This is a genomic window from Thiomicrorhabdus cannonii, from assembly GCF_013391695.1.
GTDB lineage: Bacteria > Pseudomonadota > Gammaproteobacteria > Thiomicrospirales > Thiomicrospiraceae > Thiomicrorhabdus > Thiomicrorhabdus cannonii.
The window spans coordinates 113,470-226,767 of sequence record NZ_JACBGH010000002.1 but is presented as its reverse complement, the minus strand read 5'-3'; the positions used below and the strand labels follow the sequence as shown (position 1 = coordinate 226,767).

At 51.9% G+C, this 113,298-nt stretch carries 108 protein-coding genes, 5 tRNA genes and 1 other RNA gene (2 of these 114 cut by a window edge); 79 read left to right on the top strand and 35 right to left on the bottom strand.

The genetic code is table 11. From position 1 onward, the window contains the following. The 23 genes from rlmE to HZ297_RS04160 form a co-directional block, all read left to right on the top strand. Positions 1-299, top strand: the end of a protein-coding gene (gene rlmE / locus HZ297_RS04270; protein ID WP_178861738.1) for a 23S rRNA (uridine(2552)-2'-O)-methyltransferase RlmE. It extends 319 nt beyond the left edge of the window; only the last 299 of its 618 coding nucleotides appear in the window; its start codon lies off the left edge, out of view; its stop codon occupies positions 297-299. Positions 300-403: 104 nt separating this feature from the next. Further along, positions 404-2,365 carry an ATP-dependent zinc metalloprotease FtsH gene (gene ftsH, locus HZ297_RS04265; protein ID WP_178861737.1) on the top strand — a complete coding sequence of 654 codons (1,962 nt, stop codon included), beginning with the start codon at positions 404-406 and terminating at the stop codon, positions 2,363-2,365. A gap of 55 nt (positions 2,366-2,420) precedes the next feature. Next, on the top strand, positions 2,421-3,266 hold the full coding sequence (folP, locus tag HZ297_RS04260; RefSeq protein ID WP_178861736.1) for a dihydropteroate synthase: 846 nt from the start codon (positions 2,421-2,423) through the stop codon (positions 3,264-3,266). A gap of 72 nt (positions 3,267-3,338) precedes the next feature. Continuing rightward, complete coding sequence (glmM, locus tag HZ297_RS04255) at positions 3,339-4,667, top strand: phosphoglucosamine mutase (protein ID WP_178861735.1); 1,329 nt, start codon at positions 3,339-3,341, stop codon at positions 4,665-4,667. Positions 4,668-4,735: 68 nt separating this feature from the next. Further along, positions 4,736-5,491, top strand: coding sequence for a triose-phosphate isomerase (gene tpiA, locus HZ297_RS04250; protein WP_178861734.1), 756 nt, complete (start codon positions 4,736-4,738; stop codon positions 5,489-5,491). 2 nt (positions 5,492-5,493) lie between these two features. Further along, entirely contained in the window at positions 5,494-5,817 is a 324-nt protein-coding gene (gene secG / locus HZ297_RS04245; RefSeq protein ID WP_178861733.1) for a preprotein translocase subunit SecG, read from the top strand. 22 nt (positions 5,818-5,839) lie between these two features. Then, positions 5,840-5,924, top strand: a tRNA-Leu gene (locus tag HZ297_RS04240). A gap of 64 nt (positions 5,925-5,988) precedes the next feature. Next, positions 5,989-6,345 (top strand): NADH-quinone oxidoreductase subunit A, encoded by a 357-nt coding sequence (locus HZ297_RS04235; protein WP_178861814.1) that lies wholly within the window; start codon positions 5,989-5,991, stop codon positions 6,343-6,345. After that, on the top strand, positions 6,336-6,812 hold the full coding sequence (locus HZ297_RS04230; protein WP_178861732.1) for a NuoB/complex I 20 kDa subunit family protein: 477 nt from the start codon (positions 6,336-6,338) through the stop codon (positions 6,810-6,812). The genes HZ297_RS04235 and HZ297_RS04230 overlap by 10 nt, the downstream gene beginning before the upstream one ends. Positions 6,813-6,832: 20 nt before the next feature. Next, positions 6,833-7,507 carry an NADH-quinone oxidoreductase subunit C gene (locus HZ297_RS04225; RefSeq protein ID WP_178861731.1) on the top strand — a complete coding sequence of 225 codons (675 nt, stop codon included), beginning with the start codon at positions 6,833-6,835 and terminating at the stop codon, positions 7,505-7,507. A 14-nt stretch (positions 7,508-7,521) separates the two neighbouring features. Then, on the top strand, positions 7,522-8,775 hold the full coding sequence (locus HZ297_RS04220) for an NADH-quinone oxidoreductase subunit D (protein WP_178861730.1): 1,254 nt from the start codon (positions 7,522-7,524) through the stop codon (positions 8,773-8,775). Beyond that, complete coding sequence (locus HZ297_RS04215) at positions 8,772-9,272, top strand: NADH-quinone oxidoreductase subunit NuoE family protein (RefSeq protein WP_178861729.1); 501 nt, start codon at positions 8,772-8,774, stop codon at positions 9,270-9,272. The genes HZ297_RS04220 and HZ297_RS04215 overlap by 4 nt, the downstream gene beginning before the upstream one ends. 5 nt (positions 9,273-9,277) lie before the next feature. Further along, positions 9,278-10,558: an NADH-quinone oxidoreductase subunit NuoF gene (nuoF, locus tag HZ297_RS04210; RefSeq protein WP_178861728.1), complete on the top strand. Its 1,281-nt coding sequence runs from the start codon at positions 9,278-9,280 to the stop codon at positions 10,556-10,558. Between the two features lie 45 nt (positions 10,559-10,603). Next, the gene (nuoG, locus tag HZ297_RS04205; RefSeq protein ID WP_178861727.1) at positions 10,604-12,706 is read left to right on the top strand and encodes an NADH-quinone oxidoreductase subunit NuoG; all 2,103 of its coding nucleotides are present in this window, start codon (positions 10,604-10,606) and stop codon (positions 12,704-12,706) included. Between the two features lie 5 nt (positions 12,707-12,711). Continuing rightward, positions 12,712-13,773, top strand: a complete 1,062-nt coding sequence (nuoH, locus tag HZ297_RS04200; protein ID WP_178861726.1) for an NADH-quinone oxidoreductase subunit NuoH — start codon at positions 12,712-12,714, stop codon at positions 13,771-13,773. Between the two features lie 12 nt (positions 13,774-13,785). Further along, positions 13,786-14,277 carry an NADH-quinone oxidoreductase subunit NuoI gene (gene nuoI / locus HZ297_RS04195; protein ID WP_178861725.1) on the top strand — a complete coding sequence of 164 codons (492 nt, stop codon included), beginning with the start codon at positions 13,786-13,788 and terminating at the stop codon, positions 14,275-14,277. Between the two features lie 15 nt (positions 14,278-14,292). After that, positions 14,293-14,934 carry an NADH-quinone oxidoreductase subunit J gene (locus HZ297_RS04190; RefSeq protein ID WP_178861724.1) on the top strand — a complete coding sequence of 214 codons (642 nt, stop codon included), beginning with the start codon at positions 14,293-14,295 and terminating at the stop codon, positions 14,932-14,934. Beyond that, positions 14,931-15,236, top strand: coding sequence for an NADH-quinone oxidoreductase subunit NuoK (gene nuoK / locus HZ297_RS04185; protein ID WP_178861723.1), 306 nt, complete (start codon positions 14,931-14,933; stop codon positions 15,234-15,236). Before HZ297_RS04190 ends, nuoK begins: the two co-directional genes overlap by 4 nt. A gap of 6 nt (positions 15,237-15,242) precedes the next feature. Continuing rightward, complete coding sequence (gene nuoL / locus HZ297_RS04180; RefSeq protein ID WP_178861722.1) at positions 15,243-17,216, top strand: NADH-quinone oxidoreductase subunit L; 1,974 nt, start codon at positions 15,243-15,245, stop codon at positions 17,214-17,216. Positions 17,217-17,249: 33 nt separating this feature from the next. Beyond that, the gene (locus HZ297_RS04175; protein WP_178861721.1) at positions 17,250-18,764 is read left to right on the top strand and encodes an NADH-quinone oxidoreductase subunit M; all 1,515 of its coding nucleotides are present in this window, start codon (positions 17,250-17,252) and stop codon (positions 18,762-18,764) included. A gap of 22 nt (positions 18,765-18,786) precedes the next feature. Further along, the gene (gene nuoN / locus HZ297_RS04170) at positions 18,787-20,232 is read left to right on the top strand and encodes an NADH-quinone oxidoreductase subunit NuoN (RefSeq protein ID WP_178861720.1); all 1,446 of its coding nucleotides are present in this window, start codon (positions 18,787-18,789) and stop codon (positions 20,230-20,232) included. A gap of 61 nt (positions 20,233-20,293) precedes the next feature. Then, the gene (locus HZ297_RS04165) at positions 20,294-20,614 is read left to right on the top strand and encodes a DUF2818 family protein (protein WP_178861719.1); all 321 of its coding nucleotides are present in this window, start codon (positions 20,294-20,296) and stop codon (positions 20,612-20,614) included. Positions 20,615-20,711: 97 nt separating this feature from the next. Beyond that, positions 20,712-20,788, top strand: a tRNA-Met gene (locus HZ297_RS04160). A 118-nt stretch (positions 20,789-20,906) separates the two neighbouring features. On the opposite strand, the gene HZ297_RS04155 is transcribed toward HZ297_RS04160, so the two are convergent. Further along, positions 20,907-23,225, bottom strand: coding sequence for a heavy metal translocating P-type ATPase (locus tag HZ297_RS04155; protein WP_178861718.1), 2,319 nt, complete (start codon positions 23,223-23,225; stop codon positions 20,907-20,909). A 286-nt stretch (positions 23,226-23,511) separates the two neighbouring features. On the opposite strand from HZ297_RS04155, the gene HZ297_RS04150 reads away from it, so the two are divergent. Beyond that, the gene (locus tag HZ297_RS04150) at positions 23,512-24,381 is read left to right on the top strand and encodes a DMT family transporter (protein WP_178861717.1); all 870 of its coding nucleotides are present in this window, start codon (positions 23,512-23,514) and stop codon (positions 24,379-24,381) included. Here the strand turns inward: HZ297_RS04150 and HZ297_RS04145 are convergent. From HZ297_RS04145 to HZ297_RS04125, 5 genes are all read right to left on the bottom strand, one after another. Further along, on the bottom strand, positions 24,378-25,097 hold the full coding sequence (locus HZ297_RS04145) for an LrgB family protein (protein ID WP_178861716.1): 720 nt from the start codon (positions 25,095-25,097) through the stop codon (positions 24,378-24,380). The genes HZ297_RS04150 and HZ297_RS04145 overlap by 4 nt on opposite strands. Continuing rightward, entirely contained in the window at positions 25,094-25,450 is a 357-nt protein-coding gene (locus HZ297_RS04140) for a CidA/LrgA family protein (RefSeq protein ID WP_178861715.1), read from the bottom strand. The genes HZ297_RS04145 and HZ297_RS04140 overlap by 4 nt, the downstream gene beginning before the upstream one ends. Positions 25,451-25,605: 155 nt before the next feature. Continuing rightward, complete coding sequence (locus HZ297_RS04135; protein WP_178861714.1) at positions 25,606-26,847, bottom strand: hypothetical protein; 1,242 nt, start codon at positions 26,845-26,847, stop codon at positions 25,606-25,608. Between the two features lie 31 nt (positions 26,848-26,878). Continuing rightward, positions 26,879-28,048: a hypothetical protein gene (locus HZ297_RS04130; protein ID WP_178861713.1), complete on the bottom strand. Its 1,170-nt coding sequence runs from the start codon at positions 28,046-28,048 to the stop codon at positions 26,879-26,881. Positions 28,049-28,124: 76 nt separating this feature from the next. Further along, positions 28,125-28,802: an RluA family pseudouridine synthase gene (locus HZ297_RS04125; protein ID WP_246261627.1), complete on the bottom strand. Its 678-nt coding sequence runs from the start codon at positions 28,800-28,802 to the stop codon at positions 28,125-28,127. A 56-nt stretch (positions 28,803-28,858) separates the two neighbouring features. Here HZ297_RS04125 and HZ297_RS04120 point away from each other — a divergent pair, with 56 nt between their 5' ends. Next, positions 28,859-29,344, top strand: coding sequence for a low molecular weight protein-tyrosine-phosphatase (locus HZ297_RS04120; RefSeq protein WP_178861712.1), 486 nt, complete (start codon positions 28,859-28,861; stop codon positions 29,342-29,344). Positions 29,345-29,460: 116 nt separating this feature from the next. On the opposite strand, the gene rne is transcribed toward HZ297_RS04120, so the two are convergent. Next, complete coding sequence (gene rne, locus HZ297_RS04115) at positions 29,461-32,115, bottom strand: ribonuclease E (protein ID WP_178861711.1); 2,655 nt, start codon at positions 32,113-32,115, stop codon at positions 29,461-29,463. Positions 32,116-32,907: 792 nt separating this feature from the next. On the opposite strand from rne, the gene HZ297_RS04110 reads away from it, so the two are divergent. Both HZ297_RS04110 and HZ297_RS04105 read left to right on the top strand, forming a co-directional pair. Next, positions 32,908-33,891, top strand: coding sequence for an RluA family pseudouridine synthase (locus HZ297_RS04110; RefSeq protein WP_178861710.1), 984 nt, complete (start codon positions 32,908-32,910; stop codon positions 33,889-33,891). Positions 33,892-33,907: 16 nt separating this feature from the next. Continuing rightward, positions 33,908-34,564 (top strand): HAD-IA family hydrolase, encoded by a 657-nt coding sequence (locus HZ297_RS04105; RefSeq protein ID WP_343034761.1) that lies wholly within the window; start codon positions 33,908-33,910, stop codon positions 34,562-34,564. Between the two features lie 56 nt (positions 34,565-34,620). Here HZ297_RS04105 and HZ297_RS04100 read toward each other — a convergent pair whose 3' ends face one another. Beyond that, complete coding sequence (locus tag HZ297_RS04100) at positions 34,621-35,235, bottom strand: Maf family protein (protein ID WP_178861709.1); 615 nt, start codon at positions 35,233-35,235, stop codon at positions 34,621-34,623. A gap of 161 nt (positions 35,236-35,396) precedes the next feature. On the opposite strand from HZ297_RS04100, the gene HZ297_RS04095 reads away from it, so the two are divergent. The 15 genes from HZ297_RS04095 to HZ297_RS04025 all read left to right on the top strand — a co-directional run bounded on the left by HZ297_RS04095 (position 35,397) and on the right by HZ297_RS04025 (position 49,456). Continuing rightward, the gene (locus tag HZ297_RS04095) at positions 35,397-35,942 is read left to right on the top strand and encodes a YceD family protein (protein WP_178861708.1); all 546 of its coding nucleotides are present in this window, start codon (positions 35,397-35,399) and stop codon (positions 35,940-35,942) included. A gap of 24 nt (positions 35,943-35,966) precedes the next feature. Next, the gene (gene rpmF, locus HZ297_RS04090) at positions 35,967-36,143 is read left to right on the top strand and encodes a 50S ribosomal protein L32 (protein WP_178861707.1); all 177 of its coding nucleotides are present in this window, start codon (positions 35,967-35,969) and stop codon (positions 36,141-36,143) included. Between the two features lie 6 nt (positions 36,144-36,149). Beyond that, the gene (gene plsX, locus HZ297_RS04085) at positions 36,150-37,178 is read left to right on the top strand and encodes a phosphate acyltransferase PlsX (RefSeq protein ID WP_178861706.1); all 1,029 of its coding nucleotides are present in this window, start codon (positions 36,150-36,152) and stop codon (positions 37,176-37,178) included. 96 nt (positions 37,179-37,274) lie between these two features. Beyond that, the gene (locus HZ297_RS04080; RefSeq protein WP_218644536.1) at positions 37,275-38,252 is read left to right on the top strand and encodes a beta-ketoacyl-ACP synthase III; all 978 of its coding nucleotides are present in this window, start codon (positions 37,275-37,277) and stop codon (positions 38,250-38,252) included. Positions 38,253-38,321: 69 nt separating this feature from the next. Next, positions 38,322-39,245, top strand: a complete 924-nt coding sequence (gene fabD, locus HZ297_RS04075) for an ACP S-malonyltransferase (protein ID WP_178861705.1) — start codon at positions 38,322-38,324, stop codon at positions 39,243-39,245. Between the two features lie 42 nt (positions 39,246-39,287). After that, entirely contained in the window at positions 39,288-40,028 is a 741-nt protein-coding gene (gene fabG, locus HZ297_RS04070; protein ID WP_178861704.1) for a 3-oxoacyl-ACP reductase FabG, read from the top strand. A 152-nt stretch (positions 40,029-40,180) separates the two neighbouring features. Then, the gene (acpP, locus tag HZ297_RS04065; RefSeq protein ID WP_178861703.1) at positions 40,181-40,420 is read left to right on the top strand and encodes an acyl carrier protein; all 240 of its coding nucleotides are present in this window, start codon (positions 40,181-40,183) and stop codon (positions 40,418-40,420) included. A 79-nt stretch (positions 40,421-40,499) separates the two neighbouring features. Next, the gene (gene fabF / locus HZ297_RS04060) at positions 40,500-41,738 is read left to right on the top strand and encodes a beta-ketoacyl-ACP synthase II (protein ID WP_178861702.1); all 1,239 of its coding nucleotides are present in this window, start codon (positions 40,500-40,502) and stop codon (positions 41,736-41,738) included. 25 nt (positions 41,739-41,763) lie between these two features. Further along, positions 41,764-43,209: an aminodeoxychorismate synthase component I gene (locus HZ297_RS04055; protein WP_178861701.1), complete on the top strand. Its 1,446-nt coding sequence runs from the start codon at positions 41,764-41,766 to the stop codon at positions 43,207-43,209. Positions 43,210-43,213: 4 nt separating this feature from the next. Continuing rightward, positions 43,214-44,089: an aminodeoxychorismate lyase gene (gene pabC, locus HZ297_RS04050; RefSeq protein ID WP_178861700.1), complete on the top strand. Its 876-nt coding sequence runs from the start codon at positions 43,214-43,216 to the stop codon at positions 44,087-44,089. After that, entirely contained in the window at positions 44,086-45,117 is a 1,032-nt protein-coding gene (gene mltG / locus HZ297_RS04045; RefSeq protein ID WP_246261618.1) for an endolytic transglycosylase MltG, read from the top strand. Before pabC ends, mltG begins: the two co-directional genes overlap by 4 nt. An 87-nt stretch (positions 45,118-45,204) precedes the next feature. Then, on the top strand, positions 45,205-45,831 hold the full coding sequence (gene tmk / locus HZ297_RS04040) for a dTMP kinase (protein WP_178861699.1): 627 nt from the start codon (positions 45,205-45,207) through the stop codon (positions 45,829-45,831). After that, entirely contained in the window at positions 45,832-46,830 is a 999-nt protein-coding gene (holB, locus tag HZ297_RS04035; RefSeq protein WP_246261617.1) for a DNA polymerase III subunit delta', read from the top strand. Beyond that, complete coding sequence (locus HZ297_RS04030; protein WP_178861808.1) at positions 46,827-47,609, top strand: YchF/TatD family DNA exonuclease; 783 nt, start codon at positions 46,827-46,829, stop codon at positions 47,607-47,609. Before holB ends, HZ297_RS04030 begins: the two co-directional genes overlap by 4 nt. 23 nt (positions 47,610-47,632) lie before the next feature. After that, entirely contained in the window at positions 47,633-49,456 is a 1,824-nt protein-coding gene (locus tag HZ297_RS04025) for an ABC transporter ATP-binding protein (RefSeq protein WP_178861698.1), read from the top strand. Positions 49,457-49,545: 89 nt separating this feature from the next. Here HZ297_RS04025 and folD read toward each other — a convergent pair whose 3' ends face one another. Beyond that, entirely contained in the window at positions 49,546-50,406 is an 861-nt protein-coding gene (gene folD / locus HZ297_RS04020; protein WP_178861697.1) for a bifunctional methylenetetrahydrofolate dehydrogenase/methenyltetrahydrofolate cyclohydrolase FolD, read from the bottom strand. 233 nt (positions 50,407-50,639) lie between these two features. Between folD and HZ297_RS04015 the strand changes: the two genes are divergently transcribed. The 3 genes from HZ297_RS04015 (at position 50,640) to HZ297_RS04005 (ending at position 50,946) form a co-directional block, all read left to right on the top strand. After that, positions 50,640-50,716, top strand: a tRNA-Pro gene (locus HZ297_RS04015). A 46-nt stretch (positions 50,717-50,762) separates the two neighbouring features. Then, positions 50,763-50,839 (top strand) — tRNA-Arg (locus tag HZ297_RS04010). Positions 50,840-50,870: 31 nt separating this feature from the next. Further along, positions 50,871-50,946, top strand: a tRNA-His gene (locus HZ297_RS04005). 92 nt (positions 50,947-51,038) lie between these two features. On the opposite strand, the gene HZ297_RS04000 is transcribed toward HZ297_RS04005, so the two are convergent. Next, complete coding sequence (locus HZ297_RS04000) at positions 51,039-52,019, bottom strand: DUF3616 domain-containing protein (protein WP_178861696.1); 981 nt, start codon at positions 52,017-52,019, stop codon at positions 51,039-51,041. Between the two features lie 81 nt (positions 52,020-52,100). Next, on the bottom strand, positions 52,101-53,027 hold the full coding sequence (locus HZ297_RS03995; protein ID WP_178861695.1) for a LysR family transcriptional regulator: 927 nt from the start codon (positions 53,025-53,027) through the stop codon (positions 52,101-52,103). Between the two features lie 216 nt (positions 53,028-53,243). On the opposite strand from HZ297_RS03995, the gene HZ297_RS03990 reads away from it, so the two are divergent. The 5 genes from HZ297_RS03990 (at position 53,244) to HZ297_RS03970 (ending at position 59,454) form a co-directional block, all read left to right on the top strand. After that, the gene (locus HZ297_RS03990; RefSeq protein ID WP_178861694.1) at positions 53,244-54,662 is read left to right on the top strand and encodes a form I ribulose bisphosphate carboxylase large subunit; all 1,419 of its coding nucleotides are present in this window, start codon (positions 53,244-53,246) and stop codon (positions 54,660-54,662) included. Positions 54,663-54,684: 22 nt separating this feature from the next. Next, a complete protein-coding gene (locus HZ297_RS03985; protein ID WP_178861693.1) occupies positions 54,685-55,038 on the top strand; it encodes a ribulose bisphosphate carboxylase small subunit in 354 nt (117 codons plus the stop codon). Between the two features lie 264 nt (positions 55,039-55,302). Beyond that, complete coding sequence (locus HZ297_RS03980) at positions 55,303-56,121, top strand: CbbQ/NirQ/NorQ/GpvN family protein (RefSeq protein ID WP_178861692.1); 819 nt, start codon at positions 55,303-55,305, stop codon at positions 56,119-56,121. Positions 56,122-56,266: 145 nt separating this feature from the next. Further along, positions 56,267-58,600 carry a nitric oxide reductase activation protein NorD gene (locus tag HZ297_RS03975; RefSeq protein WP_178861691.1) on the top strand — a complete coding sequence of 778 codons (2,334 nt, stop codon included), beginning with the start codon at positions 56,267-56,269 and terminating at the stop codon, positions 58,598-58,600. A 320-nt stretch (positions 58,601-58,920) separates the two neighbouring features. Next, entirely contained in the window at positions 58,921-59,454 is a 534-nt protein-coding gene (locus HZ297_RS03970) for a hypothetical protein (RefSeq protein ID WP_178861690.1), read from the top strand. Positions 59,455-59,809: 355 nt separating this feature from the next. On the opposite strand, the gene HZ297_RS03965 is transcribed toward HZ297_RS03970, so the two are convergent. The 17 genes from HZ297_RS03965 to HZ297_RS03885 form a co-directional block, all read right to left on the bottom strand. Next, entirely contained in the window at positions 59,810-59,980 is a 171-nt protein-coding gene (locus HZ297_RS03965; RefSeq protein ID WP_178861689.1) for a hypothetical protein, read from the bottom strand. Continuing rightward, complete coding sequence (locus tag HZ297_RS03960) at positions 59,977-60,567, bottom strand: hypothetical protein (protein ID WP_178861688.1); 591 nt, start codon at positions 60,565-60,567, stop codon at positions 59,977-59,979. Before HZ297_RS03960 ends, HZ297_RS03965 begins: the two co-directional genes overlap by 4 nt. A gap of 26 nt (positions 60,568-60,593) precedes the next feature. After that, positions 60,594-60,956, bottom strand: a complete 363-nt coding sequence (locus tag HZ297_RS03955; protein ID WP_178861687.1) for a hypothetical protein — start codon at positions 60,954-60,956, stop codon at positions 60,594-60,596. 876 nt (positions 60,957-61,832) lie between these two features. After that, entirely contained in the window at positions 61,833-63,347 is a 1,515-nt protein-coding gene (locus tag HZ297_RS03950) for a YfjI family protein (protein ID WP_178861686.1), read from the bottom strand. After that, positions 63,344-64,345, bottom strand: coding sequence for a PriCT-2 domain-containing protein (locus HZ297_RS03945; protein ID WP_281357399.1), 1,002 nt, complete (start codon positions 64,343-64,345; stop codon positions 63,344-63,346). The genes HZ297_RS03950 and HZ297_RS03945 overlap by 4 nt, the downstream gene beginning before the upstream one ends. 77 nt (positions 64,346-64,422) lie before the next feature. After that, positions 64,423-64,755: a hypothetical protein gene (locus tag HZ297_RS03940; protein ID WP_178861684.1), complete on the bottom strand. Its 333-nt coding sequence runs from the start codon at positions 64,753-64,755 to the stop codon at positions 64,423-64,425. Beyond that, the gene (locus HZ297_RS03935; RefSeq protein WP_178861683.1) at positions 64,755-65,357 is read right to left on the bottom strand and encodes a hypothetical protein; all 603 of its coding nucleotides are present in this window, start codon (positions 65,355-65,357) and stop codon (positions 64,755-64,757) included. Before HZ297_RS03935 ends, HZ297_RS03940 begins: the two co-directional genes overlap by 1 nt. Next, complete coding sequence (locus HZ297_RS03930; protein ID WP_178861682.1) at positions 65,357-65,764, bottom strand: hypothetical protein; 408 nt, start codon at positions 65,762-65,764, stop codon at positions 65,357-65,359. Before HZ297_RS03930 ends, HZ297_RS03935 begins: the two co-directional genes overlap by 1 nt. Next, positions 65,764-65,955, bottom strand: coding sequence for a helix-turn-helix transcriptional regulator (locus tag HZ297_RS03925; RefSeq protein ID WP_178861681.1), 192 nt, complete (start codon positions 65,953-65,955; stop codon positions 65,764-65,766). The genes HZ297_RS03930 and HZ297_RS03925 overlap by 1 nt, the downstream gene beginning before the upstream one ends. Before the next feature lie 202 nt (positions 65,956-66,157). Then, positions 66,158-66,811, bottom strand: coding sequence for a hypothetical protein (locus HZ297_RS03920; RefSeq protein WP_178861680.1), 654 nt, complete (start codon positions 66,809-66,811; stop codon positions 66,158-66,160). Between the two features lie 125 nt (positions 66,812-66,936). Beyond that, positions 66,937-67,080 (bottom strand): hypothetical protein, encoded by a 144-nt coding sequence (locus HZ297_RS03915; protein WP_178861679.1) that lies wholly within the window; start codon positions 67,078-67,080, stop codon positions 66,937-66,939. Positions 67,081-67,117: 37 nt separating this feature from the next. Continuing rightward, on the bottom strand, positions 67,118-67,402 hold the full coding sequence (locus HZ297_RS03910) for an addiction module antidote protein (RefSeq protein ID WP_178861678.1): 285 nt from the start codon (positions 67,400-67,402) through the stop codon (positions 67,118-67,120). Positions 67,403-67,404: 2 nt separating this feature from the next. After that, positions 67,405-67,704, bottom strand: a complete 300-nt coding sequence (locus HZ297_RS03905; RefSeq protein ID WP_178861677.1) for a type II toxin-antitoxin system RelE/ParE family toxin — start codon at positions 67,702-67,704, stop codon at positions 67,405-67,407. A gap of 75 nt (positions 67,705-67,779) precedes the next feature. Next, on the bottom strand, positions 67,780-69,018 hold the full coding sequence (locus HZ297_RS03900; protein ID WP_178861676.1) for a tyrosine-type recombinase/integrase: 1,239 nt from the start codon (positions 69,016-69,018) through the stop codon (positions 67,780-67,782). Positions 69,019-69,232: 214 nt separating this feature from the next. Beyond that, positions 69,233-69,587: a transfer-messenger RNA gene (gene ssrA / locus HZ297_RS03895) on the bottom strand. A 220-nt stretch (positions 69,588-69,807) separates the two neighbouring features. Next, positions 69,808-70,293, bottom strand: coding sequence for an SsrA-binding protein SmpB (smpB, locus tag HZ297_RS03890; RefSeq protein WP_178861675.1), 486 nt, complete (start codon positions 70,291-70,293; stop codon positions 69,808-69,810). Between the two features lie 102 nt (positions 70,294-70,395). Further along, the gene (locus HZ297_RS03885) at positions 70,396-71,121 is read right to left on the bottom strand and encodes a hypothetical protein (RefSeq protein ID WP_178861674.1); all 726 of its coding nucleotides are present in this window, start codon (positions 71,119-71,121) and stop codon (positions 70,396-70,398) included. Positions 71,122-71,255: 134 nt separating this feature from the next. Here HZ297_RS03885 and HZ297_RS03880 point away from each other — a divergent pair, with 134 nt between their 5' ends. After that, positions 71,256-71,687, top strand: a complete 432-nt coding sequence (locus tag HZ297_RS03880; protein ID WP_178861673.1) for a type II toxin-antitoxin system RatA family toxin — start codon at positions 71,256-71,258, stop codon at positions 71,685-71,687. 23 nt (positions 71,688-71,710) lie between these two features. Next, positions 71,711-71,992: an RnfH family protein gene (locus HZ297_RS03875; RefSeq protein ID WP_178861672.1), complete on the top strand. Its 282-nt coding sequence runs from the start codon at positions 71,711-71,713 to the stop codon at positions 71,990-71,992. Between the two features lie 75 nt (positions 71,993-72,067). Here the strand turns inward: HZ297_RS03875 and HZ297_RS03870 are convergent, their stop codons facing one another. Continuing rightward, on the bottom strand, positions 72,068-72,469 hold the full coding sequence (locus HZ297_RS03870) for an outer membrane protein assembly factor BamE (protein WP_246261615.1): 402 nt from the start codon (positions 72,467-72,469) through the stop codon (positions 72,068-72,070). Between the two features lie 108 nt (positions 72,470-72,577). On the opposite strand from HZ297_RS03870, the gene fur reads away from it, so the two are divergent. Then, positions 72,578-72,988, top strand: a complete 411-nt coding sequence (fur, locus tag HZ297_RS03865; RefSeq protein WP_178861671.1) for a ferric iron uptake transcriptional regulator — start codon at positions 72,578-72,580, stop codon at positions 72,986-72,988. A gap of 126 nt (positions 72,989-73,114) precedes the next feature. Here the strand turns inward: fur and HZ297_RS03860 are convergent, their stop codons facing one another. Next, positions 73,115-74,230, bottom strand: coding sequence for a pyridoxal-phosphate-dependent aminotransferase family protein (locus HZ297_RS03860; protein WP_218644534.1), 1,116 nt, complete (start codon positions 74,228-74,230; stop codon positions 73,115-73,117). A 106-nt stretch (positions 74,231-74,336) separates the two neighbouring features. Between HZ297_RS03860 and HZ297_RS03855 the strand changes: the two genes are divergently transcribed. From HZ297_RS03855 to HZ297_RS03835, 5 genes are all read left to right on the top strand, one after another. Beyond that, positions 74,337-75,773 carry an FAD-linked oxidase C-terminal domain-containing protein gene (locus HZ297_RS03855; RefSeq protein WP_178861670.1) on the top strand — a complete coding sequence of 479 codons (1,437 nt, stop codon included), beginning with the start codon at positions 74,337-74,339 and terminating at the stop codon, positions 75,771-75,773. Next, positions 75,773-76,750 carry an FAD-binding protein gene (locus HZ297_RS03850; protein ID WP_178861669.1) on the top strand — a complete coding sequence of 326 codons (978 nt, stop codon included), beginning with the start codon at positions 75,773-75,775 and terminating at the stop codon, positions 76,748-76,750. The genes HZ297_RS03855 and HZ297_RS03850 overlap by 1 nt, the downstream gene beginning before the upstream one ends. A gap of 102 nt (positions 76,751-76,852) precedes the next feature. Beyond that, positions 76,853-78,067, top strand: a complete 1,215-nt coding sequence (gene glcF, locus HZ297_RS03845; protein ID WP_246261614.1) for a glycolate oxidase subunit GlcF — start codon at positions 76,853-76,855, stop codon at positions 78,065-78,067. A gap of 100 nt (positions 78,068-78,167) precedes the next feature. Further along, entirely contained in the window at positions 78,168-79,844 is a 1,677-nt protein-coding gene (locus tag HZ297_RS03840; protein WP_178861668.1) for a formate--tetrahydrofolate ligase, read from the top strand. 212 nt (positions 79,845-80,056) lie between these two features. Beyond that, entirely contained in the window at positions 80,057-83,056 is a 3,000-nt protein-coding gene (locus HZ297_RS03835; RefSeq protein WP_178861667.1) for a methyl-accepting chemotaxis protein, read from the top strand. Between the two features lie 120 nt (positions 83,057-83,176). On the opposite strand, the gene recN is transcribed toward HZ297_RS03835, so the two are convergent. Next, positions 83,177-84,841, bottom strand: coding sequence for a DNA repair protein RecN (gene recN / locus HZ297_RS03830; RefSeq protein ID WP_178861666.1), 1,665 nt, complete (start codon positions 84,839-84,841; stop codon positions 83,177-83,179). A gap of 100 nt (positions 84,842-84,941) precedes the next feature. Beyond that, positions 84,942-85,817, bottom strand: a complete 876-nt coding sequence (locus HZ297_RS03825) for an NAD(+) kinase (RefSeq protein WP_178861804.1) — start codon at positions 85,815-85,817, stop codon at positions 84,942-84,944. Positions 85,818-85,968: 151 nt separating this feature from the next. Here HZ297_RS03825 and hrcA point away from each other — a divergent pair, with 151 nt between their 5' ends. The 13 genes from hrcA to HZ297_RS03760 all read left to right on the top strand — a co-directional run bounded on the left by hrcA (position 85,969) and on the right by HZ297_RS03760 (position 100,896). Beyond that, positions 85,969-86,994 carry a heat-inducible transcriptional repressor HrcA gene (hrcA, locus tag HZ297_RS03820; RefSeq protein WP_178861665.1) on the top strand — a complete coding sequence of 342 codons (1,026 nt, stop codon included), beginning with the start codon at positions 85,969-85,971 and terminating at the stop codon, positions 86,992-86,994. Between the two features lie 98 nt (positions 86,995-87,092). Continuing rightward, on the top strand, positions 87,093-87,665 hold the full coding sequence (grpE, locus tag HZ297_RS03815) for a nucleotide exchange factor GrpE (protein WP_343034760.1): 573 nt from the start codon (positions 87,093-87,095) through the stop codon (positions 87,663-87,665). Positions 87,666-87,807: 142 nt separating this feature from the next. Beyond that, complete coding sequence (dnaK, locus tag HZ297_RS03810) at positions 87,808-89,721, top strand: molecular chaperone DnaK (protein WP_178861663.1); 1,914 nt, start codon at positions 87,808-87,810, stop codon at positions 89,719-89,721. A gap of 240 nt (positions 89,722-89,961) precedes the next feature. Next, the gene (gene dnaJ, locus HZ297_RS03805; protein ID WP_178861662.1) at positions 89,962-91,137 is read left to right on the top strand and encodes a molecular chaperone DnaJ; all 1,176 of its coding nucleotides are present in this window, start codon (positions 89,962-89,964) and stop codon (positions 91,135-91,137) included. Positions 91,138-91,207: 70 nt separating this feature from the next. After that, entirely contained in the window at positions 91,208-92,017 is an 810-nt protein-coding gene (gene dapB, locus HZ297_RS03800) for a 4-hydroxy-tetrahydrodipicolinate reductase (protein WP_178861661.1), read from the top strand. A gap of 447 nt (positions 92,018-92,464) precedes the next feature. Further along, on the top strand, positions 92,465-93,598 hold the full coding sequence (carA, locus tag HZ297_RS03795) for a glutamine-hydrolyzing carbamoyl-phosphate synthase small subunit (RefSeq protein WP_178861660.1): 1,134 nt from the start codon (positions 92,465-92,467) through the stop codon (positions 93,596-93,598). Positions 93,599-93,621: 23 nt separating this feature from the next. Continuing rightward, positions 93,622-96,837 (top strand): carbamoyl-phosphate synthase large subunit, encoded by a 3,216-nt coding sequence (carB, locus tag HZ297_RS03790; RefSeq protein WP_178861659.1) that lies wholly within the window; start codon positions 93,622-93,624, stop codon positions 96,835-96,837. Between the two features lie 126 nt (positions 96,838-96,963). After that, complete coding sequence (gene greA / locus HZ297_RS03785) at positions 96,964-97,440, top strand: transcription elongation factor GreA (protein ID WP_178861658.1); 477 nt, start codon at positions 96,964-96,966, stop codon at positions 97,438-97,440. Positions 97,441-97,458: 18 nt separating this feature from the next. Beyond that, positions 97,459-97,947, top strand: coding sequence for a DUF4149 domain-containing protein (locus HZ297_RS03780; RefSeq protein ID WP_178861657.1), 489 nt, complete (start codon positions 97,459-97,461; stop codon positions 97,945-97,947). Between the two features lie 98 nt (positions 97,948-98,045). Continuing rightward, on the top strand, positions 98,046-98,402 hold the full coding sequence (locus HZ297_RS03775) for a hypothetical protein (protein WP_178861656.1): 357 nt from the start codon (positions 98,046-98,048) through the stop codon (positions 98,400-98,402). A 117-nt stretch (positions 98,403-98,519) separates the two neighbouring features. Then, complete coding sequence (locus HZ297_RS03770) at positions 98,520-99,317, top strand: ferritin-like domain-containing protein (RefSeq protein WP_439333569.1); 798 nt, start codon at positions 98,520-98,522, stop codon at positions 99,315-99,317. A gap of 15 nt (positions 99,318-99,332) precedes the next feature. After that, positions 99,333-100,004 carry a class I SAM-dependent methyltransferase gene (locus HZ297_RS03765; protein WP_178861655.1) on the top strand — a complete coding sequence of 224 codons (672 nt, stop codon included), beginning with the start codon at positions 99,333-99,335 and terminating at the stop codon, positions 100,002-100,004. Between the two features lie 4 nt (positions 100,005-100,008). Further along, positions 100,009-100,896 (top strand): ROK family protein, encoded by an 888-nt coding sequence (locus HZ297_RS03760; protein WP_178861654.1) that lies wholly within the window; start codon positions 100,009-100,011, stop codon positions 100,894-100,896. A 296-nt stretch (positions 100,897-101,192) separates the two neighbouring features. Here HZ297_RS03760 and HZ297_RS03755 read toward each other — a convergent pair whose 3' ends face one another. Then, the gene (locus tag HZ297_RS03755; RefSeq protein WP_178861653.1) at positions 101,193-102,173 is read right to left on the bottom strand and encodes a zinc transporter ZntB; all 981 of its coding nucleotides are present in this window, start codon (positions 102,171-102,173) and stop codon (positions 101,193-101,195) included. Between the two features lie 393 nt (positions 102,174-102,566). Between HZ297_RS03755 and HZ297_RS03750 the strand changes: the two genes are divergently transcribed. Beyond that, a complete protein-coding gene (locus tag HZ297_RS03750; protein ID WP_178861652.1) occupies positions 102,567-105,053 on the top strand; it encodes a methyl-accepting chemotaxis protein in 2,487 nt (828 codons plus the stop codon). Between the two features lie 98 nt (positions 105,054-105,151). Here HZ297_RS03750 and HZ297_RS03745 read toward each other — a convergent pair whose 3' ends face one another. Then, complete coding sequence (locus tag HZ297_RS03745; RefSeq protein WP_178861651.1) at positions 105,152-106,201, bottom strand: zinc-binding metallopeptidase family protein; 1,050 nt, start codon at positions 106,199-106,201, stop codon at positions 105,152-105,154. A gap of 154 nt (positions 106,202-106,355) precedes the next feature. Here HZ297_RS03745 and HZ297_RS03740 point away from each other — a divergent pair, with 154 nt between their 5' ends. Continuing rightward, positions 106,356-106,688, top strand: a complete 333-nt coding sequence (locus tag HZ297_RS03740) for a thioredoxin family protein (RefSeq protein WP_178861650.1) — start codon at positions 106,356-106,358, stop codon at positions 106,686-106,688. 16 nt (positions 106,689-106,704) lie between these two features. Here the strand turns inward: HZ297_RS03740 and HZ297_RS03735 are convergent, their stop codons facing one another. After that, positions 106,705-107,583: an SDR family oxidoreductase gene (locus tag HZ297_RS03735; RefSeq protein WP_178861649.1), complete on the bottom strand. Its 879-nt coding sequence runs from the start codon at positions 107,581-107,583 to the stop codon at positions 106,705-106,707. 271 nt (positions 107,584-107,854) lie between these two features. Here HZ297_RS03735 and HZ297_RS03730 point away from each other — a divergent pair, with 271 nt between their 5' ends. From HZ297_RS03730 to ruvB, 6 genes are all read left to right on the top strand, one after another. Continuing rightward, on the top strand, positions 107,855-108,574 hold the full coding sequence (locus tag HZ297_RS03730) for a DUF502 domain-containing protein (RefSeq protein WP_178861648.1): 720 nt from the start codon (positions 107,855-107,857) through the stop codon (positions 108,572-108,574). A gap of 75 nt (positions 108,575-108,649) precedes the next feature. Further along, complete coding sequence (gene aspS, locus HZ297_RS03725) at positions 108,650-110,431, top strand: aspartate--tRNA ligase (RefSeq protein WP_178861647.1); 1,782 nt, start codon at positions 108,650-108,652, stop codon at positions 110,429-110,431. A 62-nt stretch (positions 110,432-110,493) separates the two neighbouring features. After that, positions 110,494-111,570: a quinolinate synthase NadA gene (nadA, locus tag HZ297_RS03720; RefSeq protein WP_178861646.1), complete on the top strand. Its 1,077-nt coding sequence runs from the start codon at positions 110,494-110,496 to the stop codon at positions 111,568-111,570. Positions 111,571-111,672: 102 nt separating this feature from the next. After that, positions 111,673-112,209, top strand: a complete 537-nt coding sequence (gene ruvC, locus HZ297_RS03715; protein WP_246261612.1) for a crossover junction endodeoxyribonuclease RuvC — start codon at positions 111,673-111,675, stop codon at positions 112,207-112,209. 26 nt (positions 112,210-112,235) lie between these two features. Further along, complete coding sequence (gene ruvA / locus HZ297_RS03710; protein WP_178861645.1) at positions 112,236-112,865, top strand: Holliday junction branch migration protein RuvA; 630 nt, start codon at positions 112,236-112,238, stop codon at positions 112,863-112,865. Beyond that, a protein-coding gene (gene ruvB, locus HZ297_RS03705) for a Holliday junction branch migration DNA helicase RuvB (RefSeq protein WP_178861644.1) crosses the window boundary here: on the top strand, positions 112,866-113,298 show its beginning. It continues 578 nt past the right edge of the window; the window shows 433 of its 1,011 coding nt (coding positions 1-433); it begins with the start codon at positions 112,866-112,868; the stop codon falls past the right edge of the window.

The window sequence follows — 113,298 nt, the reverse complement described above, 5'->3', positions numbered from 1 at the left end:
TGGACGCCCTGGACGGCCGCGATGTGGATGTGGTTATGTCGGATATGGCGCCGAATATGAGTGGCAATAAAGCCATGGATATTCCGCGTGCCATGTATCTGGTAGAGCTTTCGGTTGAACTGGCGGATCAGGTTTTAAAGCCGGGTGGTGACCTGTTGATGAAGGTGTTCCAGGGTGAAGGTTACGAGCAGCTGATGCAGACCTTAAAGACGAAATATCAAAAAGTTATTACCCGTAAGCCCAAGGCATCCCGGCCGCGCAGTAAGGAAATTTACCTGTTGGCACGTGGTAAAAAGTAATCGTAATGATTAATAAAATAAATTGTTCATAAATCGAGTTTATGAAAATTTATGGTAAAGTATTTGAAATAAAAGATTGTGGTTGTTATTCCAAAAGGTAACTCATGAAGAATGATATGTTAAAAAATGTGCTGATTTGGACGGTTGTGGCGATGGTGCTGATGTCGCTCTTCAATCATTTCGGCAGTCAGTCGCAAAATGCGTCAAGCCGTTTGGATTATTCTGATTTTATCGATCAGGTGCATAAAGGGCAGGTCAGCCAGGTTGTCATCGAAGGCGCGACGATTCGCGGTATTTACAGCAGCGGCGGCAGCTTCACGACTTACAATCCGGGCGATCCGGGGTTGATGGGGGACCTATTGGATAATCAGGTCAAGATCACCGCCCATCCGCCGGAAGAGCAGAGTGTCTTGATGCAGATCTTTATTTCCTGGTTCCCGATGCTGCTGTTGATTGCCGTGTGGATTTTCTTTATGCGCTCCGTAGGCGGCGGCATGGGCGGCAAAGGCGGGCCTATGTCGTTTGGCAAGAGCAAGGCGCGCATGTTGACCAGTGATCAGGTTAAAGTGACGCTGGATGATGTGGCCGGTGCGGATGAGGCCAAGCAGGAAGTGGGCGAGATTGTCGACTTCCTGAAGGATCCCTCAAAGTATCAGAATCTGGGCGGGAACATTCCGCGCGGTGTTTTGATGGTCGGACCTCCGGGTACAGGTAAGACGTTGCTGGCCAAGGCCATTGCCGGCGAAGCCAAGGTACCGTTCTTCACCATCTCGGGTTCGGACTTTGTTGAAATGTTTGTGGGGGTGGGTGCTTCGCGTGTGCGTGATATGTTTGAGCAGGCCAAGGCGCATGCGCCCTGTATTATTTTTATCGATGAGATCGATGCCGTTGGCCGTAGCCGTGGAACCGGCATGGGGGGCGGCAATGACGAGCGTGAACAGACCCTTAACCAGATGCTGGTTGAAATGGATGGGTTTGAGGGCAATGAGGGCGTTATTGTGATTGCCGCCACCAACCGTGCGGATGTGCTTGATCCTGCGTTGTTGCGTCCGGGCCGTTTCGACCGTCAGGTAACGGTCGGTTTACCGGATATTCGCGGTCGTGAACAGATTTTGAAAGTGCATATGCGTAAGGTGCCGTTGGCGGAGGGTGTCGACCCTGCGGTGATTGCACGCGGTACACCGGGTTTTTCCGGTGCTGACCTGGCTAACCTGGTCAATGAGGCGGCGTTGTTTGCGGCGCGCAATAACGAGAAGTTGGTGACGCAGGCCGATTTTGAGAAAGCTAAAGACAAGATCCTGATGGGGGTCGAGCGTAAGAGTATGGTGATGAGTGAGAAAGAGCGTCGCATGACGGCTTATCACGAAGCGGGCCATGCGATTGTCGGTTATCTGGTGCCTGAACATGATCCGGTTTATAAGGTCAGTATCATGCCGCGAGGCCGTGCATTGGGCGTGACCATGTACCTGCCTGAAGAGGACAGTTACAGCTACAGCAAACGCAAGCTGGAAAGCCAGTTGTCGAGTCTGTACGGCGGCCGTATTGCGGAAGAGTTGATTTACGGTCCGGACGCCGTGACGACCGGTGCGAGTAACGATATTGAACGTGCGACGATGATCGCGCGCAATATGGTGACCAAGTGGGGCTTGTCTGATAAGTTGGGTCCGTTGATGTACGAAGAGGAAGATAAGGGCGGGTTCATGGGAACGTCGCGTAATGCCAACGTTTCCGGTGAAATATCGAAAGAAATTGATATGGAAATCCGCGCGATTATCGATCGTAATTATGCTCGCGCCACCCAGCTTCTTGAAGATAATCGCGACAAGCTCGAGATTATGACGGAAGCCTTGATGCAGTATGAAACGATTGACGCACAGCAGATTAAAAATATCATGCAGGGATTGCCGGCAGGAGAGCCTAAGGATTGGGGGTCAAGCGGTTCGACGCCTTCTTCCGGTGCAACAGATGAAAAACAGGCCGATGAAAACAAATCTGACGAAGTGGTTTCCGATGATTTAAGCGGTGACAAGGATCTCCCGGATAGCGGGGAGCCTAAACTGCACTAAGTTTCAATAGCTCCATTAAACCCCTTAACAGGGGTTTTTTTATGCCGGAGAAAAGATGAGTAAGCTACTTCAGTTATTAGAACAGCGCAAAATGGATCGTGATGCGTTACCGTTGGTCATGGGGATTTTGAATGTGACCCCCGACTCCTTTTCCGATGGCGGGTGTTTTCAGAACGAGAGCGCGGTAAAGCGGCAGATTGAATATATGGTGGCTGGCGGGGCCGATGTCATTGATATCGGAGGCGAATCGACGCGTCCTGGTGCGGCGCTTGTCAGTTTGCAGGAGGAGTTGGATCGTGTGTTGCCGGCGATTGAGTGGGTGCGCGAGTGCAGCGATTTGGCCATTTCTGTGGATACCTACAAAACGGAAGTGATGCACCAAGTCTGTCAAATGCGGGTTGACCTGATTAATGACGTCAACGCCTTGCAGGCTGAGGGCGCTTTACAGGTGGTTGCTGACGCGGGTGTGGCGGTTTGCCTGATGCATAAGCAGGGCGACCCCTTGAATATGCAGTCTGCCCCGCATTATTCCGATGTGGTGGAAGAGGTATTGGGTTTTTTGCAGGCGCGCGTTGCGGCGGCCGTGGCGGCCGGAGTGGATTCGGACAGAATCATTTTGGATCCGGGATTCGGTTTCGGCAAAACCCTTGAACACAATGTGACGCTTTTCAAAGCGTTGCCGCGTTTTGTTGATTTGCGTTGGCCTTTGCTGGTGGGGGTTTCCCGAAAGGCGATGATTGGTGCCTTGATGGGTAATGTGCCGGTTGAGCAGCGCATGCTCGGCAGCGTTGTCGCAGCCTTGCAGGCGGGGTTGGCCGGTGCGCAGATTCTGCGTGTACATGATGTCAAGGAAACCGTAGAAGCTCTAAAGGTGGGGTATGCGCTTCACCCGGCCTGTTGAAAGCTTGGTGCTTGCCGGTTCAAAACGGCTATAATTAGCGGATTCGCTCGCTAGGGTTAAGAGAAACGTTGTATGCAAAAAAAGTATTTCGGTACGGATGGTATTCGTAATCGCGTTGGTCAGGGCATGATTCGTCCCGATCAGATTTTGAAATTGGGTTGGGCGGTCGGCAAGGTGCTGAAAGAGCGCGGCGGGCAGCGCGTGATGATCGGCAAGGATACGCGCATATCGGGTTACATGTTTGAGTCTGCGTTGGAAGCCGGGTTGATCTCTGCTGGTGTGGACGTGATGTTGCTGGGACCGATGCCGACTCCGGCAATCGCCTATTTAACGCAAACCTTGCACGCAGACTGCGGTATTGTCATCAGTGCGTCCCATAACCCGCATCATGATAATGGCATCAAGTTCTTTTCAGGTCAGGGAACCAAAATTGCCGACGAAATGGAGTTGGCCATCGAGGCGGCCTTTGAGCAGGATATAGATGTGGTCGCCTCCGAAAAGCTGGGTAAAGCAAGGCGTATCGACGATGCCGCCGGACGTTATATCGAGTTTTGCAAAAGCACCTATCAGGCACAGCGTAAACTGGATGGTTTGAAGATTGTTTTGGATTGTGCCAATGGCGCGACCTATCATGTCGCACCCAGTGTATTTACCGAGCTGGGTGCTGAGGTCGCGGTGATTGGCGATAAGCCGAACGGCATCAATATCAATCTAGGTTGCGGGGCCACGTCGCTTGATGCGCTCAAAGAGGCGGTATTGAGTCACCAGGCTGATTTGGGCATTGCGTTTGACGGTGACGGTGACCGCGTCATGATGGTGGATCATCGCGGTGAAGTGATTGATGGCGATGAGATTCTCTTTATTTTGACCCTGGATTGCCAGTCGCCCGTTGAGGGCGTTGTGGGAACCCTGATGAGTAATTTGGGGTTGGAGAATGCATTGAATGAGCGCGGTATTGCATTGCATCGCACGGCGGTAGGCGATCGTTATGTAATGGAAGCGCTGGTTGAACGCGATTGGCTGTTCGGTGCGGAAGCTTCCGGTCATGTGTTATGTATGCATAAAACTACAACGGGGGATGGCATCGTTGCTGCCCTGCAAGTGCTGGCGATTTTGGTCAGTCAGGAGAAGTCGTTGCATGAAATTAAACAGGGCATGCAGAAATATCCGCATGTGCTGAAAAATGTTCGTATTGAAAATAAATTCAATTTAGATTTAAATGCGCCGCTGCAGCAAACAATTGCCGAGGTGCAGGATGTGTTGGGCTCGGAAGGCAGGGTGTTAATCCGCGCTTCGGGTACTGAACCCTTGATCAGAGTCATGGTGGAAGGTAAGGATTTTGCACTGGTAGAACGCTGCGCAGAACGCTTGGTAAGCGTTGTACAAGCAGAATTTTCATAAAATTGCAATATTGTAATTCCCAAAAGAAAACGCTAATATTGTCCAAATTTTGTGTTGGAGAATAGCAGATGAGAAAAGCATTTGTTGCGGGTAACTGGAAAATGCATGGTTCAAAGGCTTCTATTCTGACGTTGGTGTCAGGTTTGAATGCTAAAGTGGGTGAAGTCGGAGATGTTGATATCGCAGTTTGCCCACCTGCTATTTATATTGATTTTGTAAACCGTTCTTTATCAACAGGCAAGATTGCAGTCGGTGCACAGAATATGGCTGAAGAGCCGGTGCAAGGTGCTTATACCGGCGAGCATTCGGTTGCCATGTTGAAGGATTTTGACTGTCAGTACGTTATTCTGGGTCACTCCGAGCGCCGTGCCATTTATGGCGAAACCGATGCGCAGATTGCCCGCAAGGTCAAGGTGGCGCTGGAAAATGGCGTGACGCCTATTCTGTGTGTGGGCGAGACGCTTGAAGAGCGTGAATCCGGTGTGATGGAGACAGTGATTGCGACACAGTTGGATGCGGTGATTGCTGAAGTAGGGATTGTGGCGTTTGAAAAGATCGTCATCGCCTATGAGCCTGTATGGGCAATCGGTACCGGTAAAACGGCGACACCGGCGCAGGCGCAAGAAGTTCATGCGTTTATCCGCAGTAAACTGGCGCAGTTGAGCGCGGATATCGCACAAAAGGTAATTATTCAGTACGGCGGAAGTGTAAAGCCGGATAATGCAGCGGAATTGTTCAGTCAGCCGGATATTGATGGCGGTTTGATTGGTGGTGCCTCGCTGAATGCGGATGATTTTATTGCAATTTGTAAAGCAGCAGGCTGAAGATGTTTCAGGTAATTTTAGCAGTTCATATTTTTATTGCGTTGATTTTGGTTGTTCTGGTGTTGTTGCAGCATGGTAAGGGTGCGGATGCCGGTGCTAACTTCGGCGGTGGCGGTTCGTCTACCTCCATGTTTGGCAGTCGTGGTTCGGCGACCTTTTTGTCACGCTTGACGGCCATTATGGCAACCTTGTTTTTTATCACGAGTATCACCTTAGCTTATATCGGTGGTCAGCAAGCAAAAGGATACCAGAGTGTAACCAAAGAAGCGGTTCAGCAAGATGCGGCAGACAAATCCGCAGACGATGCTCCGGTAGTTCCGAACTAAAATCAAAAATTCTTAAATATAAGCCGATGTGGTGAAATTGGTATACACGCTACCTTGAGGTGGTAGTGGCGCAAGCTGTGCCGGTTCGAGTCCGGCCATCGGCACCATACAACAAGGCCCTTGCATTTGCAGGGGCTATTTATGTCAAACGCTAGAAGAGGTCTCAAGCCAATGCTAGAAAGTTATCTACCAGTCCTGGTCTTTGTGGTACTAGGCGTGCTCTTTGGGGTTGGCCCCATTTTAGTTGGTTATCTGTTAGGTCCCCAAAGACCCGATTCCGAGAAGAATTCGCCTTATGAGTGCGGATTTGAAGCGTTTGAAGATGCGCGCATGAAGTTTGACGTGCGTTTCTATTTAGTTGCCATTCTTTTTATTATCTTTGATTTGGAAATCGCTTTCCTTTTCCCGTGGGCCGTGGTCTTGGACGAAGTCGGTACCTTTGGCCTATTGGCGATGGCGGTGTTTTTGTCGCTGCTGGTGGTTGGCTTTATCTATGAATGGAAGAAAGGTGCGTTGGAATGGGAATAGAAGGTGTTTTGAAAGAAGGGGTGGTGACCACTTCTGCTGATAAATTGATCAACTGGGCACGCACCGGTTCCTTGTGGCCAATGACGTTCGGTTTGGCTTGTTGTGCGGTTGAGATGATGCACGCGGGTGCATCGCGTTATGACCTTGACCGTTTCGGTATTATTTTCCGCCCCAGTCCGCGTCAGTCAGATGTAATGGTGGTTGCCGGTACTCTGGTTAACAAAATGGCGCCGGCACTACGCAAGGTGTACGACCAGATGGCCGAGCCACGCTGGGTTATCTCGATGGGTTCCTGTGCAAATGGTGGCGGCTACTATCACTACTCTTACTCGGTAGTAAGAGGGTGCGATCGCATTGTACCGGTGGACGTTTATGTTCCGGGTTGTCCTCCTACGGCTGAAGCCTTGCTTTATGGAATTATCCAGCTTCAGAACAAGATCAAGCGCACCAACACGATTGCGCGCTAATCAGAGTAAAGAAGTCACTTATGAAACAGTCTGTATTAGAACTACAAAAACGTGTTCAGGATGCTTTGGGTAACCGTATGGTTTCAGCAAAGGTTGCCCTGGATGAGCTGACAGTTGAACTCAAGCCATCAGCGGCTATTGAAGCGCTGACCATCGTCAGAGATCAGTTGGGATTTGAACTGCTTGTTGACTTGTGTGGTGTGGATTACCTGAGTTACGGGCAGGCAAACTGGGAAACCATGCGCGCACCTAACACCGGTTTTAGTCGCGGGGTATTCGATTTTGCAGAAGACGAACAGTCTGATGAAGCTGTCATGATGCCACGCCGTTTTGCTGTGGTTTATCATCTGTTGTCCATTAAGCACAACCTGCGCCTGCGTGTGAAGGTGTATCCGGAATCCACTCAAATGCCGATTGTCGATTCGGTTATTCCGGTCTGGAATTCTGCCAACTGGTTCGAGCGCGAGGCGTTCGATCTGTACGGTATTTTATTCAAAGGTCACCCCGACCTTCGTCGAATCTTGACTGACTATGGTTTTGTCGGTCATCCGCTTCGTAAAGATTTTCCTCTTACGGGTCATGTTGAAATGCGTTATGACGCAGAAAAAGGGCGTGTTGTTTATGAGCCGGTTTCGATTGAAAACCGCGTCAATGTGCCACGTGTAATCCGTCAGGACGCTTCGGCAGAAGCTTGAGTTGGAGAATAATAATGCCTGAAATTCGTAACTATACGCTTAACTTTGGCCCGCAGCACCCTTCAGCCCACGGTGTACTCCGTTTGGTTCTGGAGTTGGATGGTGAAACGATTGTACGTGCCGATCCGCATATCGGTCTGTTGCATCGCGGAACGGAAAAGCTCGCCGAGTTCAAACCTTACAACCAGTCAATCGGTTATATGGATCGTCTGGACTATGTATCCATGATGGCCAACGAGCACGCCTACGTGATGGCGATCGAAAAGATGCTGGGTCTGGAAGTGCCAGAGCGTGCCCAATATATCCGCGTGATGTTTGACGAGATCACCCGTATCCTGAACCACTTGATGTGGTTGGGGGCTCATGCGCTGGATATCGGTGCCATGACGGTGTTTCTGTACGCGTTCCGTGAGCGTGAAGATTTGATGGACTGCTATGAAGCGGTTTCCGGTGCGCGTATGCATGCCACCTATTACCGTCCTGGTGGGGTCTACCGTGACCTGCCGGATACGATGGCCAAATACAGCGAGTCGAAATGGCATTCAGGCAAGAAACTGGACAAATTGAACGAAACGCGTGAAGGCTCTTTGTTGGACTTTATCGAGGCTTTCACTGAACGATTCCCGGGTTACGTGGATGAATATGAAACCCTGTTGACCGATAACCGTATCTGGAAGCAGCGTACCGTGGATATCGGTATCGTTTCGCCGGAACGCGCGTTGCAGTTGGGCTTTACCGGTCCGATGCTGCGTGGTTCGGGCATCGCTTGGGATTTGCGTAAAAAACAGCCTTATGAAGTTTACGATCGCATGGATTTTGACATTCCGGTCGGTAAGACAGGTGATACCTACGACCGTTACCTGGTACGTGTCGCGGAAATGCGCGAATCCAACAAAATCATCAAGCAATGTGTTAAATGGTTGAAGGCCAATCCGGGCCCGGTTATGTCGGACAATCACAAGGTTTGTCCGCCATCGCGCGAGGACGCTAAGTCAAACATGGAAGCGCTGATTCACCACTTCAAACTGTTTACCGAAGGGTATACGGTTCCGGCCGGCGAAGTCTATTCCGCCGTTGAACATCCCAAAGGGGAGTTTGGCATTTACATGGTGTCGGACGGGGCCAACAAGCCGTTCCGTTTGAAAGTCCGCGCACCGGGCTTTCCGCATCTGGCTGCATTGGAAGAGATGACCAAAGGTCATATGATTGCCGACGTCGTTTCGATTATCGGAACACAAGATATCGTATTTGGAGAGATTGACCGATGAGTTCAACTGCTACTCACTACAAAATGATTACCGGCGAAGTTAAGGAACGTATCGACCGTTGGATTTCCAATTATCCGGCTGATCAAAGACAGTCGGCTGTGATGCCTGCATTGCGTATCGTTCAGGAAGTCAACGGCGGCCACCTGACGACCGAATTAATGGATGAGGTCGCAGACTATCTAGGAATGGCTCCGATTGCAGTTTATGAAGTAGCGACCTTCTACGGCAATTACGAACACAAGCCGGTTGGCAAGCACAAACTGTGTGTCTGTAACAGTATTTCCTGTATGCTGCGCGGCAAGGATGAAGTTATCGAGTATCTAGAAGAGAAATTGGGCGTCAAAGTGGGTGAAGTCACTCCGGACGGCAAATTCTCCATCAAGAAAGTGGAGTGTCTGGGAGCGTGCGGCGGCGCGCCGATGATGCAGATTGGCAAGAAATATTATGAAAACTTGACCAAGGAATCCATTGACGAAATTCTTGCAGGACTGGAGTAAGCGTAATGTTACACCTAAATGAATGCTGTTACCGTTTAAACCATTTAGACCGTTCTTGGGATATTGACGTCTATATGGCCAACGGCGGTTATGAAGTGTGGAAACGCGTACTGGCTGGCGATTTGGATCCACAAGAGATTATCGAAGAAGTTAAGTTGTCGGGTATCCGTGGCCGAGGCGGCGCCGGTTTCCCAACCGGTTTGAAATGGAGTTTCATGAACCGTTTGGCGCCGGGCGACAAGTACATTCTGTGCAATTCCGACGAGGGCGAGCCCGGTACTTTCAAAGACCGTGACATTATGCGTTTCAACCCGCACCAGCTGGTTGAAGGGATGATGATTGCCGGTTATGTAATCGGTGCGACGGCGGGATACAACTATATCCGCGGTGAGTTCTGGGAACCTTATCAGCGTTTTAACAACGCGGTCAAACAAGCGCGCGAAGCCGGCCTGTTAGGAAAAAACATCCTGGGTTCAGGCTACAATTTTGATCTTTATACGCACTTGGGTGCCGGCGCTTATATCTGCGGTGAAGAGACTGCACTGATCGAGTCGATTGAAGGCAAGAAAGGCCAGCCACGCTTTAAGCCGCCTTTCCCGGCCAGCTATGGTCTATACGGTAAGCCGACGACTATCAACAATACTGAAACCCTGGCCTCCATTCCTATGATTCTGGCAAAAGGCGGTCAATGGTTCTCTGATTTAGGTGTGGCTAACGCCGGTGGCACCAAACTTTATGCCGTATCGGGTCACGTCAATAAGCCGGGCAACTTTGAAGTGCGCATGGGCACGCCGTTTAAAGATTTGCTGGAAGCGGCGGGCGGAATCTGGAAAGGGCGCCAGTTGAAGTGCGTCATTCCCGGCGGTGCTTCCACCGCGATTCTGCCGGCTGAAAAGGCCATGGGCATGACCATGGATTATGACGGCATCGCCAAGGCCGGTTCCTTCCTGGGCGCCGGTTCGGTCATTATCATGGACGACCAGACGGATATCGTGAAGGTGATTGAAAACCTGAGCCATTTCTACTGGGATGAGTCCTGTGGTCAATGCACACCATGCCGTGAAGGAACGGGTTGGTTGTACCGTGTGGTGAAGCGTATTCGCGAAGGTAAAGGTCGTCCTGAAGATATTGAAAGCCTGAAGAGCGTTACCGGCAAGATTATGGGTAACGTCATCTGCGGTTTGGGAGATGCGGCGACGATCGCTTTGGACAGTGCTCTGAAACACTATGAGCATGAATTCAGACATTATATTGACCACGGTTGCAGTATCTACGACCGTCAATAATCGAAACCTTAGCGGTTGTGCTAAATTTAATTAGGTTTATAAGTTATGGTAAAAGTAGAAATTAACGGACAAGTTGTCGAAGCGCGGGAAGGGGACATGCTGATTGATGTCGCCGATAAAGCGCAGATCTCAATTCCCCGTTTTTGTTACCACAAGAAACTGTCTATCGCGGCAAACTGCCGCATGTGTCTGGTAGAAGTAGAAGGTGCATGGAAGCCGCTTCCAGCCTGTGCCACACCAGTCACAGATGGTATGAAAGTGCATACTAAATCAGCAAAAGCGATTGCGGCACAGAAAGCCGTTATGGAATTTCTACTCATTAACCACCCATTGGATTGCCCTATCTGCGACCAAGGCGGTGAGTGCGAACTGCAAGACGTGGCCATGGATTATGGCGATGACGTTTCCCGTTATACCGAAGCCAAACGTATCGTTGGCGACCGTAATGCCGGCCCGTTGATCCAAACGGATATGACCCGCTGCATCCACTGTACCCGTTGCGTACGTTTCGGCCAGGAAGTGGCCGGTATGATGGAGCTGGGCGCCACCGGCCGCAGTGAATGGATGGAAATCGGGACTTATATCGAGAAATCCATTACCTCGGAAATGTCGGGCAATATGATCGACCTGTGCCCGGTGGGTGCCTTGACTTCCAAGCCTTTCCGTTACAAAGCGCGTGCCTGGGAGTTAAAAGCCCACAACGGAATTGCGGCGCATGACAGCATCGGTTCACATACCCTGATTCACAGCAAAGGGAATGATGTAGTGCGTGTGGTGCCGCGCGAAAACGAAGCCATCAACGAAGTCTGGTTGTCAGACCGTGACCGTTTCGCATACGAAGGGATTAATTCAGCAGAGCGTTTGCTGCAGCCGCAAATCAAGAAAAACGGCAAGTGGCAGGCGGCAGACTGGGAAACCGCATTGGCCTTTGTGGTTGACGGTTTGAAAGCCCAGCTGGCGAACAAAGATAAAGTCGGTGTTTTGGCGTCTGCAAACTCCACAGTTGAAGAGCTGCAGTTGCTGCAGAAACTGGCGCGTGGCCTGGGCGTTGAAAATATCGATCACCGCCTGCGTCAAATCGATTTTGCGCTGGATCAGCACGGCTTCAACACGCCTGCGTTGTTGCCAGCATTGGATGCCGTTGAAAAAGCCAAGTCGATTTTGATGGTGGGTTCTTACCTGCGTAAAGAGTTGCCGCTGCTGAACCACCGCATCCGCAAAGCGGCCATGGCGGGAGCCAAGGTGCATATAGTGAATCCCGAAGCGTTTGATTTCAACTATAAGTTGGCTTCGCATTTGGTGGCGCCAGCTAAGCTAGTGACTGAATTGGCAGGCATTGCCAAAGCCGCTTTGGAAATCGCCGGAGAAACTCAACAGGCCGGGTTGGAACAAGTTGTAGTGACTGATGCGCAGCGCGCAGTCGCCGAGTCTCTTAAAACTTCTGGCAATGCAATGATCCAGTTGGGTCAAATCGCTCAGCAACACGCCAGCTACGGCAAGTTACAGAAACTGGCGGCGATGATTGCCAAAGCCACGGGTGCGTCTTTGAACATTCTGCCAATAGCAGCAAACGAAGTCGGCGCGCATTTGGTGAATGTGCTACCACAAAAAGGACGTAATGCCGCTGAGATGCTGAAAGGGGACATGAAAGCCTTTATCAATTTTGGTATTGAGCCTGAATTGGATTGCGCGAATGGTGAAGCGGCGCTTAAAGCCATGCATGCGGCGGATTTTGTGGTGAATTTCACCGCGTTCGACAGCGCCGAACAGCGTGCTTATGCCAATGTGCTTCTGCCAATTGCGACCTTTGCGGAAACTGCGGGTACTTACGTGAATGCCAACGGCTTGAAGCAGTCGTTCAAAATGGCGGTTGAACCTAAGGGTGACGCCAAGGCTGCTTGGAAAGTATTGCGTGTATTGGGGAATATGTTTGACCTGCAAGGTTTTGAACAAACCCACAGCAATCAAGTACTGGCAGAAGTGCTGGATAACCCGGCCTGTTCAGTTGATTTTGATGCCGTTACGTTCGATTTCAGCAACAACGCAGAAGAATATACACTGGTATCGCCTTATGCGGTAGATGCCATTGTTCGTCGTGCGCCTTCATTGCAGGCAACGCCTGACGCACAATGGGTGAAGAAAGGATAAGTTAGATGTTTGATGCACTCCAAGCTTTTTTATCTGGTTTCCTGTATGACTGGCTGGCTGTTCTGATCACGTTGGTGATTCAGGCGGTGGCCGTCATTCTGCCGATTATGCTGGCGGTCGCCTGGTTGACTTACGCGGAACGTAAGGTGATCGGTTATATGCAGGTGCGTATGGGGCCTAACCGTGTCGGTCCGGGCGGTTGGTTGCAGCCGATCGCCGATGCGTTGAAGCTGATGACCAAAGAGGTGATTTTCCCGAATCAGTCGAACAAGTTCCTGTTCATCGTGGCGCCGGTACTATCAATTGCACCTGCGGTGGCGGTTTGGGCGGTTATCCCGTTCTCGCCTGAAGTGGTGGTGTCGGACATCAACGCCGGTATTCTGTATGTATTGGCGGTGTCATCGATTTTGGTATACGGCACCATCATTGCCGGTTGGGCGTCAAACTCCAAGTACGCCTTCCTGGGTGCGTTGCGTGGTTCGGCACAAAAGATCTCTTATGAAATCGCTATGGGCTTTGCCTTGGTGACGGTATTGATGATTGCCGGCAGCATGAATCTGCAGGAGATCGTTGAGGGTCAGCAAGGCGGTATCTGGCATTGGTATTTGCTGCCATTGTTGCCGATGTTCGTGGTCTATTTCCTGTCAGGTTTGGCGGAAACCAACCGTACGCCTTTCGATATCGTCGAAGGTGAAGCCGAGATCGTGGCCGGTTTCCACGTTGAATATTCGGGTATGACGTTCGGTGTGTTCATGCTGGCGGAATACGCCATGATGATTCTGATCTCCTTCATGACGGCGATTATGTTCCTGGGTGGCTGGTTGTCGCCGTTTGAGGGGATTCCTCTTCTTGAAACCTTGTTTGCATGGGTGCCGGCGTTTGGTTGGTTGGCATTTAAAGTCAGTTTCCTGCTGTTCGTATTCTTATGGCTACGCGCCACTTTCCCACGCTACCGTTATGACCAGTTGATGCGTCTGGGTTGGAAAGTATTAATTCCTGTGACCATTGTTTGGGTATTTGTTGTCGGTGCGATGCAATACTTCAAAGTCGGTCCTTGGTTTAATTAATTCGAGGTAAACATGGTTAAATTCATTCAACATCAAGTTAAGACCTGGGGTCTGACCGAGCTGTTCAAAGGCATGGCCTTGACCGGTAAATACCTTTTCAAGAAAAAGATTACCGTGCGTTACCCAGAAGAAAAAACGCCATTATCGCCTCGTTTCCGTGGTCACCACGCTTTGCGACGTTACGAAAATGGCGAAGAGCGCTGTATTGCCTGTAAATTGTGCGAGGCGGTCTGTCCGGCCAATGCGATCACAATCGATTCGGAAGAACGCGAAGACGGCTCGCGCCGTACCACGCGTTACGATATTGACATGTTTAAGTGCATCTACTGCGGTTTCTGCGAAGAAGCCTGTCCGGTGGATGCGATTGTTGAAACCCGTGTTTTCGAATATGAGTTCCAGGAACGCGGGCCACACATTATGACCAAAGACAAACTGCTGGCGTTTGGTGATAAGCACGAGAAACAGATCGCAGCCGACCGTGCGGCCGATGCGAAATATCGTTAACGAAAGAGAAGTTCCATGACATTTGAGCAATTTATTTTCTATTTATTAGGTGCCATGGCGGTAATCTCCGGATTGATGGTGATTACGGTAAAGAACCCTGTTAAAGCTGCTTTGTGGCTGGTTCTGGCGTTTATTTCGACTGCCGGCGTGTGGATTATGGCACAGGCGGAGTTTTTGGGCTTGGTGCTGATTCTGGTCTATGTCGGCGCGGTAATGGTGCTGTTCCTGTTTGTGGTCATGATGCTGGACATCAATCTGGCACAGATGAAAGAGGGCTTCACCAAATATTTACCATTGGGAGCCATTGCGGCGATCGCCACCTTCGCGATGATGTATATGGTTTTGGGGCCTGCGCACTTCGGTTTGGAAGTAACGGGTAACCCTGTGCAGCATCCTGCCGACTACAGCAACACCAAGGCGATTGCAGTGCCTTTGTATACCACCCACGCTTATGCGTTTGTATTGGCAGCGGTCTTGTTGTTGGTGGGTATCGTTGCGGCCATCGCCCTGACATTGCGTCGTCGTGCGCCTAAAGAAGTGCTTTACCAAGATATTAATAAACAAAATAGAACATCCGCTAAAGACCGTTTGACGATGGTCAAGATGGAAGCGGTGGTTGAGAAGCCTGTGGCGTCAAAAGAGGAGGAAGGCAAGTGATTGCATTATCGGATTATCTGATTTTTGGCGCGATTCTATTCACCATCAGCATGGCGGGTATTTTCCTGAATCGTAAGAACATCATCATCTTGTTGATGTCGATCGAGTTACTCCTGTTAGCCGTAAACACCAATCTGGTGGCCTTTTCACATTATCTCAACGATGTGACAGGACAGATTTTCGTGTTCTTTATTTTGACGGTTGCCGCGGCTGAAGCGGCCATCGGTCTGGCTATTATTGTACTTGTGTTCCGTAATCGTAAGAGCATCAACGTTGATGATCTTGGATCACTGAAGGGGTAATTGTTGATGTTGCACACTATTCTTAGCGTAATTCTATTGGCGCCGCTGGTCGGCTCCATGATTGCCGGTCTGTTCGGCCGACAGGTAGGGCGCAAGGGCGCGCATTTTGCCACCATTATCGGTGTGGCGATTTCAACGCTGTTGTCGTTCTACGTCTTCAAGCTGTTCATGATCGACGGGCACGAGGCCTATAACGCGGCGCTCTATACCTGGATGGTTTCGGACGGTATCCGTTTTGAAATCGGTTTCATGATCGACGAGTTGTCGGCGACGATGATGTTGGTGGTAACCTTCGTTTCCCTGATGGTCCATATCTATACCATCGGTTATATGGATCACGATGAAGATTACGACCACCATAATCCGTATTATCAGCGTTTCTTCAGCTATATTTCGCTGTTCACTTTCTCGATGTTGTCGTTGGTGATGGCCAATAACTTCCTGCAACTGTTCTTCGGTTGGGAAGCGGTCGGTTTGGTTTCTTACCTGTTAATCGGTTTCTATATGAAGCGTGAGTCAGCGATTCAGGCTAACCTGAAAGCCTTCTTGGTGAACCGTGTCGGTGACTTCGGTTTCATCCTCGGTATCGCGATGGTATTTGTGTACTTCAATACCATGGATTACAAAGAGTTCTTTGCTCAGCTGACGACACAGCGTGATGTGATGATTGAAATCATTCCTGGCGTTGAATGGTCGATGATTACTCTGATGTTGATTCTGCTGTTTATTGGTGCGATGGGTAAATCTGCACAGATGCCGTTGCATGTGTGGCTGCCGGAGTCGATGGAAGGTCCGACGCCTATCTCTGCTTTGATTCACGCCGCAACGATGGTAACGGCGGGTATCTTCATGGTGGCGCGTCTGTCGCCGGCTTATGAATTGTCGGAAACGGCCTTGAGCGTGGTATTGATTACCGGTGCTTTGACTGCATTTATGATGGGATTGCTGGGTCTGATTCAGAACGACATCAAACGCGTCGTGGCCTATTCGACGCTGTCGCAGCTGGGTTATATGACCGCTGCATTGGGTGCTTCAGCCTACGCTGCCGGTATGTTCCATGTTTTGACGCACGCTTTCTTCAAGGCCTTGTTGTTCCTGGCAGCCGGTTCGGTGATTATCGCGATGCACCACAAGCAAGATATCCGTGATATGGGTGGCCTGCGCAAATATATGCCAATCACCTATGCGGCAATGCTGATCGGTTCTCTGGCTCTGATCGGTTTCCCGGGCTTCTCAGGATTCTTCTCCAAAGACAGCATCCTGCTGAGCTTGAACGAGAGTGAGCGTTTTGGTTCGACCTTTGCCTATGTGTTGTTAATGGCGGGCGTCTTTGTGACCGCATTCTATAGCTTCCGCATGTTCTTTATCGTGTTCCACGGTGAGGAGAGCGAGTATGTGCGCACACATCAGATGAAAGAGTCGCCATGGGTGGTGACAGTACCGTTGATTCTGTTGTCGATTCCTGCGGTGCTGATGGGCTTGCCGATGATCGAACCTATGTTGAACGGCACCTATTTCGGCAGCGCGGTATTTGTTGCGGCAGCTAACGATACGATGATGGCGGTTTACAACAACTATTACCACGGTGTGTTTGACATGATCGTGCACTCATTCATGACGTTGCCGGTCTTCCTGGCGCTGTCGGGTGTCTTCCTGGCGTGGTTCTTATACATCAAGCAGCCTAACCTGCCTGCGAAGCTGAAAGCGATGTGTCCACGCGGCTACTATATGCTGGACAACGCTTACGGTTTCGATCGCTTGAACGAGATTGTATTTGTAAACGGTACACGCAAACTGGGTGCTTACTTTACCCGTGTGGTTGATCAGAAGATGATCGATACCGGTATGGTTACCAACACCTTTATGGCGGTTTACAATGCGGCAGTATCGCTGCGCCAGACGCAAACCGGTTATATGTATCACTATGCATTTGTGATGATTTTCGGCCTACTGGCAATGCTGGTATGGGTACTTTGGTAAATAAAAGAATAATAAGTTAAGGAACTAGACTACATGTTATCCAGTTATCCCATCTTAAGTACTCTGATTTGGCTGCCGATTATCGGGGGCTTATTGGTGCTGTTTGCAGGCCGCAATAACGACACCGTCGCCAAGTGGTTGTCGCTGATCGTTGCTTTCGCTACGTTTGTTTTGTCGCTACCTTTGTGGACTGGTTTTGACACCACCACGGCGGCGATGCAGTTTGAAGAGAAAATCTCATGGATTCCTGCGTTCAATATCTACTATCACCTGGGTGTGGATGGTCTTTCGATGCCGTTGGTATTGTTGACCACGTTTACACAGGTGCTGGTCATTGCCTCCGCCTGGGATGTCATTAAAGAACGTGTTGAACAATACATGGGTGCTTTCCTGATTATGGGCGGCATGATGACGGGCGTATTTGTTGCCCTGGACTCGATTCTGTTCTACGTATTCTGGGAAGCCTTGTTGATCCCGATGTTTATCGTTATCGGTAAATGGGGTGGACCGCGCCGTGTTTATGCGACCTTGAAGTTCTTCCTGTATACCTTCTTCGGTTCGGTATTCATGCTGGTGAGCTTCCTGTATATGTATTATCAATCGGGCAGCTTCTCGATTCTGGATATGCATACCATGCAGTTAGGTATGACAGCACAAACCCTGATTTTCTTGGCGTTCCTGTTGGCATTTGCCGTGAAAATTCCAATGTTCCCGGTTCATACTTGGTTGCCTGACGCGCACGTTGAAGCGCCTACAGCGGGTTCTGTTGTGCTGGCTGCCATTATGCTGAAGATGGGGGGCTACGGTTTCGTACGTTTCAGCCTGCCAATCACGCCGGATGCGTCGATGCAGTTGGACTGGTTGGTCATCCTGCTGTCTTTGATCGCCATCGTTTATATCGGTATTGTCGCTTTGGTTCAGAGCGACATGAAAAAGCTGGTCGCGTATTCGTCTATTTCCCACATGGGCTTTGTGACCCTGGGTATGTTTGTGTTGTATGACATCCTCGAGTCAACCGGCTCTTTGCAAGGTGCGCAGCTGGGTATGGAAGGCGCCATGGTGCAGATGATTTCCCACGGTTTCATTTCCGGTGCAATGTTCTTGGCTATCGGTGTGTTGTATGACCGTATGCATACCCGTGAAATCTCAGCTTATAGTGGTGTTGTCAACAAAATGCCTTGGTTCGTCATGTTCGCGGTGTTGTTTGCGATGGCCAACGTCGGCCTGCCGGGTACCTCAGGTTTTGTGGGTGAGTTCATGGTTATCCTGAGCTCATTCAAAGCAAATATCTGGTTCGGTACGATCGCAGCGCTCACGCTGATCATCGGTGCCGCTTATACGCTATGGATGGTCAAACGCGTCTTCTTTGGCCCTGTAACGAATGAAAACGTTGAACAACTACAAGATTTGAACAAGCGTGAGTTCGCCATCATGGCAACGCTTGCGGTTGCAGTTGTTGCATTAGGTGTGTTCCCAGCGCCGTTAATGGAGGTGATGCACACTTCTGTTGGTCATTTGCTGGTTCAAGCAACAACGTCAAAACTTTAATTGGAATAGGTGAATAAACAGTATGAATTTTGTAATACCTGCTTTTGCACCCGCAATCCCGGAAATGGTGCTGTTGGCACTGACCTCCTTTATTCTGGTTGCGGATACATTCTGGTCAAAGCGTTATCAATTTGCGACTTACTACGCAACGCAAGCGACTTTGATTGTGGTTGCCTATCTGATTATGTCCAGCTTTGCTACGGCTCAAGTGATTACCTTTGATGGCAGTTTCGTGCGCGATAGTTTCGCCGACATTTTAAAACTCTTTATTGTTTTGGTTTCACTGGGGATTTTCCTGTTTTCTAAAGAATACCTGTTGCAACAGAAGTTCTTTAGCGGTGAGTACTTTGTACTCGGCCTGTTTGGCGTCTTGGGTATGTTCGTTATGGTTTCAGCCCATAACTTCATTACGCTGTATTTAGGCTTGGAAATCATGTCATTGGCGATGTATGCGATGATCGCACTGCGCCGCGATGCGTCGGACGCCATTGAATCGGCGATGAAGTATTTTGTTCTAGGTGCGCTGGCTACCGGCATTCTGTTGTACGGGTTCTCCATGCTGTATGGTGCCACCGGTTCGATCACCTTCCCGGAAATTGCCAAGATCATCGAGGCTGGTAAGGCTGATGCCGTGGTATTGTCGTTCGGTGTTGTCTTTATTGTCATCGGTCTGGCATTCAAGCTGGGTGCGGTGCCGTTCCACATGTGGGCGCCTGACGTCTATCACGGTTCCCCGACCGCAGTCACGCTTTATTTGGGTACGGCTCCCAAGATTGCTGCGTTTGCGATTATCTATCGCCTGTTGGCAGAAGGGATGCCAGGACTGGTGGCCGATTGGCAGACTCTCATCATTATTCTTTCCGTACTTTCAATGGTGGTTGGTGCGATCGTTGCCATTGTCCAAGAAAACTTAAAACGTATGTTGGCCTACTCGGGCATCGGTCATGCCGGTTTCTTGCTGCTGGGTGTACTGGCGGCCAATCCTGACGGTTACGCCGGCGCGATGTTCTACATCATCGTCTATGCCATTACTGCTGTTGCTGGTTTCGGTATGATTATCGCGTTGTCACGTACTGGCAATGAATTTGACAAGATTTCTGACTTCAAAGGTCTGAATGCCCGCAATTCATGGTTGGCATTTATGATGTTGATTGTGATGTTCTCGATGGCTGGTATTCCGCCGTTCATCGGGTTCTTTGCCAAAGTCATCGTCATTGAAGAAGTCGTTAAAGCCGGATTTATCTGGATTGCGGTTGTTGCCGTGATCACAGCGGTTATCAGTGCCTTCTACTATCTGCGTGTCGTCAAGGCCATGTATTTTGATAAACCGGAAGAAACTGGGCCAATCGCTCCTGTCAGTGGTCAATTGAACTGGGCGGTCAGTTTCGTTTCCATCGCCTTGCTGGTACTTGGTTTGATGCCGTCTTCGTTGATCGAACTTTGTTATCAGAGTATTGGTTTGAAATAACCGCTAATAATGTAAGAAGCCCGTTTATCGGGCTTTTTTTGTAAATAAAGAGGAAAAAACCATGACGCTAGATCAATCAGTTTGGCTATTGCTTGTTACCGCGATTATCCTGGCCAATGTGCCATGGATATTTGCAAACCGTATTTTTCTGTTCATTCAGGTTAAAACCAAATCGTTTCTGGTTAACTTTTTAGAATGGCTACTGTATTTTATTCTGACCGGTATTTTGGCTTATCTGTTGGAAAATAAAAGCATGGGACACGTTGAGTCCCAAGGCTGGGAGTTCTACGCTGTGACCTTCTTTATGTTTGCTATTTTTGCGTTTCCCGGCTTTATTTACCGTTATAACCTTAAGAAATTCATTCAAACCAAAAAAACTTAAGCATTTTCTAATTTATTTCCCGATTAGGGTTGTAAATTTTCTCAGACTCCCTATAATACGCCACATCGGAACGCACAACGCTTCGATGTCACAATATCGCGGGGTGGAGCAGCTTGGTAGCTCGTCGGGCTCATAACCCGAAGGTCGTAGGTTCAAATCCTGCCCCCGCTACCACATTCAAAAGCCAGATTTTCAAACACTTACGAGTGAATGAGGTCTGGCTTTTTTATTGTCCTGAAAAAGTTTAGCTTTGAACTTTACCCTGAATGCGTGCGCTGCATTGAATGGTTGGTTAAAGTTTCATTTTTGCAAGCCGCAAAGCATTGGCAATCACCGAGACGGAGCTGAAGCTCATGGCTGCGGCGGCTATCATGGGTGAGAGCAAAAGTCCTACAAACGGGTAGAGCACGCCCGCCGCAACGGGAATGCCGGCACTGTTGTACGCAAATGCGAAAAACAGGTTTTGGCGGATATTTTTCATGGTGCTACGGCTTAATTGGATGGCGGTAGCGATTCCGTTAAGATTGCCTTTTACCAGGGTGATGTCGGCACTCTCTTTGGCGATATCCGTACCGTTTCCCATCGCGATGCCTACATTGGCCTGAGCCAGTGCGGGCGCGTCGTTGATACCGTCCCCGGCCATGGCAACGATATAGCCCTGTTGTTGGAAGCGGCTCACCCATTTGGCCTTTTCGCCAGGCAGTACATTGGCCTTTACCTGGTCCAGTTTCAGTTGCTGCGCTATTGCATTGGCGCTTGGCTCACTATCTCCTGTCAGCATGACGATTTTTAACCCGGCCTGTTGAATTTTCCGGATGGCTTGCGGCGTGTCGGTTTTGATCTGATCGGCGAGCACCAGATAGCCGTAGATTATCTTGTCTATAGCAAGAAAGAGAACAGTATGGCCTTTTTGCGTGTATTCCTGCATCTGTTGTTCTAACGGGGCGGTCTGTATCCCATATTGTTGCATGAGGGCAGGATTTCCTAGGGCGACAGTTTTACCCTCTATGATGCCGGTTAGGCCTTTTCCGGTTATGGACTCAAAATCTTGGACGGTTTTGAGTTGTGCCGGATCGGTTTGGGGATGAGCGCTGATGGCTTTGGAAAAGGGGTGGTCGCTGTTGCCGGCGAGTGCCGCGGCTGTATGTTGAATTTCGGATGCGGAGAGGTTTTTCACGGGGATGCTCTGGATCAGGCTTGGACGTCCTTCGGTCAGAGTGCCAGTTTTGTCAACAATCAGCAGATTGACTTTTTCCAGTGTTTCCAACGCCGCGGCGTCCTTTATGAGTATTCCGTGCGTGGCGCCTTTTCCCAGCGCAACCGTAATGGATACCGGCGTCGCCAAACCCAGCGCACACGGGCAGGCAATAATGAGTACGGACACGCCGGCGACCAGCGCGTAGGAAAGACTGGGTTCTGGCCCAAATTGCCACCAGCCGAAAAAGGCGATGAGCGCAATGAATAGCACCAGGGGAACGAAAATGGCGGATACCTTATCGGCCACTTTTTGAATGGGCGCCTTTGAGGACTGTGCCTGGGATACCATAGCGATGATTTGAGCGAATAGCGTCTGTTTGCCTACTTTTTGCGCTTGCATGATTAACACGCCTGAGCCGTTAAGCGTGGCGGCAAAAAGCGGGCTCTCTTTTTGTTTGAGTAGGGGGACGGGTTCGCCGTTTATCATCGATTCGTCCACATGAGAGCGGCCTTCGACGACGATGCCATCTACGGGGATTTTTTCTCCCGGTTTGATTTTAAGACGGTCCCCCGGCATGATTTCATCAATGGGTGTAGCCATTTCGTGACCTTGCGGATCGAGTTTCCATGTGGTTTTAGGGGCCATGCCAAGGAGCAGTTTAATGGCTCCGTGTGTCTTGATGTGGGCCTTTATTTCCAGTACCTGCCCTAGCAATACCAAGGTGGTAATCATCGCGGCTGCTTCAAAATACACGTCTACATGACCCTGTTGATTGCGCATGGAGGCAGGGAATAACTCCGGCATAAACAGCGCAATCACACTGTAAACCCAGGCGCTGCCGGTTCCCAGCGCAATCAGGGTAAACATATTGAGATTGAGCGATGTTAGACTTTGCCATGCGCGCGTGAAAAACGGCCAGCCTCCCCACCAGACCACAGGCGTGGCTAACACGCACTGCAGCATTTGCGAGGGAGACAGCCAGCCAATATCAGGGAGCATGCCGGCAGGAATACCCAGCATGGCCAGCATAAAGGTGGGAAAGGTTAGTATGACGCTGCCCCAGAAGCGTCGTTGCATGTGATGCAGCTCGGCGTTGTTTTCTACAGAGGCGGGCGTAAGTGTGGGGACGGCTTCCAGTGCCATACCGCAAATAGGGCAAGTTCCGGGATGGTTCTGGCGAATCTGCGGATGCATCGGGCAGGTGTAAAGCGGCTTCTCATCCATCGGTGCGGATATCACGGGCGCGCTGGGCAAGAGATAACTTTGCGGGTCTGTTTTAAATTTGTGTAGGCAAGCGTCGCTGCAAAAGTAATAAGTGGTGCCGGCATGTTGCCAATGCAAGGGGCCGGGTTTAACCTGCATCCCGCAAACCGGGTCGGTAAACAGCGTTTCCGGGGTATTTTGGCTAGTCATACACGTCTTCCTTTGGTTGGGGGAAGCAGGGTAAGCAGGATGGAAACCGCGGCAAGAGGTCGCAATCGCCTGGTCTTTTCAGTCTAAAGCTTACGGCACCTTAATCAAAATAGAATTCATTTGCGCGGACTTAAGATTATCTATTCATAAGTGAGAGCTTTGCACGAATGGGGCGCGAAGTGATGCAGCAGATCAAACGGTCATTTTAAAAAGAACGGCGGGCATTATAATGGGCGCCATTTATTGATTTTTGAAAGCCTCCCGACAGAGGCTAGGCGGTTTTCTTATGAATCAGACTTTGCAGCGTAAAGGCGAATTCTATGCGCTGGGACTGACGTTGATTGAGGCGTGGTTTCCCATTTTTGCCTCTTTTACCGTCGCCGCTCTGGGCGGGCTGCATGCCTATTTTTACAGTCTGGTCGTTGCGGCGCTCGGCCTCGGAGCTTGGTGGTTGTGGCGTGGAAAACGGCATGAAATCAAAAACCGCGATGCCTGGTTCAATCTGGGCATGACGAGCCTGTTTATCACCCTGCTGTTTGCCTTCACCTTCGTTGGCCTGCAATACACCAGCGCCACCAATGTGGCGATTATCCTGTTTTTGCAGATTCTGTTCAGCTACCTGTTTTTGGGGCGGCGTAGCGAAGAGAGTCTGCAGCTCAAGCATATTGTCGGTGCCGCGTTGATGACGCTTGGCGCATTGCTGGTTCTGTTGAAGAGCGATTACAGTCTGCGTCTGGGCGACGGTTTGGTGTTGATTGCGGCGATGATTGCACCGATTGCCAATTTCTACCAGAAAAAGTCGCGTGCGCAGGTGTCGAGCGAAACCGTGTTGCTGGTCAGATCGGTCATCGCTTTGCCGTTTATTTATGTGCTGGCGATCTGGCTGGAACCGCAGCCAACATGGGCGCAGATTTCTCAACAGGCCGGGTGGCTGCTGCTCACCGGATTACTGGTGTTTTTTATTGCCAAGGTCTTATGGGTCGAGGCGATCTATCTGTTGCCGATCACCAAGGTCAATGCGTTGTTTGCATTTTCACCGCCGATGACGATGGGTTTGGCTTACTGGGTATTGAACGAGGTGCCGACGGCTTCTCAGGTGGCGGGGATTATTCCGATTATTATCGGCGGTTACCTGATCACGCGTAAACCGGTCTAGCCGCGAATGAAGGTCAGCGCCAACGGCAGAATAAAAGCCGAGATGCTCGCCGCCAACGCCATCGCCAAGCCGGCAAACGCGCCCATCTGCGGGCTGATCTGAAAGGCGCGCGCGGTGCCCAGACCGTGTGCCGTCACGCCCATGGCCACGCCTTTGACGGCTTCGTCCTCGATTTTAAAACGTTTCAATAGCCAGGTGCCCAAGGCCGCGCCGAGCACGCCGGTAATCACCACAAAGACCGCCGTCAGGGTCGGCAGGCCGCCGGTTTTTTCGCTGATGCCCATCGCAATCGGCGCGGTCACCGATTTGGGGATCATCGAAAGCATGGTCTGTTCGCTGGCGCCGAGCCATTGGGCGATGTAGTAGGCGCTAATGCCGGACACGCTGATGCCGATAATCAAGGCGACTGTTAACGGCAGCCAGACGGTTTTTAACTTGCCGAGCTGATAATACAGCGGAATCGCCAACGCCACAGTCGCCGGGCCGAGCAAAAAGTGGATAAATTGCGCGCCTGCAAAGTAGGCGGGGTAGGCGATGTCCGCACTCAGCAAAATGCCGATAATAAACACGATGGATAACGCCACCGGGTTCAGTAACGGATTGTAACGGCCGCGTTCATAGATTTTGACGGCCAGCAGGTAGCACAGCAGGGTCAGCGTCAAGCCGAAGAGCGGGCTGGCGGAGAGATAAACCCAAATGGCCGAATGGGAGATCATATACGCTCCTTAAAGAGTTTCATCATCAATAGCATAATCCAGGCGGTGATCAGCAAACCGAAAACGGTGCTGATCAGCAGCGCCAAGGTGATGGCGAGCCACTCCTGTTGCAAGCGCGGCAGATGCACCATCACGCCGACGCCGGCGGGAATGAATAGCAGCGACAAATGCGACAGAATTTGTTGGGTGGAAGCCTGCATCTGCGCGGCCAACGGTTTTTTGATCAGCAGGGTCGCCAACAGCAGCAACATACCGATGACCGGGCCGGGAATGGGGAGTGTCCACTCCAGCACAATCAATTCGCCAATGAGTTGGTAAACCAGCAGCAGGGTGATAACGGTTAAGAAGGACATAATCGGGATGTCGGCACTTTAAAGAAGGAGTGAACGATTATTATCGTAAAGGGCTGTAATAAACGCCAGCTGTCTGCGATTTTTTTCAATCCAAAAACTCAACAGGCCGGGTATTGCTAGCCGGCCTGTTGAGTTTTTGGAAGCGGTTGTCGCGTTCAGTTCTGAATGCGGTAACTGTAAGGTTTGGGGGCGGCCGAGAGTTTTTCGGTCTGCGCCTGCAAGGCTTTCACCTGTTCCTGCAAGGCCGATTGTTGCGTTTTCAAATTGGCCATTTGCGCTTTCAATTCCTCAAGACTGGTTTGAATCGCCTGGTAGTTGGCGCTTTCGGCCGACTTGCCTTTGCCGGATTGGACCGGAGCCGGCAAGTTTTGCAGGTTATGTTTGATCTCATCGAGCAATTTAGCCTGCTTTTTGACCAACCAGCCGATATCGTTCAACTGTTTTTGCTGGGCGTCAGTCAAACCGCCGCCGTTTTGGGTAACGGCCGCATGGCCGGCCTGCAGATGCATTTGACTCTGCAATTGCTGCTGCGCCTGCAGAATCTGCTCAATCAACGCCTTGATCTCGCTCTCATCAGGCTTGGCGGCTACCGGCGTTTCCGCCGCCAGTGCAGGAGACGTCATCTCGTCAGAGGCAGGTGCAACAGAATGATCATCGCTGTGTGCTTCGGTTTGCACCGTGGGCTCCCCGCCGGCTGCGGCAATGGCATGGGTATCGTCAGCAGGCGTTTCCGCCTCGGTGTGCAAGTCCACTAACGGGGAGGGTTCCGCAGGTGCGTTGGCCGGAATTTCTGCCGGATTGGCCATCACGGCGCTGGCAACGGTTGCACTCTGCTGCGGGGTGATCTTTTTCACCTCGGCCGCCAGCAACTCCAGCAAAGAAGAAATCTCGTCGACTTTGACGGTGATCTGTTTGCCGTGCAGGATATTTTCGGTCTGAATCAAATCCAGCACTTCACCTTTAAATTGGGCCTCTTTGCTGTTCATGCTATAGAGCATCCAGCCTAATGCGGAAACGGCGGCAAGACTGGTAAACACACTCACGCCCAGCATAATCGCAAAACGTTTCTGCGTGCTGTGCAGTTCATGAGTGGCTGTTTTAACCGCCTGACGCCAGGCGTAATTGGCGTCGGAGAGCTCGATGACCTGCTCTTTCTGGCGGTGGCTGTGGTTGAGTGAGGCTTCTGCCGCTTTCTGGCTGTGGGTGGCGGCTTCCTGCGCCGTTTTTGCCGCTTCCAGCGCCAGGGTGGCGGCATCCAGTGTGCTTGCCGGACTGAGTTGCGTGGCTTGGTGCTGCTGCTTGCGGTTATGCGCCAACTGTTCGTCGAGAGCCTCGGATGAGGCTTCCAACTGTTCCAGTTCTTCTAGCAGGCTGTCCGTCATGTTTGCGTCGTTCATTGCTGGCTCTTTGGGTGTTTTGTGACTACTCTTAATAGGATTTCAGTTCGGCGATGCGCTTTTTGATGCTTTCGTTGACCGTCTTCAACTGCGCATTCTTCTCGCGGATGGCGGCCAGTTGTTCATCGATTTCGCTGCTTGAAAGCAGTTCGCCCAAGCCTTCGTTTTGCAGCTCGTATCCTGCCTGTTTGGCCGCTTCAAAAGCGCGTTCGGCAGCGGCGAAGGTGGCTTCGATCGCCTGTTGGGTTTTTTCGGCCGATTCGTGCGCCTTGCGTGTGGTTGCCAGTGCCAGGCGGGTGGCTTCCTGAGCGGAAAGTCGAACTTCGGCGGCGATCTTCTGAATCTCCTGATCAATGCTCAGAGCGTCTTCCATATTGACGATGGTGTCGGCTGCCTGTTGCACAATGCGGGCATTTTCAGCAGCGTCATCTTCATCCTTAGCCATGAGGTTTGAGGCCGGCAGTGCGCTATCGACCGTCGGCGTTTCGTCGGAAAGGGGGCTTTCTTCACTCAGGGCATCCTCTTCCGGCAGGGACGCTTCCAGCGATTCGCCGGTTTCGACAGCTTCCAGCGATTCGCCGGTTTCGACAGCTTCCAGCGATTCTCCAATAGCGATATCGTCGGAAAGCGCGCTTTCTTCTTCGATTTCTTCAAGTTCTTCGAGTTCTTCTTCCAGCAGATTGTCTACCGATTCCGCTGCCGGCAGTTCGTCTTCGAAAGAGGGGGCAGGCTCTGCTGCCAGCATAGCGTTTTCCAGTTCGCCGTCGGCATCTGGCAATGCGTCTTCTTCAAGCGAGGCGGCAGAAAACGAGGCTTCAATTTCATCATCGATTGCCGTCGGCGGTTCCGCCAGATTATCCAGATCCAGTGCCGTTTCGCTTTCGTCATTTTGTGCGAGGGAGTCGATATCGTTGAGCATGGCATCAATATCGTCAAGGTTGTCGTTTTCGCTTGGCAGGTCCTCGGGCTGCGTGGCCTCAAAGGCATAATCGCTGCCAACCTCCGCATCCATCACGCTTGGCTCGTCTATTTCCAATGCCGTTTCACTTTCGGTGGCGCTGGCGTTGTTGATTGCATCCAGCAGGGCATCGACTTCAAGTTCGCCGTCATCGTCGGAGACTTTTTCATTCGGCAACTCTCCCATCATGGCGAGCATTTCAAGGGTTGCTTTATCATCCTGTTCTAGATCGATATTTGACATGCCTTTTTATCCTTAACACAAAGTGATTCTGAGTAAAATTCCAAAAGCATGAAATATGCCAGTTGATGATGCAATGCTATTGGTAATCTTCAAACTCGTCCGGGCAGAAGAATTCCATCGGTTCGTGGGTGATGGGGTGGGTAAAGCCGAGACGCTGCGCGTGCAACATCAAACGCGCGCGCATATCGCGGCTTTTCTCGTCTGCATAGAGAGTGTCGCCGAGGATTGGATGGCCGAGCATTTTCATGTGCAGACGCAGTTGGTGGGTACGTCCTGTGACGGGGGTGAGCTCCACCTTGAAAAAGTCCACATGTTGCTCCAAGCGTTTCCATAACGTTTGGGCGTGCTTGCCATGCAGAAAGTTCACATGCTGCAAAGGACGGCGTTCCCAGTCGATGATCATCGGCAGATTGACATGGCCGCTGTTAAGCGAAGGGGTGCCGGCGCATTGTGCTACATAGGTCTTGGAGGTTTTGCGGGTTTCAAACTGGCGGCTCAGCAGGCGGTGGCTTTCGGCGTCGCGCGCCAGCACCAGCAGACCGCTGGTATCCATATCCAGGCGGTGGACGATGCGCACGTCGGGATAGACCGTTTTGAGATGGGAAATCAGGCATTCCTGTTTGTCTTCGCCGCGACCGGGCACCGAGAGCAGTCCCGAAGGCTTGTTGGCGACAATAATGAATTCATCGGCATACAGTACCCAATCTTCGGAGAACTGCATCTGTGGATTGTAATGGATGGGTGAGGGGTGCATTTTCAAAAACGGGCCTGTAGAATGTTTGCCTTATTTTATCGAAGGTAACGAGGCTTATGTCTAAAAAAGTAAAGGTATTGTTTGTCTGCATGGGCAATATTTGCCGTTCACCCACGGCACATGCGGTGTTTCGCAAGCTGGTGCGCGATCAGGGGTTGGAGCGGCACATCGAAATCGACTCGGCCGGCACCCATGCCTATCATGTGGGCAATCCGCCGGATAGCCGTTCGATGAGTGTGGCGCGTGGCCGCGGCATTGAAATGAACGATCTGCGTGCCCGCAAAGTGGATTTTGGCGATTTCATCGAGTATGACTATGTGCTGGCGATGGATCAGGCCAACTACAGTAACCTGCGGGATTTGGCGTTGCCGGAGCATTTTGACAAAATCCGTCTGTTTCTGGAGTTTGCCGACAATTTTTCGCAGACCGAAGTGCCGGACCCTTATTATGGCGGTCCGCAAGGCTTTGATCTGGTGTTTGACATGGTCACCGACGCATCGGAAGGATTATTGCGCCATATCCGCAAGCAGCATATCGACTAACGGCGCTTTTTGCCCGGTTTGAAAACTCAACAGGCCGGCTATCAGACGTGGTTTCAGGGCAATAAAAAAGGCATCCGAAGATGCCTTTTCATTTTTAGAAAGATGGCGCGTAACCTTTAAGTGTTTTGCGTTTTGACTTTCTCGGTTTCCGCTTCATCCGTCTTAACGGTTTCTGCCTCATCTGTCTTAACAGGTTCAGCCGCAACTGCCGTTTCAGCGCTTGTTTCCGTTGTTTCAGCGGATTCGGCCGATGCAATGGTTGCAGGTTCACCCGTTTCAACCGGCGTTGCTGTTTGCGCCTCGGAAGTGGCTTGAACCGCAGTCTGTTCTGCATCGGCAGCCGGTTTCGCTTCGCTCACGGGCTCTGCTGGGGCCGCTTCAGAAACTTCCGCGGTTTTTACGCTTGCCACGGCGGGTTCTGCTGCCGCTGCAGGCGCGCTTTCGCTGTCAGCCGCCGATGTTACCGATGTTGCCGCTGCTGGCTGTTGTGCCGACTCTTCGACTTGTGCATTCATTAGAGCGTCAACCGTCAGGTTTTCGGCATCGGCCGGTGCACGGCGGCGGCGATTATAGGTGCGGCTGTTGTAACGGCTGCGACGGCGCTGGCCGCCACGGCGTTCACCGCCTTCATTTGCTTCTTCTTCGTTTTCGCCGGTTTGCACGTCAGCCGCTTCAACCGCTTCATCTACCGTCTCCGCGCGTTCCGCGTTTCTGCGCGGTCTTGCAGGGGCTTGCGGTTTTTCCTGGGGGCGCGCTTCAGTGGTTTCTTCAGCGCCTTCCAATCCGGTTTCCAGAGTGTCTACCGGTTTGGCCTCGCGTCCGCGTCCGCGGCGGCTGCGATCACGCCCTTTGCGTTGACGGCCGGCTTCAGGGGCGGCTTCGCGCGCTTCTTTAGCTTCTTCGACGACTTCTACCGCTTCCGGGGTTTCGCGGCCACGACGTGCACGCGCTTCCTGACCTTCTTCACCGCGACGCCCGCGGCCTCGGCGATTGGCATTGCGTCCGCCACTGGTGCGGCCATCGCGACGACCGTCTCGGCGACCGCGATTGTCTTCGCGACGCTTCTCTTCCTCTTTTTCTTCTTCGCCGGCACCAAAACTGACCAGGGCTTTCCACATGCGTGACAGCAGTCCCGGTTTCTTTTCAACCGCTGCGGCCGCACTTGGCGGTGGGGCGCTCGGTTGCAGATTTTTGACGGCAGGTTCTTCCTGAACGATCACTTTTGGCGCTTCCGTCACCAAGTGGTCTTCCGGCAGGATCATCGTTTTGATTTCGTAGCTTGCGCCATGCGCCATCTCTTCGCCGTTGCGCACGCGTTCCAGGCTGTATTGCGGCGTTTGCAGGTGCTCGTTAGGCACAATCATAATGTGCAGCTTGTGGCGGTCTTCGATGCGGGTGATCTGGGCGCGTTTTTCGTTGAGCAGGAAAGTGGCGACGTCTACCGGCAGTTGTACGGTGACGCGGCGCGTGTTTTCCTTCATGGCTTCTTCTTCCAGCAGGCGCAGGATGGACAAACCAAGCGATTCAACGCCACGGATCACGCCAACGCCGTTACAACGCGGGCAGACGATCTGGGTGGATTCTTCGATAGAAGGGCGCAGACGCTGGCGCGACATTTCCAACAGGCCGAAGCGCGAGATCTTGCCGATCTGTACGCGCGCACGGTCGGATTTAACCGCGTCTTTGATTTTGTTCTCGACGTCACGCTGGTGTTTGCTGGAGTGCATGTCGATAAAGTCGATGACCACCAGGCCGCCGATGTCGCGCAGGCGCAATTGGCGTGCAATCTCGCAGGCCGCTTCCATGTTAGTGTGGAAAGCGGTCTCTTCAATGTCGCCGCCTTTGGTCGAGCGACTGGAGTTGATGTCGATCGCCGTCAGGGCTTCGGTGATGTCGATGACAATCGCACCGCCTGAAGGCAGTTTCACTTCGCGCTGATAGGCCGATTCGATCTGTGATTCGATCTGGTAGCGCGTAAATAAAGGGACTTTGTCCTGATAGGGCTTAACCTTGTAGACCTGTTGCGGCATGACCAGCTGGATAAACTCGCGGGCGCGGTGGAAGGTGTCCATGTCGTCGATCAGGATTTCGCCGATATCCTGACGCAGGTAGTCGCGGATCGCCAAGGTGACGATATCCGATTCCTGGTGAACCAGGAATGGCGCAGGGCGGTCGTTGGCGGCTTTAAGGATGGCGTCCCATAGCTGGATCAGGTAATTCACACCCCATTGCAGCTCTTCGGCGCTTTTGCCGACACCGGCGGTGCGGATAATCATGCCCATGCCTTCCGGAATGTCCAGGTCGCGCAGTGCGTCGCGGATTTCCGAGCGGTCTTCACCCTCGATGCGGCGTGAAATGCCGCCGGCTTTCGGGTTGTTCGGCATCATCACCGTATAAGGGCCGGCCAGCGTGATTTGGGTAGTCAGGGCCGCACCTTTGTTGCCGCGCTCTTCTTTTTGTACCTGAACGATGACTTCCTGGCCTTCTTTGAGCACATCCTTGATGGTGAAGCGGCCGGATTCCGGCTTGCTGTCAGGGTAGTATTCGTCGGCGATTTCTTTGAATGGCAGGAAACCGTGGCGTTCAGCGCCGTAGTCTACGAACGCGGCTTCGAGGCTGGGTTCGATGCGGGTGATGCGGCCTTTATAGATATTGGCCTTTTTCTTTTGGTGGTGTGGGGTTTCGACATCTAGGTCGTACAAGGTCTGTCCATCGACCAGGGCAATGCGCAGCTCTTCAGGCTGAGTCGCATTTATCAGCATTCTTTTCATGCAGTTCTCTTTAAGTTGTTAAACAACATCCAGAGGATACGGCGGGCAGAGTAACGGGGCGATTTACATAAAGCGGGTAGGCCTGTGGCTGGCAATTGTTGTCGTTTGTGTGCGGTTGAGCGGCGGCGTTTGGCGTCAGGGGCGTTTTCGTCCTGTTTGATTCAGCTTTGAATCAATCCTGCGCTGTTTCTCCCCGAGCGGTTGGCTCTTGAGGGCCGGCGGCTTCCGGTTGGCTTGGCCAACTTGATTTGTACAACACTGTTATCGAGCTTGAGTCATTTTATTGTTATTCTGCTCAAGCTCTAGCCAGTTTCCTTTTTCAGAGTGGTAAAACAGTTACTCTGCTATTGGAATTTGGGGGTCTACCGTGGTAAATCACTGTGTCCCGTGTCATCAGCTGGGCGTCTTATGGCTTTTAAAGTTGAAAGAAGCTGCGACCACTGATTTTTGCCGCGCGCTTTTTTGGCCGTAATGGGCGAATGAGAGCGCACTTAATCGCTGTATCGTCTGTAAGATGTGTTTTTGATGTGGTTACTAAAACGTTGAATTTCTTAAGTGAATTCCAACGGGTGTCGTAAAATTCCTTGCACAGTTTTGAGTTGTGCCATCTCTAACCATCGCTTACAAAATAAGCCTCGCAAATATATCACTCATTTTGGCGTCATGCAATGACATCTTCTGCACTAACAGGTAAACTTATGCACATTTAATCAACAGCCCGATCAACAGCCTGTCTGAATCGGGGTTTTTGCGGATGGTATCCGTGCCGTTCCGAATGCGTAAGAGAGAGATATGAAAGAACAAAAAGCGCCTTTGACGAAGGTGCAAATGGTGGAAGTGACCTCGGAGGATGAGGGGCAGCGGCTTGATAATTTTCTAATGCGCTTTCTAAGAAAAGTTCCTAAGACCTTGGTTTACCGTATTATTCGCAAGGGCGAGGTGCGTGTCAACAAGGGGCGCGCCAAAGCGTCTGATCGTGTCCATGAAGGCGATATGGTGCGTATTCCGCCGGTTGTGGTGCCTGAGACCAAAGTGGTGACAGAGGGGGAGATTCCTCTGGGGCAGTTGCAGCGTATCGAAGAAAACATTCTGTACGAAGATAACGATTTGATGGTGATTAACAAGCCAGCCGGCGTGGCCGTGCATGGCGGTGGCGGTGTGGACTGGGGGTTGATCGAGGTAGTGCGCCAGTTGCGTCCGCTGGCCAAGCGCCTGGAATTGGTGCACCGTATCGACCGCGATACTTCCGGTTGCCTGTTGATTTCCAAAAAAGCGTCCGTATTAAAAGCGCTGCAGCAGCAGATTCGCGACAATCAGTTTGAGAAGCGCTATCTGGCGATCGTTTCCGGGCAGTGGCCGAAGCGCAAGCATAAGGTCGATTTGCCGTTGAAGAAGGAGCATCTGCCGGACGGCGGCTGGCATGTGTCGGTGGCGGCGGACGGCAAACCGTCGGTGAGTTATTTTACGCTGGAGCAGCATTTGAAGGGCTGTGACCTGGTGTCGGTGAAACTGGAAACCGGCCGCACCCATCAGATTCGCGTGCACGCCCTGTCGCAAGGTTGTGCCTTGTTGGGAGACGATAAATACGGCGATCGTGAATTCAATAAGCGTTACCGTCCGTTGGGGATGAAGCGCCTCGCGTTGCATGCGCAGTTTTTAGGATTCACGCATCCGGTCACCGGACAATGGATGCTGCTTGAAGCGCCTTTGTGGCCGGATTTTGAAAAAATTATTGCGGTGCTGTCGGAAAACTCAACAGGCCGGGTAGAGGGATAGTGAATTGGAAGTGAATGTGAAAAAGTATCGGTTGGTTATCTTTGATTGGGATGGCACTTTGATGAACTCCGAGGCGCGTATTGTCGCCTCGATTCAGGCCGCTGCGGAGCGTTGCGGTTTGCCGGTATTGCCGGCGCATGAGGCCAAGCAGATTATCGGCCTGAGTCTCGATAAGGCGATGCTGGGGTTGTATCCCGATGCCACCGAAGCGCAGCTGCAGGCGATGGCGCAGTCTTACACGCAGTCGTTTCTGCACGAGTGTGAGGTGGCGATGGAGTCGTTTGAAGGGGCTGAAGCGATGCTGTTCAGCCTGAAGAATATAGGGGTCAAGCTGGCGATTGCCACCGGCAAGAGCCGCCGCGGTTTGGATGAGGTGCTGAAAGAGTGTGGTTTCGGTCCTTATTTTGACATCACCCGCACACCGGTGGAGTCTGCTTCCAAACCGGATCCGTTGATGCTGCAGCAGATTCTCGAGGAGCTTGAGGTGGAGCTGGAGCATGCCTTGATGGTGGGGGATACCACCTTTGACATGGAGATGGCACACAATATTAATATGGATCGTGTCGCCCTGACGCATGGTGTGCATGAGGCCGAAGCTTTGCAGGTATTTAATCCGCTCGCGACCTTTGAGAATTTGCATCAGCTGCACGCGTGGCTGGTGCAGCGCGTTTAATTCCGAGAAAAACGCGCCAAAATAACTCAACAGGCCGGGTCGGGGGCGTCTGACGCTTAGTCGGCCAAGGGCAGAATAATGCCCATTTGTCTGAAAATGCCGGTGAGTTCAATCAGTGGCAGGCCGATCAAGGCGTTAGGGTCTTGGCTGTTGATGCCTTCAAACAGGGTGATGCCAAGGCCTTCGGATTTAAAGCTGCCGGCGCAGTTGTAGGGTTGTTCGGCACGCAGGTAGTTTTCAATGGTGGCGGTTTCGAGTTTTCTGAAGCGGACTTCGGTGGTGTCGAGGCTTTGATAATATTTTTGCGCGACGGGATCGAAAACCGCCAGGCCGGTGTAAAATAGCACGCTGTGACCGCTGAAACGTTGCAGTTGTTTGACGGCGTTTTCATGGGTGTGCGGTTTGCCGATCGGTTGGTTGTCAAACACGGCGCACTGGTCGGAGGCGATGACGATGGCATCGGGAAACCGTTTGGCCACGGCTTCGGCCTTGAGGCGCGATAATCGTTCGATCATGGCCAGCGGCGTTTCGCCTTTGAGTGGGGTTTCATCGATGTCCGGTGCAAATTGCGAAAACGGCAGTTGCAGTTTTTGCAGCAGCTGTTTGCGGAACGTCGAAGAGGAGCCTAAAACGATAGGGGAAAGTTGGCTTTTTGAGAGGATCGATTGCATAACTGTGACGGTATCAATAATATAGAGTTTCGGTTGCGGAAAATGGCGAGTATCTCTTTGTTTTAAAGAATATTTACTGTTTTTTCTTCCCGGAAAGAAAAAATGCAAAAAACGCGTGTTTTTTTTGACTTAATCAAGCGATGGGAGTATGATTCGCCGCTATGTTTGAAAAGCTTCCCGAATTGATCGATCCGCTTAATCTGGTTAACCATAATAAGCATATTAGGGCGCGAGTCAATCAAGGGCGTTTTAAGCGCCTGAAAGAGCTCGTGGTAGACCATGATCGCGAAGTGATCGTTGAGTTGGATTTTTTTTATGATAAGGCGCTGAAATTGCCAGCCTTTGTCATGAGATTGGAAACCAGTCTGAACCTGCAATGTCAGCGTTCTTTGGAAACTTTTGATTATCCGGTTAAATCCGAAATCAAAGGGGTGTTGGTCGAAGGATCGGCGCTGGTGGACGAGATTCCAAACGATGTTGAAATCTTTGAACTGGTGGAGGAGAAAGTTTCTCTTCCCGAGTGGGTTGAAGAGGAGCTGCTGTTGTGCGTTCCGCTGGCACCCGTCAAGACAGGCAGTTCAATGCGGTATGAAAATGCCGAAGATTCCGTCGAGGATGATGCAGTAATCGCCGATGAGCCTGATGCGTCTAGCAGCAGCGTTCAAAAGCCTAATCCCTTTGCAATCTTGCAAGGATTAAAGAAGTAGATTTTTAAAAATTAGGAGATAGACATGGCTGTTCAACAGAACCGTAAGAGCCCTTCAAGACGTGACATGCGTCGTTCACACGATGCTCTGACTGCACCAACTTTGACTGTTGATGCAACTTCAGGTGAAGTTCACCGTCGTCACCATGTAACGGCTGATGGTTACTACAAAGGTAAAAAAGTTGTTCAAGATAAAGGCTAATTTGTCTTGAGTATCAATATTGCAATAGACGCAATGGGCGGTGACCATGGTATTTCGGTCACCGTCCCCGCTTCACTGGATGCCCTGTCCAAATTCTCAGATATTCACATTATTCTTGTCGGCAAAGCCGATTTGATTAATGCTGAACTGTCCAAGCATCAGTACGATGCCTCCCGCATTACTGTAGAGCACGCCGACCAAGTCGTTGAAATGGATGACTTGCCGTCCAAGGCTTTGCGTAACAAACGCCAATCCTCTATGCGTATCGCCTTGAATCTTGTCAAGGAAGATGTGGCACACGCCTGTGTCAGCGCGGGGAATACCGGTGCTTTGATGGCGGTGGCCAAGTTTGTCCTGAAAACCCTGCCGGATATCGACCGCCCAGCGATCTGTACGTCCATGCCTACGATGAAAGGGCATGTGCATGTACTTGATCTGGGGGCGAACGTCGGGGTGGACGGCGAAACGCTTGCGCAGTTTGCCGTCATGGGATCGGTCTTGGCCAAGGCGGTGGATGACAACCCCAGACCTCGTGTCGGTTTGTTGAACATCGGCGAAGAGGAGATCAAGGGGCATCAGCGCATCAAGGATGCACATCAGATTCTGCAAGGCATCCAGATCAACTACATCGGTTATGTGGAAGGGGATGATATTTACAAAGGCAATACCGACGTCATCGCTTGCGACGGTTTTGATGGCAATATAGCCCTCAAGGCGAGCGAAGGGGTGGCCAAGATGATTTCCTTCTACCTGAAGAACGCCTTTAATAAGAATCTCCTGACTAAACTAGTTGGTCTGTTGGCCTATCCTGTTCTGCGCGCATTCAAAGACAAAGTCGATCCGCGCCGTTATAATGGTGCCTCGCTTTTAGGCTTGCAGAAAATTGTGATTAAAAGCCATGGTGGCGCTGATCAATTTTCATTTTTGCATGCGATTGCCGAAGCACGTTTGGAAGTGACTAAAAATGTGCCGGCGCTGATTTCGGCTGAAGTCTCCAAACTGATTAAACATCAGAGCTCCAGCCAGACCGACTGAGTGCGGTTTGGCATGCTTTTTATAAAGCAGCCGAGGAACCATAATAAGTTTGCAATGCGCTCAGTGTTGCAGATGAAATAGAAGAAACAGTTTCTTATGAGTCAAAAAATCTACAGTCGCATTATCGGAACCGGTGGCTATCTTCCCGAAAAAATCCTCACTAATTTTGATCTTGAAAAGATAGTCGACACCAGTGATGAATGGATTCGCGAGAGAACCGGTATTGAGCAGCGTCATATCGCCGCCGACGGGCAAACCACCTGCGATTTGGCAGAACAGGCTTCTCTCAAGGCCATTGAAATGGCTGGAATCGATCCGAACTCCATTGACCTTATCGTATTAGCGACGACGACCCCGGATAAAATTTTTCCGAGTACCGCGTGCCTGTTGCAGCAGCGTTTGAGTATTCACGGCTGCCCGGCGTTTGACGTGCAGGCGGTCTGTTCAGGCTTTGTGTATGCGTTGAGTGTCGCCGACCAGTTTGTTAAAACCGGTATGGCTAAACGCGCCTTGGTCGTGGGGGCAGAGACCCTGTCGCGCATCACCAACTGGGAAGACCGCAATACCTGCGTATTGTTCGGCGATGGTGCCGGTGCGGTGGTTCTTGAGGCGTCTCACGAAGCGGGGATTCTCTCCACGCATATCCATGCCGATGGTCAGTATGAAGAGCTGTTGCATGTCCCGTCCGGTCCGTCCAAGTTGCCGCAAACGGACGAGTTGGCGGAGCGCACCATGGCGATGAAAGGCAACGAGGTTTTCAAGGTAGCGGTCAACACGCTGAGCCGCATCGCTGGTGAAACCCTGGAGGCCAACGGCATCAAGCAGGAAGACCTGGATTGGCTGGTGCCGCATCAGGCCAACTTGCGCATTATCAGCGCTACGGCCAAAAAGCTGAAGTTGCGCGATGACCAGACAGTGGTCACGGTGAACAAGCACGCTAATACCTCGAGCGCGTCCGTGCCGCTGGCTTTGGATGAAGCTGTGCGTGACGGCCGTATCCAGCGTGGCCAAATGGTGCTAATGGAAGCCTTTGGCGGCGGATTCACCTGGGGCTCGGCGCTCATCAAGTTTTAAGTTTGTCAACAAAGGCACGATCAAGGTATCGTGCCTTTGTGTTTTTAGGAATTTGTTAGGAAGTTTTTTATGTCATACGCATTTGTTTTTCCGGGTCAAGGTTCACAGTCGGTCGGCATGTTGAGCGACTTGGCTCAGGCAAATCCACAAGTCAATGAAGTGTTTAGCGAAGCCTCTGCGGTATTGGGCTACGACTTGTGGGATGTGGTTCAGAACGATCAGGAAGGCAGACTAAACCGGACGGATGTGACGCAGCCTGCGATGCTGGCGGCCGGCATTGCCGTTTACCGCAGCATGTTGGCAAAAGCCGACTGGCAGCCGGCTTATATGGCTGGGCATTCGTTGGGTGAGTACACGGCGTTGGTGGCCAGTGGCGTGATGACCTTGGCGCAAGGCATTGAACTGGTGGCGGAACGCGGCCGTTTGATGCAAAGCGCCGTACCGGCCGGACAGGGTGCCATGGCAGCAGTACTGGGCTTGGAAGATGAGCAGGTGGTTGCCGTTTGTGCACAGGTTGATGGTGTTGTCGAAGCGGTCAACTTCAACTCGCCAGGCCAGGTAGTGATCGCCGGTGAAAAAGCGGCGGTGGATGCCGCGATGCAGGCTATGACCGATGCCGGTGCGATCAAGGTGGTTCCTTTGGCCGTCAGCGTGCCTTCACACTGTTCTTTGATGAAGTCAGCCGCAGATGCATTGGCGGACAAATTGGCCGGCATGACATTTGCCGATGCGCAAGTTCCGGTGTTGCACAACGTGAATGTGGCGGTTTCAAGCAATGCCGACGAAATTAAACAGGCGTTGGTTGAACAGTTGTATCGTCCGGTGCAATGGGTTAAGACAGTACAGACCATGCAGGCGCAAGGCGTAACCGATCTTTACGAGTTGGGGCCTGGTAAGGTTCTGATGGGATTGAACCGCCGTATTGACCGCAAGATGCCGGTGCATACCGTGTATGACAATGACACGCTGGAAAAAGCGTTGGCAACTTTATAGAATAGTGGCGATTAAAAACCGATAGAGTGAAGGAATAAGCTTATGTTGACAGGACAGGTTGCATTGGTTACCGGTGCGAGTCGAGGAATTGGAAAGGCGATTGCGCTGGATCTAGCGGCGCAAGGTGCCATCGTTATCGGAACGGCAACGTCTGAATCGGGCGCGCAAAGCATCAGTGCCTATTTGGCGGAAGCGGGTGCTAAAGGTGCCGGTAAATGTCTGAATGTGACCAGTGCCGAGATGATCGGCGAAGTGTTGGCACAGGTCACCGAAGAGTTCGGTGTGCCGACCATTCTGGTCAATAATGCCGGCATCACACGTGACAATCTGTTGATGCGCATGAAAGACGAAGAGTGGGACGATATTATCCAGACCAACCTGAACTCGGTTTACCGCATGAGCAAAGCCTGTTTGCGCGGCATGATGAAAGCCAAAGGCGGACGTATCATCAATATCGCTTCGGTGGTGGGTGTGATGGGGAATGCCGGGCAGACCAACTATGCGGCGGCCAAAGCCGGCATTATCGGTTTCAGCAAATCCCTGGCGCGTGAAGTGGGCGCGCGCAACATTACCGTCAATACGATTGCACCGGGCTTTATCGATACCGATATGACACGTGCTCTGCCGGAAGAACAGCGCGCCGCATTGACGACGCAGATTCCGTTGAACCGTCTGGGGCAGCCGGAAGATATTGCCAAAGCGGTTACATTCCTGGCGGGCGAGGGTGGTTCCTATATTACCGGCCAGACGCTGAATGTGAATGGCGGCATGTATATGATTTAAAAGCGCTATTTTGGCTCGGTTTGGGGCGGGTAAAATCCGCACCGCAAAAAACGCGATTAAAACTTGATAATCGCTGCGGTAAGAGCGAAAATACGACAAATTATTTAAAACCTATTTTTTTTAAACCTTATATAAAAAGACTGGAGAATTCCATGAGCAGTATTGAAGAACGCGTAAAGAAAATTGTTGTTGAGCAATTGGGTGTAGAAGAAGATCAAGTTACTCCTGATGCATCATTCGTAGATGATTTGGGTGCGGATTCTCTGGACACTGTTGAGTTGGTAATGGCGTTGGAAGAAGAATTTGATTGCGAAATCCCAGACGAAGAAGCAGAGAAAATCTCTACTCTGGCACAAGCTAAAGCTTACATCGAAGCTAACTTGGATGCGTAATTACTGATCCTATCGGATTGGACGAAAAGCCGTTTTTACGGCTTTTTTTGTAAATAAAATTCAACTGTGAGGATGCGTTTTGACTAAGCGTCGTGTGGTGATTACCGGTTTGGGTGTGTTGACACCTGTGGGATTGAATGTAGGCGAGACCTGGAACAACCTGTTGGCGGGTAAAAGTGGAATTGACTACCTGACTAAGTTTGACACCGAGTCTTTTTCGGTGAAATTCGGTGGGGTCCTGAAGGGCTTCGAAGCGACCGACTACATTCCGGCAAAAGAAACCAAGAAAATGGATCCGTTTATCCATTACGGCATTGCGGCCGGTATTCAGGCGTTTCGCGATAGCGGACTTGAGGTCACTGAAGAAAACGCTACGCGCATCGGCGTGTCGATCGGTTCGGGGATCGGTGGTATCGGTTCAATCGAAACTCAGCACAATACTATGCTGAACGGCGGTCCTCGCCGTATTTCGCCGTTTTTTGTGCCCAGTGCCATTATCAACATGATCTCCGGTAACCTGTCGATTATGTTCGGTTTTAAAGGGCCGAATATGGCGATCGGCACGGCTTGTGCCACTGGTACGCACAGTATCGGCGACGCCGCTCGCATGATCCAGTACGGCGATGCCGATGTGATGATTGCCGGCGGTGCCGAATATGCCACCACTGAGTTGGGGCTGGGCGGTTTTGCCGCAGCGCGTGCGTTGTCAACGCGTAACGATAATCCGCAGGCGGCGAGCCGTCCGTGGGACAAAGACCGCGACGGTTTTGTGTTGAGTGATGGTGCCGGTGCGGTGGTATTGGAAGAGTACGAGCACGCCAAGGCGCGTGGCGCGAAAATCTATGCGGAAGTGTTAGGCTTCGGGATGAGCGGCGATGCTTATCATATGACATTGCCGGCAGCCGGCGGTGAAGGCGCGGCACGCTGTATGGTGCAGGCGTTGCGCAACGCGCAGCTGGATCCGAGCAAAATCAACTATATCAACGCGCACGGCACCTCGACGCCGGCGGGTGATGTTTGCGAGACCATGGCGGTCAAGTCGACCTTCGGCGATCACGCCTACAAGCTGGCGATGAGCTCAACCAAATCGATGACTGGCCACGCCTTGGGTGCGGCTGGCGCCATGGAAGCGGTGTTTACCGCCTTGGCGATCAGCGAACAGAAATTACCGCCGACGATTAACCTGGAAAGCCCGGAAGAGGGCTGCGACCTGGATTACGTCGCTAACGAAGCGCGTGATGCCAAAGTGGATTTTGCCCTGTCCAACTCGTTTGGTTTTGGCGGTACCAACGCGAGTCTGGTATTCGGCAAAATCTAAGTGCGGTTAGCCATTGAGAGCATTTATGGATAGAACCTCTTCTATCGACACGCAGGCTGTGGTGACACGGCCTGTTTGTTTTTCGGACAGGCCGCTTTCTGCCAAAGCGGTCGATTTGTCGAAGCTGCATCAGCTCAATGCGGAGCGCTATCCGTTTCTGTTGGAAAGTGTCGCCAAGGGCGCGTTGGGGCAACACAGCATTCTGTTTGCCTTCCCGCAGAAAACCCTGCAATTGACGCATCCTGAGGAGGCGCAGCGCTTTGTCAAAGAAGCCAAGCAGGGGTTCGCAGCGGCTAAGATTGCGCAAGTCGAGTGTGATTTGCCGTTTTACGGCGGTTGGTTCGCCTATTTCAGCTACGATTACGCGCAAGTGGTCGAGCCGACGTTGAGGTTGCCACCATCCGAATTCCCACTGGCCTCTCTGACTCGCGTACCTGCCGCCGTGGTGTTAAACCATCTGGACGATTCGGTCACTTTGGTGGCGGAAGCCGAATATGCCGAATTGTTGCCGTTGATGGAGTCCGACCTGCAACAAGCGTTAGCCTTGCCCGACGAATCGGCGGCAATCAGCATTCAGTCCGCAGGTGAAGAGCCGGAGCAGAAATATCTGCAAGGGGTCGAAGCCGTCAAAGAATACATCCTCGCCGGCGATGTTTTTCAGGTCAATCTGTCACGTCAATGGCAGGTCACACTGTCCGACACCCAAACCTATTTGGATGTATACCGCGCGTTGCGTCGCCACAATCCGGCGCCGTTTGCCGCTTTGGCGCATTTTGGCGGGTGGGGCTTAAGCGAACCAAGTGCGTTTGAACCGGCTGAAAAAACTCAACAGGCCGGGTGGTCGATTATCAGTTCCTCGCCGGAACGGCTCGTCAAATATCAGTCGCCCTGGGTGGAAACCCGCCCGATTGCCGGCACGCGCAAACGCAGTGCCGATCTGGAACAGGATCGTGCGCTGATCGAGGAGTTGATTTCTCATCCCAAAGAGCGCGCCGAGCATATTATGCTGATCGATCTGGAGCGCAATGATCTGGGGCGCATCTGCCAGCCGGGCACGGTCGAAGTCAACGAGCTGATGGTGGTGGAAAGCTATGAGCACGTGCATCACATTGTTTCCAATGTGCGCGGCCAGTTGCAGGCAGGTTTTGATCCTTTGGATATTGTGCATGCGCTTTTCCCGGGCGGCACGATTACCGGCTGCCCGAAAGTGCGTTGTATGGAAATTATCGCCGAACTGGAGCAGATGCCGCGCGAGGCCTATACCGGTTCTTTGGGGTATATCAACCGCGACGGTTCGCTGGATTTGAATATCCTGATTCGCACCATGTTGCATAGTCGCCAACAGGGGCAGTCCGTCGTGCAGTTCCGTGCCGGTGCCGGCATAGTCGCGGATTCCGTGGCCGAAAACGAATTGACCGAAACGCGCCATAAAGCCAAAGGGCTGATCAACGCCCTGCAAAGTCAGGGGTAAAGCGGTGAGTCTGCTCGGCATCTGGGTGGATGGCGTCAAGCAAACGCAACTGGCGGTGCAGGATCGTGCCGTGCAGTACGGCGACGGCTTTTTCACCACCATTCTGCTGATGCAGGGCAAGGTGTTCAACTGGCCGGCGCATTGGCGTCGCGTGCAGACTTCCGCGGAACGCTTAGGATTTCCGGCGTTTAATGAAGAGCAGCTATTGATGTCATTGCGTCAGGCGCTCACTGAATTGCCGGTCGAGTTGCAGCTCGCACCGTTAATGGCCAAACTGATTGTCACGCGCGGCATCGGCGGAGCCGGTTATGCGCCGTTGAGCGAGCCGACGCCTGCTGTGATCTGGCAGCTGGCCGAACATCCGCTTTACCGTCAGGTGGAAGACTTTAGGCAAGCGCCGCAGGCATTGACATTGGGCATTTGTCAGACACAGGCGGCGATTCAGCCTCAGCTCGCCGGGCTTAAACACCTGAACCGTTTGGATAATGTCTTGGCGCGCGCCGAGTTGGCGGAGCAGAATCTGCCGGAAGGGATTATGTTGAATGCCTTTGGCGAGGTGGTTAGCGCCACGCAGGCCAATCTGTTTATGCTCAAGGACGGCTGTTGGCTCACGCCGGTTTTGCAGTACAGCGGTGTCGCCGGCACCACGCGCGCGCAACTGCTGCAGTTGGTCCCGCAATGGGGCTTTGAGGTGGTAGAGCAGCGTTTGACCTTGGCGGATATTGAACAGGCCGATGAACTCTTTGTCACCAATGCCTTGCGTGGCATTATGCCGGTCAAGGTGTTGGCAGAGCGAACCTTTGGCATGGTGCAAGGCATGGACTTGCGGCAACGTTGGTGTGATTGGCAATGGGCGCAGGCGCAGGAACTGCTTGAATGATGCGCGCTTGGAAAAAACTGCTGTTAATCGCTTTGAGCGGCATTCTGGTCCTTGCCCTGTTGGCGGCGTGGCAGATTCAGCAGTTTCTGACATCGCCGATTTCAACCGGCCAGCAGCCTCGGATTGTCGCCATCCACGCCGGTTCGAGTGCGGCTAAGGTCGCGCAGCAATTGCATACGGCCGGCGTGCTGGACGCTCCCAAAGCCTATGTCTGGTATTTGCGTTACCACGGGTTGCACGGGCAGCTCAAAACCGGCGAGTTGCAGATTAATCCGCAATGGAATGTTGCCGAATTGACCGAGGCGTTGCTCAAAGGCGAAACGGTCAAATATCCGGCAACCCTGGTTGCCGGACAGTCGTTTGCGCAGATGCTGCCGCAGTTGCAGGCTTTGCCTAAAATCAAGTCGCAGCTTTCATTGCAGCGCGTGGCTGAACTCTACGGCGAATTGGGTCTGCCCAATCCCGGCACGGCGGCGTATCCGTTTGCCGGATTGGAAGGCTGGTTTCTGCCGGAGACCTATCTGTATGAGGCCGGCGATAGCGATGTGGAGGTGTTGAAACGCGCCTATGCCGCGATGCAGCGCGAATTGCAGCAGGTCTGGGCTGCGCGGGCAGAAGGCTTGCCCTATAAAACTCCTTATGAGGCGCTGATTATGGCGGCTTTGGTGGAGAAGGAAACCGGCGTGGCGGCGGAGCGTGCGCTGATTGCCGGGGTGTTTGTCAATCGCCTCAAAAAAGGTATGCGTTTGCAGACCGACCCGACGGTGATTTACGGCATCGGCGAGGGTTATGACGGTAATATCCGCAAACGCGATTTACTGAAAAGCACGCCGTACAACACCTATCGCATGAGCGGTTTGCCGCCGACGCCGATTGCCATGCCGAGCCGTGAAGCCTTGTGGGCGGCGCTGCATCCGCAGAATACCAAGGCGTTGTATTTTGTGGCCACCGGCAATGGCGAGCATGTCTTTTCGGAGACCTTGGAAGCCCATAACCGCGCGGTGCGCCAGTATCAGCTGAAAAGATGATGCAACGCGCATCGCAACATTTTGGTTTTAAAAACTCAACAGGCCGGGTAGTCGGCAGCTAACGATTGGAACGGACGGAACAGAAGTATGCAAGGTAAATTCATTACGCTGGAAGGCACCGAAGGGGCCGGGAAATCGACCAATCTGGCGTTTATCGAAACCTGGCTGCAAGCACGCGGCATCGACGTGGTGGTGACGCGCGAGCCGGGCGGCACGGCCATCGGCGAGAAAATCCGCGGATTGTTGCTGGATAAAAGCCATAGCGAAATGCACGCCGACACCGAGTTGCTGTTGATGTTTGCGGCGCGTGCCCAGCATATTCAGGAAAAAATCCTGCCGGCGCTGGCCGAGGGGAAATGGGTGGTGTCCGACCGTTTTACCGATGCTTCCTATGCTTACCAAGGGGCGGCGCGCGGCATGGGGTTTGAGCGCATCGCACCGATCGAGGCGTGGGTACAGCAGGGATTTCAACCGCACAAAACCTTTATCTTCGACCTACCGATTGAAATCGGCATGGCACGCGTCGCCTCGCGCGGCGGCCAGACCGACCGCTTTGAACAGGAACGCCACGACTTTTTCGAGAAGGTGCGCGGCGCCTATTTGCAGCGCGCGGAGTTGGCGCCGGCACGTTACGCCGTGCTGGATGCCAGCCAGTCGCTGGAGGCGGTGCAGGCGCAGATTATCGCAAACCTGCAAGCGCTGTTGGAGGCATAGATGGACAATAATCCGGCTCTCTACCCTTGGATGCAAACTCAGTGGCAGCAGTGGCTGGCACTGCAAGGGCGTCTGGGGCATGCCTATCTGCTGTCGGCACCGCCGGGCATCGGCATTGAAGCCTTTGTGCAGCAACAGGCGCAAACCCTGTTCTGTCAGCACGGCACGGCCTGCGGCCAGTGCAGCGGCTGTCATCTGTATACCACCGGGCAGCATCCGGATTTTTTCCCTCTGCGTCTGTTGGAAGAGAAAAAAGAGATCGGCGTCGATCAAGTGCGCGAGCTGATTTATCAGCTTAATGAAACCTCGCATCAGGGCGGCTACAAAATCGCTTGGGTGGAGCAACCGGAGTTATTGAACGCCTCGGCCTTCAATGCGCTTTTGAAAACTTTGGAAGAGCCGGGGCAGCAAACCCTGTTTATTTTGACGACGCATCAGCTGGGGCGTTTGCCGGCGACCATTGTCAGCCGCTGTCAGAAACTGCGTTTTGCCATGCCGGATTTGGCCAGCGCACAAGCCTGGTTGCAGCAACAGCAGCCGCAAGCCGATGCCGCCTTGTTGAAGCGCGCTTTGCGTTTGAACTGGGGCGCACCATTGGCGGCGTTGCAGTGGATTGAGGCGCGCGGTTTTGAAGAAGACGCCGAATGGAAAAACGCCCTCAAGCAGTTGCAAAACGGTCAGAAAACCGTGCCGCAGGTGGTGGAACAGTGGTTGAAATGGCCGCGTCCCGAAGCGGCGTTCGACTATTTTTATCAGTGGAGCGTTGCCGTCTTGCGCAATGCGTTCTATGCCGAGCAGCCGGCCTGTTCAGAATCGCAAACCCAAAATTGGCTGCGTTTTCAACAGGCCACTCTGCAAGCTAAAGAGAGTTGGCTGGGCAATGCCAATAAACAGCTGGTTCTGGAAACGCTGTGTTTGGAGTGGCTGGAAAGTCAGCAAACGCAAGCTCCGTTGCAAAGCGGGTTTGCCGGTAAATGGATAAGAGGACAATTAGCGTGATTGTGGATTCGCACTGTCATTTGAATATCCTGCCTGAAGACAAGGTGGGCAACATCAACGCGGTCATTAAGCAGGCCAAGGAACTGGATGTGGGTCGCATTCTCTGCGTGGCGATCAACCCGGCGCAATGGCATGAGGTGCTGGGGTTGGCCGAGGCGCATGCAGAGGTGTTTGCCGCCATCGGCGTGCATCCGTGCGAGGCGCCGGAGGTGGTGGTGAGTGATGAGCAGTTGTTGGAAGTGGCGTCGCATCCAAAAGTGATCGGCATTGGCGAAGTGGGCTTGGATTATTTTCACTTTAATCCGGCAGAGATGGACATGGCGTGGCAGCATGACCGTTTTCGCCAGCATATCCGCATCGCCAAGCAGCTCGGCAAGCCGCTGATTATCCATACCCGCAACTCCACGCCGGACTGTCTGCAGATTTTGGAAGAGGAAGGGGCGCGGGATGTCGGCGGCATTATGCACTGCTTTGTCGAGGACTTGGCCACCGCCGAGCGCGCCATGGACATCGGTTTTTATATTTCGTTCTCCGGCATTGTGACCTTTAAGACCGCACTGGAGTTGAAAGAGGTGGCTAAGGCCGTGCCGTTGGAACGCATTCTGGTGGAAACCGATGCGCCTTATCTGGCGCCGGTGCCGTACCGCGGCAAGACCAATCAGCCGGGTTACACCCGTTATGTGGTCGAGGAGATCGCGCGTTTGCGCGAACTGCCGTTCGAGACGGTGGCGGAGGCGACCACAACCAATTTCAAACGCCTCTTTAAGGTCGATTTTTAACCCTACTCACGAGGGCATCTTTGATGCGTCCATCTCCTCAATCTGGCACAAAAGCGCCGGCGGTCAAAGCGCTGTCGGAGCGTTCCTACACCTGGCAGCGTATTTTCGAACTGGTAAAGCGCCATAAGCCGCGTCTGGTCAAGGCGCACATTATCGCCTTGTTTGCCATGTTGGCGACTGTGCCGCTGCCACTGCTGCTGCCGATTCTGGTGGATGAGGTCTTGCTGGATAAACCGGGCTGGATTGTCGGTTTCCTGCAGAGCTTGGTAGCGCCCGACTGGTATGGAGCGACCTACTATATTGTGGCGATTACGATCATTACCATCGTATTGCGTGTGGCCGGTTTGGGGCTGGGCGTCTGGCAGATGCAGCAGTTCACCGTGATTGCCAAGGATGTAACCTACGGCATCCGCCGCGACCTGCTGGCGCGGGTGCAGGGGGTGGCGATGGCGCAGTACGAAACCCTGGGCAGCGGCAGCGTTTCGGCGACGTTGGTGAATGACGTCAACAGCATCGATAACTTTCTCGGCTCGACCGTCGGTAAACTGATCATCGCGCTGTTCTCGCTGGTGGGGGTCAGTTTGATCCTGCTGTGGCTGCACTGGCAGCTGGCGCTGTTTATTCTGCTGTTGAATCCGGTGGTGGTCTATTTCACCATGCGCATGGGACGCAAGGTCAAAACCCTCAAAAAAGACGAAAACAGTGCGGTGGAGGCCTTTCAGCAGGCGCTGACCGAAACCTTGGACGCGTTGCAGCAGGTGCGTGCCGTCAATCAGGATAAAAACTTTTTTGACCGTGTGCGTAGTCATGCGGGCTCCATCAAGCAGCACTCCGAGGCGTTTACCTGGAAGAGCGATGCGGCGAGCCGTTTCTCGTTTATGATCTTTCTGGTCGGCTTCGACATCTTTCGCGGTGTGAGTATGCTGATGGTGGTGTTCTCCGGTTTGACTATCGGCGAGATGATGGCGGTATTCGGTTATCTGTGGTTTATGATGGGGCCGGTGCAGGAACTGCTGACCATGCAGTACAGCTACAGTGCCGCGAGCGGTGCCTTGCAGCGCATCAATGAAGTGTTGGATTTGAAACAGGAACCGGTGTTTGCAAGCCGCGTCAATCCTTTTCAACAGGCCGGCCCTGTCAACATTGAGGTGGAAAAACTCTGTTTCCATTATCCCGGCAAGGCCGAACCGGTGCTCAATGCGTTGAGCTTTACCATTCAGCCGGGAGAAAAACTCGCACTGGTCGGTGCCAGTGGCGGCGGCAAGACCACGCTGGTGCAGTTGCTTTTGGGGTTCTATCAGGCCGATAGCGGCCAAATCCGCTATGGCGGGGAGCCGATTGAAGCGGTCGGGCAGAGTGTGGTGCGCCGCCATGTTGCGACTGTACTGCAACAGCCGGTGCTGTTTCATCAGAGCATCCGCTTTAACCTGACACTGGGGCAAGCAATGGACGAGGAAAAACTCTGGGCGGCGTTGCGTTTGGCGCAGTTGGAAGAGACCGTCAAACAACAGCCGCAGCAGCTCGAAACGGTGGTGGGGCGCAATGGCATCAAACTTTCCGGCGGGCAGCGTCAGCGTCTGGCGATTGCGCGCATGATTCTGCAAGACCCCAAAGTGGTGATTATGGACGAGGCGACTTCGGCCTTGGATATGGAAACAGAACGCCGTCTTTATCAGGATTTGGCGCCGTTCTTTGAGGGGCGCACCACGCTGATCGTGGCGCACCGTTTAAGTTCGATCCGTCAGGCAGACCGCATTTTGGTGTTTGAAGACGGCCATATTATTGAAACCGGCAGCCATGACGAACTGATGGCGCAGCAGGGAACCTATCATAAACTTTACCGTTGAGATGTAGAAACGACGGGCACAAAAAAACCGAACAGGCCGGGTGGCCTGTTCGGTTTTTATTTGGAAATTTATTGTATTAAAGCGCGCGATTAGACTTTGCAGTCCAGATGATAAGCCGCTTGCATGGTGTTTTCCAGCAGGGTGGCGATCGTCATCGGCCCCACACCGCCCGGAACGGGGGTGATCCAGCTGGCACGCTCTTTGGCCACGTCATATTCCACGTCACCGACCAGGCGGCCGTCGTCCATACGGTTAATGCCCACGTCGATCACAATCGCGCCGGATTTGATCCAGTCGCCTTTGACCATTTCCGGAATGCCGACGCCGACTACGACCAGATCCGCTTCGGACACTTTTTGCGGCAAATCTTTGGTGGCGCTGTGGCAGATAGTGACGGTAGCACGCTCGTTTAACAGTTCCAATGCCATCGGTACACCTACGATATTCGATGCGCCTACGACCACGGCGTTCAAACCGCGCAACGGGATGCCGGTTTTGGCGAGCATGGTCATCACACCGTGCGGTGTGCAGGGAGCCAGTTGCGGCATGCGCGTCGCTAAGCGTCCTACATTATAAGGGTGGAAGCCGTCCACATCTTTGCAAGGATGGATGCGCTCGATAATCGCTTCGGGATCGATATGTTTTGGCACAGGCAGTTGCACGATAATGCCGTGAACTGTGTCGTCGGCATTCAGTTTGTCGATCAGCGCCAAGACCTCTTCTTGAGAGGTTTCTGCGGGAAGCACTTCAGACACGTCTTTAAAGCCGGCTTTCTGACAGGCCAGTTTCTTATTGCGCACATAAACCTGAGAGGCAGGGTCTTCGCCGACCATAATCACTGCGAGTCCTGGAGGGTTTTTACCCTGAGCAACTTGCTTTTCTACTTCCTGTTTAATGGATTCGCGCAGTTCTTCTGCAATGGCTTTGCCGTCAAGAATCTTAGCCGACATACAATTTCTCCCGAATTTAAGGTCAAAACAAAAAGCCTATGATACCCGATTTTTAAAAAAGCAGAGCAAAATGGACCTTTTAAAATAGGGCTATTGGACGCCTTAAAATGAAGAATCAAATACTTAGAATCGATTGGCTTGGAAGGCTTAAAAAAAACGCGAATTTTTCGTTTTTTTTGATGAATGCTTGTTGACAGCTATCGGGGCCGTCTATACAATACGCACATCTTTTACGGAGTGTAGCGCAGCTTGGTAGCGCACCTGTTTTGGGTACAGGTGGTCGGGGGTTCGAATCCCTCCACTCCGACCAAATTCCGCCGGCCAGTAACCTACTGGTTGGCAACTATACATGTTAAGGGCCCATAGCTCAACTGGATAGAGCAACGCCCTTCTAAGGCGTGGGTTGGGGGTTCGATTCCTCCTGGGCTCGCCATTTCACATGTTATTCGTTTGATGTCACTATGGCGGACGTAGCTCAGTTGGTAGAGCCCAGGATTGTGATTCCTGTTGTCGCGGGTTCGATCCCCGTCGTTCGCCCCATTTTCCCAGTTACTTTTCAGTTAGATTCAATTTATCACTCGCATTTATACAGTGCGCGATGATTACTGTCTTATATTATTTCCTCAATTCTGTCATTTGTTTGCTAGCGGTAATCGGCGGATTGCACCGTTTTTTGCACCGTCTTGTGCTAACCAGAGCTGTTGCGGATGCTGCGGGTCGAATGCGATCGCTTCGGGTTTGTCAGTAAGCCAGTCGCCTTTGAGGGTTTGCGCCGGAGGCAGCGGGGTCAAGGCCTGCTGTCCTTGCCAGCTAAAGAGTTGGAAGAGATAGGGCGTTTCGTTGACCGGACCGGTCAATAGCCAAAGTTTCCCCTGATTTGCGGCCATGTCGCGAATGCCTAAACCGCCGAGGTTGAGCAGTTTCAGCTGCTGTTTTGCAAGGCTGAATGTCTGGCTGTCGAGTTTGAATTGCAGAATCGGCGTGAGGTTGCCGCGTAATACCGGGCCGCGAAAACCGACATAAAGCTTCTCGCCATCCACTGCGATGCCTTCGATATCGATACCGTTTTCTTTGCTGGGCAGGGCGCTGAAAGGCGCGAGAATCGGTTCTTGGGCAATCCACTTGTCGAGACTGGTAGCGCGGATCTGTTTCACCTCTGCGTTATTCATTAATTCAATTTGAAATAATTGATGACGGCTGGGTTCATGAATAATGCGGCTCAAGCGGTTTAGATTGTCTTTGTCCGACGCATCAATGTCGATTTTTTTGCGCTTGCGGGAGTGTGAACCGATGGCGTACAGATAGGGGGCTTGCCACGCCAGACCTTCCAGATCGAGTTCGGCGCTATTGTCGGTTAAGTGCACCACCCCGTTCTTTTTGACGGCATAGTTTCCGTTATGGTTCTTGAGAATCTGCAGTGCATTGCCTTCATCGGTGGCCACAACGGCAAAACGTTCGGTGACGACCAGGCCGCTGATATTGCGGTTATCAATGTCCAGTTTGCCTTGTATCGGCAATAACTCCGGGGAGCCGGCCTGCAGCGCGGATGGTGAAAATGTCAGGGCGCTGAGGACGAGGAGGAGGGGCTTGGCGTGAATGCGGAGAATGGACATAAGCAGTGCTTTCAATGAATGGTTTCAATTAACGGGCCTACCCGGCCTGTTGAGTTTTTTCACAGCCAAAAAATCCATTCTTCAACGTGTATCCGACATCGCCAGCAGGCGGTCGATATCGACACTTTTCAAGAACTCGACAAAGGCTTGTGCGCTGGGATCGAGGTTTTTGTCTTTCATCCAGGCGACATACCAGTCGCGCCGCAGCGGAAAACCTTCCACATCCAAAATTACCAAATGGCCGTATTTCGCTTCAATGCGGATGGATTGTTTGGGCAGGACGGAAATGCCCAAACCGGCCATCACCGCTTGCTTAATGGATTCGGTGCTGCCCAGTTCCATATAAGGTTCAATGGTCACGCCGTGTTCGGCAAAACGTTCTTCAACGGAAATGCGTATTCCCGACCCCTTTTCACGCATCAGAAAGCGCTCGTTGGCGATGTCTTTAGGGTTGATGCTTTTGGCTTTGGCCAGGGGGTGATTGGGCGGAGCCGCGACCACCAACACGTTCTGGAAGAAGGGGAAGGATTCCATTTTGAGTTCTTCGGGTACGCGTCCCATGATCGACAGGTCGTATTGATTGTTTTTGAGTTCGTCCAAAATGCGGCGGCGGTTGATGACGGTAATGGCCGGGCGCACATCGGGATAACGGTTCAGAAACGCCTTGAGGATGTATGGCATAAAGTATTTGGCCGGCGTCACCACGGCGATTTTGAGTTGCCCTTCGATTTTCTGGTGTTCGGACTTAATCACACCATTCAATTCTTTGAGTTCTTCAAGAATGCGCTGGCAGGTTTGATACATGCGTTCGCCGGAGCGCGTTAGATAGAGTTTTTTGCCGATGACTTCGACCAGTTTGACGTCGTTATTTTCTTCCAGACGTTTGATCTGAATCGACACCGCAGGCTGCGATAAATTGAGTTCTTCGGCGGCTTTGGTATAGCTCAAATGACGGGCGACCGCTTCAAAAATTCGAATTTGTTGCGCGGTGATATGTAAATTTTGCATTGTTTTTTGCCCGTGTCAAAAATTTAAATTATTGATTTTATTGTATTTACTGTTTATGAATAAACAAATGTATATAAATTGTATTACAAACCATGCGAGAAGCCATCAAGAGTTTTCCCTAACATAGCAATCACTGAAGGCAAGGAGCGAAATGAAACGCACCAAACAAATTGCTAATTCAGACTTTTTTACTATCAATCTATAAAGAGGTAAAAGATGGCTAAGACTTATAATGCCGGTGTAAAAGAATACCGCGAAACGTATTGGATGCCAGATTATGAGCCAAAAGACTCAGACTTTTTGGCGTGTTTTAAAGTTGTTCCACAAGAAGGTGTTTCTCGTGAAGAGTGTGCGGCGGCAGTTGCGGCTGAATCTTCAACAGGTACTTGGACAACTGTATGGACTGACTTGTTGACTGACCTTGACTACTACAAAGGTCGTGCGTACCGCATCGAAGACGTTCCAGGTGACGATTCTGCCTACTACGCATTCATCGCTTACCCGATCGACCTGTTCGAAGAAGGTTCAATCGTATCGGTAATGACCTCTTTGGTTGGTAACGTATTCGGCTTTAAAGCATTGCGCTCTATCCGCCTTGAAGATATCCGTTTCCCACTAGCTTACGTGATGACTTGCGGTGGACCACCACACGGTATCCAGGTTGAGCGTGACAAAATGGATAAGTACGGCCGTCCAATGTTGGGTTGTACTATCAAGCCAAAACTAGGTTTGTCTGCTAAGAACTACGGTCGTGCGGTTTATGAGTGTCTGCGTGGCGGTCTGGACTTCACTAAAGACGACGAAAACGTAACTTCTCAGCCATTCATGCGCTGGAGAGACCGTTTCCTGTTCTGTCAAGAAGCTATCGAAAAAGCTCAAGTTGAAACAGGCGAGCGTAAAGGTCACTACTTGAACGTTACTGCTGGTACGCCAGAAGAGATGTACGAGCGTGCTGAATTCGCTAAAGAAATCGGTACTCCGATCATCATGCACGACTTCTTGACTGGTGGTTTGACTGCCAACACGGGTCTGGCTAACTACTGCCGTAAAAACGGTCTGTTGTTGCACATCCACCGCGCAATGCACGGTGTAATCGACCGTAACCCAATGCACGGTATCCACTTCCGCGTATTGGCTAAAGTACTGCGTTTGTCTGGTGGTGACCACCTGCACTCAGGTACGGTTGTTGGTAAGTTGGAAGGTGACCGTGAAGCGACTTTGGGTTGGATCGATATCATGCGTGATAGCTTCATCCCAGAAAACCGTTCACGCGGCATCATGTTCGACCAAGACTTCGGTGCGATGCCTGGTGTAATCCCAGTTGCATCTGGTGGTATCCACGTATGGCACATGCCAGCCTTGGTAACTATCTTCGGTGACGACTCTGTTCTACAGTTCGGTGGCGGTACTTTGGGTCACCCATGGGGTAACGCAGCAGGTGCGGCGGCTAACCGTGTGGCTTTGGAAGCGTGTGTTCAAGCACGTAACGAAGGTATCGAAGTTGAGAAGAACGGTAAAGAAGTTCTTACTAACGCTGCTAAGCATAGCCCAGAACTTAAGATCGCAATGGAAACTTGGAAAGAAATCAAGTTTGAATTCGATACTGTTGACAAGCTAGATGTTGCTCACAAGTAATTTGAATTTAGGAGAATAGACAATGAGTCAAGTACAAGATTATCCATCACGTATTTCCGATCCAAAGTCACGTAAGGCAGAGACATTCTCTTACCTTCCAAAAATGACTGACGATCAGATCAAAAAACAAGTTGAGTACATCATCAGCAAGGGCTGGAACCCAGCTATCGAACACACTGAGCCAGAGAATGCTTTCTCTTACTACTGGTACATGTGGAAGCTGCCGATGTTCGGTGAAACTGATGCAAGTGCAGTACTGGCAGAAGTTAACAACTGTATCAAAGCCAACCCAAACAACCACGTTCGTTTGATTGGTTATGACAACTTCGCACAGTCTCAAGGTGCGAACATGTTGGTAAAACGCGGCGATATGTAATATCGTCCGGCCACGCGGCGGTTCCCCGACTGCCGTGTGGCACCCCAGAATTCTGAACGGGGAGATAAAATCGCCACGTTCGAAACCAGTTTATCCGTTCAGCCCCTTACCTCCTGAACGGGTAAAAACGGTCAACCGACCCCGAAATCGGTTGGCCTTTTTATCCCCAAGTTTGTTCTAACTTGGACTCGATTCCCATTTAGACATGCTGATTTGACTCACCGAGTCGGCAATTCTAAGTGACATGAACAATGGAGAAATCTGATGTCTGAAATCAACGCTCTAGATCCAACACAATATATTATTAAAAACGAACCTTTCTACCGTCCGGTAGCGGATGAGATTGAGCTGTTTGAGTCGGGTTACGCTTCACGTATGCCAATCATGCTTAAAGGCCCAACCGGTTGCGGTAAGTCGCGTTTTGTTGAATACATGGCTTACAAGCTGGGCAAGCCGCTGATTACGGTGGCGTGTAACGAAGATATGACCGCATCGGATTTGGTCGGTCGTTACCTGATCGACATCAACGGTACGCGCTGGCAGGACGGTCCTTTGACGGTTGCGGCACGTATCGGCGCCATCTGTTACCTGGACGAGGTGGTGGAAGCCCGTCAGGATACCACGGTTGTTATCCACCCGTTGACTGACCACCGCCGCGTATTGCCTTTGGATAAGAAAGGCGAGTTGGTTGAAGCGCACCCGGACTTCCAGTTGGTAATCTCTTATAACCCGGGTTACCAGTCGATGATGAAAGACCTGAAGCAATCGACCAAACAGCGTTTCGGCGGCTTCAAGTTCGATTACCCTGAAGCCGAAGTGGAAGCGGACATCGTTTCCAAAGAAGCGGGTATTGACCGTCCAACGGCCGAGAAACTGGTTCAAGTCGCACAGCGTTCACGTAACCTCAAAGGTCACGGTCTGGACGAGGGTATCTCAACCCGTCTGTTGGTCTACGCAGGGCAGTTGATCAATAAAGGTGTCGAGCCTAAGAAAGCCTGTACGATGGCATTGATTACGCCGCTGACGGATGATGACGATATTCTGGATACTCTGTTGACCACAGTGGATACGTTCTTCGGTTAATAAAAAAGATTTAACCGCGAAGCTCACGAAGCGCACGAAGGGATGAAAACTAAGTATTCTCACTTAAATTGTAAATACTTCGTGACCTTCGTGTTCTTCGTGGTTCAACTTTCAAGGCCAAGAATCGAACAAAAGAGTATGCACTATGAGTTTTGATATTGTAGAAGTCAAACAATCGCTGATCGAAAGCGTGCCCCAGCTGGAGGAGATGCTCGATTCGTTGATTCAGGAAGCTTCGCACTATATGAACGAAGCCTCGCGCGAAACCTGGTTGCAGAACGCCAAGGGTATCGCCTATCTGGGTAAAGGTCAGCAGGTCGTTATCAGCTATCTGGTGGCGGTGCCGCAGGTGATCGCCAAAATCGACGACGAGATCCTCGACGATATTCTGGAAACCATCATGAAGCTGTCTTCGGTGACATCGGGTGAAGTGGTTGCCTTGATGCTGGATTCGCTGCCGTTGATTGCCGAGCGTACCGGCGATATCGACTTGTGCCGTCAGTATTTGGCGTTGATCTACCAGATCGGCTCGAAAACCCCGCGCGGTTTGCGCCCGATGCTGAATATCATGGACGAGTTGATGGCCAAGTTGACGGTGTCTGGTCTGCGTCGTTGGGCGCAGTGGGGTGCGCAGGCGCACGCCCGCAACTTCGGTGCGCAGCTCGAGTATTTCTCGCTGAAATCGGCGGATTCCAAAGCGGTTTTCCAGCAGCAGCGCAAAGGTTCGTTGTTTATCGACAACCACCGTTCCATCAACTTCTATCTGCGCGCTTTTTGGGGGCGTGATTTCTTTATCCGCCCTGCGGCGGCCGATTTTGACGACTTTAAACCCTACTTCGAAAAAATGGCGCTGCATCTGCCGGATGCCTTGAACGATTTGGGTGACATCAAAGGGGTTGATTTGTACCGTGCCATGGCGGCGCACTTGGCTTCGCACGTGGCCTACACCAAAAACGCCATCAGCATGGAGCAGTTGAACCACCAGCAGATGTTCTTTATCGAATTGATTGAAGACGCCCGCGTAGAGTACAACGCCATCAAGAACTTCCCGGGGTTGAAAAACCTGTGGTTGAAAGTGATTCGTGCGAGCATGGAAGAGCGCCAGCTCGATCCGCGTTCGACCGCAGCGCGACTGGAGCAGTTGTCTCTGGCGTTGATGGATGCCGACTACGAGCTGGACGATACACAGATGCAGGTGGTGGCGGATGCGTTCCACGAAAAAATCGAAGAAAACCGCCTGAACGAACAGTTCTCGTGGGATTTGGGGATTCTGCTCTACAATGTGCTTAACCAGGCGACGACCCGTTGGGAATCGCTGACGCAAATCAACAAACTGCGTTTTGCCTACCGCGACGACAACCGTCTGGTGTGGGCGAGTGAAGAGTGGGCGGAGATGGAAGGCGGCGGTAGCGGCTACAAAGAAACCGTGCGTAAATATGTGTCGGTGATGGAGATGATCAACGAGATCGACTCCGAACTGGTGGACGTTGACCACGACGAAATCTGGGTGTTGGGCAGCGAGTTCTTCCCGTATGAAGACAACGGTATCTCCTTTAACGAGATGGAAGGGGTCGAACCGATTTCCGATCCGTACCATTACCACGAGTGGGATTACCGCGTGCAGTTGCACCGTCCGAGCTGGGTAACCTTGTACGAGCATCGCGCCAAGAAGGGCGATCCGGACATCTACCACCGCATTCTGGACGCCAATAAAGGCATTGCACACCGCATCAAGCAGATTGTTGATAAGCTGCAAGCGGTCGGTCTGCAGCGTATCCGTCGTATCGAAGACGGCGACGAGCTGGACTTGAACGCCTGTGTGGAAGCGATTACCGCGATCCGCATGGGGCAGGAGCCGGATCCGCGTATCACCATGAAAAACGTGATCCGTTCGCGTGAAGTATCGGTGGTGATTCTGCTCGATTTGTCCGAATCCACCAATGAGTTCATCAACGGTGAAGAGAAGACAATCATCGAGGTCACGCAGGAAGCGGCGATTCTGGTGTCGCACGCCATTAACGGTATCGGCGACCAGTTTGCGGTTCACGGCTTCTCGTCCGACGGTCGTCATGACGTACAATATACGCGTTTCAAACAGTTCGACGAACCGTTTGATGCCGATGTTCACGCCAAACTGGCGGGGATGAAAGGCGGGCTTTCCACGCGTATGGGCGCGGCGATGCGTCATGCCGGTCACTATCTGGAGAGACAGACCAGCAAGCAGAAACTGTTGTTGGTGATTACCGACGGCGAGCCGGCGGATATCGACGAAAAAGACGGTCAGTATCTGAAACAGGATGCCAAGAAAGCGGTCGAAGAGTTGCAGTCCAAGGGGATTTACTCTTACTGTCTGACCATCGACCAGTATGCTGACAAATACGTGCAGCAGATTTTCGGTGTGAACCGTTACGCGATTGTTGATAATGTGATGCGTCTGCCTGAAAAACTGCCGACCTTGTTTGCGAATTTGACGACCTAAAAATCGTCGCAAAAAATTCTCAACAGGCCGGGTAGGTCAGGCAAATCCCCGACAGGAAGCAGTTCCTTCGGGGATTTTTTATAATGAACTTCAAATCCTAATAATCCCTATTAATCAAAAGCTCCTTCAGGGTAAGGGCTAGAGAGACCTTTGAACGAGGTGGATGCACAGATAAAAAGGGTTAAAACTTCCCTGATTTTTGTTGGAAAACTGACCAATAGCTGGCTATTGGCTCAGTTTTCCGCCTCAATCAGAGAAGTTTTTCCGCATTTTTTTTCTGTGCTCCACTCGCACAAAGGTCTCAAATAAAGGAGAAACAGATGAATACGGAACAATTTAAAGAAGCGTTGCAAACCTTTGCTGACGAAGACTATCAAGCGGTGCTGGACGGCGCGGCTTTGGTGGTGTTTCAGGACAAGGCGTTGGCGCTCGGCAAGCCGGAAGAGGCTTATGTGATTTACGAGTTGGGCGACGAACAATTCGATTCCGCTCAGGCGCTTAAGGCGCATTTGCTGGCCAATGCCGAATCGATCCTTAAAGAGTACTATCAGTTCAACCCGTTGAGCAAAGAGTATTTCAATCGTGAACTGTCGGCGTTGATTCAGGAACACGGCGAAAATGCGTTTATCTCCATGCCGGGCAAGGAAACGACGTTTAAGTTGTTTGTCGAAGACGGCAAGGTCGTGGCGGAAGACAACAGCAGTCCGCGATTCAAATACGGTTTTCATCTGTCGCTGGATGAAAAAATGCTGCCGCAGGCGATCAGCAACAAAGTCAAAAACTGGGTGCAGTCTGGTAGCGCCTACAGTGAATATATCAGTGTGAATGTGTGCCGTTTCAGCTGTATGGAATAATCACTGAAAGTGACTCTATTATTGAAAGTGGCTCCGGCCACTTTTTTTTATGGGCGCTAAAAACTGAAAGAATCAAAAAGAATTAATGATTGGTGGAGATGGGCAATGGCAAATAGTGCCGTTTTTACTGGCCTACAGGGGGTTGATGTCATTTTTACCCCCGAATTTACCCCCGTTTTTTCTGCGCTTGGATGCCAGTCCGTGACATAAAAACAAGTTTTAGGATCGGTGTTCACTTCCTATTCACTGAACGCTCTTTGACAAGTGCATGGTGATTGTCGATACTGTTTTTAGATTTGCATTTCCCAGGGGATTCATCAGTGAGACTTCTAGCCGCTTTCGTCACTGAGTGTCGTTAGTGGTTACTTCTTTCCTTTGAAAGCCTCTCCTTGAATCTAATTACTCTAGGGTTATTCCTAAAATATTCCGAAAGCTTTTTGGAGGCTTCTTTCATCTCCTTTCTTAACGCATCCATTTCTTCTTGAGTCAGTTCTCTAGAGGCATTATCTGGCTTGCTTTTACTCATGTGTTTACATTTCCAAAATCCTTAACCACTCGCGTTGCACTTTTTGGCATTTCAGCACCAGCCCTTAACATCAGGTGCATAACCTGATAACTCGCCAGCCTGTTTCCACATTGACAATCAACCATGCGATACACCCAGCCGGAGCATGATTCTTGAATCAGTTTTAATTCATCGTTTGTACGTTCTTGATCACACACAGGGCAGTGGGCTTTAATTGCGTGGCCATATTCGAGTGCGTCATCAACGAAAAATTGAAGGTTGAGTTTATGGATGGTGTTTGCTGAAAGCGCATAGGTTTCTTCGTTGCCACTGTCGGCATTGCCTAGCCATTGTCTAAAGGTTGTTTCAAAATCACTTTGCCGGCCACGTTTTATGAACCATTGCAATAGTTCAGCCGCTTCGACCGTAAACACCCCCCTGTTTTCGTTTGGATGGTGAAAGTCAGTGACTTCAAGTGAAAGGTATTTAGGGCATTGTGGGTGAGTGTCGAGGTTCACCGATTCATTTTGACTTGTTAGCTGTGTATGCCAGTCATCAAGTGCTTTTTGTTGCCCGATTCCAAAGAATGATTTTAGTTTGCTGAACACAATGCGCCCCTTTGAATGAATAAAGGCTAGTGTAAAGCATCATGCTGCTGCTTGGTAATCCTTGCAATCAATAACGACAATGCACTGCCTAGTTGATGGTTTAGTTCGGTACTCTGTTCTGCATAGGCTCGGTAAATATCTTGTCTCTCTGGCGGTGGCAAGTTGTTGATGATTTCTGTTAGCCGATCTAGTTCAGGAGAGTAGTTGAAGGTGCAATCTTCATTAGTTAAACCAAGACTTTCATTCATCTTGCACTGGTCAACTCGTCCACCCAGTGTAAAAGCATCAGACTGAAATACTGAGTTTACTGCTCCTAACTCAAGTCGCTGCTGATTGATGTAATAGCCCCAGCGTCTAAGCAATTCGATTAGCTGTACTCGGTAGTTCATTGCCGTTCCCTTGAATGACGTAACAGGAATCATTTTAGCGAATTAACAACAAGGTTACAGCAAGGGTAAAAATGACGGGTAGGGTCAATCACACTAAGGTAGCACTAAGGGTTAGAACTGAAATTAGGGCATTGTTACGGCACGGGTAAATGACCACCAAGGGCGATATAAGGGCGATGGTAGTGTTCCAAATAACGGGTATTTAAGAGGTAGGCTTAGAAATGACTTTGAGCGCGTCACGACTTGTCACGCAATGTCACAAAAAGAATGTCAGCATTTTTCTTCGGCAAGGTGACGGCACCTTAAGACAACGATGTCGCAACGACCATTACGGCAAGGTTACGGTAAGGGTTGATAAGCTATTGATAAGGGTGTTTCGGAAACGATACTCTTTTACCGTGTCAGATAACCCCAAGACAACCCCAATGCTTTGTGCTTTTACGGTAAGGTCACGGTGAGGGCGATGTTGGGGCGAGGGTAAAAGAGAGTAAATCCGGTGGTAAAGGCGTTCTCTTCTTTTTCGGGTGAATTGGCGGCCTGAATAAAAAACAGGTTTTAGGAAAGGTGGCTATTTTGGCTTTTTGGCTTTTTTTGAATCTTGGTAAGGTGGCCTAAATGCTGAAACCCGCATGGTTAGCGGGTTTCAGGGGGGTTGCGAATGTCTGGGAAAAATAGCCAGTGGGTGGCTATGGGTGGCTATTCTGTGGCTTCTCGTTGGCTTTTTTTGGAAACATAGCCAAAGAATAGCCGCTAATAGCCGGGGGGTGGCTTTTTTTTAAAGCCCCGCAAACCCGCATGTTTACGGGCTTTGGGGGTTGGCATATTGTCGGAATAGCCACAATAGCCAAAAAAGCCACTTTCCCTAGAGTGTGATTTTTAATCAGGCTCATCTGTATGTAAAACGCGGTAAACCTCCTTGCGCAAACTGCCGTTCAATTCCATTGGTTCGACGGGCAATAAATACCCGTGTTCAACCAATACGCGGGCGGCCTGTTCAAAATCCTGCTTTGCACGTAGCGCCCTTGGTCGGTAGCTTGCCATTAGGTTTTGATAAAGGTAACTTAAACCGTTGATTTTTACCCAGCCCAGCAATGCCCTTGCTTTGTCTATTTCGGGGGCTATGGTGGCGTTCTCCTTTAGCCTTAAGAGTTCGGCCAGTGAATAGCGTGCCAGGGTAATGCCTGCGCGCATCTGTTCTGGTGCTATGGTCTTTGCCTGTGTGCCGTCCTTGATGAATGTAAGTACCCCGGCAATGCGGGCGGACTGTTCGGCTATTTTGGCCGCTGTGCCGCTTATGTGCCGTAAATCCCCGTTAGGGTGTAGTTGCCTTTCCACTTCGTCACTAAAGGCGATAAAGGCTTGTTTGGCTGTGCCGGTAATGGTCAGGTTTAACAGGTCTAGGCCGCCGTCTGGGTCAATGTGCCAGCCGTTTTCCAGTAGTTCCAGCAGGCGGGCAAAGTAGGCTTTGAAGCGTGTATCGTCTGCTATGCTTGCCTCATTGTAAAATCGTGTGCCCATTGCACTGGGTGGGTAGGCAATGAGAAAGCGGGGGATAAACCCTTGCTCAATCAGTAGCGGGTTATTGAATACCTCTCTAACAATGACGGGTTGTAGCATTAGGTGCATTGCAATGCGGCGGTTGTATATCTTGAAGTTGGGCGCGTCCTCATTGGATCGCATCATGCCCAGCGGTGAGCCGTCCCACGCGCGCGAATAGAGCGCCACGGTGCGGGCGGCCTTTTCCTTGCCCATGGAATGCCCGCCAAAGAATGCCGCCCCTTCATCGGTGAAAATACCGGCGCAAGGCTGGGCGCGTGCTAAGTGCTTTGTCATGCCTTCAATGGTGGGGTCTTCCGGCAATATAACCGGGTCTTTAGGCGCTGGGGGTGGTGTGCCCAGTGCTTTGAGTGCTTGCGTGAGTTCGTCCGGGTCGGTTGTCTTTTTGAGCTTTGCCTTGATATTGGCTTTAGCCTGCAAATAGGCTTCATTCTCCAAACGGTAAGCGGTTAAATCCTCCCTAAAGGTTTCGGCCAGTTGCTTTTCAAGGGCATTGATGGGGGCGGTTGCCCAGCGATAAACCCCGCTTTTGCGCTCCCCGGATTCGGCAATGGTCAGGGCAAACAAACTTAACGGAATGGTTCGCCCGTCTATTTCGGCATTGCGGTAGCCCTGCGCCACCAGGGACGCGCTCATAAGTACCGACTGACCGCACAAGGCCAGCGGTGCCTGTACCACTTCATGCAGTAACCTTGCCATGTTTGCCAGATAATCCCCCAGTGCGTCCACTGGATAGGGTGCGGCGGCGTTATCTTTATATCCCAATGGTTCGGGGGCGGGGTAGGGTGAAACCGTTTCTAAGCGGGTGATGTTGTCTTTTTTTGCGGCGGTCATGCTTCACCCCCTAGGCGTTCGGTATAAAGTGCGTTATGTTCCATGTTTTCCAGCTTGTTCTGGTCGATTAAATAGCGGTCGTTCCAGTCGGTGCCCGCTTCGGTTTCAGCAAAGTAGGGTAGGCTGATTTCTGCCCCAACGGCACGCGCGGCGGCGGTGGCCTTGTCTTTGCCCGGATTGCGGCCGGTGGTGCGCTCGGTGTGGTGGTCGTTGTCCCCGGCAATGATGATTTGTGCGGCTGGGTATTGTTTGCGGAAAAACCGTGCCACGGCCAGCAGGTTGCCCGCATCAAACGCACATACCACGCTGCTGAATGGGGTGTAGTGCTGTGCCAGTGTTGCGCCGGTGGCAAAGCCTTCACAAATCACAATAGGCGCATCTTCAACCCACTGGATGGGGTAGTAACCGCCGTCTTTCTTTGCGCCTTTCAAATAGCGTTTAGTGCCGTCCGGCTGAATGAATTGCAGGGATTGCACTACACCGGCAAAGGGCGGTTGAGTTCCGGCCATGGGAATAATTAAGGCATCCTCGTAACTCCACACCGTGCCATATAGAACGCCGTGAGCGTCTATTTGCTTGCGGATCAGATAGGGATGGTTAGCGGGGGCGGGTTGGGCGCTTCCCAGTATGCGGTAGGCCTGTTCACTGGCGCGCTGGTAGTTGGCGGCCAGCCGTTGGGCTTCAATGGCAAGGGCGGCGGCCTGTTGGGTTTTGCGCTGTTGCTGTGCCATTGTCAGCCGTTGGCGTTCGTGTTGACTGATCGGCTGGAATCTAAAGCCGTTCGCTTTGGCCTTGCTTACTAGTGTGCCAATGGTGACACCGCCCCCGGCCTTGATACTTCTCCAGGTGTCGTTAAAGTCAGCAGGCCGGTAAGTGGCGGCGGTGGCGCTCCATTCGCGGGCGGTCTCTCTGGCGCCGTCTCCAAACTCGGATTTAATTGCCATAAGTACCGCTACCCATTCCCCCCGGTCGGTATCGGCGGGGATGTAGGTCAGCATCTGGGTAAGCGTGCTAAGGTCAATCGGTGGGCGTTGATTGAGGGGTAGTTGAGGGGTAGGGTTTAAGGCTAGTGCGGTCATGCTTCACCCCCGCGGCTCAGATACTCCAAATCTGATTGCATAGCGGTTAGGGCTTGCAGGGTCTGGGCTTCTTCTTGTAACCAGAACCCAAAGTTAAAGCCGTCTATTTTAGGGTCAAAAATGCCTGTATTATCCGCATCTAGACAAGCCACTTGAAGGGCTTTTGCAAGGCTTTCAAGTTGAACCAGGCGGCATTCAATGTGCGTTTCTGCTTGCCAAGCAAACTCTCTAAGCGTTGCCAAATCATTCCCAGCGGCCTTGCCCATGCGAACACGGTTGGCAATGGCCTCTAGGTTGTTAGAGCGCATGATTTTAATCAGTTTTTCCATTACGCACGCCCCCCGATTAAGCCCAGCAAAGAAACGCTCATATCGGGCGCGCCCTGGTCAGCTAGAAAGCGCGCCACGCTGTCCAACGTATCAAACGCCAATAAACCGCCGTCACGCTGTTTAATGGTGCTTATCTGGTCTTTGGTGGTAATAACAGAAACAATCCAATGACAGCCATTAAATGACGCCATAAATTCGCGGATAAAGCTGTTTGACGGTAAGGAAACGGTAAGGGAATAATCGCCCACGGTATGCAGGCCAAAAGAAGTGTTAGGCATGGTGTGCCCTCCTGGTGTTTTAGTTAGTGTTTGCCCACCTGTTTTAGTTTCAGGTGGGCGGGTCTCAACTACCGACACCAGTCGGCTGCCCATATTCCCGTTAAACGGTCTTGTATTAGGGGCTATCAACCCGCCCGCATTTTGGTAAATACGGTTACGGTCTTCCATGCCCATAGCGCATAGGAATGCACAGATTTTGGGCATAAAAAAAGCGCTGTTTACGGCTGCGCAACGTGCCGCTGGTGTTTTAGTAGTGCAGACAATGTTAGCGGGTTTGTTTGGTGCTTGCAAGTGCATAGCGTTGCAAATGGTTGCGTATGTCATCACTTAGCTCCTCTGTAAACCCTTAGCGCGGCCTTAGCGTCCTCTAACTGGGATTTGTCCAGCACATAGCTGCCCCCGGATACTTTGTTGCCGTCACGGTCATAAACGGGGGCGGTTAGGGTGTGGATCTGCCAGCCTCTGGCGCGTAGCTTCTTCACAATGTCGGGCACATTGTTTGCGCCCACAATCTGAATCAGGGCGTTGATAGGCTTGGGGGCTTCAAGGATTGCCAGCATTAAGCGGTATTGGCGCTCACTGGTCACGGTTAAACCCTTATGGTTACCTTGTGGTTCTAATACATCGCGCCATGTGCGTTTAGGTTTGTTGTTGATGGTTGGCGGTGTAGAATGGGGCTGTTCCTGTAATCCCGTTGCCGCGCTATTCGTTTGAGTGGTGCGGTTTTTCATCAGGCCGCCCCCTCTGTTACACCACGTTCGCGGGTTTTCTCCCAGGCTTCCACCTCTGCAACATTCCACGCGCTGCAATTCGGGCTTAATTTGATAGGCTTAGGGAATCCCTGCGTTTTTATCCAGCGGTAGATAGTGGCCGGGTTAACTTGGAATTGTTTGGCAAGGGCTGCCATTCTGATTTTTTGCATTGTGATTACCTCCATGCAATGGGTTTTAGCATTGCGCAACTGGGTGCGCTTGGAGGCAATTAAAGCGGGGGTGGGTGGTCGTTTTTAGTCCGACAAATTAAAGTATCTGTCCACCTGTTTAAAGGTTTATATGGCACGTTTCTAGGTGCACCAAAACAACAAAGCCGCTTAAATAGCGGCTTGCAAGTGGCTTACTTAAGGTTTACTTCCGTCTGTTGGGATTTGCCACGGTTGCAATTTGGCTTGCTCTGGAATCAAGGTTATTTGTTTCTGTTCCGTATTGCTTATTCTTGCGGCCAATGCCGTGATTTTCTTCCAGCCAATAAATAACCCTGTTTTTAAACGTATCGCCAGCACGACCATAGCCATTATTCACGGCCTCCCATGCTTGAATCGCTAACGCTAAATCTGGGGCATAGTTTGGGCTGTCTTCATCAAGATAGGCCGGGCTGCTGGATTGTGCTACGCGCTCTGCTGGTTCTTCGTGGCCTGTATCGTTTGCGCTGCTGGTGTTACCTAGATATTCGCATTTAAATTGGCCGGTAGATAACGCCCAGTCCTTTAGGTTTTGCGCGCTGATTTCGCTATGTGCGTAATGCGGGGTTTCAATGCCGGGGATGTCGTCAAACTTACCGTAGTTTGCCGCCTTGATTAGTGTCTTGATGATTAGCTGGTATTTGGGGTTTTCATCTCTTTCTGTGCCTATTCCGTCGTTCCATACCATCAATGCATAATCATTGTCATCACTGTACCCGGTAGGCTCATGCACTAGGTACGGATTAATATCTATTAGTAGGGCGGCTGCTTCCCAAATTTGTAGCGTGGGGTGCAGTTGGTAAAGGTCTAAATAATTCATAATCAAAGCCTCCCAGCTTCGTTATCCGGTTTAAATAAGGTGGCACGGTCAGGGGGTGGATAATCCCTTTTTGCCCCGTCGGGCTAGGCCGCGCCAATGCTGCTGTTAGGTAGGCACTCCGCTTTTTAATATTCTCGTATGTAGAGAAAATCCGCGCCTCTACGCACCCGCACAGGCAAAGCTGTGCCGGAGTACTTTGCGTTTATGCCTTGCTTGATCTCGACCGCTTCTTGCACGGATGCTTTTAATTCATTAAAAAAGTCACTCATTACGCGCCACTTCTTTTCCTTTGAAAGGGCTGAGTTATCAGGCCACAGCAACCGCAATCTTGAATCCTAGGGCGTGTAGTAGCTTGTCCAGCGTTTCAAACTTTGGTTTTGTCTCTCCGTTCAATACGCGGTAAAGGTGTTGTCGGTTTAGGCCGCTGAGTTCTGCTGTTTCGGTTATGCCTTTCTCTTTAGCCAAGTGTCGCAACCCATCCAGCAAGCCGTTAATACCACCTTCTTCTAAGTAGGTGCTGAGATACAAGGCCATATCCTCTTTTGTATCCACACCTTGAGCAAATTCAAATTCTTGTAATTCCAGTGCCATGATTATTCCCCCAGTTGCTTAAACAGGTTCTTAGCCTGTTCTATGTCCTTGGTCTGTGTCGATTTATCGCCCCCATTGAGCAACAAAACTACCTCAGTGCCTCTAACCGTATAGTAAATACGAATCCCACCAGCAAAGAAAAAGCGTAATTCGTGAATGTCTGCATCAATCGGCTTGCTGTCTCCAAAATGTCCGTTTGCCACTTGGTTAATTCGGGCTTCTAATCGGTATTTGGTCTGCTTGTCCTTAATCGACTTAAACCATTTATTAAATTTTGCGGTGGTTAATATCTTATACTTCATTTCGTAATTGTATCAAGTAAACGACAAAAACTGTTATTTTTTAGAGAAACTCAACCTATACCCCATCCATATTTTTTATTTTCCTGCGTTTTTGTGAATTGGGATAACGTCCGCGCCTGCTTTGAGAGCATCCAGATGGTCACTCCATGCTTGCATAATCTCGACGCGCTGGGTTAGGTATTCGGCCTTGTTGTATGCGCCTTTAATCTCGTTGTCCTGTTCATGTGCTAGCTGTTTTTCGATGTAATCGCTGGTGTAGCCCATTTCATGCAGCAGGGTGCTTGCGGTGTGTCTAAAGCCGTGTGCGGTCTGCTTGCCCTTGAAGCCTAGGCGGTGCAATGCGGCATTTAATGATTCTTTGCACATTGGGCGCTTTGGGCTTCTAGGGCTTGGGAAAACATACTCTGTGCCGTGCTTAAATGGCAGCATGGTTTCTATAATGGCCTTAGCCTGTCTGGATAGGGGCACCATGTGGGGGCGTTTCATTTTCATGCGCTCGGCAGGAATGATGATTATGTCTTTATTCAAATCCACTTCATCCCATCTAAGCCCAGCAAGTTCGCTAGGTCGTAAAAACACATGGGGCGCCAATTTCAAGGCGGTGGAGGTGCTTATATCCCCAACATACAAATCAATAGCATTTAGTAGCTGGTGTAGGTCACTGGTTTTGGTCAGGTGGTGGAAATTCTTTTTTGTTTGCTTCTTGAAAATGTCCCCCGACGGGATGTCTCGCACTGGATCGGATGGGCATAAACCCAGCCCGACGCCGAAGCGGAAAATTCTTGATGCATACTGTTTCACCTTATGTAATGAATCCCCTAGCCCTTTGGCCTCCATTGTTTTGAGGGCATGAATTACCTGTTGCGGGGTGACTTCATCAATAAACTGTTCACCTAGTGTGGGTAACAGGTGCTGTGTTATTCGGTTATGCGTGTCAATCTGATAGTCATAACTCCAGCCCCCTGCATTCTGCTTGAACCACTGCGCAAACAGTTCTTGAAACGTAAGGCGCTGTGCTTGCGCCTGTTCAATGGCTTTCTGTTCTTTCTGGAGTTGGTTGCGTTGCTGTATGGGGTCAATGCCTTGTTTCACCATTGCTTTGACTTCATCACGTTTTGCCCTTGCCTCTGCAAGGCTCATTGCAGGATAAAGCCCCAGCGTAATATCAGTATCCTTGCCCTGCATTCTGATTCTGTACTTGAATGCCTTGCTTCCAGCTTTGGAGATTTCCAGCCGCAACCCGCCCCCGTCATTCAGCTTTTGTACTTTGCCGTTAGCTTTGGTTTTTTTGATCTGGGTATCTGTTAAAGGCATGGGTGAACCTCTTTGATGGGGGTAAATAAACGGGGGTAAAATTTTGGGGGTAAGCGGGGGTGATTGAGATTTACCCCCATTTTCACCCCCGTTTATTGTGCAATTATATGCAAGGGGATGCAATGGGGTGAGAAAGGGAAAAGGCCGCAAAGCCCGTAAATACGCTGTTTTTGGGCATAAAAAAACCGCCATGCAAGGCGGTTTAATTAGAATCTGGTGGAGATGGGCGGAATCGAACCGCCGTCCGGAAAGCATCCACTTAAAACTCTACATGTTTATTTGGTCTTTGAATTTAACCTACCGTTGCCCGACCAGCAGGGATCACGATAAGCGAGCTTGTAAAGTTTAATACCAAGCACCCAAACACGTACTTGATACGATCCTATGTAAGTCGATACAGCAACAGGGGCCATAGGCAACGGTCCCGTGCTGCACCAGCGGGATTAAGCCGCTAGAGCGTAGTTATCGTCGTTTGCAACTATAACTAAATGAACTAAGATTTACGTGCATCATTCAGGCACGACATGCATCTTAAACTTCAGTCTCCCCGTCGAAACCAGTACATCCCCGAATTTGGAGTGTCATGTTGACATGGCTTAAATACCCGGCCTGTTGAGTTTTTTGAACGCAATTTTGGCGGAATTTAAAACCGGAAGAAACCTGGGTTAGGTTTCCTAATTGTAAAAGAACGGTGTGATGATCGGCGTTGTTACGGCCTCTCAATCAGCTGGTTATTATATAGGGTTTGGCAAAATCTTTTTCAAGTTTAGCCGCAATAATTTTTTTAGTTTAACGTGCCAGTTTCATAATGCGCTGTTTGTCACGATTCCATTCGCGCTCTTTTTCGGTTGCGCGCTTGTCGTGCAGTTTTTTACCTTTGGCCAGACCGATATCGCATTTGACCTTGCCGTTTTTGCTCCAGTGCATATCCAGCGGCACGATGGTGTAGCCGCCGCGCTCGACCTGACCGACCAGACGATCCAACTCGCGGCGATGCAGCAGCAGTTTGCGCAGACGCAGCGGGTCGTGTTCGCGGTGGCTGGAGGCGGTAATCAACGGCGTGATTTGCGCGCCGAACAGATACGCCTCGTTGTTCTTGATCAGAATGTAGCTCTCTTTGATATTGACCTTGCCGGCGCGGATGCTTTTGATTTCCCACCCTTCCAGAGACAGGCCGGCTTCGTGCACCTCTTCGATAAAGTAGTCGAAGCGTGCCTTTTTGTTTTGTGCAATCTGGCGAGAGGGTTCTTTGGTTTTTGCTTTCTGTTTGGCCATATAAATGCCTATAAGTGCCGACAATCCGTGGGCAAATGAAAAGTGGCTATTATAGCAGAGCATCCCGGCAGCGACTAGGCTGCTCGGCTTGGCTTTGCCGGCTCAGTCGTTTAACTGGCGACGCGTCAGGCAAAATTCAAGTACCTCGGGTGGAACAATTTGCAGCATGCGTTGGGCGTTCAGTTCAAAGGTGCGGTCGGGCGCGTTGCGGCCGTCGAGATCAAAACGCAGCGGTGTCTGCTTTTGCAGTGCGTTATTGAGCAGTTTGAAAACCGCGCGGGTATCGCTGTCGTTACTGGCGACGCGGAAATCGGGCATCTCTTTGTAGTTGAAGGTAAAGTGGAAACTCATTCCCAGCAGGCCGGCTGTTTGCGCAATGTCGGTTTTGAAAAGCTGGGTCAGATGCTTGTTTTGTCCGCCGACATGTACGTCAATGCGCTCGCTGTCGTCTGGCGTGCTGACCGTGAGTTGATGCTCCGTATTATAAATATAGCCGTGTTTGGCGTATTTCTCGGCATCGTTGGCGAGTTCACCGTCACGGTCTTTCAGGGCGTCGGCCTGTTCCAGATATTGCACGCTGAAATTGGTGTAGTAGGGGCGGCAGCGCATAAAGAAAGCGGCCTGCGTGCGGAAATCGGCGGGAATGAAAATGACTTTGGCTTCGTCCAGCTTTTCGCTGAAATCATTGGCGCTGTAGGTTACGACAAAGCTGTCCTTAAGCAGTTGCCCCGGTGGCGCGGGATGTTCGATAATTTGATAATCGCCGGCGTAGAGCGGGGTTTGCCACAGGCCAAGCGCTGTTAGGGAAAGGGCTAGCGTTCTTTTCATACGGAGCTCCTGCTGAATGGTGGAAGAGGTGAATTTTGATTATAGCGTATTCACCCGAAGCAGCTTTGTTATAATGCCCGCATATTAAATAGGTGTTGTTTAAGTGCGGCGTAACCGCGGCACGCTGAAGTGTTATGAAGAAAATTACCCGTACGGCGCTTTTGCCTTATTCCGCTCAGCAGGTTTACGATTTGGTGAACGATGTGGCGGCTTATCCGCAGTTTCTGCCCTGGTGTGGCGGTTCAAAGGTATTGGCCGCCAGCGAATACGAAATGCAGGCGCAGGTGACCATCGCCAAGGCCGGCATCAAGCAGACCTTTACCACGCGCAATCATCTGGTGCCCGGGCAGCGTATCGAGATGCAGTTGTTGGACGGCCCGTTTAAAAGTTTGCGCGGCGAATGGAATTTCAAGGTGTTGGATGTGGACGCCTGCAAGATTCTGTTTGAGGTGGAGTTTGAGGTGAACAGCGGTTTGCTGAATGCGGCGATCGGCCCGATTTTTGAGCAGATTGCCAATACCTTGGTGGATGCCTTTTGCGAGCGCGCCAAACAGGTGTACGGTTAGGTTTGAAGTGGTAGGAAAACGTTATGCGAATTGAAGTGGCTTATGCGTTGCCGAAAGAGCAGTTTCTGTTTGTGGAAGAGGTGGCCGAAGGCACCACGGTTGCAGAGGCGTTGCAGCAATCCCGTCTGCTGAAAGAGATTCCCGGCCTGGATATTGAAAAGGTGGGCATTTTCGGCAGGCCGGTTCCCCACGATACGGTGTTGCGCGAAGGGGATCGCATCGAGGTTTACCGTCCGCTTAAGGTAGACCCGCGCGACAGACGACGCCAGCAGGTGGAAGAGGAGCGCCGTCAAAACACCAGGTAATCGTGCTTTGCAAGGTAGAAATAAAAAGGCCGGAAATTGTGATCCGGCCTTTTTTTTATGTCTTTTTGCTACGGATTATTTCAAATCCAGAGGCGTGCTGTCCGAAACGTTCCACGAGCTGATCATGCCGTCGGCATCAAATTGCAAGGTGAGTTGTTTGATCGCATCCGGATGGAAGCTGTCGTCGGTTGTATAGAACACATAATCCCACTGGTTCGGATTGAAGGGGTCTTCACCCATTGGCGGGCCAAAAAGCTGTCTGGCCTGGGTTTTGGTGAGGCCTTCCTGCAACAGGCTGAGCGCTTCCTGGGAAATGATGGTGCCCTGAGTCAGAGTCGGTTTGTAGGGCTCAATCCAAGAGCAACCACTTAACAAGCTGATGCTTAAGCCTGCCGTCAGCAATAGTTTGGCGGCGCGTGTCTTAAAAACCGGGAGGAATGCAGAGCGAGTGGTACTTAGGATTGAAATCATTTTCATTAATATTCTAGTTGGCTCTAAAATGGTTTATTATACACGCTATTAGGCGTGTGTAATGCGTTTGAATACGAATAATACAATAATCAAGTATGAAGAATCGAGGTTTAAATGAGCGGAGCTGAGCTAAAAAAAGTTGGCCTGAAAGTGACCTTGCCACGACTGAAAATCCTGGAGATTTTGGAAGGGGCGGGTGAAGATCACCATCTCACAGCTGAAGACGTTTACAAGATCCTGCTGGAGCAGGGCGAAGAGGTGGGATTGGCCACGGTTTACCGTGTGTTGACCCAGTTTGAACAGGCCGGTATTGTGCGCCGTTTAAACTTCGAGAACAACATTTCCATTTTTGAGTTGGACACCGGCGATAACCACGACCATCTGGTCTGCTTGAAAAGCGGCAAGGTCAAAGAGTTTGTTGACCCGATTATCGAAGAACGTATCAGTGAAATCGCCAAAGAGCACGGCTATGATCTGTCTGGCCATAATCTGGTGATTTACGGCACCTTGAAAAACGGTCATTAAGCGTTATTCCGAACGGGGTGCGCATACAAAAAAGCCGCTATAAGAAAGTTTCTTATAGCGGCTTTTTTTATGGTTTTTGCGGCAAATCCGGCCTGTTGAAAATTCAACAGGCCGGGTATCAGCGTCTTATTTGCCCAGCACTTTGCGTAGTGCCGACAGGCAGAACAGTACGTTCGACTCTTTTGCCGAGAAGCCCATCAGGCCGATACGCCAGACTTTGCCGGCGAAATCGCCCAGACCGGCACCGATCTCCAGATTGTAAGTGTTCAGCAGTTCCGAGCGCACCGCGGCATCGTCAACGCCCTCCGGAATCCAGACCGAGTTCAACTGTGGCAGGCGAACCGCTTCATCCACTACAAACTTGATGCCCATCTCTTCCAAACCGGCTTTGAGTTTTTCGTGCATGGCGGCGTGACGCGCCCAAGAATTTTCCAAGCCTTCTTCTTTCAGCATCACCAGCGACTCGTGCAGCGCATACAGGGCGTTGATGGGCGCGGTGTGGTGGTAAGCACGCTTGACGCCTTGCCCCCAGTAACCCATGACCAGGTTCAAATCCAGGAACCAGCTCTGTACTTTAGTTTTACGGTTGCGGACTTTTTCCAGAGCGCGTTCGTTGAAGCTCACTGGCGAAAGCCCTGGTGTACAGGAAAGACACTTTTGCGTACCGGAATAGATCGCATCCACACCCCAATCGTCCACGCGCAATTCCACACCACCCAGAGAGGTGACGGCATCCACAATCGTCAAGCAGTTATGCTGGTGAGCGATATCACAGATGGCCTTAACGTCTGAGCAAGCGCCGGTTGAGGTTTCGGCGTGCACAAAGGCAACGATTTTGGCGTCAGGGTTGGCTTGCAATGCGGCCTCTACTTTTTCTGGAGAAACGGCAGTACCCCAAGCATCGTGAACTTCCACGCAAACGCCGCCGGTACGCTCAACGTTCTCTTTCATACGCATACCGAATACGCCGTTGATGCAGACGATAACTTTATCGCCCGGCTCAACCAGGTTGGCAAAACAGGTTTCCATACCGGCAGAACCCGGCGCCGAAACCGGCATGGTCATTTGATTTTGCGTTTGGAAAGCGTATTGCAGCAGGCTTTTCACTTCATCCATCATGCCGACAAAAGCCGGATCCAAGTGGCCGATGGTGGGGCGCGCCATGGCTGAAAGGATGCGCGGGTGAACGTCAGACGGGCCTGGACCCATCAGGGTGCGAATTGGTGGATTGAACGATTGCATGGTCTTGGTTTCCTTGTTTTCGGGGTTAAGGAGTTAATTCCTACTATTATAGTAGAGTTATAAAAAAATATAATGAAACTTGATTTAAATCAATTATAATCACGTCATGAGTGTTATACAAGAATTGAAGCAAAGACTGTCTCAAGGCAGCGTCATTGTTGACGCTGAACAGTGCTCTCCCTACGAATGCGACGGGCTTTCCGCCTATCGTCAAAAGCCGTTGGCAGTGGTTTTGCCGGCCAATGTCGACGAGGTCAAAGCCGCACTGCGTATCTGTAAGGCGCACCGTGTGCCGGTGATCACCCGCGGTTCCGGCACCGGGCTGGCGGGCGGTTCTTTGCCGTTGGAAAACGGCATCGTGCTTGGACTTTCCAAACTCAATAAAATTCTGCATATCGACCCTTTGTCCCGCACCGCCGTGTTGCAGCCCGGCGTGCGCAATATTCAGGTCAGTCAGGCGGTGGAGCAATACGGCCTTTATTACGCGCCGGACCCTTCATCGCAGGTGGCCTGTTCGATCGGCGGTAACGTTGCCGAAAACTCGGGCGGCGTGCACTGTTTGAAATACGGGCTGACCGTTCACAACGTTCTTTCGATTACCGTTATTAATATGGACGGCGAAACCCTTATCTTTGACGAGAAGGACGATGGTCTTGACCTGCTTGCCCTGTTAAACGGTTCCGAAGGCTTGTTGGGCGTGATTGTCGAGGTCAAGGTGAAGCTTTTGCCCAAGCCGGATACCGCCCAGCTGGTCATGGCGGGGTTCGATTCGGTCAGCGCCTGCGCCGATGCGGTCACCAGCGTGCTGGAGCAGGGGATTCTGCCGGCCGGTCTGGAGATGATGGACAAGTTCTCGATTATGGCGGCCGAAGCCTATGCCAAAGTGGGCTACCCGTTGGAGGCTGAGGCGCTGTTGCTGTGCGAAGTGGACGGCAGTTACGATCAGGTCAAGGTCGACACCCAGCGCATTGCCGAGATTCTGAAAAACAGCGGCGCGACCTCCATTACCGTGTCGCAAAACGAGGCGCAGCGCATCTCTTTGTGGCAGGGCCGCAAAAACGCCTTCCCGGCGGTCGGTCGTTATTCGCCGGACTATTATTGTATGGATGGCACGATTCCGCGCCGCAAGCTTGCCTATGTGCTTGAAGAGATTGAGAAGCTGTCACAAAAATACGGTTTGAAAGTCGCCAATGTGTTTCATGCCGGCGACGGCAACCTGCATCCGCTGATTCTGTATGATGCGAACAAGCCCGGTGAGCTGGAAGAGACCGAGAAATTCGGTGCTGAAATATTGAAGCTCTGTTTGGATGTGGGCGGCACCATTACCGGCGAGCATGGCGTGGGTGTCGAAAAGCTCGATTCCATGTGCCATCAATTCACCACGCCGGAGTTGGAGATTTTTCATGCGATCAAGGCGGTGTTTGACGACACCGGCCTGATGAATCCGGGCAAGGCGGTGCCCACGCTGCACCGTTGCGCCGAAGTCGGACAGATGCATGTACATAACAACCAGTTGCCATTTCCGGAATTGGAGCGCTTTTAATGAATCATAGCTGCAGTCATACGCATTATGATGCGTTTACCCAACAGGTGAGCGAGCAGATCAAACAGGCCGTGGCCGAACAGCGCACCTTGCAGATTTCGGGGAATCAAAGCAAGGTGCCGTTGAACGGTGATGAGCAGATTGATCTGGCGGCGCACAGCGGCGTCATCGCTTACGAACCGTCCGAGTTGGTGATTACGGTCAAGGCCGGCACTAAACTCACCGAACTCAAAGAGGTGTTGGCGGAACGCAATCAGATGTTGGGTTTCGAGCCGCCCGATTACGGCGATTCGACCATCGGCGGCACCTATGCCTGTGCGCTGACCGGGCCGTCGCGTCCGTTTCGCGGCGTGTTGCGCGATTTTGTACTCGGCACCAAAATGGTGGACGGCCGTGGCCAGCCGCTGACATTCGGCGGGCAGATGATCAAAAACGTGGCCGGTTATGACGTGTCGCGCATGATGGCGGGTTCCAAAGGCTCGATGGCGGTGATTACCGAGTTGAGCCTGAAGGTGATTCCGCTGGTTGAAGAGCACACCTATTACAAAGAGATGCACGAGGATGAGGCGATTATCCTCATGAACCAGATGGCGGGCACGACCTTGCCGCTGTCGGGCTGCGCCTATTATGAAGGGCGTTTCTATTACCGTGTCTATGGCGAGCACCCGCATCAGGATGCCACGCCGTGCGATAACAGTGTCTGGCTGACGTTGAATCCGTTCAAACCCAAGCTGGCGCCAGGCCAAAAGTTGTGGCGCGTGGATACCGAAGGCCCGGCGCCGTCGATTCCAAACACCTTGGCCGTGGGGATGTGCGGCCAGCGCCGCTGGGTGGTGAGTGATGAACCGCCGGCGCCGTATTCGACCCAATGGCAGAGTTATTTCGCGCCGCGACATAACGACACCCAAGAGGTCGCTAAAATCAAAAAAGGGTTGAAACAGGTGTTTGATCCGCATAATGTGTTTAAGAATTTATAAATGTCAAACAGCTAAAAGTGAAGCGGCTTGATAGTGGTACTGCACGGTTTTCGGGGAGCCGCGCAGTGCGGCTAAAAGCCAATGCCTTTGTGAAGGAGCGGCTTGCCGCTGATAGGTGATATGCAAACTCATATTCCAGTTGATTTACTCAATACCCCCGAGGGCCAAACCGCCGACAAGATTCTGCGCTCTTGCGTACATTGCGGTTTTTGCCTGTCAGCCTGCCCCACCTACGGCATTTTGGGAGACGAACTCGACTCTCCGCGCGGCCGCATTTACCTGATTAAAAACGCCTTGGAAGGCAATGAAGTCAGCGCCAATTCTCTGGTGCATCTGGACCGCTGCCTGACCTGCCGCTCCTGCGAAACCACCTGTCCTTCCGGAGTGGAGTACGGGCATTTGCTGGATATCGGTCGCGATTTTATCGAGAAAAAAAGTCCGCGCCCCTTGGCACAACGCGTTTTGCGCTGGTCGCTGCGTAAACTGATGCGCAACCCCGGCCTGTTCAATTTCCTGACCACGCTGTGGCCGTTTGCCAAACATTCGGCGGTGAATCTCAAGCTGAAACAGTTGGTTGATGCGGCGGCCAAGCAGTCGTATCCCAAGCAGGTATTGCTGGTAAGCGGCTGTGTACAGCCGGCGTTGGCGCCCAATATCAATCTGGCAACGCGCCTGGTGTTGCAGAAGTTGAATATCGGTGTGATCGAAACGCCGCAGTCGCAATGCTGCGGGGCGCTTGAGCATCACCTGTCCGCCAGCGAAGAGGCGTTGAAGCAGGTCAGACGCAATATTGATGCGTGGTGCAGTGAACTGGATCACGGTGTGGAGGCGATTATCTCCAACGCCAGCGGCTGCGGGGTCATGATTAAGGATTATGCGCATCTGTTGAAGGACGATGCGGCCTATGCCGAAAAGGCCCAGCGCGTCGTGGCGCATACCATGGATATTTCGGAATACCTGCTGAAACAGGATCTGACGCCTTTCAAACACCACCAGAACCGCAAAATCGTTTTCCAGTCGCCCTGTACCTTGCAGCACGGTCAAAAGCTGCCGGGGCAGGTGGAGCACGTGTTGATGTCGCTGGGTTATCAGGTCAGTCCGGTGAAAGACGCGCATCTGTGCTGCGGGTCGGCCGGCACCTATTCGATTTTCCAGAAAGCCATTTCCGAGCAGTTGCGCGACAACAAGCTGGCGAACTTGCTGGTCAGCGAGCCGCAGGTGATTGTGACGGCCAATATCGGTTGTTTGATGCATTTGCAGAAAGGCACGGAAACGCCGGTGAAACACTGGGTTGAGTTACTGGTGGAGCAGCCTTGAATTTTAGTTACGTTGGTTGTCTTGCTTGAGAGGCGGCCTGTTGAGTAGTTTTTAAACCCATTCTCGGCGACGGGGAGCTGAGCGAGATAGAGGATGATTTATGTCGGACATTGAAATTGCACAAAACGCCAAAATGCGGCCGATTATCGAATTGGCGGCCGAGAAGTTTGCGATTCCCGCCGAACATCTGGACCCTTATGGCCATTACAAAGCCAAGCTTTCCCTGGAGTATGTGGACAGCCTGACCCATCAAAAGGAAGAGGGTAAGCTGATTCTGGTCACGGCCATCAGCCCGACGCCTGCCGGCGAAGGCAAGACCACCACCACGGTCGGTTTGGGCGATGCGCTGAACCGTTTGGGCAAAGACACCATCATCTGTCTGCGCGAACCTTCGCTGGGCCCGTGTTTTGGTATGAAAGGCGGCGCGGCCGGCGGCGGTTATTCGCAAGTGGTGCCGATGGAAGACATCAACCTGCACTTTACCGGCGACTTCCATGCGATCGGCGTGGCGCATAATCTGTTGGCGGCACTGATCGACAACCACATCCACCAAGGCAATGCGTTGGACATTGACCCGCGCCGCATCAAGTGGAAACGGGTGGTGGATATGAACGACCGCGCGTTGCGCCAGATCACCGTCGGTCAGGGCGGGGTGGCCAACGGCTATCTGCGTGAAGACGGCTTTGACATCGTCGTGGCCTCCGAGGTCATGGCGATTTTGTGTCTGGCGACCAACCGTGCGGACTTGAAAGAGCGTCTGGGACGCATTGTCATCGGTTACAAAACCGACGGCAAAACGCCGGTTTACGCGAGTGATCTGAAAGCGCACGGCGCCATGGCGGCGTTGCTGAAGGATGCGATCAAGCCGAATATCGTGCAGACGCTGGAAAACAATCTGGCGATTGTGCATGGCGGTCCTTTTGCCAATATCGCGCACGGCTGTAACTCGGTCACGGCGACTAAAACGGCGTTGAAGCTCGCCGATTATGCGGTCACCGAAGCCGGATTCGGCGCCGATCTGGGGGCGGAGAAATTCCTGAATATCAAATGCCGTTCGGCCAAGTTGAAGCCGTCTGCGGTGGTGCTGGTCGCCACGGTGCGCGCCTTGAAATATCACGGCGGGGTGGAGCGAGACCATTTGAACCAGGAGAATCTGGCGGCGTTGGAGGTCGGTTTTGCCAACTTGGAACGCCATATCCATAACGTGACGGTGAATTACGGTTTGCCGGTGGTGGTGTGTATCAACCACTTCACCTATGACTCGGATGATGAAACCGCTTTGCTGACCCAGAAGTGCGAGGAGTTGGGTGTGAAGTGTGTGGTGTCCAAACACTGGGCGGAAGGCGGCGCCGGCGCGGAAGAGCTGGCCAAGGCGGTTCTGGAAATCGCCGATTCGCGCGAGCCCGGTTTTGAATACCTGTATGACGATGCGCTGCCGCTATGGAACAAGATCGAAACCATCGCAACACGCTTGTACGGTGCTAAAGAGATTACCGCCAGCGCCAAAGTGCGCGGTGAAATCGCGCGTTTGCAGGAAAAGTACGGCACGCTTCCGATCTGTATGGCGAAGACGCAGATGTCGTTCTCGACCGATCCGACGGCCAAGGGGGCTCCGAGCGGGCATATCGTTGAAATCAGCGAGGTCAAGCTGGAGAACGGCGCGGGCTTTATTGTGGCGATTGCCGGCAATATGATGACCATGCCCGGCCTGCCGAAAATTCCGACCGCCGAGAAGATCGATATTTCGGATGAAGGCGTTATTACCGGTCTTTTCTGATTTTTTGCACCGGCGTCCTTTTAAAGAAAACCTCCCATCGGGAGGTTTTTTATTGCCATCATGCGCCTCAAGCACATTGGGCGATGCGCAGCCTGAAGATTTCAATTCTGTGGATTTTGGTAATCTTTAGTTAACAAATGGCATTTGGCTTGCTAATCTACTGCAATTGAGGCATTTTCTGCCGGTTTTTATCGAGAGTTTAGGATATTTTCATGCGCAATAATCAGCCTGTGACTCAGAAAGAGTACGTGCTTCCAGAAGATTACCTTCTTGTTTCCCACACCGATTTGCACGGTAATATCACCTATGCCAACGAGGCATTTGTCGAGGCGAGCGGATACAACTATGAGGAACTGATGGGGCAGCCGCATAATCTGTTGCGCCATCCGGATGTTCCGGAACAGGTGTTTGCCGATTTTTGGTCGACGATCCAGCAGGGGCGTCCGTGGCGTCAGATTGTTAAAAACCGCCGCAAGAATGGCGACCATTACTGGGTTGAGGCCAACGCCACCCCGATTTTGGAAAAGGGGAAAATCGTCGGTTACATGAGTGTGCGCACCCCCGCCCAGCGTGAGCAGATCAAGGCGGCAGAAGCGGCTTATGCTGCGGTGGCCGCCAAAAAAATCAAACTGCGTTACGGCGAAGCGGATAGCCTGTGGGGGCGTCTCAATATTTTTGCCCATTGGTCGCCGTTGGTCACCTTGATCCCGGCCGTTGTCTTTGCGCTGATGACGGAAATCTATGCATGGCTTTACGGTTATCGGCCGGGCGTTTTGAATGACGTGGTGATTTTTCTGGTGGGGTTGTCAACCGTGCATATTGTTTATTTCCTGCGTCGTATTGAGGATGCGATCAAGGCGGTGGACGAGATTGCCGAGGGCAATCTTGCCGGTTATGTCAAAACACACGGTGCCAACGCTTCGGGAGCGATAAACCGTCGCATTAAAACCTTGCAGATTCGTTTGGGCGCCCAAATGAACGATGTGCTGACACAAGGGCGGCGTTCCGCACGTTTGGAAGCGGGGCTGGATAATCTGAATGCCAACATGATGCTGGCCGACCAGACGGGAACCATTGTCTATTTCAATCAGTCGCTCAAAACCTACTTGCGTCAATTGGAACCGCAGATTCAACAAGAGATTCCCGATTTTGTGCTCGATAAGCTTTATGGGAAGCCGCTGGGGTGTCTGTTCGAGAAGAATATGCATATTCTTGAGGCGGTGTATCACTTGACGCGTTCCGAGATATTCAAATTCGAGTTCTTTGGCGCGCAGCTGCAGCTGCAGATTACGCCGATTACTGACGCCCGCAGCGGCAACAAGCTGGGTGTGGTGATTGAGTGGCAGGATATCTTTCAGGAACTTTTTGTTCAGGAGAATATCAAGAAGCTGGTGCAGGATGCCAAGCAGGGCCGTTTGCACTCGCGTGTCGACACTTCGCAGTTGTCGGGTTTCTATCGCGAATTGACCGACGAGATCAACGGTTTGATCGACAATCTGCAGCAGACTCTTAAGGATATTTCGATTCTGATCGGCGGACTGTCCACCAAGGATCTGACCCTGAAGGCGAAGGGAACCCATTTTGGGCAGTATGGATGGACGCTGAAAAACCTGGCCGAAGGCATTCATGCTTTGCGCGAGTCTTTTTGTCGCGTGAACAATCAGGCTGAAGAGGTCAACCGCTCGGCACAGCATGTGTCGGAAAGTAACGAAGAGTTATCCACCTCGATTAAAAACCAGGCCAGGGAGTTGCAAAATACCGCCCAGGCGATGCGCCAGTTGACCCAGAAAGTGAATGAAACCGCCGAGCAGGCGCGCAATTCGAACCAGCTGGCACTGCAAACACGCAGCGGTGTGGAGCAGGGTAATCAGACGATGCAGGAGGCCATTCAGGCGATGAGCGAGATCGGTGAGGTCAGCAGTCAGATCACCAGTATCGTCACCCTGATTGATAGCATCGCCTTTCAGACCAATCTGCTGGCGTTGAATGCCGCGGTTGAAGCGGCGCGTGCCGGCGAGCACGGCCGCGGTTTTGCGGTCGTTGCCGGCGAAGTTCGCACGCTGGCACAAAAATCGGCCGATGCGGCGCGCGAAATCAAGGCGTTGATTGACATGACCTCCGATAAGATCGCACAGGGTACCGAGAAGGTGCAGGCCACCGGCGAATCCCTGACGGAGATTATCGACCAGGTGCGCTTGATGAGCGAAAATATTTCGATGATTTCCGACAATGCGCAGGCGCAGTCGCAGCAGATTAACGAAGTGAACCGTTCCATTATTTCGTTGGATGATGCAGCCAATAGCAATGCCACCTTGGTGATGGAAAATGCTTCCCTGGCGGAATATTTAGGGGATGTGGCCAATAGTCTGGACGAACTGGTTGGCACCTACGATCTCGGCGATTGCGAGGTAGAGCAGGCGGCAATCGCCAAAGAGGAAGCGCAGGGCGCTCTGGTGCTGGTGGTGGATGACAATATTTCCAATCTCAAGGTCGCGACTCTGCTGTTGAAGAAACACGGCTTTGCCACCAAAACCGCGAGCAATGGCCGGGAAGCGGTTTCCCAATGCAAACGCTACCAGCCAAGTGTCATCCTGATGGATATTGAGATGCCATTGATGGATGGCTTGCAGGCCACGCGCGAGTTGCGTGCCAGCGGCTACAAACAGCCGATTATCGCCTATACCGGACATGGCGATGAGTTCATCGAGCAGACTCAGGCCGCCGGCATGAATGCGCTGCTGCACAAACCGCTGCAGCTGCAGGAGATGCTCGCACTGCTGAATGAGCTGAATTGCAAGCCTAACACCCGCAATAATGAAGTCATGAAATTACGTCGCGCCAAGCTGGTGGAGAGTTCGGCTGCCGCCAAGCAGTTCCAGCAGATGATCGATGCGCATCTGGGCTGGAAACGCAAGATCCGCAGTTTTATTGATGGTGCCGACATTGGCGTGACCTATGAGCGTGCCATCAATGACAAGGCTTGCGCCTTGGGCGAATGGTTGTTCCAGGGCGCGGGGCAGCAGATGATGAATCTGCCGTTGATGCAGCAACTGGTCAAAGACCACGCGCAGATGCATGCCACCATCAAAGTCGTCATGGATTCGTTTGCATTGGATGACTATGAAACCATGGAGCAGGCCGTTGTGCAGATAGATGAACTCAGTGAAAAGGTGGTGTCTTATTTGAACCAGCTGATCGATATGCAGGGTTGATTTGGGGCAAAGCGACGGGTGAGTGCGTTGGCTTACCCGGCCTGTTGAGTTTTAAAGCGCCGTTTTCAGGCGCTTTTTTATTATGGGGTTTGGGCTGGTTAAACTGCAATTCAGCCGTGACTAAGCTGTCTTTTGCGCTTCGGCGAGCATTTCGGCGGCGTGGTTCAGTGTCTGTTCGGTGACTTTCAGGCCGCCCATCATGCGTGCCAGTTCGGCGACGCGCTCGTTTTCGGATAGTTCGCTGACCCGGGTAAAGGTGTTGTCATCGACGGTCTGTTTTTCGATTTTCCAGTGCTGATGGCCATGCGAAGCGACCTGCGCCAAATGGGTGATGGAGAGAATCTGTTTGCGGCTGCCGAGCTGCTGCATTTTTTTGCCGACCACCTCGGCGATGCCGCCGCCGATGCCGACGTCGACCTCGTCGAAAATCAGCGTGGGCAGACTGGCGACCTCGGAGGTGGCGACCTGAATGGCCAAGCTGATGCGTGACAATTCCCCGCCGGAAGCGACCTTGGCGAGCGGCTGCAGCGGTTGCCCTTTGTTGGCGCTGACCATGAATTCAACCTTGTCGATGCCCAAAGCGCCGGCTTGTGCAGCGCCGAGCTGGATTTCAAAATGGCCGTTGGGCATGCCCAGATGCTGCATGCCGTCGGTGACAATGCGACTGAGTTTGCCGCCAGCCTGTTGCCTTGAGTCTTGCAAGGCCTTGGCGGCTTGCTGATAGGCCGACCCGGCCTGTTCAATTTGTTTTTGCAGATTTTCCAGCTCAATATCGGAGTGTTCCAGATTCGCCAGATCAGCCAGAATCTGCTGATGTTTGCTGACCAGTTGTTCCGGCTCCAGATGGTATTTTTTAGCCAGGGCAAAGAGGTTGTGCAGACGCTCATCGACCTGCGCCAGCAGTTGCGGATCGAGTTCGATGCGCTCGGCCAGGTGCTGGGTTTCGCTGGCGGCTTCCTGAATGTCGATCAGCGCGCTGTTGAGTTGGTCGATTACGCTTTGCAGCGCAGGACTGTATTCCACAATCTCTTCCAGTGCATGGATGGCGCGTTGCAGCTGATCGGTCGCACCTTGTTCACCCTCCAATGCGTAATAGCCGAGTTCACAGGCCTGTTTGATTTCGTTGGCGTGGGAGAGTTGGCTCTGTTCTTCCGAGAGGGTTTCGAACTCGCCTTCTTTGGGCTGAACTTCTTCGAATTCGCGTTTTTGGAAGTTCAACAGTTCGAGTTTGCTCTGAAAGTCGCTCTGTTCTGCCTGCAGCTGCGCCAGGCGGCGTTTGAGCTGTTGCCAGTGCTGGTAGTGTTCGCGCACCGCATTGAGCAGTTGGGGGTGCTGTGCATAGGCATCCAACAGGTGCAGCTGTTCCTGCGCGGACAGCAGAGACTGGTGTTCGTGCTGGCCGTGAATGTCAATCAGCAGATTGCCGAGTTCCTTCAGGCTGTTGGCCGGTGCCGGACGTCCGTTGATGTAGGCCTTGGAGCGCCCCTCAACGGTGACGGTGCGGCGCAATAGGCAAAGATCGTCGTCGTCCAGATCGTTTTCTTGCAACCAGTTTTGCACTTGCGGCAGGGCGCTGATGTCAAACTGGGCACTGACATCGGCGCGCGGCGTGTTAAAACGCACCAGTGCGCTGTCGGCGCGGTCGCCCAGCGCCAGTCCGAGGGCGTCGAGCAAAATGGATTTGCCGGCGCCGGTTTCACCGGTGAGTGTGGTGAAGCCGGATTTGAAGTTTAAGGTGAGGTTTTCAATCAGTGCCAGGTTTTGAATCGACAGTTCTTGCAGCATTTAGGTCTGAAATCCTTATAAATCCTTAAAAGGGAGGCCGATAGCGTTTAATAACGTTTAATAGCATTTATGAAGTTGTCATGGCGGTCAATCCACCGCCTCAAAGTTTGTCGCCCCAATGCAGTTTGGCGCGCAAAAGCTCAAAGTGATCGTGGCCTTTGGGATGTAGCATCTTAATATATTTGGGATTGCGGCGCACCAGGGTTTTGTTGACCGCCGAGATGGTGTGGGTGATCTGTCCGTCGCAGATGATTTGCGCGGTGCCGTGGCAGTCTTCGTGCGGACGCAGTTCGACTTCGCTTTCCCCGGAAATCACATAGGGGCGTGTGCTCATGGTGTGCGGGTTGATCGAAACCAGAGTGATGGCATCCAGGCTCGGATCGAGAATCGGCCCGCCGGCGGAGAGTGAATAGGCGGTCGAGCCGGTCGGGGTGGAAATGATCATGCCGTCGGAACGCTGGCTGTTCAAAAAGCGGCCGTCGACGAAGGTTTCGAATTCGATCATGCGCGGCGATTCGGTCTTGTGGATCACCACATCGTTGAATGCCTTGTGTTCAAACACGACCTCGTCGCCGTCATAGATGGTCACTTGCAGCAAATTGCGCTGTTCGGCATCGAATACCCCGGCGAGAATCTCATCCAGAGCCTTGAGCATATTATCCGGCGAAATATCGGTCAGAAAGCCCAGACGGCCGAGGTTGATGCCCAGAATCGGCACCTCGTCATCGACCACATAGCGGGCCACGTCCAGAAAGGTGCCGTCGCCGCCGACGACGATGGCCAGATCGATTTTTTGGGCCAGCTCGGCACGCGGCACTATCTGAATGTTGTAGACCGACGCCGGAAAGTTATGGCAGGAGGTGTCGTCCAAATAGACGTCGCGGGCACGCGAGTGCAGGAACTCAATGAGGGTTTCAATATTGTCCCAACACTGAATGCCGTCGTACTTGCCAAAAATGCCGATTTTTTGAAACATCACTGTCTTAACCTTGAAAAAGTCGCGGGAAAGTCTGCCCTGGGTCTTGAATAACCGTTTTTCGAACCTATAATTTAGCACTCTAGCAGCAAGAGTGCTGATATTTCTTGAGTGTCATTTTTGCGGGCTTCAGCCGACCCAGGGTGCCGGAATGTTAAACGACCGTTCACAACTTTTGTTTAAAAATTTAATGGGATTATACCTGAATGACGGTAAACCGGTAGGCTCAAGCACACTGGCGAAATTGCCGGATGTGGGGTTGAGTTCGGCGACGGTGCGTAACGTCCTGGCCGATCTGGAGGAATTGGGGTTGATCCAGTCACCGCATACCTCTGCCGGGCGGGTTCCGACCGAGCTGGGTTACCGCCTGTTTGTGGATTCGCTGATCAGTTATCAGCCGCTTTCCAAGCAGAGTTTGGATTCCATTCAGCAGCAACTCTCGCCGCGTTTGAATCAGGATGAATTGCTGGCCAATGTCTCCCGCGTGTTGTCGGGCGTGACCGGTATGACCAGTATGGTGCTGATGCCGCGCAAAGAGCGCGAAGTCTTGAAGCACATCGATTTCATTGCGCTCGGGGCGAACCGCGTGTTGGTGGTGCTGGTGTTCAATGATCAGGATATTCAGAACCGTATTATCGAATTGGAACAGCCGATTTCGGCCGCCGAGTTGCAGCAGACCGCGAACTTTTTGAACGAGCAGTTTGTCGGGCGCAATCTGGCCGAGGCCAAACATCTGCTGGTGGAGCGTATGCAGCGTCTGCGCCAGACATTGAACAGCATGATGCTGTCGGTCATCGAGGCGACCGATGAGGTGTTGAGCGACCAGCTTGCGCAGAAGCTGCCGTATTTGGTGTCGGGCAAAACCAATCTGCTGCACTATCAGGAGTTGGCCAGCAGTCAGCGCTTGCGTGCGCTGTTTGATGCTTTTGAGCAGCACTCCGAGATGTTGAAACTTTTGGACAAGAGTATGCAGGCCAAAGGCGTACAGATTTTTATCGGCAAGGAGTGCGGCAGTGAGATTTATCAGGACTGTAGTTTGGTGACCACTCCTTATGAGGTCGATGGCGAGGTGCTGGGGGTGTTGGGCGTTATCGGACCGAGCCGTATGCGTTACGATAAGGTGGTGCCGAAAGTGGATGTGACGGCAAAAATTTTAAGTTCGCTCTTGAAAAAATAGGGCGCTATCCCCAAACACCCCAATATTCGAGTTTGTATTTGTTAATGAATGGTGAGCCTTCGGACGTTCCGGGCAGCCCAAGTAATAGGAAAGTAACCGTGACAGAAAACAAAACGCAACAACAGGAAAACCAAGAGCAAGAGGCGATTCCAATGGTGGATGAGGCCGCTCAGGAAGAGACGCTGGAACAGGTTGAAGAGGCGGTTGCCGGTGATATCGAGGCATTGTTGAGCGAGGCGCGCGAAGAGGCCGCCAAGCACCGCGATATGGCCTTGCGTCTGCAGGCCGATATGGAAAATCTGCGTCGCCGTACCCGTCTGGATATTGAAGAAGCACGTAAATTCGCGTTGGAAAAGTTTGTGAATGCGTTGATTCCGGCGATGGACTCGATGGAGATGGGGCTGGATGCCGCCAGCAAGGAAGAGGCTTCTATCGACAGTATCCGCGAAGGGCTGGAGATGACGTTCAAACAGATGCTGGATATTTTGCAGAGTTTCAATGTGGAACGTGTCGATCCTAAGGGGGAGAAGTTCAATCCCCAGTTGCACGAAGCCATGACGATGGTGCCTTCTCCCGATCACGAATCGCAAACCGTGATGGATGTGTTCCAGAAAGGTTATACCTTGAATGAGCGTTTGGTGCGTCCTGCGCGTGTTATCGTAGCGCAATAACAAAAAAACGTAAAAAATGTGATGACACTCTTGAAACGGATTGAGGCGTCACTATTAAACGAACATCGTTAAATTTGAAGCATCAAACGGTGCTTTAAACATTTTAAAAGCATTTAAAAAATTGAGTTTGGAGAAAACGAAGATGGCAAAAATCATTGGTATTGACTTGGGAACCACCAACTCGTGTGTGGCTATTATGGAAGGCAAGGATGTCAAAGTTATTCCTAATGCCGAAGGTGCGCGTACCACGCCTTCAATCGTGGCTTACACCGCAGACGGTGAAGTGTTGGTGGGCGATCCGGCAAAACGCCAGGCGGTGACCAATCCTGAAAACACCTTGTTTGCTATCAAGCGTCTGATCGGGCGTCGTGCGGATGATGCGGTTGTGGCCAAAGACAAAGACATGGTGCCATACAAAATCGTAGCGGCCGACAATGGCGATGCCTGGGTGGAAGTAGACGGTAAAAAACTGTCTCCGCAGGAAGTCTCCGCGCGTACCCTGATGAAAATGAAGAAAACCGCCGAAGACTATCTGGGGCATGAAGTCACCGAAGCGGTGGTTACGGTTCCGGCTTACTTCAATGATGCGCAGCGTCAGGCGACCAAGGATGCCGGTAAGATCGCCGGTCTTGAAGTAAAACGTATCATCAACGAACCGACTGCGGCGGCACTGGCTTACGGTATGGACAAAGTCAAAGCCGACAGCAAAATCGCGGTTTACGACTTGGGTGGCGGTACCTTCGATATCTCCATTATCGAAGTGGCTGATCTGGACGGCGAAAAACAGGTTGAAGTGCTGTCGACCAACGGGGATACCTTCCTGGGTGGTGAAGACTTCGACAACGTCATTGTGGAATACGTGGCCAACGAATTTAAAAAAGAACAGGGCGTTGACCTGAAGCAGGATAAACTGGCGTTGCAGCGTGTGCGCGAAGCCTCTGAAAAAGCCAAGATCGAATTGTCTTCACGTGAGCAGACTGATATCAACCTGCCATACATCACGGCGGATGCAACCGGTCCTAAGCACTTGAATATTAAAATTACCCGTGCCAAGTTCGAATCGTTGATCGAAGCCTTGGTTAACCGTTCAATCGAACCTTGCCGCATTGCGCTGAAAGATGCCGGCCTGTCCGCTTCCGAAATCGACGATGTGATTCTGGTGGGTGGTTCAACGCGTGTGCCGATGGTACAGGCGAAAGTCAAAGAGTTCTTCGGCAAAGAGCCGCGCAAGGACGTAAACCCTGATGAAGCGGTGGCGATGGGTGCTGCGATTCAAGGTGGCGTTTTGTCGGGTGATGTCAACGACGTGCTGCTGTTGGACGTAACCCCTCTGTCTTTGGGTATCGAGACCATGGGTGGCGTGATGACCAAGTTGATTGAGAAGAACACCACGATTCCGACGCGCAAGTCGCAAGTGTTCTCAACGGCGGAAGACAACCAGTCGGCGGTAACGATTCATGTTCTGCAAGGTGAGCGTGAAATGGCCTCTGGCAACAAGTCGCTGGGTCAGTTCAACCTGGATGACATCGCAGCAGCGCCACGCGGTATGCCGCAGATCGAAGTGACTTTTGATATCGATGCCAACGGTATTTTGAACGTGTCTGCAAAAGACAAAAATACCGGCAAAGAGCAGCACATCACCATTCAGGCGTCTTCAGGTTTGTCTGAAGATGAGATCGAAAGAATGGTCAAGGATGCCGAAGCGCACGCTGAAGAAGACCGCAAAATGAAAGAGCTGGTGGAAACCCGCAACCAGGCGGATGCGATGGTGCATGCGACGCGCAAAATGGTAACGGACGCCGGTGATGCAGTCGATGCGGCTGAAAAAGAAGCGGTCGAAAAAGCCATTGCGGATGTGGAAGCGGCGATCAAAGGTGATGACAAGGCGGACATCGAAGCCAAGGTTCAGGCGTTGGCAACGGCCAGCCAGTCGATCGCTCAGAAAGCGCAAGCCAAGCAGCAGGCCGGCGGTGCGGAAGCCCAGCAGCAAGGTTCAAGCAAGGCGGATGACGATATCGTTGATGCCGAGTTTGAAGAAGTGGACGACAAAAAATAATCCTTAGGGATTAACCGCAAAGGCACGAAGAAACGAAGGGATGCTTGAGTTCCTTCAAAAAGCTTCGTGCTTTTGTGTTTAAATAGCGGCTTTTTTGAGGCGTTGAATATCAGTTTGAATTGCCTCAAAAAAACTCAACAGGCCGGGTATGGCCGGTAATGAGTAACCAACGCAAACGGGCTTAAGTGTTAAGCGGGTTTGCCTTGGTTATTGAATAAGAAGCAGAAAAAGATCACTTATATGGCAAAAAGAGATTATTACGAAGTTTTAGGTGTGGCTAGAACCGCTTCAGAAGGCGAGATTAAAAAGGCCTATCGTAAATTGGCGATGAAATACCATCCCGATCGTAATCCCGATAACAAAGAGGCGGAAGACAATTTCAAGGAAGCCTCGGAAGCTTATGAGGTGTTGTCGGATTCTCAAAAGCGCGCGACCTATGACCAGTTCGGTCACGCCGGATTGGAAGGACATGCCGGCGGCGGTCATGGCGGTTTCGGCGGCGGCTTTGGCGACGCATTCGGGGATATTTTCAGTGAGATGTTCGGCGGCGGTTTCGGCGGGCGTCGCGGCCCGCAGCCGGGCAATGACCTGCAGTACGAACTGGAAATCTCGTTAGAAGAGGCGGTCGCCGGCACGACGGTGGATATCCGCATTCCGACCAAAGACATTTGTGATGCCTGTGACGGTACCGGTGCCGAGCCGGGTTCAGAGGTGCAGACTTGTCCGACCTGTCATGGCGCCGGCCAGGTGCGCATGCAGCAGGGCTTTTTTGCGGTCAATCGCAGCTGTCCGACCTGTCATGGACAGGGCAAAATCATTAAAACGCCTTGCCGCAAGTGCCGTGGTGAAGGCTTTACCCACAGCAATAAAACCCTGTCGGTCAAGATTCCGGCCGGTGTCGATAACGGTGATCGCATCCGCCTTCAGGGTGAAGGCGAAGCAGGCGAGCCGGGCGCGCCACGCGGTGATCTGTATGTGCGTATTCGCGTTAAACGTCATGCGATTTTCGAGCGCGACGGCAACAATCTGTATTGCGAACTGCCATTGAGCTTCCCGACCGCGGCGTTGGGTGGTTCGGTCGAAGTGCCGACACTCGGCGGTAAAGCCTCGTTGAAAGTTCCGGCGGGCACGCAGTCGGGCCAGCGTTTCAAATTGGCCGGTAAAGGGGTTAAATCGGTACGTTCGTCTTTTGTGGGCGATTTGATTGTGCAGGTCAATATCGAAACGCCGGTGAAGTTGACGGCGCGCCAGAAAGAGTTGCTGGAGGAGCTTGAGGCCAGCCTGAAAGGCAAACACTACAAGCAGCATAGTCCAAAAGAGCACTCGTTCTTTGATAGCGTTAAATCGTTCTTCACCGGCGAGGATGAGGCTGACAAAGACGCTAAAAAAGATAAAAATGATCCGTGGAATGATTGAAGATTCTCAATACGAATTAAATTATTGTTGTCGCAGTGAAGGATTGGCAGCAAACGTTAAGGAATAGAGCATGAGTGATTACAGAGTCGCCATTATCGGAGCCTCCGGGCGTATGGGAAAAAACCTGATTGCCGCCGTCGAACAAACCGAAGGTTTGAGAGTCAGTGCGGCGATTGAACGCCCTGACAGTTCGTTGATTGGTGCGGATGCCGGAGAGTTGGCGGGGATCGGCAAGATCGGTGTGGCGCTGGCGGGCAGTATTGAAGCGGTCGTGAATGATTTCGATGTGCTGATCGACTTCACTACGCCGACCACTACGGTGCATAACCTGGATGTCTGTGTGGCGCACAACAAAAAAATCGTTATCGGTACCACCGGTTTTGACCAGGCCGGTTTGGCGGCGATTGATGCGGCGGCTGAAAAGATCGCGGTGATTTTTGCCGCCAATTTCAGTGTCGGCGTCAATTTGTGCTTGAAACTCTTGAAGCAGGCTGCCGAAGTGCTGAACGAAGGCTACGATATTGAAATCATCGAAGGCCATCACCGCCATAAGATGGATGCGCCGTCCGGTACAGCATTGCGGATGGGGCAGGTGGTCGCCGATGCATTGGGGCGTGATTTGAAAACCTGTGCGGTTTACGGGCGCGAAGGCATTACCGGCGAGCGCGATCCGAACACTATCGGTTTTGCAACGGTGCGTGCCGGCGATATTGTCGGCGATCATACGGTATTGTTTGCAACCGAAGGCGAGCGTGTCGAGATTACCCATAAGGCGTCCAGTCGCATGACCTTCGCCAAAGGTGCGGCGCGTTCCTGCAATTGGATTAAGCATAAACAGACCGGCCTGTTTGATATGCAGGATGTTTTGAGTTTGCGTTGAGATCCATTGAGAAGTGTCTATGAAATTTCCCATAATTAGCCTAGACAAGAATTGGTAAATCAAGTAAAATCCCGCTAATTCAAATTTGCGACTAAAATTAGATATTTAGTGGTGTATACGGGGTATTTTGCAGCGATGACGACAGGTCATTTGGCTTATTAAAACGGAGTGAGTCCTTGAAAGGGGGCTGGCTCCGTTTTTTTATATGCGCAATTTATTTTTTCACTTACATTTTACGAATATTTAACACTCACACAGTCGCTTGCAACTTAGAGGGGCTCTGATTAACGTCATGAGCGCAGGCAAGACAAGGCGAAATTGGCCGAAAAAGCGCAGTTTACACAGTGTAAATGAGCATTTTGAGGTCAATTTCAACGATGGATTGGCAAGCGTAATAGTTAATCAGAAGCTCCTTAGAACAGTTTCTATCTTGGGCGGACACACTACATGACACAGGCTTTACTGGCTTTAGAAGACGGTACCCTTTTCTGGGGAACTTCATTGGGTGCGGAAGGGGAGACCGTAGGCGAAGTGGTTTTCAATACTTCGTTGACTGGTTATCAAGAGATCTTGACCGATCCTTCTTATTTCAAACAAATCGTTACGTTGACTTATCCGCATATCGGTAACGTCGGTGTCAATGCCGAGGATGAAGAATCCCCCCGCATTATGGCGCAAGGCCTGGTTGTTAAAGACTGCCCTCCATTGATGAGTAATTTCCGCGCGCAAAAAACACTGCCTGACTATCTGAAAGAACAAAACGTCGTGGCGATTGCCGATATCGATACCCGTAAGCTGACGCGTATTCTGCGTGACAAAGGTGCGCAATCCGGCATTATCGTTGCCGGCGACAATATCAATGCCGAAGACGCGGTCGCCAAGGCTAAAGCCTTCAGTGGTCTGAAAGGTTTGGATCTGGCCAAAGAAGTCACCACCGCAGAAACCTATGTGTGGACGGAAGGCACTTGGGTGTTGGGTGAAGGGCATAAAGACTGCTCTGCCAATCACGATTTCCATGTGGTCGCGTATGATTACGGTATCAAACGCAATATTTTGCGTATGCTGGCTGACCGCGGCTGCAAGCTGACGGTTGTTCCCGCCAAAACGCCGGCTGCTGACGTATTGGCCATGAATCCGGATGGTGTGTTCCTGTCAAACGGTCCTGGCGATCCGGAGCCTTGCGACTACGCGATTGAAGCGATTCAGCAAGTGTTGCAAACCGAGGTGCCTGTATTCGGTATCTGTCTAGGTCACCAGTTGTTGGCGTTGGCCAGTGGTGCGAAAACGGTGAAAATGAAGTTCGGTCACCACGGCGGCAACCACCCTGTTCAGGATACGGACAGCAAAAAAGTGATGATCACGGCACAGAACCACGGTTTTGCGGTAGACGAAGCGACCTTGCCAACCAATGTGCGTGCTACCCACAAGTCTTTGTTTGACGGTACTTTGCAAGGGATTGCGCGTACCGATAAAGCGGCCTTCAGCTTCCAGGGGCACCCTGAAGCCAGCCCGGGTCCACATGACGTGGCGCCGCTTTTCGACCAATTTATTGAAAATATGAAAGCTTTCAAAAAAGCCTGAACGATAGGAAATAGGAACAAGACATGCCAAAAAGAAGTGATATTAAAAGTATTATGATTATTGGTGCCGGCCCTATCATTATCGGTCAGGCCTGCGAATTCGACTACTCTGGTGTACAAGCGTGTAAGGCGCTGAAAGAGGAGGGTTACCGCGTTATTCTGGTTAACTCCAACCCAGCAACGATTATGACCGACCCTGAGTTGGCGGATGCAACTTACATTGAGCCGATTGAATGGCGTACGGTCGAAAGCATCATTGCCAAAGAACGTCCCGATGCAATCCTGCCAACAATGGGTGGACAGACTGCGCTGAACTGCGCATTGGATCTGCACGACCGCGGCATTCTGGAAAAGTACAAAGTCGAGCTGATCGGCGCTAATGCCGATGCCATCGACAAGGCTGAAAACCGTGACCGTTTCCGCAAAGCGATGCAGAAAATCGGTTTGGATATGCCGCAATCGGCCGTCGCTCACAATATGGAAGAGGCTTGGGAAATCCAGGCTCAGGTTGGTTTCCCTACGGTAATCCGTCCGTCGTTCACTTTGGGTGGTTCCGGCGGTGGTATCGCCTACAACAAAGATGAATTCGAGCAAATCTGTAAGTTCGGCTTGGATTTGTCACCAACCAAAGAGTTGTTGATCGAAGAATCCATTTTGGGTTGGAAAGAGTACGAAATGGAAGTGGTGCGTGACCGCAACGACAACGCCATTATCGTCTGCTCGATTGAAAACTTTGACCCGATGGGTGTGCATACCGGTGACTCCATTACGGTGGCGCCTGCGCAAACTCTGACCGATAAAGAATATCAAATCATGCGTAACGCCTCTTTGGCGGTATTGCGCGAGATCGGCGTGGAAACAGGTGGTTCAAACGTACAGTTTGCGATTAACCCTGAAAGCGGCCGTATGATCATTATCGAGATGAACCCGCGTGTATCGCGTTCATCGGCGCTGGCATCGAAAGCGACCGGTTTCCCGATCGCCAAAGTGGCCGCAAAACTGGCGGTAGGTTATACGCTGGATGAGTTGCAGAACGATATCACCAACGGTGCGACACCGGCTTCGTTTGAACCGACTATCGATTACGTCGTAACAAAAGTACCTCGTTTCACTTTCGAGAAATTCCCGCAAGCGCAAAAACGTTTGTCGACGCAAATGAAGTCGGTAGGTGAAGTGATGGCCATGGGCCGTAATTTCCAGGAATCGATGCAGAAAGCGTTGCGCGGTTTGGAAACCGACAAGAACGGTTTGGATGAAATTCTGCCATTGGCGAGCATGGACGAAAAAGACGTTAAGGATATTTTGCGTCAAGAGCTGCGTAATCCTGGTCCAGAGCGTATCTGGTATGTCGCGGACGCGTTCCGTGCCGGTTGGGATTTGGAAGCCGTTCATGAAAGTTCAAAAATCGATCCTTGGTTCCTGGCTCAGATCAAAGAGCTGATTGACATGGAAGACGATCTGAAGCAGCGTGGTCTGGATGCGTTGGATGAAACTTACCTGCGTCAATTGAAGCGCAAAGGTTTCTCTGATAACCGTATCGCCAAGTTGTTGAATACTGATGCGGCGTTTATCCGTAAGTTCCGTCATACGTTGAATGTGCGTCCTGTCTACAAGCGTGTGGATACCTGTGCGGCGGAGTTCGAAACTTCAACGGCGTACATGTATTCCACTTACGACGAAGAGTGTGAAGCCAATCCGACCGATAAAGAGAAAATCATGGTATTGGGCGGTGGCCCAAACCGTATCGGTCAAGGGATCGAGTTTGACTACTGTTGCGTACACGCCGCGATGGCGATGCGTGAAGACGGTTATGAAACCATTATGGTTAACTGTAACCCGGAAACGGTTTCGACCGACTACGACACCTCTGACCGCCTGTATTTCGAGCCGCTGACATTGGAAGACGTGCTGGAAATCGTTGAGGTCGAGAAGCCGAAAGGGGTGATTGTGCAGTACGGTGGTCAAACGCCGTTGAAACTGGCCGAAGCCTTGGAAGAAGCCGGTGTGCCGATTATCGGTACTTCGCCGGAGTCGATTGATTTGGCGGAAGACCGCGAGCGTTTCCAGCAGTTGTTGAACACCCTGGAACTGAGACAGCCGCCAAACCGTACTGCACGCAGCGAAGCGCAGGCTTTGGTATTGGCGAACGAGATCGGTTATCCGTTGGTGGTGCGTCCTTCCTATGTACTGGGTGGTCGCGCGATGGAGATTGTATACTCCGACGCCGATTTGTCGCGCTATATGACAGAGGCGGTTAAGGTCTCCAATGACTCTCCGGTCTTGTTGGACCGTTTCCTGGATGACGCGGTTGAGTTGGACGTGGATGCGGTTTGCGACGGTGAACAGGTTGTCATCGGCGGGATTATGGAACATATTGAACAGGCCGGTATCCACTCAGGCGACTCAGCCTGCTCTTTGCCACCTTACAGTATCTCTGCTGAAGTTCAGGATCAGGTGCGTGAGCAGGTCACCAAAATGGCGAAAGCGCTGGGTGTGGTCGGTTTGATGAACACGCAGTTTGCGATCAAAGGCGACGAGATTTATGTGCTTGAAGTGAATCCGCGTGCGTCACGTACCGTGCCTTTTGTTTCCAAAGCGATCGGCAAGCCGTTGGCGAAGATCGCGGCGCGTTGCATGGTCGGCCAGAAGTTAAATGCACAAGGTTTCACGGCTGAGATCATGCCTAAACATTATTCGGTCAAAGAAGCGGTCTTCCCGTTCATCAAGTTCCTGGGCGTCGATCCGATTCTTGGGCCTGAGATGAAATCGACCGGTGAGGTTATGGGCTTAGGAAGCAGTTTCGCGCAAGCTTATGCCAAGGCGCAATTGGCAGCTGGAACGGTATTGCCGCGTTCCGGCAAGGCGTTCCTGAGCGTGCGTAAAGCGGATCGTGTCCGTGTGCTGGATTTGGCCAATCAGTTGATTGCCAAAGGGTTCAGCATTGTGGCTACACGTGGTACGGCAGCGTCCTTGACCGAAGCCGGTATTGAATGCCAGGTGGTCAATAAAGTCACCGAAGGCCGCCCGAATATTGTCGATTCGATCGTTAACGAAGAGATCGATTTGATCGTCAATACCTCTGACGGTTCGGTCAGTATTCAGGACTCTTCGAGCATTCGCCGTGAAGCGTTGATGCACAAGACGTGTTACACCACGACGATTGCAGGTGCTTTTGCGATGGTCGCGGCGATGGATTATTTGGAAGATCAGCCGGTCACCAGACTGCAAGATCTACAGTAATCGGTTCTTTTTGCAAAGCGCCAAAGTCTGCGGAAGTGGGCTTTGGCGTTTGTGTTTTAAAAGGCGCTCGTTAGGGGCAATCAAGATGCCCGCAAGCCTATTGAATAGTTATCAAGGAAACAGGCGATGACAAAACATCCTATGACAAAAGAGGGCGCGGAAGCCCTGCAGACGGAGTTGAACAAACTCAAGAAAGAAGATCGCCCGCGCATTACCGAGGCGATCGCCGAGGCGCGCGAGCATGGCGATTTGAAAGAAAACGCCGAATACCATGCGGCACGCGAGCAGCAAGGCTTGGTTGAAGCGCGTATCAAACAGATCGAGTCGGTTTTGGCGCATGCGCAGATTATTGACGTGACCAAATTGAATCCAAACGGCAAGGTGGTGTTCGGCGCTACGGTCACGGTGTTGAATATCGATACCGATGAAGAGCTGACCTACAAAATTGTCGGCAATGAAGAATCGAATGTGACGGCCAACAAAATCTCGATCAATTCGCCGATTGCGCGTGCGTTGATCGGCAAGCAAGAAGGTGATGAAGTGATCGTTGAGGCGCCAAGCGGCAATATCGATTACGAAATCATCGAAATTCAATATATTTAAAAGGACGAGCGGCCACAAATGAAACGCTTCAGTTTTCCATTGGCCGTTTTGTTTGCCACTTCGGGATGGTGGCTGGCCGCCGTTCTGCTAACCGTTGGTTATGTGGTGGCACCGTTGCTGTTTGCCGAGTTGTCTGAAGTGGCGGCGGGCAAATTGGTCGGCGTCTTATTGCAATGGTCGCAGAGTTTTGTCTTGGTTTGGCTGTTGTTAAGTGCGACCGCTTTTTGGTTTTATCGCCATGCTTGGGTTTTTGGCAAGACGTTTGTGTTGTTAATGCTGTTGTTGGCAATCAATCTCTTCTGGCTTGGGCCTGAAATGGAAGCGTTAAAAGCCGGATTTCCAGAGGGGGTGCCAAAAGGGTCAGCGCTCTGGCAGGAGTTTATGATGCTGCACGGACTGTACCAACTCTCGTATCTGTCGGCAATACTACTGCTCGTGGTTTGGGGATGGCAAAACCTCAAGAAATTGGTTGTAAACAAGGCGTTAGCGGATAAAAAAAGTTTATAAGCATTTAATTATTTTCTAACCTGTTTGGGTTGCATTTTGCGTAGAAACAGTTCAGAATTGACGCGTTATAGAGACAAACCAAACCTGGAGTTTATTGAATGAAACACTTAACACTAAAAGCCTTATTCGTATCAGCTTTTGCGGTTGCTTCTTTGAATGTTCAAGCAGCTGACGACGTATACAGCCAATGTTTGGCGGATGCTGAGCACGTTATCGCTACTGCTAAAAAAGAGGGTGGTCCAGCTGCTCGTAAAATTGAGCAAAAAACCACTGTTGAGCAATGCTTTGGCGAGTTGAACAAAATCGAAGCGAAATACGGCGACAAAACTAAAGGTGTAAACCCATCTTCAGTCATGACTCCAGAAGACCGCGCCAAGTGGGCTGCATTGTTTGATGCAATCGACGCTAAGAAATTCACTGGTACTCGCTACAACATGGCGTCTTACTACCGTTAATTTCGAGCTTCGATAAGCAAAAGAAAGCCGGTTTTTACCGGCTTTTTTCGTTTTTAGTGCAAAGGAGCGGGTTATAAGAACCGTCCGTCAGTATTTGTGTATGTGTTGGGTTTCTCTATGAAAAAAAATCTTTTTCAGGCGGCGTTCGACTGCTTGATGGAAAAAGACCTGAATACCAAAGTCAGCCTGCTTTCGCAGCTGCAGGAAGATTGGTCGCAGGATCGCTTTGACTTTACCCCCACGGCTGAGGTGGTGCGCATTGCCGATCCCGGTCGTCCGGACAGACCGCAGTTGGTCGCACCCAAGGAATTGCCCAAGCGCGGATTGGGCACGCCTGAAGGCCACGCCTCTTTGATGCATTCCATTGCCCATATCGAATTCAATGCGGTCAATCTGGCGTTGGATGCCATTTACCGCTTTCAGGAAATGCCTTACGACTACTACCGCGACTGGTTGGGGGTGGCCGGGGAAGAATCCTACCATTTTCAGATGGTACGCGAACATTTGAATCATTTGGGTTATGAGTACGGCGATATGCCGGCGCATAATGGCTTGTGGCTGACCACCTATGAAACCGATCACGACCCGCTGGTGCGCATGGCGCTGGTGCCACGTACGCTTGAAGCACGCGGTTTGGATGTGACGCCGCCGATGATTCAGAAATTGCGCGCGATTGGCGACAAGCGCGGCGTCGAAATCCTCAAGATTCTGTTACGCGACGAGATCGGTCATGTTGAAGTCGGCACGCGTTGGTTCCGCTATCTGTGCCAACAGCGTCAGCTGAATCCTTTTAACCATTTCCAATGGATCGTGGAAAACTATTTTCACGGCGATCTGCGCGGGCCGTTTAATTACGAAGCCAGAGAGCAGGCCGGGTTCTCGGCAGAAGAGATTGCTTGGTTAAAGACTCTTTGAAGGTAGCGTGACCATATGACTTCGCCATTCCCCGCATTATTGTCCGAGAAACAGCGTTTGCGTATTCAGACGCGTCATCGCTACTCCTTGGAGCGCTTTGGTTATACGCCGCAGGCATTATTCTGGAGCAGCCGGGAGATTCAGCAGCAGCGCTTTGAAATTCTGGCGCAGGTTTTTGACGCTTCCAAAACTCAACAGGCCGGGTCGGTGCTGGATGTGGGATGCGGTTTTGGTGATTTGCGGGCATTTTTGCAAAAAAACGATATTCATGTCGACTATCAGGGAATCGATCTGTCGGCGGATATGGTGCAGAGCGCAGGGTTTCAATATCCGGGCATTCAGGTGATGCAAGGGGATCTGTTCGATTTGAACCCCGCGGATGAGAGTTTTGATTATGTGCTGCTTTCCGGTGCGCTGAATGAAGTGGTCGAGACAGAAGCCGAGCACAATGCGGGGCATGAAGGGCGTTATGCAAAAGCGGTGATTCGCAGAATGTATCAAACCTGCCGCATCGCGGTGGCCTTTAACCTGCTGGATGCACGCAACCAGTGGGTTCGGGCGCGCTCGGATTTGCAGAGTTTTGAGCCGCAGCAGATTGTCGATTATTGTCGGTCGTTTGCCTCCAGGGTCGTCTGCTGTGAGGGCTATTTGGATAACGATTTCACCGTGTTTTTATACAAAAGGTAACATTATGCGTTTGGGCGTGGATTTGGGCGGAACCAAAATCGAAATCATTGCGCTGGATGACAAGGGAGCGGTGTGCCATCAAAAACGCGTGGACACACCCAAAGGCAACTACGCCGGCACGCTTGAATGTATTGCGGCGCTGGTTGAAGAGGCGGACGCGATTTTAGGACAGAAGGGCTCTCTGGGCGTGGGGATTCCCGGTGCCGTGTCGCATAAAACCGGCCGTGTTAAAAATGCCAATTCCACCTGGTTGATCGGTCAGGATTTACAGGGCGACCTGCAGCGCCGCTTGCTGCGCGAAGTCAAGCTTGCGAATGATGCCAACTGTTTTGCCCTTTCCGAAGCGATGGATGGCGCGGCACAGGGGGCGGAAGTGGCGTTTGGCGTGATTATTGGTACCGGCTGCGGCGGCGGCATAGTGGTCAACGGCCGGATTCTTAACGGAGTCAATGCCATTGGCGGCGAGTGGGGTCATAACCCCCTGCCTTGGGCATTGCCGCAAGACAGCCGTTTGCCCTGTTACTGCGGTCTGAACGGTTGCAACGAAACCTTTTTATCCGGCAGCGGGTTGCAGGCGCATTTTGTTGAGCGAGGCGGCGATGCCATCAAGGCGCAGCAGATTGTCGCTTTAGCCAGACAGGGCGATGAAAAAGCCGCTCAGTTGATGCGCGACTACTACCGCTGGCTTGCCCAAGGGTTGGCGAGCGTGATCAACCTGATTGATCCGGATGTGATTGTATTGGGCGGCGGCATGTCCAATATTGCCGAGTTGTATGAAGAGGTGCCGAAACTCTGGCAGCAGTGGGTGTTTAGTGATCGGGTCGATACCCGGCTGGTGGCGCCGAAATACGGCGATGCCAGCGGGGTGCGCGGCGCGGCCTGGCTGTGGTGAAAGCCGCTGACCCGGCCTGTTGACTTTTTTAGGGCATGAAATTCAGGGTAACCACATTTTATGATTGATTTATTGAACCACTGAGTACACGAAGAGCACGAAGATTTTGAGCGTTAATCATTCGTTGGTGTTATTTTTGTGTTTTAAAGCGGTTTTAAAAGCATTTAAAATCAATAAGATGGGTTGATAATATGTGTCAATTACTTAGAAAAACTTCGTGCTCTTCGTGGTCTTCGCGTTCTTCGTGGTTTTAATCATCATCAACTTATCAATCACGAAATATGGATATCCGAAATTCAAAGCCAGGTTTTCCATTTGAAAAACAGAATCTGCAGAATCACGGCCAGTGTCAGGGTGCCGCTAACCACTAAAAAAGCGTAAGGATTGTCCGCGCCGGGAATGCCCGCCACGTTAATGCCGAGCAGACCGGTCACAAAGCCCAGCGGTAGAAAAATTGCCGCGACAATGGCCAGCATATACATGCGCTGGTTAAGCTCTTCGGAGGCGTGGCTGAGCAGTTCTTCATGGGTCACGGCGGCGCGTTCGCGTACCGCATCAATGTCTTCAATATGGCGAATCAGCCGGTCACCGATTTCACGCAGCTGCAGGCGGTGAATATCTTCCAGCCAGCTGACTTTTTCCACTTGCAGGCGCAGTAAGGCTTCGCGCTGCGGTGCCAGATAGCGCCGCAACGCAATGGTTTGGCGGCGCAGATTGGAAAGGTCGCGGCGCAAAGTGGCCTGCGATTCGCTCAGGGTGTTTTCTTCAAGCTCCGCCATATCGTCTTCAAACTGATCGACGGTATCCCCCATTCGCCACACCAGGCGGTCGCACAAGTCCACGAGCCATTCTGCCGCATTGCTGACCCCCTGGTGTTTCAGCAGGAAATTGTGCAGGTCTTCCACCGAGAGCAGTTTGCGTCTGCCGGTGGTAATGATGCGGTTCTGTTCGATCCAGATACGGATCGAGACCATGTCATCCGGTGCGGCGCCGGGGTTGTGGTTAATGCCGCGCAATGCTACCAGCAGGCCGTCGCCAATCGCGTGGCTGCGGGGGCGGGTTTCTTCGGTAAGCAAGGCTTCGCTGATCAGTGGATCAAGACCGCTATGCTCTTTAAACCAGGTTTGCGTTTCTGTCGAAGAGTAATCGAAATGCAGCCATAGAATCCCTTGCTCTGCTTGCCAGTGTTGCGCTTGCTGCCAGCTGATTGCGCTGGCTCCGCCTTGACTGTCGAGCAGCAAGGCATGTTTGAGACCGGAGAATTCGATGTGTTGCATGCTCAATCCAAGGAGTTATTTACAGCGATTGTGGAAATTTTTGGGTCGTGAGTCAAGTTTTTAACGGGCGGAAAACGCATTGAGACACAAGGCTTTATAAGCAAATCGCTTATTAATTTTGTGTTTTTTATTATGGGTTAACCTGCTTATAATGCACGTGTTTTTTGCATTTTTCGTAGAGTTCTCATGAGAAATAGCGGTTTTAATGGTTTTTTAGTGCAGTTTATGAAGTGAAACCTCTAAGTTGTTAAACTCTTGAGGTATTATGCGGGGTAAAGTTGATGGGGCAGAAAGGGGGGGCTTCGTCAATTTTGGTGTGACAACAGATATAAAAGTAAAGAAAACAAGAAAATCATAACAATAAGATTGGGTGTATGTTGAGCGGAGTTAGTCATGAAAAGCAGTAGTATACGCGGTCGGTCGACCGTTCAGAATGTGATGATATATTTTGCGCTGTTTATAGTCATTAACAGCATTGGATTCGGGATATTTTATAACCTTCAGCAGCAGAATGTGGATGAGGTCATCGAGTTCAAAGCTCAGGTCGACCACAAAGAGCGTCTCTACCATGAGATTAACGCGCAGCTGGGTTACGGGCAGTATATCCATAACTTCAAAAACTATTTGTTGCGCGGTGAAAGTGACTACCGCACGCAAAAATACAGCGAAAGCCTTGAGGCGAATTATCAAAAAATCAATCAGGTCCTGACCGAATACCGAGCCTTACCCGGCTTAAGTCCTATCGAAATCCAGTCAATGGACGCCATTGAGCAGATGGTGAAACAATACCATCAGATGTTTGCCAGAATTGTCGCCTTGAAGCAGTCCGGCGCAGCCATTGAAGAGATTGATGCGATTGTTAAAGTGGACGACCGTCCCGCTATGCAAGGGCTTGAAGCGTGGTATGACTACATTGAAAGCAGTTCGCAAGCGCAGTTGAAGGCTTTGAATGAAGCGAATGCCCTGTCTCAGCGCATGGAGTTCATAGCCGTTTTCCTTGCCTCTTTGCTGGTTACGCTGCTGGCATTTGAATTTTTTATTCGCCGCGCTTTATTGGGGCCGTTGGTACGTTTGCAAGGTAGGTTGACTCAGGTGTGTGATGCCAAAGGGCGTTTGCATCTGGATGTTCAGCTTCCCATGGAGGGCGCGCGCGAACTTAAGATAATGGAATTTCACCTGAAAAATATGTTTACGATGCTGCGTGAAAACCAGCGTTTTATGCAAACCATCAAGACCACGGTGGACCAGAGTTCGGCCAATATTATGGTGGCGGACAATGATTTGAATATTACCTATATGAATGCATCGATTCTCAAGACATTGAAGCAGGTCGAAAAGGATATTCAAAAAATGCTGCCGCATTTTAAAGCCGACGACTTGGTGGGCAAGAATATCGATATATTCCACGTCAATCCAGCCCATCAGCGTAAACTTCTGGCGAACTTGAACGATACCTATGTCGCCAAATTGACTCTAGGCGAGTTGCATTTGCAGATTATCGTTAATCCGATCTGGGGCGACGGCGGTGAGCGCATCGGTTTTGTGACCGAGTGGAAGGATGTGACCCAGACCGTTAAACTCGAGCAGATGCAGCAGGTGGTTGAAAGCAATTTGCAGGTTCTTGTAGAAAAAGCCGCCAAGGGCTATCTGGGTGAGAAAATCGACGTTTCGACACTGGACGGGTTTATTCATGATCTGGGTGAACAGATCAATTTCATGTCGGTCGCCATGCACGACGCGATTATGAAGTTCGCTGAGGTGATGGAGGTCATGGCCAAAGGCGACCTTACGCAGCGTATTGATGGTCAATATGAAGCGCAGTTTGCACAGATGCAAACCGCCATGAATGCCTCGTTGGAAAACTTATCGCGCATGAATGCGCAGGTCTTGGTGTCGTTGGATGGTGTGGTTGAAAATATCCAGGCGACCTCCCAGCGCAATACCGACCTGTCGGCGCGCATTCAACAACAGGCCGCGTCCATTGAAGAGACGGCTGCAACCATGGAAGAGATGACCGCTGCAGTGCGCAACAATGCGCAGAATGCGCAACAGGCCAATGCGCTGACCTCGCAAGCGGCGGCTAAAACCGATGAGGGTGCTGAGATCATGAAGCGCACCATTGACGCCATGATGCAGATTAAAGCGTCCAGCAGCCAGATAGAGCAAATCATCGGCCTGATCGATTCGATTGCTTTTCAAACCAACCTGCTGGCGTTGAATGCGGCGGTTGAGGCGGCGCGTGCCGGTGAGCATGGCCGCGGTTTCGCCGTGGTGGCCGGAGAGGTGCGCAATCTGGCCGGTAAGTCGGCCGAAGCGGCCAAGGATATCAAGCAGTTGATCGACCGTTCGGTCTCGCAGGTGGAGCAGGGAACGCAGCTGGCGGAGCAATCCGGTACTTCGTTGGCGGAGATCAGTCAGGCAATCCGTCAGGTCACGGAAATGGTGGGTGATATCGCCACCTCTTCCATCGAGCAGGCGCAGGGGATTGAGCAGCTCAATCAGGCGATCGTTTCCTTGGACAAGAATACCCAGGAAAACGCCCATCTGGTTGAGTTGTCGGCTAGCAGCGCGCAGACTATCGCCGACCAGTCACAAGAGCTATTGGCGCAAATGCAGCAGTTCAAGATTTCACAGTCCGTTATCGATCAGGTGAAATCACAGTCGGCCGTGCAAAGCCCCAAAATAGCGACCGGCAAACCCGCCGCGTCTGCATTGGCGGCGCCCAAAACACCGGCCAAACCGGCGGTGAAGGTGGTGGATGCGGGGCGGAAATCTGCGCAGAGCGACAGCAAAGGATCGCCGTCAGCGCGCGTTGCATCGGCGGCCCCCGCTAAAAGCAGCAAGCCGGTTGCCGATGGGGATACCTGGGAGGAGTTCTAACCAGTACCGCATTGATTGCGACCCATAAAAAACCGCCCATTGAAATCGTTCATCGGGCGGTTTTTTTATGGGCTGGAAATATTGGCTGGGAAATGGATTTATTTGATGCCGCTAATCGACATCAGCAGGTGCTGGAAAGCGACGCAGGACTCCCAGGTGCAGGATTCGTTCATGGTGTGATAGCCGGTGGTGGGGATTTGCAGCGTGGTGCCTTGTACGAAACCGTTGGAGGCGGCCACTATCCGCCCCAGCTCGGTACTGCCCAAGGATTGACGTTCGCCGTTGGTGGCCTGTTGGTTGAGCTGCTGGATATATTCGTCTTTAAAGCTATAGCTGATGCCGAGTTTCTCGCAGATGCCTTGCAGGCGTTCGGTGGTTTGTGGATGGAACTGGGCGTTTTCATCGCGGCGACGCAGGACGACTTTTTGTTTGTCTGCGTTTTCCCTGTCTGGGTAAGGGCTGGTGTCTACCACGATCAGACGGTCGGTAGCGCCGTTAAAGCGGCGGAACCATTCCAGCAGATAGCGCCAACTGCTGCCGGATTCCTCTTCGGCGGTAAAAAAGGCGGTGCCCTGGAAACCGAGGCCGAACAGATGCACCAAATGGGCGGCGGTCAGCACATTATCGAGTTGCGCGCTCAACAGATTGTTGTTGCGTGTCAAGCGGTCGCTGAAAGCCACCGGCGTGCCGGCGACCAGATGTTCCAGGCCGTCGACTTCAAAAATCAGGTTATTGCGGAATTCGCACACATAGGCGTTGGTGATGACTCCCGAGCCGCGGTAAGCGCCCGACCAGGGTTCGTACGCCATAACCGCCACGCCTTTGAAGCGGTCGACGATTTTAAGCATGAGTTTTTCCGAGACGGAGTTGCCGAGCAGGTCGGAACGGCGGCCGGCCACAAAGGCGGCGTACTGGAACTCGTTGGGGCCGGTGCAAATCAGCCCGTGGCGGTCGATGTGCGCCGAGAACATCACCGAATCGGGTTGCGTGCCTTGCGCGACCAGTAGGCCTTCATACCAGGTGACTTTGGCGCCGCGCTCTTCCAGTTCGCGTTGCAATACGCGGAAAAACGAGTGTTCGGCTCCCACCACGCTGGGTTGGCGAATCAGGGATTTAAGCAGGTCGATAAAGGCTTCGGGCTGGCGCAATGAAGTGGCTCCAAAAAGGGTCAAAGTATCGATTGTACCCAAGTGCGCACTGCTTTACCCGGCCTGTTGAGATTTTTTTGCCGATTTGTTTGCGATGAATTGGCCGCTGCACTATGCTACGCGAACGAAAAAAGAGAATAAAAAGGATCAGTAAATGCAAACCTTGGAAACGTTGGCGCAGTTGGATGAGTTGAAGCAGAGCGAGGAGGCTTTGCTGGTACTGTTTGGCGGGCGTGAGTGCAATGTGTGCCATGCCATCAAGCCTAAATTGATTGAACTGATGGCGGAGCATTATCCGAAGATCACGTTGGTCTATGTCGATTGTCACGAAACCACGGAACTCTGCTCGCAAAACGGTGTGTTTACCTTGCCGACGTTACAGGTGTTTTTTGGCGGACAACGTTTTATCGAAGAGGTACGCAGTTTCAGTTTGCAGAAAGTGGTGCAGGATTTGGCGCGGCCGTATTCGATGATGTTTGGTCGATGATGTTTGGCGAATAAGACTATCGCTTGCCATCTCCGCCGGCCTTGGTCAATAGTCGATCCAGCCAGCGGGTTGGCAAGAGACGTTTAAGCACGGCAAAGGCTTTGGTGGGGACGGTCACGCGATAGCGGATTTTGGCGCGTTTGCTTTGCAAGGCGTGAAGAACACAAGCGGTTACAGCTTCTGGCCCCAAGGTAAAGGGCGCGCTGGGGCCGACGGTTTCCAGTCGTTTAATCATCGCCTCGTAGTTTTTGCGGTGGGCGCTGCCTTCAAGGCTGATCCAGCGTTTGAACTGTTCATAGGCGTTTTCGCGGAAGCGCGACAGAATCGGCCCCGGTTCAATCAGGCTGATCTGGATGTTGTCTTTTTGCACCTCCAGACGCAAGGTGTCGGCAAATCCCTCGATGGCGAATTTGCTGGCGTTGTAGGCGCCGCGGTATTGCATCGCGGCAAACCCCAGAATGGAGCTGTTGTAGATGATTTTGCCGTGCCCCTGCGCACGCATCACCTTGACGACTGCATTGGTGAGTTCCTGGGTGCCGAATACATTGGTTTGAAACTGGTACTCCATCGCCGTGCGGCTCAGGTCTTCGACCGCGCCCGGCAGGCCGAAAGCGCCGTTATTGAAGAGGGCGTCGAGCCGCCCGCCGCTATGTTCCAAAATCGCGTTAAGTCCCTGATGGATGGAGTCGCTGGAGGCGAGGTCAAGCTCAAAGCAGGTCAGGCCCTCTTGCCGCAGGCGATCGACATCCGCCGGTTTGCGGCAGGTGGCGATGACCCCGTAACCGGCTGCATGCAAGGTCTTAGCGCAATGGTAACCGATGCCGCTGGAGCAGCCGGTAATCAGAATGATGGCGGGCGGAAGGCATTGCGAGTTTGCGACGGTTTTGGGTGTCATGTTAAAAGCCGTGAGAGTCAGTTGAGGCCTCATTTTAGTGGCAGACGGGATGAAAGTAAATTTTGCGGGGTGGTGCGAAAATAAACTTGCAAAAAACTTTCCGGACCCGGCCTGTTGAGTTTTTTTGAGAGAATTTTCGCCACGTTTTTTCGCTGACTTTCCCTGTCAAATCGCTGTTAAATTCATTTATAATACAGCGTTTATTCTGATTTATATCAGAGTTGGCTCATATAGCTTTGAAGACCGCTTCGAACAGCATGGAGTTTTAGTAATGTCGATCCTTAAGCGTTATCTGATTGCGGGATTGTTGGTCTGGTTGCCGTTGGGCGTGACCATTGCCGTCATCATGTTTTTGGTGAATTTTTTCGACAAAACCCTGCTGCTGGTGCCCGAAGCCTATCGTCCCGAGCAGTTGTTCGGCTTCAGCATTCCGGGGCTGGGCGTGGTCTTGGCCTTTACGGTGATTGTGATGACCGGCATGCTGGTGGCCAACCTGCTGGGCAGCAAGATGGTGAGCCTGTGGGAGCGCTTTCTGGCACGCATCCCGCTGGTGCGTTCGATTTATACCGCGGTGAAACAGATCGCCGAGGCGATATTCGGTTCGGGTGAACAGACCTTTCAGAAGGTCTATCTGATTCAGTATCCGCGCGTCGGTCTGTGGACATTGGCGTTTCAGACCAGTACCCAGAAGGGCGAGGCGCAGATGCGCACCGGGTTGACGGAAGTGGTGAACTTGTTTGTGCCGACCACGCCCAACCCGACCTCCGGCTTCTTTTTGATGGCGTCCAAAAGCGAGATTATCGAGCTGGAAATGAATGTGGATGACGCCCTCAAAATGGTCATATCGGGCGGGGTGGTGGTGCCGTCCTATAAGCCCAAGGCGGGCAGTGCGCCGCAAACCATAACGGTTCAGCCGGTTTCAGCGGCTCAGGCGGATGTCACCACCGGTAGTCCAAATGCGCAAGAGGCGCTTGCCGACAAACAGAATTAAATGCACGGCCTTTTTACAGGGCGGTGCCTCAGTATTAAACGTTAAAAAATTAAAGACATTAAAGGTAAAAACAGTATGCGTACACATTATTGTGGACAAGTCACCGAGAGTTTGATCGATCAGCAAGTCACCGTTGCCGGTTGGGTGCATCGTCGCCGTGACCACGGTGGGGTTATCTTCATTGATTTACGTGACCGTGAAGGTTTGGTGCAGGTCGTGGTGAATCCGGATACGCCGGAGGTCTTTGCCAAAGCGGAGCGTTTGCGTGCGGAGTGTGTACTGAAAATCACCGGTAAAGTCGTGGCGCGTACTGAAGGCACCATTAACCCGAATATGGTGACCGGCAAGATCGAAATCGTGGCCGCTGACCTGGATGTGTTGAGCATGGCAGAGCCGATTCCGTTCCAGTTGGACGAGAAAAACGTCGGTGAAGAAACGCGCCTGAAATACCGTTATATCGACCTGCGTCGCGAAGAGATGCAGAAGACCCTGAAGTTGCGTTACCACGTGACGCGTACCATGCGCCGCTACCTGGACGACAACGGTTTTATGGATATGGAAACGCCGATTCTGACCAAATCGACGCCGGAAGGCGCGCGTGACTATCTGGTGCCAAGCCGTACCCACGCCAACAAATTCTTTGCCTTGCCGCAGTCGCCGCAGCTGTTCAAACAGTTGCTGATGATGTCCGGTTTTGACCGTTACTATCAGATTACCCGTTGTTTCCGTGACGAAGATTTGCGTGCCGACCGTCAGCCGGAATTCACCCAGCTGGATATCGAAACCTCGTTTATGGACGAGGAATCGGTGATGGAAGTGATGGAAGGGTTGGTCAAAACCATTTTCAAAGAGACCATCGGTGTCGAATTCGATTACAAATTCCAGCGTATGCCGTATTCCGAAGCGATTCAGAAATACGGTATCGACCGTCCTGATCTGCGTATCAACATGCAGCTGGTGGATGTGGCCGATCTGCTGCAGGACATCGATTTCAAAGTGTTCTCCGGCCCGGCGCAAGATCCGAAAGGCCGTGTCGCTGCCTTGAAAGTACCGGGCGGCGCCACTATGTCACGTAAAGAGATCGACGAATACACCAAGTTTGTCAGCATCTACGGTGCGAAAGGCTTGGCCTATATCAAGGTCAATGACCTGTCTGCCGGCATCGACGGCTTGCAGTCGCCGATTGTCAAGTTCTTCCCGGATCAGGTCATGGAGATCATGGCGCGTGTTGAAGCGAAAGACGGCGATATCGTCTTCTTCGGTGCGGACAAGGCCAAGGTGGTCAACGAAGCGCTGGGGGCGCTGCGCGTCAAGATCGGTGAAGATTTGAATATGATCAATGGCCGCTTCCGACCATTGTGGGTGGTTGACTTCCCAATGTTTGAAGAGGACGAGAAGACCGCACGTGTTGCGGCGGTACACCATCCGTTCACGCAGCCTAAAGCGACCACCGAAGAGATTCTGAACCACAAGGATCCGGTGCAGCTGTTGTCGCGTGCTTATGACTTGGTTATCAACGGTCTGGAAGTCGGCGGCGGTTCGGTGCGTATTCACGACACGCACATGCAGGCGGCCATCTTCAAACTGCTGGGTATCTCCGACGAAGAGGCGCAGGACAAGTTCGGCTTCCTGTTGAACGCCTTGAAATACGGCTGTCCTCCACATGCGGGTATGGCGTTCGGTTTGGATCGTTTGGTGATGATTCTAGGCAATATCGATTCGATTCGTGACGTTATCGCCTTCCCGAAAACCCAGTCCGCCGCCTGTTTGTTGACCGAAGCACCGGGCTTGGTCGCCGATTCGCAACTGGCTGAACTGGCGTTGCGTTTCCGCAAATTCGGTCAAGAAAAAGCCTGATTCATCTAAATGGCGAGGGGCGCTTTGCCTCTCGCTCGCACTCACATTGGGAGGCTTATCTTATGTCCGAACAATCGTATGAAATTCCCGTTGGCCTGGAAACCAAAATCAACAGGCTTGCCCAAAACGCGCATATTCTGCCGCCGTTGACCGATGCCGAAAAAGAGGCGTTGAAAGCCAAAATCAAGCGTCTTCTAAAACAGCATAATGCACAGCTGGTTGCCCACTATTATGTGGACGCCGATTTGCAGGCGCTGGCGGAAGAGACCGGCGGCATTGTGGCCGATTCGCTGGAAATGGCCAACTTCGGTGCCCATTCCGATGCACAGGAGTTGGTGGTGTGCGGCGTGCGTTTTATGGGCGAAACCGCCAAAATCATGAGTCCGGAAAAAACCGTGCTGATGCCCGATCTGGAAGCGACCTGTTCGTTGGATGTGGGCTGTCCGGCCAAGGAGTTTGCCGAGTTCTGCGCCGAGCATCCCGACTACACGGTGGTGGTGTATGCCAATACCAGTGCCGAGGTCAAAGCGATTGCCGACTGGGTGGTCACCTCCGGCAATGCATTGCAGATTGTGAGCCACTTGAAAGAGCAGGGGCACAAGATCATCTGGGCACCGGACCGCCATTTGGGCGACTGGATCCAGAAGCAGACCGGCATCGAGATGCTGCGTTGGCAGGGCCACTGTATCGTGCATGACGAGTTCAAGTCGTATGAGTTGGAACAGTTGATCAAGCAGCATCCCGACGCCAAGGTGCTGGTGCATCCGGAATCGCCGGCCGATGTGGTGGCGATGGCGGACGTGGTGGGCTCCACCAAGGTGCTGCTCAACGCCGTGCAGAACATGCCGGATGACACCTTTATTGTCGCGACCGATTATGGCCTGTTCTACAAAATGCAGCAGGCGGCGCCGAAGAAGCGTTTGATTGTGGCGCCGACCGCCGACCGCGAACACCAGTGCGTGAGTTGCGCGCATTGTCCGTGGATGGCGATGAATAACCTGAAAAATCTGGCGGAGTGTCTGGAAAAACAGACCGGCGAGATTCTGATTGACGAGTCGGTGCGTGTTAAGGCGCTGCGATCGGTACAGCGTATGCTGGATTTTTCACGCGAGCAGGGCTTGGTGAAAACCGATAAATAACCAACGGAACCGCGTTGTTTTTCGCGGTTTTTTATTGTGAACAGGCCGGGTTGAGGGTACTAGTTCTCGAACCCGGCCTGTTGAGAATTTTTGAGGTCGCTTTTGGCTCTGATTACGCCGCCTAAAAACATCAAACGCGTGCTGGGAATCGACCCCGGGTCGCGCAAAACCGGATTCGGGGTGATCGAATCGGGGCGTTATCACCCCAATTATCTGGTCAGCGGCGTGATCCGCGTCGAGAAGTTGAGCGGAGCGGAGCGGCTGAAAGTCATCTTTGAATCGGTCTGCCAGATTATCGACCAGTATCAGCCGAATGTGATGGCGATCGAGAAGGTGTTTGTGTATAAAAACCCCAACTCGGCCATCAAGCTCGGGCAGGCGCGCGGCGTGATTCTGTGTGCGGCGGCCATCAAGAATGTGCCGATTATGGAGTACACGCCCACACAGATCAAAAGCACGGTGGTGGGCAAGGGGCACGCCGGTAAAACGCAGGTGCAGTATATGGTGCAGAATCTGTTGAAACTGACCGATGCCCCGCAGGAGGACGCGGCCGATGCCTTGGCGTGCGCCTTGTGTCATGACCGTTATATGACGCTGGGATTGGATGCGGAAACGCTCTCCCGCGGCACTAAATTCTAAATTTAATGAAGGACGCTGGCTAAAGCATGATCGGATTTCTAAGGGGTAAACTGGCGCAAAAACAACCGCCGCTGTTGGTGATTGACGTCAACGGGGTAGGCTATGAGGTGGAAGCGCCGATGTCGACCTTCTATCAGCTTGAAAAGAGTGACGAGCCTGTTACCATTTTGACCCATATGCATGTGCGCGAAGACGCCATGCTGCTGTTTGGCTTTGCCACCGAATCCGAGCGCGTGTTGTTCAAAACGCTGCTGAAGGTCAACGGCGTGGGGGCCAAAATGGCGCTGGGGATTTTGTCGGCCATGTCGGTCAACGAGTTCTGCACGGCGGTGGAACGCGACGACATCACCGCGCTGACGCGCATTCCCGGTGTCGGCAAGAAAACGGCGGAGCGTCTGTTGATCGAGATGCGCGACCGTTTGAAAGCGGTGGTGGATGCCGGGTTGATACGTTACCAATCGACCGGCAGCGGTGATCTGTTTACGCCTCCGGCGGCCGTTCCGTCTTTCAACAGTGTGCAGCAGTCGGCGTGCGATGCGTTGGTGGCATTGGGTTACAAAACCCCGCAAGCGGAAAAAATGGTGCAAAGTGTGTTTGACGAGTCGTTGTCGCTGGAAGAGGTCATCAAGCGTGCCCTGCAGGGAGTCAAAATCTAAATGATTGAAACCGATCGCATTATTGGTTCGCAGGAATCCACCGACGACATCTATGCCCAGCCGTCGGTGCGGCCGACGCAGATTCACGAGTATATCGGCCAGAAAGCGGTGCGCGAGCAGCTGCAGCTGTCGATGGACGCCGCCAAAATGCGCAACGAACAGCTTGACCATGTGTTGCTTTACGGGCCGCCGGGGTTGGGGAAAACCACATTGTCGAACATTATCGCCCAGGAGATGGGCGTGACCTTGCGCCAGACCTCCGGTCCGGTTTTGGAGAAGCCCGGCGATCTGGCGGCGATTCTGACGCGTCTGGAACCGCATGACGTATTGTTCGTTGACGAGATTCACCGTTTGAGTCCGATTGTCGAAGAGGTGCTTTATCCGGCAATGGAGGATTTCCAGCTGGATATTATGATTGGCGACGGCCCGGCGG

Excerpts from the sequence above, each read along its gene's own strand:
- tpiA (WP_178861734.1), top strand. The coding sequence starts at position 4,736 with ATGAGAAAAGCATTTGTTGCGGGTAACTGGAAAATGCATGGTTCAAAG.
- fabD (WP_178861705.1), top strand. The coding sequence starts at position 38,322 with ATGTCATACGCATTTGTTTTTCCGGGTCAAGGTTCACAGTCGGTCGGC.
- HZ297_RS03975 (WP_178861691.1), top strand. The coding sequence starts at position 56,267 with ATGAGTTTTGATATTGTAGAAGTCAAACAATCGCTGATCGAAAGCGTG.
- HZ297_RS03880 (WP_178861673.1), top strand. The coding sequence starts at position 71,256 with ATGAAGAAAATTACCCGTACGGCGCTTTTGCCTTATTCCGCTCAGCAG.
- HZ297_RS03925 (WP_178861681.1), bottom strand. The coding sequence starts at position 65,955 with ATGCAAAAAATCAGAATGGCAGCCCTTGCCAAACAATTCCAAGTTAAC.
- dapB (WP_178861661.1), top strand. The coding sequence starts at position 91,208 with ATGAGTGATTACAGAGTCGCCATTATCGGAGCCTCCGGGCGTATGGGA.
- HZ297_RS03850 (WP_178861669.1), top strand. The coding sequence starts at position 75,773 with ATGAATCATAGCTGCAGTCATACGCATTATGATGCGTTTACCCAACAG.
- nuoH (WP_178861726.1), top strand. The coding sequence starts at position 12,712 with ATGTTTGATGCACTCCAAGCTTTTTTATCTGGTTTCCTGTATGACTGG.
- HZ297_RS04135 (WP_178861714.1), bottom strand. The coding sequence starts at position 26,847 with ATGAACGACGCAAACATGACGGACAGCCTGCTAGAAGAACTGGAACAG.
- HZ297_RS04150 (WP_178861717.1), top strand. The coding sequence starts at position 23,512 with ATGAATCAGACTTTGCAGCGTAAAGGCGAATTCTATGCGCTGGGACTG.
- HZ297_RS03840 (WP_178861668.1), top strand. The coding sequence starts at position 78,168 with ATGTCGGACATTGAAATTGCACAAAACGCCAAAATGCGGCCGATTATC.
- HZ297_RS04175 (WP_178861721.1), top strand. The coding sequence starts at position 17,250 with ATGTTATCCAGTTATCCCATCTTAAGTACTCTGATTTGGCTGCCGATT.
- HZ297_RS04120 (WP_178861712.1), top strand. The coding sequence starts at position 28,859 with ATGTCTAAAAAAGTAAAGGTATTGTTTGTCTGCATGGGCAATATTTGC.
- HZ297_RS03750 (WP_178861652.1), top strand. The coding sequence starts at position 102,567 with ATGAAAAGCAGTAGTATACGCGGTCGGTCGACCGTTCAGAATGTGATG.
- carA (WP_178861660.1), top strand. The coding sequence starts at position 92,465 with ATGACACAGGCTTTACTGGCTTTAGAAGACGGTACCCTTTTCTGGGGA.
- nuoG (WP_178861727.1), top strand. The coding sequence starts at position 10,604 with ATGGTAAAAGTAGAAATTAACGGACAAGTTGTCGAAGCGCGGGAAGGG.
- HZ297_RS04130 (WP_178861713.1), bottom strand. The coding sequence starts at position 28,048 with ATGTCAAATATCGATCTAGAACAGGATGATAAAGCAACCCTTGAAATG.
- HZ297_RS03915 (WP_178861679.1), bottom strand. The coding sequence starts at position 67,080 with ATGAGTGACTTTTTTAATGAATTAAAAGCATCCGTGCAAGAAGCGGTC.
- HZ297_RS03825 (WP_178861804.1), bottom strand. The coding sequence starts at position 85,817 with ATGTTTCAAAAAATCGGCATTTTTGGCAAGTACGACGGCATTCAGTGT.
- HZ297_RS03985 (WP_178861693.1), top strand. The coding sequence starts at position 54,685 with ATGAGTCAAGTACAAGATTATCCATCACGTATTTCCGATCCAAAGTCA.
- HZ297_RS03730 (WP_178861648.1), top strand. The coding sequence starts at position 107,855 with ATGTCGATCCTTAAGCGTTATCTGATTGCGGGATTGTTGGTCTGGTTG.
- HZ297_RS03955 (WP_178861687.1), bottom strand. The coding sequence starts at position 60,956 with ATGAACTACCGAGTACAGCTAATCGAATTGCTTAGACGCTGGGGCTAT.
- HZ297_RS04140 (WP_178861715.1), bottom strand. The coding sequence starts at position 25,450 with ATGTCCTTCTTAACCGTTATCACCCTGCTGCTGGTTTACCAACTCATT.
- mltG (WP_246261618.1), top strand. The coding sequence starts at position 44,086 with ATGATGCGCGCTTGGAAAAAACTGCTGTTAATCGCTTTGAGCGGCATT.
- HZ297_RS03885 (WP_178861674.1), bottom strand. The coding sequence starts at position 71,121 with ATGAAAAGAACGCTAGCCCTTTCCCTAACAGCGCTTGGCCTGTGGCAA.
- secG (WP_178861733.1), top strand. The coding sequence starts at position 5,494 with ATGTTTCAGGTAATTTTAGCAGTTCATATTTTTATTGCGTTGATTTTG.
- rpmF (WP_178861707.1), top strand. The coding sequence starts at position 35,967 with ATGGCTGTTCAACAGAACCGTAAGAGCCCTTCAAGACGTGACATGCGT.
- HZ297_RS03870 (WP_246261615.1), bottom strand. The coding sequence starts at position 72,469 with ATGAAAATGATTTCAATCCTAAGTACCACTCGCTCTGCATTCCTCCCG.
- HZ297_RS03965 (WP_178861689.1), bottom strand. The coding sequence starts at position 59,980 with ATGAGTAAAAGCAAGCCAGATAATGCCTCTAGAGAACTGACTCAAGAA.
- HZ297_RS03900 (WP_178861676.1), bottom strand. The coding sequence starts at position 69,018 with ATGCCTTTAACAGATACCCAGATCAAAAAAACCAAAGCTAACGGCAAA.
- greA (WP_178861658.1), top strand. The coding sequence starts at position 96,964 with ATGACAAAACATCCTATGACAAAAGAGGGCGCGGAAGCCCTGCAGACG.
- HZ297_RS03780 (WP_178861657.1), top strand. The coding sequence starts at position 97,459 with ATGAAACGCTTCAGTTTTCCATTGGCCGTTTTGTTTGCCACTTCGGGA.
- HZ297_RS03835 (WP_178861667.1), top strand. The coding sequence starts at position 80,057 with ATGCGCAATAATCAGCCTGTGACTCAGAAAGAGTACGTGCTTCCAGAA.
- HZ297_RS04025 (WP_178861698.1), top strand. The coding sequence starts at position 47,633 with ATGCGTCCATCTCCTCAATCTGGCACAAAAGCGCCGGCGGTCAAAGCG.
- HZ297_RS04220 (WP_178861730.1), top strand. The coding sequence starts at position 7,522 with ATGCCTGAAATTCGTAACTATACGCTTAACTTTGGCCCGCAGCACCCT.
- HZ297_RS04110 (WP_178861710.1), top strand. The coding sequence starts at position 32,908 with ATGAAAGAACAAAAAGCGCCTTTGACGAAGGTGCAAATGGTGGAAGTG.
- HZ297_RS03970 (WP_178861690.1), top strand. The coding sequence starts at position 58,921 with ATGAATACGGAACAATTTAAAGAAGCGTTGCAAACCTTTGCTGACGAA.
- HZ297_RS04155 (WP_178861718.1), bottom strand. The coding sequence starts at position 23,225 with ATGACTAGCCAAAATACCCCGGAAACGCTGTTTACCGACCCGGTTTGC.
- HZ297_RS04165 (WP_178861719.1), top strand. The coding sequence starts at position 20,294 with ATGACGCTAGATCAATCAGTTTGGCTATTGCTTGTTACCGCGATTATC.
- HZ297_RS04145 (WP_178861716.1), bottom strand. The coding sequence starts at position 25,097 with ATGATCTCCCATTCGGCCATTTGGGTTTATCTCTCCGCCAGCCCGCTC.
- HZ297_RS04100 (WP_178861709.1), bottom strand. The coding sequence starts at position 35,235 with ATGCAATCGATCCTCTCAAAAAGCCAACTTTCCCCTATCGTTTTAGGC.
- hrcA (WP_178861665.1), top strand. The coding sequence starts at position 85,969 with ATGTTAAACGACCGTTCACAACTTTTGTTTAAAAATTTAATGGGATTA.
- HZ297_RS03910 (WP_178861678.1), bottom strand. The coding sequence starts at position 67,402 with ATGGCACTGGAATTACAAGAATTTGAATTTGCTCAAGGTGTGGATACA.
- HZ297_RS03945 (WP_281357399.1), bottom strand. The coding sequence starts at position 64,345 with ATGCTGACCTACATCCCCGCCGATACCGACCGGGGGGAATGGGTAGCG.
- HZ297_RS03860 (WP_218644534.1), bottom strand. The coding sequence starts at position 74,230 with ATGCAATCGTTCAATCCACCAATTCGCACCCTGATGGGTCCAGGCCCG.
- HZ297_RS03855 (WP_178861670.1), top strand. The coding sequence starts at position 74,337 with ATGAGTGTTATACAAGAATTGAAGCAAAGACTGTCTCAAGGCAGCGTC.
- HZ297_RS04190 (WP_178861724.1), top strand. The coding sequence starts at position 14,293 with ATGACATTTGAGCAATTTATTTTCTATTTATTAGGTGCCATGGCGGTA.
- fabG (WP_178861704.1), top strand. The coding sequence starts at position 39,288 with ATGTTGACAGGACAGGTTGCATTGGTTACCGGTGCGAGTCGAGGAATT.
- rne (WP_178861711.1), bottom strand. The coding sequence starts at position 32,115 with ATGAAAAGAATGCTGATAAATGCGACTCAGCCTGAAGAGCTGCGCATT.
- HZ297_RS03775 (WP_178861656.1), top strand. The coding sequence starts at position 98,046 with ATGAAACACTTAACACTAAAAGCCTTATTCGTATCAGCTTTTGCGGTT.
- HZ297_RS03950 (WP_178861686.1), bottom strand. The coding sequence starts at position 63,347 with ATGACCGCCGCAAAAAAAGACAACATCACCCGCTTAGAAACGGTTTCA.
- HZ297_RS03935 (WP_178861683.1), bottom strand. The coding sequence starts at position 65,357 with ATGACATACGCAACCATTTGCAACGCTATGCACTTGCAAGCACCAAAC.
- HZ297_RS03765 (WP_178861655.1), top strand. The coding sequence starts at position 99,333 with ATGACTTCGCCATTCCCCGCATTATTGTCCGAGAAACAGCGTTTGCGT.
- fur (WP_178861671.1), top strand. The coding sequence starts at position 72,578 with ATGAGCGGAGCTGAGCTAAAAAAAGTTGGCCTGAAAGTGACCTTGCCA.
- HZ297_RS03940 (WP_178861684.1), bottom strand. The coding sequence starts at position 64,755 with ATGGAAAAACTGATTAAAATCATGCGCTCTAACAACCTAGAGGCCATT.
- nuoN (WP_178861720.1), top strand. The coding sequence starts at position 18,787 with ATGAATTTTGTAATACCTGCTTTTGCACCCGCAATCCCGGAAATGGTG.
- HZ297_RS03990 (WP_178861694.1), top strand. The coding sequence starts at position 53,244 with ATGGCTAAGACTTATAATGCCGGTGTAAAAGAATACCGCGAAACGTAT.
- nuoL (WP_178861722.1), top strand. The coding sequence starts at position 15,243 with ATGTTGCACACTATTCTTAGCGTAATTCTATTGGCGCCGCTGGTCGGC.
- HZ297_RS03905 (WP_178861677.1), bottom strand. The coding sequence starts at position 67,704 with ATGAAGTATAAGATATTAACCACCGCAAAATTTAATAAATGGTTTAAG.
- nuoF (WP_178861728.1), top strand. The coding sequence starts at position 9,278 with ATGTTACACCTAAATGAATGCTGTTACCGTTTAAACCATTTAGACCGT.
- HZ297_RS03740 (WP_178861650.1), top strand. The coding sequence starts at position 106,356 with ATGCAAACCTTGGAAACGTTGGCGCAGTTGGATGAGTTGAAGCAGAGC.
- tmk (WP_178861699.1), top strand. The coding sequence starts at position 45,205 with ATGCAAGGTAAATTCATTACGCTGGAAGGCACCGAAGGGGCCGGGAAA.
- HZ297_RS04095 (WP_178861708.1), top strand. The coding sequence starts at position 35,397 with ATGTTTGAAAAGCTTCCCGAATTGATCGATCCGCTTAATCTGGTTAAC.
- HZ297_RS03760 (WP_178861654.1), top strand. The coding sequence starts at position 100,009 with ATGCGTTTGGGCGTGGATTTGGGCGGAACCAAAATCGAAATCATTGCG.
- HZ297_RS04235 (WP_178861814.1), top strand. The coding sequence starts at position 5,989 with ATGCTAGAAAGTTATCTACCAGTCCTGGTCTTTGTGGTACTAGGCGTG.
- HZ297_RS04215 (WP_178861729.1), top strand. The coding sequence starts at position 8,772 with ATGAGTTCAACTGCTACTCACTACAAAATGATTACCGGCGAAGTTAAG.
- HZ297_RS03995 (WP_178861695.1), bottom strand. The coding sequence starts at position 53,027 with ATGCAAAATTTACATATCACCGCGCAACAAATTCGAATTTTTGAAGCG.
- ftsH (WP_178861737.1), top strand. The coding sequence starts at position 404 with ATGAAGAATGATATGTTAAAAAATGTGCTGATTTGGACGGTTGTGGCG.
- recN (WP_178861666.1), bottom strand. The coding sequence starts at position 84,841 with ATGCTGCAAGAACTGTCGATTCAAAACCTGGCACTGATTGAAAACCTC.
- folD (WP_178861697.1), bottom strand. The coding sequence starts at position 50,406 with ATGTCGGCTAAGATTCTTGACGGCAAAGCCATTGCAGAAGAACTGCGC.
- holB (WP_246261617.1), top strand. The coding sequence starts at position 45,832 with ATGGACAATAATCCGGCTCTCTACCCTTGGATGCAAACTCAGTGGCAG.
- HZ297_RS04080 (WP_218644536.1), top strand. The coding sequence starts at position 37,275 with ATGAGTCAAAAAATCTACAGTCGCATTATCGGAACCGGTGGCTATCTT.
- HZ297_RS04225 (WP_178861731.1), top strand. The coding sequence starts at position 6,833 with ATGAAACAGTCTGTATTAGAACTACAAAAACGTGTTCAGGATGCTTTG.
- HZ297_RS04000 (WP_178861696.1), bottom strand. The coding sequence starts at position 52,019 with ATGTCCATTCTCCGCATTCACGCCAAGCCCCTCCTCCTCGTCCTCAGC.
- glmM (WP_178861735.1), top strand. The coding sequence starts at position 3,339 with ATGCAAAAAAAGTATTTCGGTACGGATGGTATTCGTAATCGCGTTGGT.
- HZ297_RS03930 (WP_178861682.1), bottom strand. The coding sequence starts at position 65,764 with ATGAAAAACCGCACCACTCAAACGAATAGCGCGGCAACGGGATTACAG.
- HZ297_RS03920 (WP_178861680.1), bottom strand. The coding sequence starts at position 66,811 with ATGAATTATTTAGACCTTTACCAACTGCACCCCACGCTACAAATTTGG.
- HZ297_RS04055 (WP_178861701.1), top strand. The coding sequence starts at position 41,764 with ATGGATAGAACCTCTTCTATCGACACGCAGGCTGTGGTGACACGGCCT.
- ruvA (WP_178861645.1), top strand. The coding sequence starts at position 112,236 with ATGATCGGATTTCTAAGGGGTAAACTGGCGCAAAAACAACCGCCGCTG.
- acpP (WP_178861703.1), top strand. The coding sequence starts at position 40,181 with ATGAGCAGTATTGAAGAACGCGTAAAGAAAATTGTTGTTGAGCAATTG.
- HZ297_RS04230 (WP_178861732.1), top strand. The coding sequence starts at position 6,336 with ATGGGAATAGAAGGTGTTTTGAAAGAAGGGGTGGTGACCACTTCTGCT.
- nuoI (WP_178861725.1), top strand. The coding sequence starts at position 13,786 with ATGGTTAAATTCATTCAACATCAAGTTAAGACCTGGGGTCTGACCGAG.
- HZ297_RS03980 (WP_178861692.1), top strand. The coding sequence starts at position 55,303 with ATGTCTGAAATCAACGCTCTAGATCCAACACAATATATTATTAAAAAC.
- folP (WP_178861736.1), top strand. The coding sequence starts at position 2,421 with ATGAGTAAGCTACTTCAGTTATTAGAACAGCGCAAAATGGATCGTGAT.
- HZ297_RS03875 (WP_178861672.1), top strand. The coding sequence starts at position 71,711 with ATGCGAATTGAAGTGGCTTATGCGTTGCCGAAAGAGCAGTTTCTGTTT.
- smpB (WP_178861675.1), bottom strand. The coding sequence starts at position 70,293 with ATGGCCAAACAGAAAGCAAAAACCAAAGAACCCTCTCGCCAGATTGCA.
- carB (WP_178861659.1), top strand. The coding sequence starts at position 93,622 with ATGCCAAAAAGAAGTGATATTAAAAGTATTATGATTATTGGTGCCGGC.
- HZ297_RS04125 (WP_246261627.1), bottom strand. The coding sequence starts at position 28,802 with ATGCACCCCTCACCCATCCATTACAATCCACAGATGCAGTTCTCCGAA.
- dnaJ (WP_178861662.1), top strand. The coding sequence starts at position 89,962 with ATGGCAAAAAGAGATTATTACGAAGTTTTAGGTGTGGCTAGAACCGCT.
- HZ297_RS03735 (WP_178861649.1), bottom strand. The coding sequence starts at position 107,583 with ATGACACCCAAAACCGTCGCAAACTCGCAATGCCTTCCGCCCGCCATC.
- dnaK (WP_178861663.1), top strand. The coding sequence starts at position 87,808 with ATGGCAAAAATCATTGGTATTGACTTGGGAACCACCAACTCGTGTGTG.
- aspS (WP_178861647.1), top strand. The coding sequence starts at position 108,650 with ATGCGTACACATTATTGTGGACAAGTCACCGAGAGTTTGATCGATCAG.
- HZ297_RS03770 (WP_439333569.1), top strand. The coding sequence starts at position 98,520 with ATGAAAAAAAATCTTTTTCAGGCGGCGTTCGACTGCTTGATGGAAAAA.
- HZ297_RS03755 (WP_178861653.1), bottom strand. The coding sequence starts at position 102,173 with ATGCAACACATCGAATTCTCCGGTCTCAAACATGCCTTGCTGCTCGAC.
- nadA (WP_178861646.1), top strand. The coding sequence starts at position 110,494 with ATGTCCGAACAATCGTATGAAATTCCCGTTGGCCTGGAAACCAAAATC.